The organism is Streptomyces sp. NBC_00028 (assembly GCF_045041065.1).
Classification (GTDB): Bacteria; Actinomycetota; Actinomycetes; order Streptomycetales; family Streptomycetaceae; genus Streptomyces.
This window is the reverse complement of the sequence record NZ_CP108294.1, coordinates 56,163-171,505: the sequence shown is the minus strand read 5'-3', so window position 1 is coordinate 171,505 and position 115,343 is coordinate 56,163. Positions and strand designations below refer to the sequence as shown.

Below are 115,343 nucleotides of genomic sequence, written 5' to 3'. Positions count from 1 at the left end.
CGCCTTCCGCGCCGACCTGCGCCGCCTGAACCGCTTCGCGGTGTACGACCGCCAGTGGCTGCGTGCCGTACGCAGGCGCCGTAAGTCACCGGAGGCCCGCCCGGCCGGCAAGTTCAACGCCGGCCAGAAGCTCTACGCGGGCTGGATTGCCGGAGCGGTGCTGGTGATGATGTTCACCGGCCTGCTGATGTGGTTCATGGGCCTGCTCCCCTTCATCTCCCGCACCAGCGCGATCTTCGTCCACGACATCCTGGCCTGGGCCATCACCTTCGTCCTGATCGGACACATGCGCAGGGCCTCCGAGGACCCCGAGGCACGGCTGGGCATGCGTACCGGATACGTAAGTCGGTCGTGGGCGGAGCGGTACCACTCACGGTGGTTGCGGGAAGAGCGAAAGACCGTCGAATGACTGTGGCCCTGCTGTGCGACGCACGGCCAGAGTGCACATGTGTCGCCGATCCGGCGCACACCTACTTCTTGGATGGATGACCCATGAGACGACTGCTGACTGTTCTCGCGGCCGGTGTGCCGCTCGCCGCGGCGGTGTACCTGCCGACCGCTTCGGCGGAGCCGCAGACCACCTCCACGCTCCTCAACTGCGCGGCACCCTCGGTGAAGGCCCCCACCGGCACCAAGGTGGAGTCCGTGACCGCGGTCAGCCGGCCTGGCGGCACCATCCAGGGCACCGGCGTCCTCCAGGGCACGGTCACCGACGTCCCGGCTTACTGCGAGGTCACCGTCACCCTCACCCACCCGGGCGCCGACGACCACGCCAAGGTGCGGACATGGCTGCCCGCCAGCGGCTGGAACGGCCGCTTCCAGGGGCTCGGCGGCGCCGCCTACCTGGCCGGTGACAACAACCCAGGCCTGGCCACCGCCGTGAAGAACGGCTACGCCGCCGTCACCACCGACGCCGGCGTCGGCGACGCCCTCGACACCAGCTGGGCGCTGAACAGCCAGGGCCAGGTCAACACCGCGCTGCTGAAGAACTTCGCCTCCCGCTCCCAGCACGAGGCATCGGTCGTCGGCAAGGAGGTCGTCGACGGGATCTACGGCAAGCGTCCCGCGTACTCCTACTTCAACGGCTGTTCCACCGGCGGCCGTCAGGGCTACATGGAGGCCCAGCGCTACCCCGACGACTACGACGGCATCCTCGCCAACGCGCCCGCCGTGAACTGGGACGAGTTCGAGGTCGCCACGCTGTGGCCGCAGGTGGTCATGAACAACGAGAAGACCCACCCGTCGTCATGTGAGTTCAACGCCTTCACCGCCGCCGCCGTCAAGGCCTGCGACACGCTCGACGGCGCCAAGGACGGCCTGGTCAACGACCCGTCCCGGTGCGACTTCGACCCGCGCCGACTGATCGGCACCAAGGTCGTGTGCGAGGGCAAGGAGCTGACCATCACGGCGGCCGACGCGGCCGTCGTACACAAGATCTGGGACGGTCCGCGCACCGCCTCGGGCAAGAAGCTCTGGTACGGCGTCCCGATCGGCGCCGACATCAACGCGCTGGCCGGAGCGGACCCGTTCCCGGTGCCCGCCGCCTGGACCAAGCTGTGGGTCGCCAAGGACCCCTCCCTCGACCTCTCGACGATCACCTACAGCCGGTTCACGGAGCTGTTCAAGCAGTCCCAGGCCGAGTACGACAAGGTCATCGGCACCGACGACCCGGACCTGTCGGCCTTCCGCAAGTCCGGCGGCAAGCTGCTGACCTGGCAGGGCGACGCCGACCAGTACATCCCCGCGCAGGGCACCGTGCAGTACCGCGAGCGGGTTGAGCGGGAGCTCGGCAGCGCCAAGAAGGTCGACGACTTCTACCGTCTCTTCCTCGCCCCGGGCACGGTCCACTGCGGCCTCAACAAGGGTGACGGCACCACCGACGATCTCGGTGCGCTGACCGCCTGGGTCGAGCACGGCAAGGCGCCCAAGACGCTGCCCGCGACCCTGATCAACGCCGACGGCCAGAGCGTCGACCGCGACCTCTGCAACTACCCGCGAGTGTCCCAGTACCGGGGCTACGGCGACACGGCCGACGCCGCCAGCTTCAAGTGCGTCCTCCCCTCCCGGCGCTGACCGGCCCGACCCCGAACCCCTGACCTGAGAGAGGCCGAACCACCATGAGCACCCAGACATCGACGCCGACGGTCACAGGCGAACGCGACTCCCTGCTGCGGCTGTACCTCGGCCGCGGTGTCCTGGCCGTGGCCTGGGCGCTGGCCTTCGCCAAGGCTCACGAGGACCTCGACGCCGTGGCGATCACCCTGCTCGTCGTCTACCCGCTGATCGACGCGGTGTCCTCGCTGATCGACTACCGGGCCACCCCGAACGGCTCCGAGCGCCGGGTCACCGCGTTCAACGGCGTGCTCAGCACCCTGGCCGCCCTCGCGATCGGCATCGCCGGCGCCGGTGACGAGGCGTCCGTGCTCCATGTGTTCGGCGCCTGGGCCATCGTCTCCGGTGCCGCCCAGGTGATCGTCGGAATACGTCGGCGCGGCCCCGAACTGGGCAAGCAGTGGCCGACGCTGATCTCGGGCGGACTGTCGTTCCTCGTCGGCATCACCTACAACATCCAGGCCGCGGGCGACAACCCGTCGCTCGACGTCCTGTCGGTGTACGCGACGGGTGGCGGGGTGTGGTTCATCCTCCAGGCCCTGCTGCTGGGCTGGAAGTCCCGCCAGCTGCGCACCCGGACCGTGTGACCCGCTCACACCCCACCATTCGACCCGCGGCCCCTCCGGACCGCGGGTCGAAGCGTTGCCCGACCACACCCGACCGGACAGGTATTTTCACGCCATGAGCACGACTGCGGACATCACACCCATCACCAACCTGATCGCCTCATACGCGGAGCTGGTCGACACCGGAGACTTCGCCGGCGTCGGTGAACTCTTCGCCGACGCCGTGTTCATCGGCAGCGGCGCACCCGTCCCTGGCCGGGACGGTGGGGTGGCGAAGATGCTCAGGGACAGCGTGATCCTCTACGAGGACGGCACGCCCCGCACCCAGCACGTCACGAGCAACATCGCCGTCGACCTCGACGAGGAGGCGGGCACGGCCGCCGCGCGCTCGTACGTCACGGTGTTCCAGGCCCTGCCCGACTTCCCGCTCCAGCCGGTGGCCGCGGGCCGCTACAGCGACCGCTTCGAGCGGGCGGACGGGCGCTGGCGGTTCACCGAGCGCCGGGTCCTGATCCATCTGGTGGGTGACGTCAGCCGCCATCTGCGTGCTCAGCCGACGCGGTAGCGCACCGGCAGGGCCAGCACCCCGCGGATGATGCCGGAACCGATCCACTCCAACTTGTCCGCCGGTACCGCGAGTTGGAGCTCGGGGAGGCGAGCGAGCAGGACACGCAGGGCGATGGTCGCCTCCAGGCGGGCCAGCGGGGCGCCGAGGCAGTAGTGGATGCCGTGGCCGAAGGCCAGGTGCCGGGCAGCCGGGCGGGTCACGTCGAGTACGGCGGGGTCGGCGTCCTCGGCCTGCGGGGCGTCGCGTCCGGCGGCGCCGAGGGCGACGACGACCATGCTGCCCCGGGGGATCGGCACCCCGGCGAGTTCGAGGTCGTCGGCCGCGTAGCGGCTGGTGGAGCGCTCGACGGAGGGGTCGTAGCGCAGGAACTCCTCCACCGCGCTGGGCATCAGCTCGGGGTGTTCGCGCAACGTCCGCATCTGGTCGGGGTGTTGGAGCAGGGCCAGGACGGCGTTGCCGAGCAGGTTCACGGTGCTCTCGTGGCCGGCGACGACCAGCATCAGTGCCGTGCCGACCAGTTCCTCCTCGGAGAGCCGGCCGTCCTCCTCGTCGCGTACGGCGACCAGGGCGGACAGCAGATCGTCCTCGGGGCTGCGGCGTTTGTCCGCGAGGAGGCCGGCCAGCAGGCCGTGCAGGCCGGTCAGTGCCGTGCGGTGTTCGGGGGAGGCCACCCGGAGGGCCAGGCTCGACCAGCGGCGGAACTCCGGGCGGTGCTCGTCGGGGATGCCGAGGAGGTCGGCGATGACCGTGGCGGGGAGGGGGGAGTTGAAAGCCTCCACGAGGTCCATCTCACCCGTAGGCGGCAGTGCGTCGACCAGGTCGTGGGCGATCTGCTCGATGCGCGGGGCCAGTTCGGCCGTACGGCGTGGGGTGAAGGCCGCCGAGGCCAGGCGGCGCAGCCGGGTGTGCTCGGGCGGGTCGGCCTCCATCATCTGGGCGCCGAGCCCTACGGAGGGTTTGTTGAGTACGTAACCTGCGGCGGCCAGGGCCTTGGCGGCGGGGGTGGCGTCCTTGAGGAGGGCGGGGTGGGTGAGTGCCTCGCGGGCCAGGTCGTGGCCGACGACCACCCAGCCCTTGAGGCCGAGGTGGAACTCGGCCGGGTGGAGGGGGCCGAGCTCGCGCAGGCGGGCGTAGCGCGCGGGGGCGTCCGCCTTGAAGGCGGGGTCGATGACGACCCTCGCGGCCTGGTGGGGGCACTGCTCGTCAAGGCTCATGCGGTGTCTCTCCCGTTGCGGCGGTCGGTCGTCACCAGGAGAACGATCGGGGTTCCGGGCGGGTTCGACCAGTGCGCCCGCGCGCGGACATGCCGAAGGGGCACGCGCCGCCGCGCGTGCCCCTTCCCTTGGGGAGCGTTCAGTTGTCGCCGTTGAAGAGGGACAGCACGCGCAGCACCTCCAGGTAGATCCACACCAGGGTGGTGGTGAGGCCGAAGGCTGCCAGCCATGCCTCCTCGCGCGGGGCGCCGTACGTGACGGCGTCCTCGACCTGCTTGAAGTCCAGGGCCAGGAAGGCCGCGCCGAGCACGATGCCGACGAGGCCGAAGGCGATGCCGAGGCCGCCGCTGTGGAAGCCGAGGCCGTCACCGGCGCCGAAGGCGGAGAAGAGCAGGTCGGCGAAGAGGAGCAGGACGAAGCCGGTCGCGGCGGCGCCGACGAAGCCGGCGAACCGCTGGGTCACCCGTATCCAGCGCATCCGGTAGGCGATGAGTACACCCGCGGACACCGCGAAGGTGCCGAGGACTGCTTGTACGACGACGCCGGGTGCGATGTAGGTGGACACCGTGTTGGACAGCACGCCCAGGAAGACGCCCTCGAAGGCGGCGTATCCGAGGATCAGCGCCGGGGCCGGGGTGCGCTTGAAGGACTGGATCATCGCCAGGACGAAGGCGACGAGGGCGGCACCGACGGCCAGGCCGTAGGAGCGGCCGACGTTCGCCTCGTCGACGGGGAGCAGGAGCCAGGACAGGACGGCTGTCAGGACCACGGTGCCGAGCGTCGTCGCGGTGCGGACGACGACGTCGTCCATGGTGACGGCGGTCGAGTCGGCCCGGGGCGAGCCGTCGGTGACCGGGGCGTAGGGGTTGGTCAGGTGGTCGTGGTCGTCCGCCGGGTGGCCGCCGACCGTGGCGCCCACCGGACGGCCCGCGGGCGCGGCTGTCCGGCCGGCCGCGCGGTCGCCGCCCCAGCGGGACAGGAACGGGTTGCTGGTCCTCACTTCGGTCCTCCTCTTGTGCCGCACACGTGCGGCCTTCGGCGCAGGGGTGTCGGCGGGACGGAAACCCTGTGCGTCACCACTCTGACAGGTGACGCGAAGGGAGGCAAGTCATCCCTCCGGGGCTCCGACGGCGGTCATTCGGGAGACGCTCCCGGGCCTTCGAGCAGCTCCCGCAGGAAGCCGTCCCAGTCCAGACCGTCCATCTCGGCCTCGGCCGGGATGATCCGGTAGGTCGCGTCGAGCCACGCCGCCAACGGTGGGATGGGCACCTCGAACAGGGCGTTCACCTCCTCCGACTCGAACAGCAGCCAGGACGAGGGCCGTTCCCCGGGCGCCATCGGCCACATCCGCACGTCGCCGGAACCGCTCATCGCCGTCAGACCGCGATGGAGCAGCTCACGGCCGAGGCGCCAGACGAGCGCCGGTCCGCGCTCCGACATGAACTCGACCGTGATCACCGCAGGCAGGTCCGGGTCGAAACGCAGGACAGCGACGACCGGCTGCCGGGTGAACTCGTCGAGCATCTGGTCGAGATCCAGGTGCAGCGCGGGCACGAGCTCGGGCGCCGAACGCGCCCGCAGGGGTGACTGATCACGGTGCATGACAGGAGTTCCCCTCCGAGGGACGAAGTGTGTGTTCACCACTCTTCGCCCGGCACGGCGGCGGCACATCGGTCAGTTGACGACATGTCCTGCGGACGGCGCGAGTCTTGACCTAAGTCACCTAGGGTCTGTCCGGCGGATCAAGTCGCAGGAAAGCCGCGGCTCGTCATGTGGCCCCGCGTCTGCGGCATGATGCGCCGGACTGGCCCTAGACCTCCGCCCGCGGTCGCGGGGGCGATACGACCACGGGCGGAGGGGTGTGCGGGGTGTGGTGCCGTCAGGTCACCGGCGCGAGGGCGGGGCCCGTGCCGCCCAGCTGCTCGGTGGACACGACCGGCGGCACCGGCCAGGTCACGCCCTTCGGCGGCCAGGACTGGCCGGTCGCCTTGAGGAACTCGGCCGGCGGCTCGTACAGCGGAGGCTGGTTGCCGTCGGGGATCATCGAGGCCCACTCGACGCCCTCGGTACGGTCCGCGAACTCCTGCTTCATCGCGTCCAGCAGGTCGGGCTGCTCGATCAGGTCTATCGCGCCCGCCGCCAGATAGCGGGCGGCCGACAGCAGCGCCTGGTGGCCGATGTTGGTGGCCGCCGTCGCGGTGGCGCCCCAGTTGTGGTTCGGGATGCCGGGTGGGTACGCGGCGGACAGCAGGACGGCGGTCGGCGCCTGCCAGCTGATGTCGGCGGTGTCGGTGGCCAGACCACCGGTGTAGGCCGCGGCCGGGGGAGCGAGCGGGGTCAGCTCGGTCGGCATGCCCGCTTCGGGCTTGCCCAGCGACTTCTGCACCGCCTTGGCGAGGGCGTGGTCGGCGTCGGTGAACTTCGGAGCGCCGATCTGCCTCATGTTGTCGTTGAGTAGCTCTGCACCGGCCTTGTTGGCGAGCAGATTCCAGGTCGCGGAGTGGAACTTGTGCACCAGGCGGGTCTGGCTGGCCTGCGCGGCGGCCTTGCCGCACTCCACGATCTTGTCGAACAGCACCTTGGCGCGCGCCGGGCTGCCCTCGCGGACGAAGAACCAGATGGAGCACATGTCCGGGGTCACGTTCGGGGCGCCGCCCCCGTTGATGATCGCGTAGTGGAAGCGGCCGGACGGGGCGACGTTCTTCTCCCGCAGGTACTCCGACATCGTCGCCATCAGCAGGGCGCCGTCCAGTCCGCTCTTGTTGCCGAGCGGGGTGCCGCCGTGGCCGGAGGCGCCGAGGAAGGTGAACGTGGCCGATATCAGCGCGCTGGTGGTGTTCCAGAACGGCACCGTGATGTTGAAGGGGTGCCAGTCCAGGAAGGCGTCGAGGCCGTCGTAGACGCCCGCCTTGACTGCGTACGCCTTGCCGACGAGCTGCTCCTCGCCCGCGCTGCCGAACAGTTTGACGGTGGCCTTCAGTCCGTTGGTGCGGATCGCCCGGGCGACCGCGATGGCGGCGGCGGTGCCGCCCGCGCCGAGGGCGTTGTGGGCGTCTCCGTGGCCCGCGCCGTACGTGGGGCCGTAGGCGTCGTAGTGGTAGACCAGCGGGTCGTGGGTGCCGACGCCCTTCTTCTGCGACAGGCCGGGCAGGGCGTCGTACTCGGCGTTGAAGCCGATGACAGGACCCTCGGTGCCGTACGTGGCGACGAACGCGGTCGGGAAACCGCCCGCGCCCCAGGTGACCGTGAAGCCGTTGTCCTGGAGTAACTTCGCGTGCGCGAGGGAGGACTTCCACTCGCGCAGGGACAGTTCCGCGTGCTGCCAGACCTCGTCGCTGAGCTTGGTGATCGCGCCCTCCTCGGCCGCGATCCAGTCCAGGGCGGTCTGCTTGGCCGCGGTGTTCCGCGCCAGCCCCTTGGGGGCCCGGTAGGTGGCGGGGGAGACCCCGGTCTTCTCGTCGTACCCGAGGGTCGCCGCGAGTACCGGATCGGCCTGGAGGATGGCTGCCGTGCTCGCGGTGGCGCCCAGGCCGAACATCTTCAGCAGGCGTCTGCGGCCGGGATGGAAGTCGTTCACGTCGGTCTCGCCCTCGGTGAGTGTGGGTGTGGGTGGGTGATCATGAGATGTCGCCGAAGAGCATATGTGTCTGCCGTCGGTTCGTCCTGGCCGACGGGTGAGTGTGAACCATTCGCGGCCCGATTCCGTTGTTCCGTTCAGATGCCCTTCTCACGGCTGAGGTGTGAGGGGCACAGCGGCCGTCCCGGACCCCCCGCCGGGCCGGCCGCGCCTGCGTCCGCCTCGGCGCGTGCAGGTGACATGTTTCCGCTTAGACTCGTTGACGACAGCGGCGGAAGATCGGCCGCGGTCACACCTGTGCGGCCGGGGGCGGCCATGCGGCGGGGTGAGCCCACGCCTGGTAGATGTGTCGTAGCCCTTCGGACATCCGGTCGCTCTCCGGTCGGCGACATATCGAGGGGTTCTCGTGCACATCCATCAGGCGGGTCCGATGGAAGTCTGGACAACGGCGGCTCAGGCCGACCGGACGCTCGCTCTCTCCTGGGACTCGGGTGTCAGTGCCGTGGTCCTCGCGCTGGCCGAACTCCTGCTGCTGGTATGGCTGTTGGGGCGCTGGCTGGTGCGCAGGCAGGGCGGCCGACGCCGGGCCTGGCGCCGACTGGCCCGGCAGGTCCGCCTGACCCGCCAGGCCTTCTCCGAGCCGGTACGCGAGTTCCTGCGCTTCCGCGCCGCCGTACGACGCCTCACCCGGCTGCTGTCGTCCGACGGACCCGTGACGGTCGCCCGGCACGCCCTCGACGGCGTCGACGCCGCCGTCCGCCCCACCGCGCCCCAGGCCTTCGCCTTCGCGGTCGCGGTCCGGCCCGCTACCCGGCGCAGCGACGGCGAGGTGGCCGTGTCCGTGGCGGGCCGGGGCCTGCCACAGCCCCGGGATCCGTGGGAGAGCGACGACGATCCGCTGCTCTGGTACGCCTCCGCGGTCGACGCCGAGCGCCTTCCACTGCCGGCAGCGGAGGAGTCAGGGGAGACACCGGACGCAGAGGCCGGCGACGGGCCGCCGTCCGGCACCGACCGGGTGCTCGTGCCGCTCGGACTGAGCGGCGACGGCGTGGTCTTCCTCGACCTCATGCGCGGGCCCCGCATCCTCAACGCCTACGGCGAACGCCGGGCGATCCGCGCTTTCGTCCAGGCCGTCGCGGCCTATCTTGACCTGCCGGGCGGCCCGGCCGACGTGATTGTGGCGCGCGGAGTGCATCCCCGCTTCGACGGTCCCGACCTGGACGAGTTGCTGGACTCGCTCGTGTACCTGATGTCCGACCGCACTCGGCCGGTGGTCGTGGTGTGTGCGGCGCCGGACGACGAACAGGCGGCACGGCTGGCCGAGTTGGCCGGTGCCGGGCCGCTGTGCGCGGTGGTGGTCGGGCCGGTCTCCGTCCATCGCTGGGAGATCCGGGTCAATTCGCGCGGTCGTACCGAGACACCTGGTCTCGGCATCGAGACCGACGCCGCGCCCCTCGGTCCGGCGGTCGCCCGTGCTGCCCGGAGGGGAGGGACGCGTAGGGCCCGTACCGGGGGGCCGGGCGGTGGCGCCGGCCGACCGCCGGGTGGTGCGGTCCCGTCGGCGAGTGGCGCTGTGCGGTCAAGGTCCGCCGGTCCGCGGGTTCCTGCCGGGTCCGGGCCTTCCGCCGGTCCGCGGCACCCTGCCGAGTCACCACCTCTGGCCGGCCCAGGTGCTCCTGTCGGCGGCCCGGATTCGCGCCGTCCCGTGCTGGAGCCCGTCGGGCGTGGTGCCCGGCCAGGGCTGTCTCTGCCCGCAGAGCCCACCGCCACCTCCTCCGCCCGCACCACACCCGTCACCGCCTCCTCCACCACCGCCGCCTCCGCCATCCCCCTCCGCACCACCGCGTCCACCTCCGCGGAACCCGTGGCTCCCGCCATCCGCGACCTGTTCGCCGAGCCGGAGATCAGCGGGGTCTCAGCGGCCGGAGCCGGAGCCGGAGCCGGCACCGGCACCGGTGACCCCGAGCCCTTCGAGAACCCCCGAGCCGAAAGGCGCAACGAGTCGTGAAGTTCCTCGTCACCACCGTCGACGACCAGACGCGGGAGCAACGCGACTTCCTTGTCAACGCGGCCGCCGCCACCCCCGTCCGCAGGCTCGCCGCGCAGCTCTCCGCAGCGCAGCGAGTCGCCGCGCCCGAGGAGGCGGAGCCGGACACGGCTGCCTCCGAGCAGGACATCCCGCTCTACCTCGGCGACCGGCTGCTCGACCCCGATCTGGTTCTGGCCTCCTCCGGCATCCGGGACGGCAGCACCCTCGGCCTGGGTCGGCCGGTCGCCGACGCCGCCTCGGCCTACGGCCCCGCCCGCGACGCGATGCCCACGCCCAGGGCGCCCGGGTCCGCCCCCGTGGTCGAGATCCAGGTCATCGGCGGCCCGGACGCGGGGCAGGTGTACCAACTCGGCATCGGTACCCATCTGATCGGGCCCCGCGCCGGCAGCTCCGTGCCGCTGACCGGCAGGGGAGTGCCCGAGGAGGGGCTGCGGCTGGCAGTACGTCCGGACGGAACGGTCCTCGCCGTGCTGCCCGAGGACGACGGCCAGGTCCGGCTGTCGCTCCCCGAGGCGCCGCCGCCGCGACCGCGTGCGGACGTGGTGGCACTGCCGCCCGAACCCGACCCCGGCCCCGAGGAGCACGAGGACGACGGGCTGCCGCGCGGGTGGACGCCCTGGGAACTGGACGGCGAACTCGTCCTCGGAGAGCACCTGTTGCGCGCCGCCCGGCCCACCCTGGCCGACGCCGCCCTGGTGGCCTCACCGAACGCAAGCCTCGACTTCAACCGGCCGCCGCGCCTGCTGCCCCCGCTCCAGCCGGAGACCTTCCGGCTGCCCGGCCCGCCCGAGCCTCCCAAGCGCCGGGGCCTGCCCTTCCTGGTGATCATCGCGCCCATGTTCATGGGCGTGGCCATGGTGTGGTTCTTCCACTCCGTCCTCTACCTGATGTTCATGGTGCTCAGCCCGGTCCTGGGCGTCGGCAACTGGATCAGCGGGCGGCGCAGCGGCCGTAAGGAGTATCTGGAGGGCGTCGCCAACTACCGCCTGCGCCGCACCTCGTTGGAGGCGGACGTACGGGACAGGGTGGACCACGAACGGCGGGTGCGCGTCGCCTCCGCGCCGGACCCGGCGGTCGTCGGACTGATGGCCGTAGGACCCGGCGCCCGGCTGTGGGAGCGTCGGCCGTCCGACCCCGACAACCTCGTGCTGCGGATCGGCACCACCCAGCAGCAGTCGCTGCTCCAGATCGACGACGGCTCCCGCGAGGAGAACCACCGCACCGCGCACTGGCAGATCCCCGACATGCCCATCGGAGTGGACCTCGCGGGCAGCCAGGTCGTCGGTGTCGCCGGGCCCGAACAACCCGCCCGCGCACTGGCCCGCTGGGCGGTGGCGCAGGCGGCCGTCCTGCACAGCCCGCGCGACCTGAAGATCTGTGTGCTCACCGACACCAAGGCCGCCGACGCCTGGGAGTGGGCCCGCTGGCTGCCGCACGCCCGCTCCGGACTGTCCGCCTCCCAGGACAACGCCCCCGTCATCCTGCTCGGCAACGACCCCGAGACCGTCGCCAACCGGGTCACCGAACTGATCAACGTCATCCGCAACCGCAACCAGGCGCAGCAGGCCACGATGCGCGGCGCGCTGCTCAGCGAGCCCGACGTGTTCGTCGTCCTGGACGGGGCGCGGGAACTGCGGGACGTCCCCGGAATGGTGCAGGTCCTCAAGGAGGGGCCGCTGCGCGGCATCCACCTGCTGTGCCTGGACCGGGAGGAGCGCATGCTGCCGGAGGAGGCCAGCGCCGTGGTGTCCATCGCCGCGGACACTCTCACGTTGCGCCGCACCGGCCTGCCCGACATCACCGGCATCCGCCCGGACTACGTCACCGCCGAGTGGGCCGAACGCCTGGCCCGCGGCATCGCCCCGGTGCACGACGTCACCCCGGACGCGGGCGGCGGACTGCCCGCCAGCGTCTCGCTGCTCGACCTGCTGGATCTGGAGCCCCCGACCGCCCAGGAGGTCACCGAGCGCTGGAACCGCCGAGCGGCCTCCACCACCGCGCTCGTCGGCCAGGGCTTCGACCGGCCGGTCGCCTTCGACCTGGTCAAGGACGGCCCGCACGCGCTGATCGCCGGGACCACCGGCTCCGGCAAGTCCGAGTTCCTGCAGACCTTCGTCGCCTCACTGGCCACCGTCAACCGCCCCGACGAACTCACCTTCGTGCTGGTCGACTACAAGGGCGGCAGTGCCTTCAAGGACTGTGTGCGGCTACCGCACACCCTGGGCATGGTCACCGACCTCGACAGCCACCTCGTGCAGCGCGCGCTCGCCTCGCTGACGGCCGAACTGATGCGCCGCGAGCACATGCTGGCCGCCGTCGGCGCGAAGGACCACCCCGAGTACCGGGCCCTGCGCCGACGCGACCCGAGCCTGCCGCCGATGCCCCGACTGCTGCTCGTCATCGACGAGTTCGCCACCCTCGCCCGGGAGATCCCCGACTTCATCCCCGGCCTCGTCGGCATCGCCCAGCGCGGCCGCTCCCTCGGCCTGCACATGGTGCTGGCCACCCAGCGGCCCGCCGGTGTCGTCACCAGCGACATCCGCGCCAACACCAACCTGCGGATCTCGCTGCGCGTCACCGACGCCGTCGAGAGCAGCGACGTCCTGGATGTCCCGGACGCGGCGAGCATCTCGGCGGCCACACCGGGGCGTGCCCTGGTGCGCACCGGGCACCGGTCGGCGATGAGCTTCCAGACCGCCTACGTGGGGGCCGCGCGGCCGCAGGACGGTCGCACTGAGGAGCAGGCGGCCGAACTCCCCGACGACGACACCGGGTTGTGGATGACCCCGCTCTCCTGGCAGGGCCTCGGCCGTCCCGTGGACGCGCCCGAGGACGCCGAGGACGAGTTCGCCCTTCTCGACGACGAGGAGGGGCCGACCGACCTGATGGCGCTGGTCGACGCGCTGGTGGAGGCGGCACAGGCGGCCGGCCACCAGCCGCAGCCCAGCCCCTGGCTGCCGCCGCTCGCCGACACCCTGACCCTGTCGGACCTGCCCGAACCGGCGGCTCCCGGCGCCGACGGACGACTCGTCCCGGCCGCCTGGGCCCGCGAGGACCTGCCCCGGCTCCAGGCGCAGCCACCCGTCTTCCTCGACCCGAACACCTTCTCCCACCTGTACGTCCTGGGCATGCCCCGTTCGGGCCGCTCGCAGACGCTGCGCACCATCGCCAGCGCCCTGGCCCGGGCCAACTCCTGCGCGGACCTGCACTTCTACGCCATCGACGCGGGTGGCGGCGCCCTGTCGGCGCTTGAGGCCCTGCCGCACACCGGTGCCGTGGTGCCGCGCACGGACCTGGAACGGATGGGCCGCCTCCTCAACCGGCTCACGGCCGAACTCGCCCGCCGCCAGGAGCTGATGACCGCCCACTCGGCCGGCAACGTCACCGAGCTCCGGGCGGCCCTGCCGCCCCATCAGCGCCCGCCGCACCTGATGCTGCTCATCGACGGCTGGGACACACTCAGCGCGCTCGTCGGCGAGATCGAGGACGGCCGCATGATCAACCAGGTCGGAACGCTGCTGCGGGAGGGCGCCGCGGCCGGCGTGCACGTCGTCGCCACCTCCGAACGGGCGCTGATGGCCGGACGGATCGCCGCGCTGAACGACAACAAGCTGCTGCTGCGCCTGAACGACGTCGGCGACTACACCATGAACGGCATCCCCCGCGAACAGATCCCCTCCGTGATCCCGGCCGGCCGCGCCTTCCGCACCGACACCGGCGGCGAGCTCCAGGTCGCCTTGCTGCCGGGCGGCCACAGCGGCCCCGAACAGGCCGAGGCCCTACGGCGGATCGGCACCGAGGCGGCCGCCCGGGACCTGGGCGTACCCGCCTCGGCACGCCCCTTCCGTATCGAGTCGCTCCCGGCGACGATCACGTTCCAGCAGGCGTACGAGCGGGTCGGCGCCGTCCCTCGCGGGCCGCTGATGGCGATGCAGGGGCTCGGCGGCGACGACGTGGCGCCCGTGTGGGTGGACTTCTCGGGTACGGCCTCGACGTACACGATCGTCGGCCCGCCCGGGTCCGGCCGCAGCACCGCGCTGCTGTCCCTCGCGGCGTCCCTGCTGCGCTCCGGCACCGGCGTGGTGGCCATCACTCCGCGCGAGTCGCCGCTGCGTGGGCTGGAGCGCCATGCCAAGGCGGTGGTGCTGCCGTCGGCGACGCCGAGCGAGGAGGATCTGCGGGCGGCGCTGGCGGCGGCCGGTGACGCCGTGGTCGTCATGGTGGACGACGCCGACCTGATGTCCATGTCGCCGGTGGACACCATGCTGCGGGACATCTCCTCCTCGGGCCGGGACCGCTCCGTCGGCCTGGCCGTCGCCGGTCCCGCCGAGGCGCTGGTGTCCCCCCTCAGCCCGTGGCTCGGCCAGGTGCGGCGCTCACGCAAGGGCCTGCTGCTGTCCCCGCAGACCATCAGTGAGGGCGACATCCTCGGGCTGCGGCTGCCGCACAACGTGATCCGGGTGAACCGTGTTCCGGGGCGGGCGTTCACCGTCGACGAGGCGGGGGCCCTGATGACGGTCCTGGTCCCGGAGACGGGGGCGGCGGACGCGGGCTGAGCGAGAACGCCGGAAGGGGGGCGCCGCGCTGAGCGGCGCCCCCCTTCCGGCTGCATGGTCAGGTGACCGTGCGGGTCACTTCTGGTTGCCGCCGATCTGCGCGGCCATCGTCCGGTCCATGTCGTCGATCTGGGTCTTGATCGACTCGAACTGCTTCGCGAAGTCCTCGATCTTGTTGACGATCTGCGTCAGCTGGGTGGTGAAGTTGAAGTAGGCATCACGCATGGCCGGGCTGGTGTGCTGAAGGAAGAGACCGTCGTTGAGCAGGTTGTCCACCGAGCCCTGCAACTGGGCCAGCTGCGGGTTGATGTTGTGCACCGCGTTCTGCAGCTGGGTGGAGACGGTGACGATCTGGCTGTACTCGAGCTGGACGTTGTTGCTGGGCATGTGGGTTCCTCAGGCTCGGTCGGAATCGAGGGGGTGGGTCAAACGGAGCTGCCGACACCGGTGTTGGAGTGCTGACTGCCGTTGGGGTCGCTCTTGTCGTTCTTGCCGTCACCGTCGGTGTCGGTGGCGTCCGGGTCGGTGTTCGTCCACTGGGGGTTGTCGGTGTTGACACCCGACCCGGTGTAGCTGGACGTGCTGGTGGTCTTGCCGTCCTTGTCCGTCTCGGTGACGTTCTTGGTACCGGAGCCGTTCTCGTTGCCGTGCACCTCGACGACCGTCTTCGATCCGTCGGTGTGGGTGACCGTGGTCGTGTAGCTGCCGTGGGCTCCGGTGTCGGTGTGCTCGTGGTACGTCAGACCGCCGGGCCCGTCGTCGATCGTCGTGTCACTCGAGGTCACATGGCCCTCGGAGTCGTAGGTGACATGCGTCGTGTGGTTGTAGTTGTTGGTGCCGTCGCCGAAGTCGTCGTTGTGCGCGTCGGTGTCGGTCGGTTCGGGGCCGGGAGGGGCGGGGGCGTCCTTGGCGTTGGGGTCGGCCAGTCGCACCTGCTTGAGGTACTCGTGGCCGTTCTTGTCCCAGGCGTGGACGAGGATCGTCTCCCCCGTCAGCTTCTTCCACTCCTCATAGGCCTTCTTGTTCATGTCCCAGAGGCTGTGCTTCCAGCCCAGCGCCTGTGCGTTGGCGTCGCCGGCGAGCTTCGCGTCCGTCTCGAACATCTTCTGGGCGGCGAACTTGTAGGTCTGGCTGAGCGCTTCGAGTAGTTCCTTGGCGTTGTCGAACGGGCCGGTCCACTGGAGCAGGAACATGTTGACCGCTCCGAAGGCGCCACCGAGATCGTCCTTGTGGAAGAAGTCACTCCGGCCCAGCAGCCGGGAGTCGGCGAGCTGTTCCTTGAGCCGCTCCGTGTCCTTGGCCAGCGTGTTCAGCAACTCGTAGTCGATCACCAGGTCGTAGCCAGGCATACCCACTCCCTCCACTCATACGTGTCCGCGGCGCCCTTCGGCGAGAACACATCAGTGTTCACATTACGATGGACGCATACATGTGAACCAACCGCCCCGGCGCACTGTGTGTCATGGGGTTGTTCGACCGCGTGGAGGGGACACATGGCACGGCCGCAGGACTGGAGTGCACTGGGGATGCACAGCGACCCCACACCCGGCGACGTGGACACCCTCTCGTCCCTCTACCAGGGGCTGCGGGACACCGAGACCCTGGGCAACGAGATCACCAGCGGTCTCAACCGGGTACTCGACCAGTCGGGCAACGGGTTCGTCGGGCGGACGGCCGAAGCGGTGCGCGCGAAGATCGACGGGCACCTCAAGCAGTTCATCGACGCCATCGGCCAGTCCTTCTCCGTCGCCGCGGACGCGACCATGGCCTTCAAGACCGCGCTCCAGGACGTTCAGATGAAGGCGGACGACGCGCTGAAGAACGCGCAGGGGCTGTCGAAGGACGATCCGCAACTGAACGGCCTCAAGGCCCAGGCACACACCGCGCAGGACGAGTACAACGCCGCGGTCACAACGTACGAGCACCGGATGAAGGACGCCCAGCACCTCATCCGCCAGCCCATCGACGCCTGGCATCTGTTCCTGAAGTCCCTGGGCATCCTGGAGATCATCCTGGCCATCGTGGGGGCCTTCTTCGGCGGCTGGATCGGGATGCTCGCCTTCGGCCTGGGCATGGTCGTGTTCATCAGCACGCTCGTCGACTTCGCCGAGGGCAAGGCGGGGCTGCTGGACGTGGCGCTCGCCTTCATCGGCATCCTCTTCCCCTCCACCAAGGGCATCAACGTCGGCGGGCTGACCAAGAGCGTGTTCAACGCGCTGAAGAACCTGCCCAAGTCCATCGGCTCGGGACTCACCGGCCTCGGCGGCGCCCTGTCCCACATCCTCACCGGCGGCCTGAGCTTCCGGGGCATCTACAGCGGCGTGACGGCGCTGCCCGGGCTGGTCCTGCGGGGCCTGAACGGCGTGGCCAACCTGGCCATCAAGGGCCTCAAGATCACCATCGCCGGACTGAAGATGCTCGCCCAGACCTTCCGCGCCGACTTCCAGATGGCCACCGCCGGCATCCACACCACGCTCGGCAAGGTCGGCGTCTACGCCATCAGCTTCGGCAGCCGCTTCGTGCTCAGCGCCACGCTGCCGGTGGACTTCTTCGAACTCGGCATCCACGCCGGTTCCGCGTTCAAGATGGGCTTCGGCACCCGGCTGCTCACGCCGACCGCCCACCTGTCCCAGTCGGCGCTCGGCGGCGGCCTGCACATCGGCGCGCTCACCGCCAACCACGGCGGCCTCGCCGGGTTCACGGGCGGCATGCCGCACTTCGAGACCTTCCAGCCCGGCACCCTCCAGGGCTTCAACCCCGGTGCGCTGCAAGGGCTCAACACCGGCCTCGGCGGCGCCCAACTGGGCGGCCTGCACGGCGTCACCGTCGGCGCGGACGTCGGCGGAGCGAACCTCGGCTCCCTGCACGCGATGGACCTGGGCGCCCATCCCGGCGCCGGCGACAACCTGCTCATGGCGAACGCCGGTGGCCTGGACAGTGTGGAACACCTCACCGCCTTCGACCACTTCACCGGCTTCCAGCGCACCTCCGCCGGTCTGCTGGAACCGCTGCCCACCCACATGGGCGGCGTCGACCTGTCCGGGGCGCACGGCCTCTCCGGCCTGGGCTCCGGCACGCACGCCCTGCGCAGCGACCTGGGGATCTCCGGTACCGGCACCGGTCTGAACACGGCGCTCGGCGACGCCCTGAACTCGGTGCGCGTCGCGACCGGCCACGTCGAGGACTTCCACGCTCTCGGCATCCCCGAGCTGCGCAGCATCGTGGACGGCGACATCTCCAACATTCGGATGACGCAGGACGGCATCAGCCTCCAGGTCGGTGCGCACAGCGGCACGCCGACCACGCTGCACATGGACTACCGGGGCACGGGGGGCCTGACCAACGCCGACGGCAAGCAGGTCGTGGTCGCGCCTGAGGTGCATGAGGTGCTCAGCGCGGCCGGGGTGGATGTGAAGGCGGGGGCTGCGGTTGATGTGAAGGCAGGGGCTGTCGACATCAAGGCAGGTGCTGTTGACGTGAAGACCGGTGCGGTCGACGTCAAGGCGGGTGTGATTGACGTCAAGGCGGGGGCGATCGACGTAAAGGCCGCTGTCGCAGCCGACGTCAAGGCCGGTGCGGTTGACGTGAAGGCCGGTGCGGTTGACGTCAAGGCGGGTGCGGTTGACGTCAAGGCCGGTGCCGCAGTCGACGTCAAGGCCGGTGGAGTTGACGTCAAGGTGGGGGCGGTTGATGTAAAGGCCGGTGCCGCAGCCGAGGTCAAGGCCGGTGGAGTTGACGTCAAGGTGGGGGCGGTTGATGTAAAGGCCGGTGCCGCAGTCGACGTCAAGGCCGGTGGAGTTGACGTCAAGGCGGGCGCGGTCGACGTCAAGGCCGGTGCCGCGGTCGACGTGAAATCCGGTGCCGCAGCCGACACAAAGGCCGGCTCCGCTCCCGGCGCCCCCTCCGCCTCCGGCATCAAGATCAGCCGCACCGACACGGCCGCCGGGCATTCCGGCGGCGGTGGCTCCAAGGCCTCCGTACACGAGCTGGACCACCTCTCCGGCGGAGTGAAGCCGCCCAACTCCTCCGCCCGTCCGAGCGGGCTGACCGAAGAGCCGCCCAACCCCTCCCTCACCGCCCAGACCGACCACCTCGGCGTCTCCGCCCGCGAGAACCTCGATCTCCTCGGCCAGCGCAAAGGCACCGGCGACACAGCGGGCACGTCCGCCCCGACCGCCGTCCAGAGCGGTCACCACATCGCCCCGCGCCCCGATCAGGTCGGCCCGGACGCCGTCGTCGTCGGCGAGCACATCGCCCTGCGGCCGTCCTCCGCCCCCACCCCCCAGTCGCGTCCGCACAGCGACGGCGGCCGTCCCGGGCCGTTGAGCAGGTTCGAGGCGGTGACCGGCGGGGCCGCGGGCAAGACCGGCGCGGACCGGCTGGCGGCGTGGAACGAGTACGAGCAGGCGCAGGTCGACCTCGCCGACGCCGCCCGCCAACTCGACCTCTCGGGCGGGAAACTCGGCCGGCCCTCCGAGACCGTCGACGAGGCCGGCGCCAAGCAGAGCCTCCAGCACGCCGAGATCTCCCTGGACATCGCCAAGGGCAAGATGGGCCGGCTCGGCATGGACGCCGAGACGATCGGGAGCCATCTCGACGCGCTGGGCATACCTGGTCCGGGCCGGTCGCCGCACGGTCATGGTCCGGGGGTGGCTCCGAACGCTCCCAAGCGGCGCGGCCAGCAGAACGCGGCGGCTTCGTCCTCGGCGGGCCCGGTTCCGCCCGCCACCAAGGGTGAGCTGACGAAGCTCACGGACCCGGTGCGCTTCTCGCCGCAGTTCCGTGAGCACGCGGCGAGTTACAAGCTGACCCCGGTGACGCAGTACGACGGCATGGCCAAGGGGGCGTTGAAGCCGGGCGAGGAGATCCGGTTCATCGCGACGGTCCCTTCGACCTCGGACGTCGAGTTCAAGGTCAAGGACCCCGCCACCGGGGCCGTGGTCACGAAGAACAAGCTTTTCGAGCTGGCGAAAACCTACGAGAAGGCGTTCGGTGCCGATTCCGGTCGAGGGGAGCGGCTGGGGCTCGTCATCGGTGTGAACGGCCGCCCCGGGGACGAGGCCGCGATCGAGAAGGCGATCAAGGGTTTCGCGGATAAATGGGACAAGGAAGGCACCTATTCGGTGTCCGTGACGGGCTTCACCTGGAAACAGGGTGATCCCAAGCTGGTCGCGGCCGGCACGCAGAAGGAGATTCCGTACGGGGCGATCCGTGAGGCGATCGTCCGCGACGACCTGACCCAGCAGATGCTGACCAAGGTCGGGTCGGACGGGCCGGTGTATCTCCACATCGGTGATGCCGACGTCAAGGACATGACGGTCGGCGGCAAGCCGCTGCTGGACACCGCGACCAAGGTCATCAACGACATGAAGGTGACCACGGTCCACGAACAGACACTGTTCCCCGAGGTCGTCAGCGGCGGCTACAAGCTCACCGACACGGCCGCGGCGACGAAGGCGGCCGATCTGGATCTGGCCGTGCGGGACGCGATGAACGCCGTCGACCCTCGTGCCGTGTACTTCCCGGAGCCGAACACCTTCCTGCGGGTCGACACCGCGAACCACGAAGGGCTTGAGGCGCAGATTCATTTCGGGATCAAGCAGGACGACAAGTGGCGGTTCGAGGCCCAGGAAGGAAAGCACCTCCTCAAGAACGTCATCGCGGCCCGCGAGAACATGTGGGAGGGCGACCTGACCAAGATGGTCCAGTTCAGGTCCGACCTCGCTCTCGTCACGGACGGCGGCCGGATCGCGAAGGACCTTCCGGACGATCTGAAGTCCCTCATGGGCGGCCTCACCCAGAGCCACGCCGACAAGAAGGTGTGGACCGACCAGGTCACCGACTATCTGCAGACGCATCACGCCGGTCTGCTCGGCGCGGACCCCAACGCCGCGCGGACGCTCGCCGACCTCGCCTTCCACGACATCAGGACCGACGGCTCCGAACTCGTCAAGTTGGAGGGCCCGGCGCTGGCCAAGGCCCATGAGAAGGACATGAGGTCCTTCGCCCAGGCGTCGAAGTCCCTGCACATGCAGGCGTCCGCCAAAGACCTCGTCAAGATGGCCGTCAACACCCGCAACGTCCTGGTCACCGAGATCAACAAGCTCAACAAGGTGGCCGTGCACGGTGTCGCGCCGAGCGCCCCCGGTGCCGTGGCGAAGGCGGTGACGGACGGGCACTTCGGCGACGCCCTGGCACAGGCGGGCGGTGATCTGGCCTCGCACGGGTCGTGGAAGGCGGCACGGGACGCCGCCGTACCGAAGACCGTGCGCAACCGGGACTGGACGGACCCGATATCCCATCCCGGGCGCGCGAAGCCCTTCTCGGGTCCGATCCTCGACAACGCGCAGTTCACGCGCTATGTGGTCAAGGCCGGGTTCGACATCCGCACGTTCGCGGTCGACGGGCACGCCGTGTCGGACCTGACGATCCGGGTGAAGCTGGCCGACGACGGTGTGCCGAAGGCCGATGCGGACGCGCTGTGGCAGCGCGCCTCGTCAGGTGTGGACAAGCTGTTCAACCAGCCGGGACACGTGCTTCCGGACGGGAGCGTGCTGCACGTGACGCTGGAGCGCGCGGAGGGCCCGCTGGGCGGGCATCTGACGGTGACGGCCGGCGAGGCGGGCTCCGGGGCGAACCAGTACCACTGGCCGCTGGACGCGTCCGAGACGGACCTCGCGCACGAACTCGGCCACCAGCTCGGCCTGCGGGACGAGTACCGGGCCGCCGACGCGGCCCATCGCCCCGACAACAAGGCCGGCCTGATGGGGGACTACACCGAGGGCCTCAACGGCAGCGCCGTGCGCTCGTGGCATCTCCAGATGCTCCAGCAGACCCTGGACGCCTACGCCGACACCGGTCACGCCCTGGCCGCACATGTTCCGTCGCACTCCGTGGACCTGACGCCGGCCCCGGGGCCCAAGGCCAAGGCGAAGAAGCAGGCTGCGGCACCTCCGCCGCCGGACCCGTGGACCAGCCACGCCGACCCCGGCCGCTTCGGCAGCAACTCCGACTTCAAGCAGGCCTACGAGTACTACGAACTCCAGCCGGTGGCACAGTACGACGGCGCCGCGAAGGGGGCGCTGAAGCCGGGCGACGACCTCCGGTTCGTCGCCACCGTGCCCGTGAAGGTGGAGGACAAGCCCGACCTGCTGCTGGACGTGGCGAAGAAGTACGGCGAGTCGTTCGGGGCGGGACAGGGCTGGAACGAGCGTCTGGGCCTTGTCATCGGCCTGAACGGGCGCGCGGGGAAGCACGATCTCATCCTCGAGAAGATCCAGGAGTTCGCCAAGAAGTGGGAGACGGAAGGCACCTTCTCCGTCTCGGTGACGGGCTTCACCTGGCGCCAGCCCGACCCCAAGAAGATCACCGTGGGGCAGGGCGAGCAGAAGGAGGTGCCGTACGGGGCGATCCGGGAGGCGATCATCCGTGACGACCTCACCCGGGACATGATCAGCAAGCTCAGGCCGGCCGGGGAGTCCGAGGGGCAGCTGTACCTGCACATCGGCGACTCCGACGTACAGGACTTCGTCGTCGACAACCGGCCGCTGTTCGACCGGGCCGTCACGGCCATCGAAGGGGCGAAGTTCACGTACAAGAGCGACGGTTCGGTGCACTACCCGGAGGCGATCAGCGGCGGCTACAAGCTGCCCGCCGGGACGACCGAGAAGTCGCTGGCCGGGATGAAGGCCGCGGATCTCGATCTGGCGGTGCGCGGGGCCATGGGCACGGTCGACTCCCGGGCCATCTACTTCCCCGAACCGAACACGTTCGTACGGGTCGACACGGCCGCCTACGACACCCTCGACGACGGAATCCACTTCGGCGCGGTCGACAAGAGCAAGGTGGGCGGCAAGAACCACAACGCCTTCTCGTTCGAGGCGCAGGAGGGCCAGCATCTGCTGGACAACCTCATCAAGTCCCGGCAGATCACCAACCCGGCGTGGCTCGAACACCCCGCCCACATGGTGAAGTTCGACCCCGAGCTGGCCCTGGTCACCGACGGCGGGCGGATCGCCGACAAGATGTCCGCCGACCCGCAGAAGCTGATGTCCGGGCTCACCCAGAGCCATGCGCATCCGGGGACCTGGAAGAAGCAGCTGGAGCACTTTCTGACGCTCCACTACCCGGGTGTGGCGGACCAGAAGGGGATGCTGGACATCCTCCACAAGCTGGCCTTCCACGAGATCGTCTCGGACGGCACCAAGCTGACCAGGCTGGATGGTGCCGCCCTGATCAAGGAGGTGCTCTCCCCGGCCGAGTTCAAGCTGCTGAAGGGTCATCCGGACCTGGGAAAGTTCGCGGTCCGCACCCGTACCGCCCTGGTCGAACACCTCAACAGACTGAACCAGTACGACGAGCACGCGGCCGTCCCGAACGCCCCCACCTCGAAGAAGGTGAAGGCGTCGGCGGCCGACAAGGCGGAGAAGGCGGCGAAGTTCGAGGCGAAGAAGCCCGACGAACGGCTTCAGAAACTGCTGTTCCAGAACGGGTACGCCACCGGCGACCAGTTCGGCGTCGCAGCCGCCCTGCACAGCGACCCCAAGCTGCAAGTGCTGCTGGTCCGCAACCCGTTGGACCACCGGGACCGCAGCGAGGACATCCGCGGCTTCTACGTGGCCAGCGGCATCGACGCACACCGGGTCCAGGTGCGGGAGGTGGCCGAGGGCCAGAACGCCAACAAGCTGCGTCTGAACCACTGGCGGGAGATCAACGAGTCCGTGCTCAGCAGCGGCGGTACGGCACCCGCCAGCAGGCAGATGGACGAGTACGTCGTCTCGGTCAGCGCCGCCACCACCTGGGTCGGCGAACGCTTCGGCCCCGGCCTGCGCGAAGACCTGCGGGCCGCCTGGCAGCTCGACGACGCCCACTTCACACCCCAGTTGCAGGAGGCGGTCGGCGACTGGCTGAAGAGCAGGGGCGTCCCCGACGTCGCCGGGCGGGACGTCGTCGTGCTGTGGACCCGGTTCAGCGGCAAGCGCGGCGAGATCCACGTCGAGCACGACACCAGCCACACCGGCGTACGGCAGATCCTTCAGGCCCTGCACCACCGCACCGCCGACCGCGCGCAGAGTCCGCTCGTCATCATCGCCGGAGACGCCTCCGCCCACTCGGGGCGGCCGAGCAAGTTCCCCGGTATCGCGAGCGACTTCCGGGCCATGGGGCTGGACGTGCACAACCTCACCGCGTTCTGGAAGAACCCCGAGGGCCTGCACACGTGGGGCGGCAACACCCGCATCGGCCAGATGCGGCTCTTCGAGTATCTGAACCGGGCCGGCGACGGCCGGCTCAAGCACCTCGGCTTCCGCAACGGCAACCTCGAAGCGATGGCACTCTCCGGCCATCAGGTCCGCTATCTGGAGGAGCCGGGCAGCGCCGGCGGCGAGCGGATGGCCAAGTGGCACGAGATCCCCGGCACCGGCCGGACCCTGGGCAACGGCATGCCCCCCGGCTACGAACGCCTCGTCATCGAGCACCCGCCCACCCGCTCCGGCCAGATCACCGTCGAGGTGCGCGAGCTGAAGCACGCCAAGAAGGCCGAGTACGACGGCAAGGGGAAGCTTCCCCCGCACATCCAGGCGGAGCTCAACGACCTCACCCACGCCTACGAGCACCCCGGCTGGGTTCCCGGCGGCGGCGACCGCCCCTACGTCAGGAACCTCAAGCCCGTCGCCGCCCACCACACCAAGGGCTTCGCCGATCACGACGTACACACGATCGTCGACTACCTCACGGCCCCGCGCCCCGGCGAGGCCGTGGACATCAGCCCGCACGCCCCGTCGGCCGGTCGCCCGGACGTGTCGACGACGACGCACCACGCGGCCTCGCCGGAACCGGCCCGGGCGACCGAGGCGGCCGGAAGCAAGGCTCCGGAAGCTCCTCCGGCGCCGCAGGCTCCCCCGCGCATGACCGGCACCGGCCAGATCGGCGGCGCCGACCGGGTGCTGCCGTCCCCGGAGGCCACCGCCGCCGTCACCCGGGACCTCGTCGCACACTTCGACGACGCCCTCACCCCGGCCCAGCGCGACGCGCTCCGCGCCGACCTCCAGGCGCAGCTCGGCCGGGAGGTCTGGCCGTCGCTGTCGGCGATGACCCGCGGTGAGACCCGCACCCTCACCGTGGACGTGGCCGGCTTCAGCGGCGACATCACGGTGCGGGCCGAGGTGACCAAGGCGGAGCCGGACGGTGCCTTCAAGAGCCTGGAGTTCGAGGACGGCAGCGAGTCCCTCGTCCGCGACGGGTTCCAGCGCGAGACACGGTCGGTCGTCACCGCCGGTGTGCTCGTCAAGGGCAAGGCCGCCGCACAGACCGATCTGACGGGACACCTGTCCTCGAACTGGTCCCGCACCGAGTCGCACCGCATGACCTCCAGCGGACGTCTGTTCAGCCGTACCAAGACCCCGGAACCGGCGCTGAAGCTCGACGTCGAGGTCCGCCTGGAGTTCGACGTCACCGCCGTGAGCGGCCCCTCCGGCAAGCACCTCGCCCGCCCGGAAGTGTCGGCCGGCCGGGTCGAGGTGTCGGCGAAGGTGCCCGTGGCCGTCGCCGAGGGGGACGTCCGTCCGACGGCCGACATGCAGCACTACCTGCCGCCGGCCCGGGTCGAGCAGACCCTCGCGCTGGGTGGCATGGACACCGTCCGCGACCTGTTCCTCGTCGACGCCGACGGCGTACGTGTCTCCGGCAGCCTGCACACGGCCCTCCTCGGCAGCGGTGCCGACCCGCACTCGCTGGAGGCGTACGGCAAGCGGGCCTTCGGCGACCGCTGGCCCGCGGTGCGGGAGCTGGTCCTCGACCGCGTCGGCTCCCTGGACTCCCTGCAGTACCGGCTCAAGGGAATGACCGCGGGCGAGGCGCTGGAGATCGACCTCGGTCCGGACGCGGGCAGCCTGCTGGTCACCGCCGAGGTGACGACGCTCAAGCACCTGCGCAACACCGACAAGACCGAGTTCAACACCGGCTCGGACGTCACCCGGGTCTACACCCACACACGCGGCTCCGAGCACGGTGTCCGGGCCACGATGCAGGTACAGAGCGCCGACCTGCACGCCGGCCCGACCACGGTCACCGGCGTCGGGCACGGCGAGTTCGACCGCGACGGCGCGCTGACCGCGCAGCAGTCGGTCCGGGCCGGTACCGCGGTCAAGATGAAGGTGCCCGGCGCCGTCTTCGACGGCGTGGCCACGCTCTCCTTCGTCCACCGCGCCGACCCCCTCGGTGCCGGCTCCACCCCGGGCGTCGGCCGCGCTCCGCATTCGTCCGGCGGACAGGCCCGGCTCGGCTTCCAGGTCCTCATGGACGCCGCCGACGCCCGCCCCGTCCCCGAACCCGGCGCCTTCTCCGCCGCCACCCGGCCCCAGGGCCCGCGCCGGATGGCGGCCCCCGCCCTGCAAGAGGGCGACCACGCCTGGCGGCCCGCACCCGGCGTCTGGGACGGACTGCCCTCCCACGCGGTCGTCCTCGACGTACTCTCCGGCGAGGAACGCGCCCTGGACGCCGCGCAGTCGCCCCGGCTCGCCGACCTCGTGGACGGTGCCGGCCGCGAGCACTTCGGCGCCGACTGGGCCGACGTACGCCCGGCCGCGCACGACATGGCCACCCGGGAGCAGCTCGCGGCGACCCTGCCCCAGCTCACCCGGGGCACCGTCGCGCGCAGCACCCCGCTGCCCACGCCCCTGCGCTCCAACGCACAGCTGAGTCTGAGCGGGCGGCTGGAATCGCTGGAGTACGTGCGGACCCTGGACGCCGCCGAGATCAACCTGCTCAGCGATGTCGCCGACGAGACGGGCGGCCGACTGGGCTCGGCCCTCGGCCACGGCCAGTTGGCGCAGGGCGGTGTACAGCCGGAACTCGGCAGCGACTTCACCCTCGGCGTGCACGCCCCCGGCGGCGGCATCGCGCACCGGGCCCGGACCGCCGACGGGGTGTCCGGCGGACACAGCAGCGTGGCCGCCGCCAAGTACCCCGAACCGATGACGGTGTACATCGCCACCGTCGGCGTCGACGCGCACATCGGACGCGTCGGGGAGAGCGCGACCCACGGCGGCCGGACCGACGTGCGGTTCGTCGTCGCCCTCCCGAAGAGCCACACACAGCGGTACGAGATCACGGCGGAGGGCGTGGGCAGCCAGGTCTTCCGCCGCCCGGACACCGTCACGCCCACGCCCCCTGCGCGCGCGGGGACCGGGCTGAGTGTGCGGCCCCCGCTCCGGGTGTCCGACTCGGGGCGGATCGGCAACGGCGATGTCGTCCTCGAACTCCCCGGTGACCAGGTGGTCAAGGAGCTCCGGCGGCAGCTCGCCGACCCGTTCGGGGAACGCTGGGACCAGGTCGAGGGCGAGGTGGCGCACTTCTTCGACTCGATCGCCCTCCAGCCCAGGACCGCCGGTCTCACCGCGGGCGACACCTGGGGCGGCAGCTTCCGCGCCGGGCCGGTGACCGCCGACATCCGGATCACCGCGGCCGACGCCCGGATGACCGAGTACCTGCGGGTCGAGAAGGACTTCGAGTTCGAGCAGGGCACGGAGTCCGCGGCTGCCGCGTCCGTCCAGAAGGACTCGCACGTACGTCGCACCCTGTGGGAGCGCGCCGGGTTCAAGGCCCCGCACGTCATCTTCACGCTCGGCCATGTACGGCACAAGGAGTCCGTCGCCGGTCACGGCACCGACGTCCGCGGCGGCGTCGTCGCCAAGAACAAGACCGTCGAACCGGCGGCCGTGTTCAAGGGCGAGGTGACCTACACGGTCGAGGCGAAGATCTCCCACGCGCTGCCGGGCCGGGGCGACGAGCGGACGTTCACGGTGACCAGCGACGGCGAGTTCGCCTTCCCGGTCCGTGACCTGCCCGCCGACCCCGCGACCGGTGCGGCCCACCGGCCCGAGCAGTACCGCCGGGTTCCCGACCGCATCGCCGACTCGCTGCGGCTCGGCGCCGAGGACGTCGTCCTCGACACGCGTCCAATGCGCGGGGACGCGGCCGGAACCCGGCTCGTGGAGGACGTCCTGCGGCAACTCGACCCCAATGGACCGAAGTTGTTCGGCTCGGCCGCCGACTGGAAGACGGCACGCGCCAAGCTCGCGGAGCGGCTGCCCGCCTCCGAGTTCCAGCGCCAGCTGAAGTCGATGATGGCCGGACAGCCGTGGGTCGTCCGGGTGAACGGCCGTGAGGTGGCCATCCGCGCCAGCGTGCAGGAGATGACCCACACCGCCGACACCAAGGCCACCGAGTTCCACTCGGCCACCGTCGGTGGCACGGGCGGCGGGCGTACGGAGAGCGGACTGGACGGGCCGCAGATCACCTCCCACGGCACCAACGTGACCGTCGTCGGCACCTCCGACCCGATCGGCGGCTCACCGGCCGAGGTCTTCGGCGGCGGCACCCTCGCCCACACCACCCAGTCCGAACACCTCGCCGACTCCTCCTCCGCCATCCGCACCGCCGCCGGAACCAAGACCAAGGTGCCCGGCAGCGTCTACGACGGTGTGGCGCGGCTGCACTTCGAGGTCCGCGACCGGTGGCGGCCCTTCGGGCGTGGGGTCGACACCCGCGTGCCGAAGGACGCGGTCGACGAACAGGTCCGTTTCAGGGGACTGCGCGAGGAAGTGGCGGGCCTCCAGCGGCAGTTGGACGATGCCTCGGCGACCGGTCGCCCGCAGCGCGAGATCGACGCGCTGGAGCAGCGGCTCGACGGGGCCAAGGCGTCGCTCGACAAGGCGCTCACGGATCACACCACACGTATCCGGGCAGCGGTCGACAACCGGCGCACCGGCCAGGCGGCGCTCGGCTTCGCCCCGATGACCAGGCGGACCTTCGGGGTGCGGGTGCGTGGTGTCGGCGAGGCCGAGATCGGCTTCCAGGCGCTGCTGCCGAGCGCCGACACCGTCAGGGTCGCGGCGCCCGACCGGGCCCGCTTCACGGCTCCCGAACCCGGCGTCGGACGGCCTCTGCCTCCCAAGCGGCCGGACGCGGTCCCCGCACAGGTCGAGGTGCCCCGGCCGCCGGAGTCGTTGCTGACGCACGGCATGTCCGACGGCCAGCTCGTCCGGGACCTGCCCGACGTCCAGTCCCTGCGGGGGCTGCTCGACAGCGAGGGCGCCAGGGTGTTCGGCAGCGCCTGGTCGGACGTCACCCGGACCGGGCAGCGGCGTAGCGAGCTGGTGATGGGCGGCTTCACCAAGGACCGGCTGATGGCCGCCCTCCCTGAGCTGACCCGGGGCGGCGAGCTGCGCGGCGAGTCGTTCCGGGTGCACGGCCGTGAGGCGTGGGTGTCGGTCAGGGCGGACCTGCTCGGCCTGACGCACTCGCGCCCCGAGCCCAGGGCCGAAGTCGCCCTCGCCACCGAGAAGACCTACGTGTTCGGCCGACGCGACCTGCACTCACGGCAGTTCTTCCTGCTGGGCCAGGCCGGCGCGGTCGCCGGCACGCTGGAGAGCAAGTTGGGAGCCGCGGTGACCTTCGGCGGCGGCTTCCGACGCCGCACCCGCGGCGACCAGTTCACCGGCGGGCGCACCTTCACCAACGCCAAGATCCCGACACCGCTCCACCACTACGACGGGCACGTCGAGTTCACCTTCACCTTCCACCACGGCAGCACCCACACCGAGGCCTCGGGCGTCGTCCCGGTCGGCGTCTCGGTGCCGTCGGCACAGATCACCGAACGCATCGTGGTCGACCAGGGCCATGTCTTCACCCGGCCGACGGAACTGACCGCCGCCCGCCCTCTCGACAAGGGCAAACAGCCGGCCGAGTTCGCCGTGGACGAGCACGAGGCCATCGACGCGGGCGCCGCGCTCAGCGACGCCCGGCGGCTGCGGGCCGACGCCGAGCGGGTGCTGAGCGAGCTGAAGGAGCGGCAGGACACCGGCGTGGGCGGCGTCGCCGACAGCGACGGCACCCGGCGGGCGCTGGCCCAGGCGCAGCTGGAGCGGGCCGAGGCCGCCGAGACCCTGGCGGAGTCCCATTGGTCCGAGGTGACGGGCGGCAGGCCGCTGCCGTACGCGGTCAGCCGTGTGGGGACCGCGCCCGGGCTCGGCGGCGGGGCGCCGCACTGGTCGCGGTCGCCGAGAGGCGGTGCGCCGTCCGGCTCGAAGGCCCCCGGGGGTTCCGTGGCCCCCGGGGGTTCCGTGGCCCCCGAGGGTTCCGTCGTCTCCGTCGAGCACATCCCGTCCGCCAGCCACGTCGTCTTCGACACCGATGACGGAGCGGCCTACGCCCTGGTCCCCTCCGGACCCGACCTGACGGTGGCGCACTGGGTGAGCGACCCGGCCTCCGCCCACGGCCGGCCCGCCGACCCGGCCATCGGCCAGGAGGCGTACGCGGGAGACATCGTCGTACAGCGGCAGTTGCTGGACCAGGCGCTGACGGCCGCCGACGGGACAACCCAGCTGAGGAAGGTCCTGGAGCGGCAGGCGACGTCCTTCGAGGAGGACGTCCGGCTGTTCCGCGTCCTGGAGGAGCGGACGTCGCTGCGGGAGCTGGCGCCCGCTCAGCTCGTCGCGGTCGTGCTCGCCGAACGGCGGGCCCTGCGCACCCTCTCCGCCGACTGGGACCGGCTGACCGACAACCTGCTGAGCGCCCACGGCAGTTGGCGCTGGGCCCGGTCCTATCCGTTCGACGAGGAGAACCTCGGCCCGGTCGTCCAGCGGGTGCACCGGCATCTGCTGGCCGACCTCTCGCTGACGGTCAACATCGACCTCGGCGCCCGGGTGGGCGACGGAACGCTGTTGGACGCGATGACCGGCGACGAGCGCCTGCTGCGCAACGTGTGGGAGGTCGTGCCCGGCTACTCGCGGTACTTCGAACGGCGCGGCGCCGCCGAGGAGGCGATGGGCTACCCCGCCAGCGTCAAGCGGACCACCCACGCGGCCGGCATCTATCCGCCCAGACCCGGCCTGGACGCCTGGGACGAGTCCTTCGCCCCGACCCCGGCGGACCGCGCCGACCTGCCGAACTACGCCGCCCTCACCTCGCAGCACCGGCCGCGCGGCCTGGGCCTGTACGGCAACGCCGTCTTCCACCTCAAGCGCGAACTGCTGGAGCGGGCCACGTTCACCCCCGGAGACAGCTTCAGCCCGGGGCGGCAGGGCGCCCGCAGCATCACCGGCTCCGGCAATCTGCTGCCGCTGCTGAACCACGGGCCCGACCGGCTGGTCCGGCTCGCCTTCGCCGAGGCGACCGGCTTCCGCTACGACGAGGAGTTCCGGCTGCTGCGGGACACCGGGGAACTGGAACGCCACCTCGTCGGGTTCTTCGAGGCCCAGGTGCACGGCGGGGTGCGCTGGGAAGACGTGGAGCGGGTCGTGCTCGTGCGGGAGGGCGGCACCCCGGCGCACCAACAGCAGGCACGGCTGGAGCAGTTCGCCCAGGAGGCGGGGCACGGGTTCACCGTCGAGATACTCGAACCCGGAGCGGTCAGGCCGACGGCCCTCGCACCGGACACACTCGCTGGGAATGGCACACTTATGTCAGCACACACCAATGCGCCGAGCGATATGTTCGCAGCACACACCTCGGTGGCCGAGCCGACACCTACCCGGGATAAGGTCGCCACCGGAACACATGTCACTGTCGAGGAGGAGGCCGTGCCGGTCAGGGCACTCGAGACGGCCGGGCCGGCACACCCGGACCCGGCGGAGGCGTTCGAGGCGGTCCGGCAGCAGTTCCCCGACGCCCTGGTGCACACCGGGCGCTGGACGATGTGGGGCCACGACGGAGACACACCGCACACCTCGGCGTACGCGATCGAGAACAGCGCGCTCGGGCTAAGGGGAGTCTTCGTGCCGTCGACCGCGGACGGAGGCGTCGGAACCTGGCACTGGCAACTGCCCGGGCGCCAGGGGCCGGTGGCCGTCACACCTCTGAAGCTGCCGACGTCGACGCCGCATGCCGCCCCCACGCCCGCGCCGATCACCGCCGACGCGGCGAACCCCCTCATGTCGCAACTGACGGCCGCGCCCTGGACCGCCGGCCTGCACTGGCGCGCGGACGACGAAGAGCTGTACGTGTTCGCAGCCGCGGGGGCGGAGCACCCGGCCGCCGTCTTCGCCGACGGGCTGCGCCTGCCGGGCGGACACCTGGTCCACGTCGCTGCCCACGCCGGCGCCGACGACACCCCGGACAGTGCCTGGCTCACCGCCACCCGCACCATCGACTGGCTGCGCGCACAGGCCACGGCCGACCCGTCCCGCGCGGAGGCACTGCTGGCCCACTACGGCTGGCGGTACGACGTCGCCGCGCCCGGCGGGGTCGACGTCACCGCGACGCTCGACCTGGCCGCACCCCACCCGGAGCGCGCAGAGGTGCTCTTCCCCGGTGGCATCGACAGCCGCCACATTCGCGGCGCGCAGCGGCTGGAGGGCGGCCGACCGGTCGGGCGCTATCTCACCAACCCCGGGTTCGTGGAGCCCGGAACACACCCCACACCCACAGAGGGAACCGAGACGTGAGTCCCGCCATCCATCACGTACGGCCGAACGCGCGCCGCGGCGCGTTCCGTACGATCGCCGACGCGGTGCGTGCCGCGGACACCGACGACGAGATCCGGATTGCCGCGGGCGAGTATCCCGAACGTCTGCTGATCGACCGCGCGGTGACACTCGTCGCGGAGGACGGGCCCGGCACGGTACGGCTCACCTCGATTGCCCCGGGGCTGCCCGTACTGGAGGTGTCGGCCTCGGCGACGCTCAGTGGCCTCACCGTGCTGGGCGCGGACCCGTCCCGTCCGCTGGTGCTGGTGACGGCGGGTACGGCCGAGCTGCGGGAGTGCGACCTCGCCGGCGGCCGGGTGGAGGCCGTACGCGCGGCCTCACTGCGGATCACCCGCAGTGTGATCCGGGAGGCGGAACTGGCCGGCGTGCACGCCGACACCAGCGGCGAACTGTGGCTGACCGGCACCCTCGTCACGAACGTCGACGGCACCGGCGTCGTCGTGTCCGGCACCGCGACCGCCCACCTCACGGACTCGACCGTACGCTCGGTCAGCGGCTCCGGCACCCGGGTGCGCGGCGAGGCCACGGCGGTCATCCGCCGTTGCGTCGTCGAAAGCGCCGGACGCAACGGGCTGCTCGTCGAGGAGCAGGCGTCCGTGGTGCTGGACGAGTGCCGGGTCAAGGACGCCGCCGCCGAGGCCGTACGCGTGCTGGGATCCGCCCCGCGCGCGGAGGACGACGGGGGCGGCGGCGTACGGATCACCGGCGGGGAGGTCACCGGGGCCGGTGCCGCCGGGATTCTCGCCGCCGGCACCGGGGACGTGCTGGTGTCGGCGTGTTCCGTCCGGGACAGCGGTGCGGCCGGGGTGTCGGCCGACGGCAGCGCGCGGCTGGAGCTGGTCGACTGCCGTATCAACGGCTCGGGCGCCTGCGGGGTGATGGTGCGCGGCGCCGCCCGGGCGGTCGTCACCGACACCACCGTGCGCGGCGCGGAGGGCAACGGCATCCTGGTAGGCGAGCGGGCCGAGGTCCGCGTCACCGGCGGCACGGTGCGCGAGACCGCCTTCAGCGCGGTGCATGTCGGCGGTGAGGCAACGGCCGAACTCGTCGCCCTGCGCGTGGCCGACACCCCGGAGCACGGCATCGCCGCCGCCGAACGCGGCCGGCTGACGCTGGAGGACTGCCAGGCCGCCGACTGCGGACTGTCCGGGCTGCATCTCGACGGATACGCGGTGGCCACCGTCGACAACATGACCGTACGACGTGGCCGCAACGGCGTGACCGCCCAGTCGCGCGGCGAGGTCCGCGTCCGGGACGTGCGGATCACCGATGTCGAGCGCGCCGGACTGACCTGCGGCCCCGACAGCGCTCCGGAGTTCACCGACTGCCGGGTCAGCGGCGCGGGCACGGCCGGTGTCGTCGTCGCCGAGAAGGCGGCACCCACACTCCGCGACTGCGCGGTCTCCGGCACCGAGGGCTCCGGGCTGGTGGTCGCCCGGGACGCCGACCCCACGGTGCTGCGCCTGACCGTCAAGGACACCGGGAAGAACGGCCTGTTCGTCGGCGAGGGCGCGAAGGGCCGGTACGAGGAGTGCGTGCTGTCGGCCACCGCGTACCCGGCCGTCCATGTCGCCGCCGGGGCGCGGCCGGTGCTGCGCGACCTGCTGGTGACGGACACCGCCGAGGACCTCAGCGTGGACGAGGGCGCCGAGCCCGAGGTGACGGGCTGTGCCGCACGGGACGTGAAGAAGCCGGTGTGGCCGGCTCCCGGCACGTCCGCCACGGGATCCGGCGAAGCCGCCGGTACGGCACGGGTCGCGGTGGCGGGCCCGCAGGGGACGGTGAGCGGTACGGCCGAAGCGGGCGACGCCGAGCAGGACGTACCGGAGGAGAACCTCGACGACCTGCTCACCGAACTGGGCGTGCTCGTCGGCCTGGAGCGGGTCAAGAACGACGTCTCGTCGCTGGTGAAACTCATGCAGATGGTCCGGCGCCGGGAGGAGGCGGGGCTCGCGGCACCCCCGCTCAGCCGTCACCTGGTCTTCGCCGGCAACCCCGGCACCGGCAAGACGACGGTGGCCCGGCTCTACGGCCGCATCCTCGCCGCGGTCGGCCTGCTCGCCCGCGGCCATCTCGTCGAGGCCGACCGCTCCTCGCTGGTCGGCGAATACGTCGGCCACACCGGGCCCAAGACCCAGCGGGTCTTCGAAGAGGCCATGGGGGGCGTCCTGTTCATCGACGAGGCGTACTCCCTGACCCCGGCCGCCGGTTCCAACGACTTCGGCCACGAGGCCATCGCGACCCTGGTGAAGCTCATGGAGGACCACCGGGACTCGGTCGTGGTCATCGTGGCCGGATACCCGGACGAGATGGAGCACTTCATCGACTCCAACCCCGGCCTCGCGTCCCGTTTCAGCCGCACCCTGCTCTTCGAGGACTACGACACACCCGAGCTGGTGAACATCGTCGAGCACCATGCCGAACGCCACCAGTACCGGCTGACGGCCTCCGCCCGCGAGGCGCTCATCGCCTACTTCGAGGAGACACCGCGCGGCGAACGGTTCGGCAACGGCCGTACCGCCCGCCAGACCTTCCAGGCCATGACCGAGCGCCAGGCGTACCGGGTGGCGGAGATGGCGGCTCCCGACGAGAGCGACCTGATCACACTGCGCCCGCAGGACCTGCCCGAGTGGCCCTGACCCCGACCGCCCACGACGCCCACGACCCCTGCATCCGGAGAGAGTTACATGACGACATCCTCCTCATCCGACGGGCCCCAGCCGCCGGGGCCGCCGTCGCCCTCGGCCGGCGAGGAGCCCCTGCCGCCGACCGGTGAGACCAGGTCCGACGAGGAGACACCGCTGGTGCGTCTCTCCGCCGGGACCTCGACGCCCGGCGGCCGGTCCTTCGCCGCCGACTTCGCCCGCCGCCACTACTTCTCCGGCGCCCGGCTGCTCAAGCCCGGCCGCCGGGTGGCGATCGCGCTGGCCGGGGTGACCGGTCTGGCGGTCGTGGGCACCGGCGTGGTCGCCGGGATCGCGCGGCTCGGCGGCGACGACACCGCGCAGGCCGCCGCCACGGTCCAGGCCACCGACAAGACGCCTGGCCCGTCGAAGGACCACCCTTCCGCGGACTCCGCTCACCCCTCCAAGCACCCGTCGAGCAAGCCCAAGGGGCACTCCTCCAAGAAGGACGGCTCGGCGGCGCAGGACTCCGGTTCCGGGCTGCCGGCGGAGGCCGCCCCGCCGGCCTCCGGGAGCGGCGGCGGTGGGGGTGGCGGCACCGCACAGGGCAGCGGCACCGGGAGCGGTACGACGAATTCCGGCACCCAGTCGACGTCGAAGCCGCCGAAGACGTCCAGCGGCTCCAGCACCTCGACCGGCTTCACCGGCAAGCTCCTGTTCAACTTCGCCTCCAGCCTCTGCCTGGCCACCCAGGGCGGGTCACGCGCGGCCGGCACCCAGACGGTCCTCGCCGACTGCGACAGCAAGGACCCGTCACAGGGCTGGACGTTCCCCTCCGACGGCACCATCCGCGACTTCGGCGGCACGATGTGCCTCGACGTCTCCGGCCTCGGCAACGGCGCCCTGGTACGGCTCGCGAACTGCTCCTCCTCGCGCGCCACGAACCAAAGGCTCGCCCTCAAGGGCTCCTACGACATCGTCGTCAACGCCAATCCTGATCTGTGCGTGGACGCCAAGGACAAGAGCACCGCGGCCGGAACCGTCCTTCAGTTGTGGAGCTGCGCGGGCACCCCCAACCAGAAGTGGCGCACGGCCTGACACCTCGCAGGGCCATGGCGTCCTGGGCCGAAACCTAGGACGCCATGGAGAACCGGTGCCGGGCGGAGAAGTCGAGCAGGCGTTCCTGGTCCCGGGGCCCGAGGTCGCCGTACGCGTGGACCACGACCCGTTCCAGTAGGTCGGGCTCCAGCCGGCCGAGCAGGGTGTCCAGCGCGGGCCACAGACCGTCGGCGAGCGCCCGGCCGGGCACGCCGAGGTCGACCGCGACGGCCTCCGCGGCGGGCGGACGGAGCAGGGCGAGGAGGGGCGGCTCGACGTCGCGCGGGCCGAGCCACAGACCGGCGGGGGTCACGACGGCCTTGCAGTCCGGGGACTGCGTGCAATCCGCGGGCGCCTGCCACTCGGTCACCCGCGGAGCCCTGACTCCCTCTGCTTTCCCGGGAGAACAGACCACGGTGCGGGCGAAGGGACGCCACGACGGCCGGCCGCGGGAGTCGGTCATCCACAGTTCCACCGCAGCGTCGCCCGCCGAGGCGCCGTCCGGGGCGGTGCCGTCCGGGGTCACCGGGGCGCCCACGGCCACATGGACGTCGCTGTCCAGCAGGTCCGCCAGTCTCTCCCCGAGCCGCAGCAGCGGCCGCCCGTCCAGCGACAGCAACCGGAGTGCCGCGCGCACGGGTTCGGGCAGCGCGGCCATCACCACGGCGAGGACGGCGGCGGGTACCTGAGCGGAGGCGAGGATCAGCTGCGGCCGGTCGCGCTCCGGTGGGATCGTGTGGGGCCGGGTGTGGGCGGTGACGGGCGCCGGGCCCGCGGGCCGGACGGCGAGGCCGGCCGGAACGGGCTCGACCACATGACCGGCCACCGTCTGCCGGCCCAGTCGTCGCACAGCCATCTCCCAGTCCGGGAGCGGCAGATGGCTGTTCACTCGCCGGGCCGCCGCGCCGGGGGAGAAGTGCCACCAGCCGCCGGAGGCGCCCGGCAGGTCGGGGGAGAACAGGGTGCCGTCGCAGGTGACGAGCGCGGTGCCGGCCGCCGCCAGCACGTCCAGCCCCCACCGTTCGCAGATCAGCGCCGCCGCCGAGGGGTGTCCCCCGCTCTCAAGGGCGCCCGCGGACATCACCAGCGTCAGCAGCCGCACCTGCGCGTCCCGGATCGAGTCCAGACTCGGCGCCAACCACGCGCACAAGGCCTCGGCACCGTCCTCGTGCAGCGGCGCGCCGACCACCACGACGGCCTCGCCCTGGCGGGCGGGGGAGAGCCGTCCGGCGAGCTCGGTGAGCCAGTGCGGCGGCCGTTTCCCGTGGTGGACGAGGTGAATGTGGTCGCCGGCCCGCGAGACCGTCGGAGTCGACGTGATGTCAGGGGCGTGTTCGGTCACCGTATTGCTCCCGCGGGGACGACGGCCGTATGCGAGCGGGCCGGACTTGGCTGCCGGCCGCACATGTGACATGACGCATGTGAGTCTACGCGCAATGCACACGTGTCCAAATTGTCGCCCTCATCGGGAATCGAGTCCGGAACGCAGGTGTTTGCGACGTGTGAGTGAATCTCCAGCAGCCCAGAGAGGCCCACCTATGAACGCCGTGACCGGAACCTTCGTGGACGTCCCCACCGCCGACGGCATCGCCGACGCGTATGTCACACACCCCGACGACGGGCGGGCCCACCCGGGTGTGCTCATGTACCAGGACGCGTTCGGGGTGCGTCCGCATCTGACGGCCATGGCCGACCGGCTGGCGGCCGCCGGCTACACCGTGCTCGTCCCGAACGTCTTCTACCGGCACGGGCGTATCCCGGTCGTGGAGCTGCCCGAGTTCATCGACATGGAGGCCCGGCCGGACATCGTGGGCCAGGTCGTGCCGCTGATGGAGGCGCTCACCCCGGAGCTGACGGAACGTGACGCCGAGGCTTACCTGGGGTGGTTCGCGCAGTCGCCGCTGGTCACGGACGGCTCGGTGGGCATCACCGGATACTGCATGGGGGCGCGGCTCGCGCTCTACACCGCGGGCACCCACCCGGACCGGGTGGCCGCGGCGGCCGGATTCCACGGCGGCTGGCTGGCGAGCGAGGCACCCGACAGCCCGCATCTGCTGGCCGACCGGATCACCGCCGAGCTGTACTTCGCGCATGCCGACGAGGACCCCTCAATGCCCGAGGACCAGGTCCGCAGGCTGGAGAAGGCGCTCGCCGACGCGGGCGTCAGGCACCGGTGCGAGGTCTACGCGGGCGCCCATCACGGCTACACCCAGTCCGACACCGCCGCCTACAACCCCGAGGCGGCGGAGCGGCACTGGGTGGAGCTGCTGGCCTTGTTCGGCCGCGTCCTCTGAACACGTCCGGTGGGCGCCGGTCGGACAGGACCGGCGTCGGCCGGGGCGGAGCAGCAGGTGTCTTCAATCGGCGCGCGTCGCACGTGAGGGGGCAAGGTTTTTTCCCAGGCAGAAACCTGTCTCTACCGGCCCCGGGCTGCGTGACGGAGTCTGGAGACACGTTCAGAACGAACGGATTCCCCGCCTCTCAGATGGAGTGCTTCTCATGTCCAGGACTCGTGTCAGTTTCGACAGCGCCGGTATCGAGATCGCCGCGCATCTCTACCTCCCCGACAGCGAGGCCGGGGCGTCGGTTCCGCGCCCCGCGCTGGTGGTGGGTCACCCCGGGACCGGTGTGAAGGAGCAGACGTCCGGCACCTACGCGCAGCTGATGGCCGAGCGCGGCTTCGTCACCCTCGCCTTCGACGCCGCCCACCAGGGGGAGTCGGGGGGTCTGCCGCGCGGGCTTGAGGACCCCGCCCAGCGCATCGAGGACTTCAAGGCCGCCGTGGCCTACCTGACCAGCCGCGAGGAGGTCGACGCCGACCGCATCGGTCTGCTGGGCGTCTGCGCCTCCGGTGGCTATTCGCTGGCCGCCACCGGTGGGGATCACCGGGTGAAGGCGGTGGCGACGGTGTCCACCGCCGAGCCGGCCCGCCAGTTCCGCTTCGGCGCGGACGGTTCCCAGGACCCGGCCGTCTTCCAGGCCCTGCTGGACGCCGCCGCGCAGGCCCGGACCCGCGCCGCCCGCGGCGAGGACCCCGGGGTGCTGACCATGTTCCCCGCCACCGCCGAGGAGGCCGGCGCGCTGGGCGGTGCGCACGGCATCGAGGGCTGGGAGTACTACTGCGGCGCCCGCGGCTATCACGAGCGCTCCGCGAAGTTCCTCACCTGGGACAGCGTCGACAAGATGGCCTCCAGCGACGTCTTCCGCGCCGTGCCGCTCATCGGCCCCCGCCCCCTCCTGCAGATCATCGGCGAGCGCGCGGTGACCGCCTGGATGGCGATCGAGGCCCACCAGGTTGCCACCGGCCCCAAGGAACTCCACCGCATCCCCGGCGCCAGCCACGTCGACCTCTACGACAAGCGCGAGTACATCGACCCCGCCATCGACAAGCTCACCGACTACTTCACCACCCACCTGACCAAGTGACCGACAGCCCGTCACTTCGCCTGGAGAGGCCCCGAGAAGGACTTGCGCAGGGACCCGGGGGCGGCGAGCGGCAGCAGGGCGGCGAGCATCTTGCCCTTGACCGTGCTGGGCTGCCGCGTCAGTTCGACGTCGACCCGGGTGCCCTCGCCCTCCGGGGTCATCCGGAAGACCCAGCCGCCGCCGGCGCCGAAGAGCTTGGAGTCGAGCGTGGTGATGGTGACGGTGTCACCGGCCGGCTCCCACTCGTAGCGGGCCCGCTCCCAGGCCGCGGCGGTCCCTTCGGTGACCTCGGCCCAGGTGTCGCCGAGGTCGTGGACCTCGAAGTGCGCGGCGTCGATCGTGGGCCAGGTCTCGGCCCGGGCGGGGCTGAAGTCGGTCAGTACCTGGAGCACGTCCTTCGGGGCGAGCCGGGAGACGAGGTGGAAGCGTACGACGGTCATGGCGTGTCCTCACTGAGAAGCGGGCCGGGAAGGGCGTCGACCGAGAAGTAACCGTTCTGGCCGGTGACGAGAGGTTCCCAAAGACGTGCGTCACCTGTCAAGATGGTTACTCTCGAATCCGAAACGTAGCCAGTCCCCGCCAGGAGGGTCACGTGAGACATGTGTTTCCCTGCGGGACGCCCGCGCTCGACTTCGTGGGCACCCTGCAGGAGCGACGGACGACGGCCCCCATCGAGCGGATCGGCTCGCCCGCACTCCTCGACGCCTGGTTCGTCGAGGCCGGACTGCTGGACCGGCGGCCCGGATCGGACCGGTCCGACCTGCGCGCGGCACTGCAACTGCGGGAAGCGATCTACGCGTTGCTCAGGGCCCGGCTCACCGGCCGCCCACGGCCCGTCTGGGCGGTGATCGCGGTGAACCGGCAGGCGGCGGGGGTGCCGGTGGTGATGCGCCTGGACGCCGCGGGGACGAGCCGTTCCGGGAAGGCCGCCCAAGCCCTCACCGAACTCGCGCGCGAGGCTGTCGAGATCCTCGCCGGAACGGACGCCGCACTGCTGCGCGAGTGCGCGCGCCTCGACTGCACCCACGTCTACCTCGACCGCTCCCGGGGCCGCCGCCGGGAGTGGTGCGCGATGCGTTCCTGCGGAAACCGCGTCAAGGCGGCAGCCCTGCGGGCACGCCGACGGGTCTGACCCACGTACGACGGGGACGGCCCCGTCGTACGGAACCGTCCCCGAAAGCCTCAAGCAGCGACCTCAACCCCGGTTCTCGGCCTGGAACATCCAGCTCTGCTTCTCCAGGTCGGCGGTCAGGCCGATCAGCAGATCCTGCGTCACGGCGTCCGCCGGACCGGTCGCCTCGATGCGCTCCCGCACCCGCCCGATCACGGCGGAGAACGCCTCGACCAGGGCCTCCACCGCGTCCACGTCCTTCGTCCAGCCCGCCGCGAACCCGGGCAGTCCGCTGGTGGCGGCGATGGTGCCGGCCCGCCCGTCCGGGCTGACGCCGAGCGCGGCGGCCCGCTCGGCCACCGTGTCGGCGTACTCGCGCGCGGTGGTGACCACCTCGTCGAGCTGGAGATGGATGGAGCGGAAGCGCGGCCCGTACAGGTTCCAGTGCGCCTGCTTGGCCACCAGCGACAGGTCGAGCAGGTCCACCAGGGTGGCCTGGAGGGCGTGGCCCGCGATCTCGCGTTCCTTGTCCGGCAGGGGGCTGTTGATGACCGTCATGGGTGTGCGGTTCCTTTCCTGAGGGTCGCTCATGTCCTCAGTCTGGAAGCCGCCGTCAGGCCTGGGATCAGTCGTTTGACTGTCGGGGCCGCGGCACGAGAACCCCCGTGGTGGGCAGCGACTCCGCATCGGCTTCGAGCTTCGCCAACTCGCCCTCGGTCAGCTCGTGTTCGTCCAGCCAGGCGAGGCCGACGACGGCACGGACCGCGCCGTCCGTGCCGCGCACGGGCAGCGCGACGGCGGCCTTGCCGTCCACGGCCCTGGCTCCCGGCTTGACCGCCCCGCTGTCGTCCTCCTTGAGATTGCAGGTCTGAACCGGCCGGTCCCGCTCCCAGGCGAGGCCCGCCATGCCCTTGCCGAGCAGGATCCGCGCGGTGATCTCCTGGACCTTCAGCGGGATGTTGTGCGCGGCCGCGATGTGCAGCAGGTTGTCCCGCACGACGTGGACCGTCCCGGCGACGGCCCCGTGGCGGTCGAGCAGCTCGCGCAGCCAGACGTTCGTCGACTCATCGAGCATGGTGGTCCCCGCCTTCCGGCAGGCCGAGGGTGCGGGCGATCTCCGGGACCTGCCCGGACCACGGAGTGGGCCTCATGGTGGCGCTGTCGAGGCGGACGACCGTACGGCTGCCGTGGGCGTAGGTCACCTTCCCGTCGGCCGAACACACCCGGTAACCCGCGGTGGCCGAGGTGGTGCCCAGGCGCCGCATCCACAGGTGTACGGCGTACGCGCCGATCTCCGCGACGGGGCGGTCGTAGGTGATGTCGAAGGTCTTGGCGACGTTGAAGCCGTCCCCTTCGAGACCGCTCGTGCCGCCGACACCCTTGCCCCGCCAGAACCACCCCCACGCCCGCTCGACCAGCACCTGGTAGTGCCCGTTGTGCAGCAGGCCCATCGAGTCCAGGTCGTCGAAGTGGACGACCACGGGCAGCAGAACGCCGACATCGGCGCCTGGTATGTCGGCGGCGGTGGGGGAGGTGACGGTCATCGTTGCTCCTAGGATCGTGTCATCCGCCCGCAGGCTGATACATGTGCACACGTATCAGCGAGGATAGCTTCAGGCGTCGCCGCGGACGAACTCGACGGCGCGCTCCGCGATGGCGTACACGGTCGCGTTGGTGTTGTTGGACGGGATCGACGGGATGACGGAGCCGTCCGCCACACGCAGCCCCTCCAGCCCGCGGACCCGCAGCGCGGAGTCCACCACGGAGACCTCGTCCTCACCGAGCGCGCAGGTGCCGACGGGGTGGCAGTAGGACGCCACGGAGGTACGGGCGTACCAGGCGAGTGCCTCGGCGTCGGTGACCTCCGGGCCCGGGGCGACCTCCTCGGCACCCCAGGGGACCAGCGCGGCGGACCGGGCGATCGCGCGCGCCGTCTCGATCCCGGCCAGAGCGACGCGGACGTCCCGTTCGTCGGTGTAGTAGCCCGGGTCGAGCACCGGCCGCGCGTACGGGTCGGCGGAGGTGATCCGCACAGTGCCCCGACTGTAGGGCCGCAGCGGCGAGACCCCGATGCTGAAGCCGTTCTCCACGGGGGCCACCGGGTTCGGGAACGGGACGTCGACGAAGATGAGTTGCAGGTCGGGACCGGCGAGTTCGGGTGTGCTGCGCAGCAGACCGATGATCTCGCCGTGATTGCCGCGCGGCTCGGGCACCGTACGGCGGACGCTGTGCACGAGGCTGACGCGCGGGTGGTCGTGCAGATTGCGGCCCACGCCGGGCAGCTCGTGGAAGAGCTCCACACCGGCCTTGCGCAGCTCCCACTCGGGGCCGATGCCCGTGCGCAGCAGCAGCTGGGCGGAGCCGATGGTGCCGGCGGTCAGGACGACCTCGCGTGCGGCTCGCACGGTGAGGACACGGCCGCCGACCCCGAACTCGACGCCCGTGCAGCGCTGTCCGTCGAAGAGCAGCCGGTGGGCCGTCGCCCCGGTGACGACGTCGAGGTTGCGGCGTCCGAGGGCGGGGGTGAGGTAGGCGTCGGCGGCGCTCTGGCGGCGACCGACGACGATGTTCAGGTCGACCGGTGCGAAGCCTTCCTCCAGGCCGCCGCTGATGTCGTGGGCCCGGCGCTGTCCCGTCTCGATCGCGCCGTCGAGGCAGGCGAGCAGTACCTCGTTGGGCTCGGCCGTCGGGGCGACGGTCAGCGGGCCGTTGGTGCCACGCCCCGGGGCGCCGCTGACGGCGGTCTCGGTGCGCTGGAAGTAGGGCAGGAGGTCGTCGAAGGTCCAGCCCTTGGCGCCGTGGTCGCCCCAGTCTGCGTAGCTGGTGTGGTGGCCGCGGGCGAAGACCATGGCGTTGATCGACGACGAACCCCCGAGTCCCTTGCCGCGCGGGAGAAGGACGCGGGGGCCGGGTTCGTGGAGGACGGAGCCGGAGTGCTGGGGGACAGTGGTGTCGCCCCAGTTGGCCGGCGTCCCGCCCAGGGCGGGCCAGGCCGGCGGGTAGGCCATGAACTCCGGCATGTCTGCCGTGGCGGCGCCGGCCTCCAGAAGCAGGACGCGGACATCGGCGTCCTCGGTGAGCCGGGCGGCGAGGACACAGCCGGCCGATCCTCCGCCGACGACGATCACGTCGTACACCTGTTTCGCGACGCGCTCCGGGTCGGCGGCGGACGGGGAACTTGCTGAGTGCTGACGGTCCATGACTACGAGGCTCCCTCGATGTGCATACGTGTGAGTGGGCGAACAGTGGCCCGTTATCAAACGTATCACCTAATGAATCACTGATACGTAAGCGCTGATATCGTCGATCCATGGAGACGGAGACGCGGGCGGAAACGGAAGACCAAGCCCTGACAGCGCGACGGAGGATCGTCCTGGCCGCGGCCAGGCTGTTGGAGGAGGACGGTCCTGAGGCGGTCTCGACCCGGGCCGTCGCCACCGCCGCCGGCGTGCCGGCACCCTCGATCTTCCGGCTCTTCGGGGACAAGGAAGGGCTGCTGGAGGAGGTGGCGGACCACGGCTTCAAGCGCTACCTGGAGGTGAAGGCCGAACTGCTCTCCGGCGACGACCCGGTCCAGGTGCTGCGGGACGCGTGGGATCTGCACATCCGCTTCGGGCTCGAACACCCCGGCTACTACGGGCTCGTCTACGGCCAGGTCCGCCCCGGTCATCTGCCGCAGGCCGGACAGCGGGCCGTCGCCGGCCTGCGCGGCATGATCACGCGGGTCGCCGCGGCCGGGCGGTTGCGGATGAGCATCGAGCGCGCCACCGAGGTGATGCACTCCGCGGGCGTGGGCACGATCATCACGCTGCTGAGCCTGCCCGACGACCACCGGGACCTGCGGAGCTCCGAAACCGCCCGGGAGATGGTGATCGACACGCTCACCCTTCCGGCGCCGAAGGACCCCGGCGGCGCCGCCCTCGCGAGCCGCGCCATGTCCCTGCGCACCGCGCTCGACCAGGACACGGCCGTACCCCTCAGCCCCGGCGAGCGGACCCTGCTGGGCGAGTGGCTCGACCGGCTGGCGGACGGCGACCGAGGGGTTCGGGGGCGGGCGTCAGCCTGAGTCCCGCTGTCGCAGCGCGTCCCGCAGGGCCACCCGGGAGGCGATGCCGAGCTTGGGATAGATCTGGTACAGGTGGGCGCCGACCGTGCGGTGGGAGATGAACAGGCGCTCGGCGATCTGCTTGTTGGTCAGTCCGGTCGCGGCGAGCTCCGCGATCTCGCGTTCCTGCGCGGTGAGCACGCCCCCGCTCCGGTCGTCCGGATGCGGTACGACCCGGCCGGCCGCCCGCAGCTCCTTGCGCGCCCGCTCGGCCCAGGCCGCCGAGTCCAGCTGCTGGAACGTCTTCAGCGCGGCCGTCAGCGGAGCCTTGGACTCGGACAACGCCCTTGACCTGCGCAGCCACTCGCCCTGTGCCAACCGCACCCGCGCCAGGGAGAACGGCCACCGTTCCGCGTCCGGTGTGGCCAGCGCGCGGGCGAACAGGCGGGCCGCCTCGACGTCGTCGTCCGCGACGAGCGCCTCGGCGCAGTCGGCCATCATGCCCAGACGCGGGGAGAGCCCCGCGACGTTCGTCTCCCGCAGCGCCCGCACGTGCGCGACGGCCGCCGCACGCCGGTCGGTGCGCACGGCGGCCTCGACCACCTCGAAGAACACCCACGACGCGTGAGCGACGTACGGCGGGAAGCTGCCCGCGGGGCTGATGGCGGTGAGCCGGCCGAACGCCGCGTCGAAGTCGCCGTCCGCGATGTCCGCGAGGGCATGTACGTGCAGGGCGCAGTGCACGGCCTCCCGGATACCGCGCGGCGCCGCCCAGTTGGTCATCGCGTCGGCGAGCGCGTGCGCGGTCTCGGTGTCACCCCGGGACGCGTTCACCAGCCCTTTGGTGTACTGGGAGAACCAGGTGCAGACGGCGTACCCGGACCGCTCGCACAGCGTCAGCCCCTCCTCCGACAGCTCCAGGACCTCGGTCCACCTGCCCCGGTGGTAGTCGTCCAGGCACAGATGCAGCAGGGCGCCGATGTGCCGGCGCACCGGACCGCCCTCGCGGCCCTGCCGCACCAGCCGCCACGCCGCCTCCCGCACGGCGGCCAGCCGGTCCGGGTACAGGGCGGCGGTTCCCACCCGTACGACGCGCGCGGGATCGGTCTCCTGCAACGCGCCCTCGATGATCTCGTCCAGCTCCCGCAGCGTCGCCGCGTCGGCGCGCGCGGGGTCGCCCCAGGCGCGGGCGGCGACCAGCAGCAGCGGCGGGGGAGCGGGGCGCAGCCGCTCGACCGCCCGGTAGTAGGGCTCCCAAAGCCCCTCGTCGGCCCCGTAGTTGCACAGCAGCAGCAGGAAGTGCAGGGCGTCGATGAGTGCGGGGTCCTCGGCGTCGTAGCCGTGGTCGCCCTCCTCGATGGCGCCGACCAGGAGACGGTGGGCGGTGGCGAGGTCGCCGTCGCTGTTCAGCACGAGCTGCACGGCGGCGTTCGCGGAGTGCAGGGACATGCCCTGCCCCGGATCCGCCCGTGAGGCGTCCGCGAGCAGCGCGGAGGCGCTGCGCAGGGCGCCGATCGCCTCGGCGCCCACATAGGCGGCCTCCGACAGCCGGCGCGCCCGGTCGGCGTTTCGCGGGCTGAGGTCGGCGGCCCGGGTCAGCGCGGCGATCGCGGCGACGGCGTCCCCGCGGTCCAGGATGCGCCGCGCGGTGCGCTCCAGGAGGAGGGCCACCTGCTCGTCGGGCTGGAGGGTGGCTTCACCGAGGTGCCAGGCACGTTGCTCCGGCCTGTCGGCCGACACCTGGGCCAGGACGCGGTGAGCCGCTCGGCGGGCGCTGCTGGGGGCGGCCTCGACCACGGCGGACATGATCAGCGGATGCCGGAACACCAGTCGGCGCGGGGGCTCCGAGACCCCGACGAGCCTGTCCTCCTCCGCCGCGTCGAGGGCGCGCAGGTCCGCCTCGCCGGTCAGTTCCCGTGCGGCCGCCGACAGCACACCGAGGTCACCCGTGCCGTCGAGGGTGGCGAGCAGCAACAGGTCGCGGGTCGCGGCCGGCAGGGCCTGGACCCGGGAGACGAACAACGACTGGAGGCGTTCGCTCAGCGGCAGCAGGGCCGGCAGGATCTCCCGGGCCCGGCGCTGGTCGGCGCGCAGCGCGCCGGGCAGTTCGAGCAGGGCCAGCGGATTGCCCTGCGCGGCCTCCAGCAGCCGTCGCCGCACCGGGAGCGCCAGCTCGGGGAAGCGCTGGTCGACGAGGCGGGCGGCGGAGTCCTCGTCCAGGGCGCGCAGTTCGTACGAGGAGAGGCCGCCGGCGTCGAAGAAGCTGCCGACGCCGGTGCGGGAGGCGGCGAGGAAGCCGATGCGCTCGCCGGAGAGCCTGCGGGCGACGAAGCCGAAGACGGCGGCGCTGGCCCGGTCCACCCAGGGCAGATCGTCCACGATCAGCAGGACGGGGCCCGCCTCGGCCGCCGACCGCACCAGCGCCAGCGCCGCGTTGCACACCACCAGCCGCTTGGGAGGCGGCCCCGCGCCGAACCCCAGGGCGACGCTGATGGCCTCCCGGCCGGCGGGGTCGAGCCGGTCCAGGGCGTCGTACAGCGGCAGCAGGATCTGGTTCAGCGCCGAGTAGCTGACGTCCGCCTCGAACTCGGCGCCCGCCGCCCGCAGCACACGTGTGCCGCTCTCGGTGGCCGCCCGGGCCACGGCGTCCAGCAGCGCGGACTTGCCGACACCGGGATCACCGGACAGCAGCAGCGCACCGGCGGCGGGTTGCTCGAACACACCGAGGATGTGACGCAGGTCGCGTTCCCGTCCCAGCAGCCGGTCGATGGCACTGACCTGCGCCGCGTCAGTGAACACGGGCCACACATCCCTTCATCGGTGCCCAGCCATTGTAGGAGTGCGCCGGTCGACATCGTGTGCCGTGCCCGCGCGGGGAGCACCAGCATGCGAACGATGCATGTGTGAACCTTCCGCCCGACTGGCCTCGTGTCCTGCACGACGGCCGTTGCACCCGGCAGGGCGTCCGGAGCGAGGGATCAGGGATGGACACGCAGCAACAGACCCGATCGGACGGAGAACCGTATGAGCCGCACGGTCCGGGCGATCCGCACGAGCTGGTGGTCATGGGCCCGGAGTTCAAGGCGGATGCCCCCCGGCGCTTCGCGCGACTGCGGGCCGAGGGACCGATCCACCGGGCGCAGTTCTTCCCCGGCCTGACCGGTTGGATCGTCGTCGACTACGACCTCGCCCGTGAGGCGCTGACCCATCCGGCGTTGCTGAAGGACCCGGAGCCGGCCGTGGCGATGCTGGAGGCGGTGGGGTTCCTCGGGCACAAGCGCGGTACCGGGTTCGGCGGGCAGATGCTGGAGGCGGACCCGCCCGAGCACACCCGGCTGCGCCGACTGGTGTCCGGCGTCTTCTCGCCCAAGCGGTCCGCGGCGATGGAACCGCGCATCACCCAGATCGCGAACGAGCTCATCGACGCCATGCCGCCCTCCGGTGAGCTGGACCTCGTACCGTCCTTCACGGCGCCGCTGCCGGTCACGGTGATCGCCGAACTGCTCGGCATCCCGGAGGCCGACCGGCAGGACTTCCGCCGGTGGACGGCGCTCGCCTTCCAGGTGGGCCACCCCGAGTACGCCACCGCGGTGGCGAGCCTGCACGGCTTCCTGCGCCAACTCGTCGAGGACAAGCGCCGCGCCCCCGGCGACGATCTGCTGTCGGCGCTCGTCGCCGTCCGCGACCAGGACGACGGTCGCCTCTCCGAGGAGGAACTGGCCGGTACGGCGGCCCTGCTCGTCATCGCCGGCCACGAGACCACCGTCAACCTGCTGGGCAACTCCGTGCTGGCCCTGCTCCGACACCCCGACCAGCTGCGGCTGCTCCGTGACGACCCGGGTCTGCTGCCCGACGCGATCGAGGAGTTCCTGCGCTACGACACCTCCGTCGAGCGCACCACGAACCGGTACGCGGCGCAGGACCTGGAGCTCGGCGGGGTGCACATTCCCCGCGGCGGCATCGTCGCGGTGGCGCTCGCGTCCGCGAACCGTGCCGCCCCGCTACCCGGCGGCGGTGACGCCGACGCGCTCGACATCACCCGTCCCGTCGCCCGCCATCTCGCCTTCGGCCACGGCATCCACCACTGCCTGGGCGCCCCGCTGGCCCGCCTGGAGGCCCGCGTCGCCCTGCACACGCTGCTCACCCGCGTGCCGCACCTGGAACTGGCGGTGCCCGCCCAGTCGCTGGACTGGTTCCCGGCCGGCATGGTGCGGGGCGTGCTGTCGCTGCCGGTGCGCTACCGCCTGGGGTGAGTCAGAATCCGCGGAAGACGCCGTCCTTCCCGGCGGCGTCCACGAACTCCTCCCAGGCCATGGTGGCCATAGAGAGGTTGTTCTCGACGGCCGCCAGGTGCGCTGCCGTGACCCGGAGTTCCTCGTGGCCCTGTGCGGGTTCCTCGTCGTCCGCGCCCGCCGACAGGCCGGCCAGCAGCGGCATCTCCGCCTCCGTCACGGGCCTGGTGTCCGCAACGAACAGCAGCTCCTGGTCGACGGCGGCGGCGAGCGAGACGAGCTGCTCGGCGGTCAGGTCGCGGTAAGCGTGGTCGTCGACGACGTGGACGTAGGCGACGAAGCCGTCCTCGGTCGGGGTGTTCACCGCCGTAAGAAGTGCCTGCCAGGCCGTCTCGTCGGAGAAGCCGTCGGAGGTTCACGTCCTCATTTCGTCACCGGCTTGACAGGTGACGCACTGCGGGCGCAAGCTGACAGTGGTCCCGGCCGACGGGCCCGTTCACGATCGACGAAGTGGAGGCTGGCCATGAGCCAGGAAGCCACCATGGACACCGCCGCGGCGGTCCGGCACGCACGCTTCGGCAAGCTGCCCGAGCGCATCCGGTACGAGGACATGACGGAAGAGGTGCAGTCCGCGCCGCATGGCGGGGCCAACCCCTCGCCCGGCGAGACCGCCGCGTACCGCACCTTCTCCTGCCTCGCCCTCGACCTGGGGCTCTAGACCCCGTAGCCGTCAAGGAGCCCGCCCCCTGTGTGAAAGGGTGCGGGCTTCCGGTGTGAATCCGGCAATTCCGGCAGTCGGACGACCCAGCAACCCTCGCCACCCACACCCCGCCCACGCAGTCATTCGACGGATGTGTGCGCAATGCACGTTCCCGAACACTGATCGGGAACACACTCACACCCGACGAAAGGCACCCCGCATGCCCACCTTCGCCGACCATGTCATCGCCTCGCTCAAGGCCTCCGGCGTGCGGCGCCTGTACGGACTGCCCGGCGACTCGCTCAACGGCCTGACGGACGCCATACGCCGGGACGACGACGTCGACTGGGTCCATGTGCGGCACGAGGAGAGCGCCGCGCTCGCGGCGACGGCCGAGGCCGGGCTGACCGGAGAGCTCGGCGTCTGCGTCGGCAGCTGCGGCCCGGGCAACCTGCACCTCATCAACGGCCTCTTCGACGCCCAGCGCAGCCGGGTGCCGGTCCTCGCCATCGCCGCCCAGATCCCCGGCAGCGAGATCGGCTCCGGCTACTTCCAGGAGACCCGCCCGCAGGAGCTGTTCGCCGACTGCAGCGTCTATGCCGAGGTCGTCACCAGCCCCGAGAACGGGCCGCGCATCCTGGAGACGGCGATGCGTGCGGCCGTGGAACGCCGGGGAGTTGCGGTCGTGGTCGTGCCCGGCGAGAACTTCCTCGCCAAGACCGGCCGGGACCTCGCCCCCACCGTCGTACGCCCGGCCCGGACCGTCGTCCGCCCCGACGACGAGACACTCGCCGAGGCCGCCGAACTCCTCAACGCCGCCCAGCGGGTCACCATCCTCGCGGGCGCCGGAGCGGCCGGCGCGCACGACGACCTGGTCCGGCTCGCGCAGACCCTCAAGGCCCCGGTCGTGCACGCCCTGCGCGGCAAGGAGTACGTCGAGTACGACAACCCGTACGACGTCGGCATGACCGGCCTGCTCGGCTTCGCCTCCGGCTACAAGGCGATCGAGGAGGCCGACACCCTGCTCATGCTGGGGACCGACTTCCCCTACCGGCAGTTCTATCCGCAGGGCGCCAAGGTGATCCAGCTCGACCTGCGCGGCGAGCAGATCGGCCGCCGCACCCACGTCGACCTGCCCCTGGTCGGCAGCGTCCGGGACACCCTGCCCGCTCTGCTGCCCCTGCTGTCCGTCAAGACCGCGGGGCCCGCCCGCGACCACCTCGACCAGGCCCGCGCCCACTACGCCCGCACCCGCAGGTCCCTGGACGCGCTCGCCGTCAACGACCGCGAACGCACCCCGATCCACCCGCAGTTCGTGGCCCGGACCATCGACCGGCTCGCGGACGAGGACGTGGTGTTCACCGTCGACGTCGGCTCCCCGGTGGTGTGGGCGGCCCGCTATCTGACCTTCAACGGCCGGCGACGGCTGATCGGCTCCTTCAACCACGGCACGATGGCCAACGCCCTGCCGCACGCGGTCGGCGCGCAGGCGGCGTACCCGGGCCGTCAGGTCGTCTCGCTGTCCGGCGACGGCGGGCTCACCATGCTGCTCGGCGAGCTGTTCACGCTGCGGCAGAACCGGCTGCCGGCGAAGATCGTCGTCTTCAACAACGGGTCGCTCAATTTCGTCGAGCTGGAGATGAAGGCCGCCGGCATCGTCAACTACGCGACCGAACTGGACAATCCGCAGCTCGCCGAGGTCGCCGCCGCGATCGGACTGTGGGCCCGCCGGGTCGAGCGGCCCGGCGACCTGGAGGGCGCGCTGAAGGAGGCCTTCGCCCACGAGGGCCCGGCGCTGGTCGAGGTCATGACGGCACGCCAGGAGCTGTCCGTGCCGCCCGCGGTCTCGGTGGAGCAGGCCAAGGGCTTCACCCTCTACGCGATCCGCACCGTCCTCTCCGGCCGCGGCGAGGAACTGCTCGACCTGGTGACCACCAACGTGGCCCGCCGCATCCTGCGCTGACGAACCCCGGTCCAAGGACCGGGCAACCCCGACGAAACGGTTGCCTCAAGCAATGAAACAGCAGAAGCAACGGGAGACACATGTGGGTGAGAGAGCCCAGTACGAGGAGCTGACACGCCAGCTGAGCGCCGTGGGTGCCGTACGACGTCAGTTGGACCGAAACCTGCCCGGCGGCTGCTCCAGCGGAACCGCTGTGGTGCTGGCCCTGCTCGACCGCGACGGCGACCTGCGCATCGGCAGGCTCGCCGAACTGCTCGGCGTCGACATGTCGGTCACCAGCCGCCACGTGGCTGACCTGGCCGAGCGGGGCTGGATCGACCGCAGCCCCGACCCCGCCGACCGGCGCTCGCGCATCCTGCGCCTGACCCCCGAGGGCCGCGACCGGCTGGCCGAACTGTCCGACCGCGCCGCCGAGTTGCTCGCCCTGCGGCTGAGCGACTGGAGCGACGAGGACATACGCAGGCTGACGTCACTGCTGTCCCGGCTCCGGGCGAGCTTCGACGACACCCCCACCCGTATAGACACCCCCACCCGTATCCCCGCAGTCACCTGTTAAGGACGAGAAACCCCATGACAACCACCCCCAGAGCCGGCGCACCGGCCGACCGGAAACAGGTGGCGGACGACGCCGTACCGATGACCCATCCGCAGATCATGCGGGCCCTGTCGGGGCTGCTGCTCGGCCTGTTCGCCGCCATCCTGTCCTCGACCGTCGTCACCAACGCGCTGCCCAAAATCATCGGCGACCTCGGCGGCGGCCAGAGCGCCTACACCTGGGTCGTCACCTCGTCCCTGCTGGCGGTCACCGCCTCCACACCCCTGTGGGGCAAACTCGCGGACCAGTTCAGCAAGAAGATCCTGGTCCAGTCGGCGCTCGTCATCTACGCCGTAGGGTCGCTCGTCGCCGGTCTCGCGCCGAACCCCGCCGCACTGATCACCGCACGGGTCATCCAGGGCCTGGGCGGCGGCGGACTGTCCGCGCTCTCCCAGGTCGTGCTGGCGGCGATGATCGCCCCGCGGCAGCGCGGCCGCTACTCCGGCTATCTCGGCGCGACCTTCGCCGTCGCCACCGTCGGCGGCCCGCTCCTCGGCGGCGTCATCACCGACACCAGCTGGCTCGGTTGGCGGTGGTGCCTGTTCGTCGGCATCCCCTTCGCGATCGTCGCCCTGGTCGTGCTCCAGCGGACACTGAACCTTCCGGTGACCAAGCGCCGGGCCAAGGTCGACTGGACCGGCGCGTTCTTCGTCACGGCGGCCGTCTGCACCCTGCTGATCTGGGTCACCTTCGCCGACGACAAGTACGCCTGGCTGTCCTGGCAGACCTGCACGCTGGTCGGCGCCTCGCTCGTGCTCGGCCTTGTCTTCCTCTACGTCGAGACGAAGGCGAGCGAGCCGATCATCCCGCTGCGCCTGTTCCGCAACCGCACCATCACCCTCGCCTCGCTCGCCTCGCTGTTCTCCGGCGTCGCCCTCTTCGCGGGCACCGTGTTCTTCAGCCAGTACTTCCAACTCGCCCGCGGCGACTCCCCGACCAGGTCCGGCCTCATGACGATCCCGTTCATCGCCGGCCTGTTCATCGCCTCCACGGTCTCCGGCCGGATCATCACCCGCACCGGAAAGTGGAAGGGCTGGCTGCTCGCGGGCGGCGTACTGCTGACGGCCGGCCTCACGCTGCTGGGCATGCTCCGCCACGACACCTCGTACCTGTTCATCGCGCTGTGCATGGCACTGATGGGCCTCGGCGTCGGCATGACCCTCCAGAACCTCGTGCTGTGCACCCAGAACCAGGTGTCCCCGCACGACCTGGGCGCCGCCTCCTCCACGGTGACCTTCTTCCGCTCCCTCGGCGGCGCGGTCGGCGTCTCGGTGCTCGGCTCGGTCCTCACCACCCGCATCGCCCACTACGCCCGCGAGACCATCACCCAACTCGCCCCGCAGGACCGGGCGACCGCCGCGCAGACCTCCGGCGGCGGCCAACTGCCCGACCTCGCCCTCCTCCCCACCCCGGTCCGCACCTGGCTGGAGGGCGCCTACGGCCACGCCATCGGCGACATCTTCATGTACGTCGCCCCGATCGCCCTGATCTCCTTCCTGGTGACCCTCTTCATCAAGGAGGTCCCGCTGCGCGCCTCCAGCGCCCTGACCCAGGCGGCAGCACAGGCCAGGACCGCATCGGACGCACCGACTCCGCCGCTGCCCGACACGCCGGCTCCGGCAGCGTCCGACGCCCAGACACCCGCTGGACGTCAGGTCCCCGAACCGGGGGCCTAGCGCCCGACACCGGCTCGCTCGCCACACATCACCGGCGCTCTCCGCAGCGGGCGCGCCGGTGCCCGGCCGGGCAGGACGGACGCCGGTCCTCATCAGGCGTCCTGTCGGCCCGCGTCGTGACGTCTCCCGCCCTCGCGGGCCCGGCGCCGCACGGATCGACGGTCGGCGGTACGGCGCTGAGGACGCTGCGACCGCCGGAGCGCTGGACGACCCAGGCGCCGCACAGGGCCCCACCGTCGGCCTGGTGGCCGCGCAGTACGAGAAACCGCAGGTCGTCGCGGCGCTCCAGCTCCAGACGGACACCGTCGGCGGGGACGGCGAAGAGCTCGGCGAAGTACCCCTGCGCCTAGGGCCTGTCCGGCGGATCATGCCGCAGACGCGCCGCGGCTTTCCTCCGACTTGATCCGCCGGACAGGCCCTAGCCGGAGCCGGCCGTGCCGGGGGCGAACAGCCGCTGGAAGGACGCCGCGTCCTGATGCTTCACGGCCCTCAGGGCGGCGGCGCGCAGCGCGTCGGCGTCGAACGCTCCTGGGGCGGCGGGACCGTGCTGGCTCACCAGCGAGCCGCAGATCACCGCGAGCCACACCCCGATCCCGTCGGCCACCGCGCCCGACGTCTGCCGCCGCCCCGGGTGGGGTTTCCCCCACGGTCGCCGCGAGCGTGGCACCGACCTTGCCTGTGCATTACACAAAGCGTAGGGCTCCCCCTATGGTCCGGTGGTGAGGGGGTTCGGCATGCTGAAGGCATGTCCATCAACATCGTCGTCGTCGACGACGACCCTGGGTTCCGCCGCATCGCCACGACGCTGCTGACGGCACGTGGCCTGCATGTCGTGGCGGAGTCCCAGGACGGCGCCTCGGCGCTGGCCGCGGTGCGGACGCACCGTCCCGACGGACTGCTGCTCGATCTGCACCTGCCCGACACCGACGGACTGACCGTGGCACGCCGGCTGGCACAGGAGACACCGCAGAGCGACCGGCCGCGGATCGTGCTGACCTCCACCGACCAGTCGTTCTGGTCACCCGAGGAACTCCAGCGCGCGGGCATCGAGTCCTTCGTCGCCAAGGACAGACTCTTCGACGCCGACCTTCGCGGCCTGTTCACACCCGTCGTGCCCCCGACGGTGTGAGGGCGCTGGAGCAGCGACTCCAGCAGCCGAGTCAAATGACGTATGCGTGGCCGAGAATCGCCTGCCAGAGTCGTCCCAGCGGTGAGTGCGGCGGGCGAGCCGCCGGACCGGGGGGAAGGACATGCGCGATGACGTCGATCGCCGGCGATTGGGGAAGCGTCTTTGACGTCGTACGACAGCCTGTCTGGGCCGTGGACGCCACGCACACCGTGCGGTACGCGAACCCGGCGGCGGCCGAAGCGCTGGGACACGGCGACCCGTCTGAACTGCTGGGTTACGACGGCCGCCCCGGGCCCGCCCCGGACCACGCCAGCCGTGGCGAGGGCGCACTCACCCGGGCCGACGGCACCCTCCTGCCGGTGGAATGGACCCGGCTGCCCCTGCCCCCGGCGTCCGGCGACGCGACCCTGACCCTGTACCTCTTCCAGCCACTCGACGAACGGACTCCCGGCGACCGCGCGCCCCAGCCCCCTGGCGCACCGCTCCGGCTCCTCGCCCACCGGCAGGCCGCACGAGAGCGCCAGTACGCCGGGACCCTCCAGTACGACGTCCAGGAACGCCTGGTCAGAGCCCTGCTCGGGCTGAACATGGCCCGGCAGGAACTGGGCGCGACGTCGTCCCCGGGGGCGGAGCTGCTGCACGGTGCGGTACGCGACACCGAGGAGGCCCTGGCGGGCGTCCGGGAGGTCACCGACGCCCTGTGTCCCGGTGCCCTGCGCGCAGGCGGGCTTCCCGCGGCCCTCGCCGCTCTCGCCCGCCGCCACCCCGGACAAGTGACCGTCACCGGCACCCTGACCGGACGACTGCCCCAGCTGATCGAGACACACGGATACCTCCTCGTCGCCGAAGCAGTCGCACGCGCCCTGGACCACGCCGACGCCCACCACGTCCAAGTCACCGCGAACCACGGCCCCGAACTGGTGATCACCGTGGCGGACGACGGGACGCAACCCGCGACAGCCACCGACCTCGCGACACTGGCCGCCCTCACCGAACGCGCCACAAGCCTCGACGGCACCCTGACCACGCGACACACACCCGACACCGGAACCACACTCACCGCGAACATCCCCCTCGGGCCGACCCAAGGGCCCTGACAAGGCCAGGTCAGTCCCGGATCGGGATCTGGATCAGGACCGTGGTGCCGCCCCCGGCCGGCGAGTCGATGGCCAGCTTTCCGTCGAACGCCGCCACCCGGTCGGTCAGCCCGGTGATCCCACTGCCCGCGCTGGCCTTGCCCACGCCGCCCACACCGTCGTCGGCGACCTTGATCCGCAGGACGTCCCCGAACTCGACGGACACGTCGATGCGGGACGCCTCGGCATGCTTGACGGCGTTGGTCACCGCTTCGGCCACCACGAAGTACGCGTTGGACTCGACGGTGGAGGAGATCCGCCGCTCGTCCCTGCTCTCCACGACCGTCGGTACCGGGCACCGGGACGCCAGGTCCTGCACGGCCGCCACCAGCCCCTTCACCGTCAGCACCAGCGGGTAGATCCCGGAAGCGAGTTCACGCAACTCGTTGATCGCCGTCTGCGCGTTGTCGATGGACTGGTCCAGCAGGTCCGCCGTTGCCGCCTCCGTCTCGGGGAGCATCTCGCGTGCGAGCCGCAGCCCGATCATCAGGCTGACCAGGCGCTGCTGCGCCCCGTCGTGCAGGTCCCGGGCGGTACGCCGGTGCACGGCCTCGGTGTTTTCCATGATCCGGCGCCGGGTGTCCTGGAGGGAGGCGGCCATGCTGTTGAAGGAGGTGCCCAGTGCCCCGATCTCCGCCACCCTGCTCGGCGGAATCCGCATGCTCAGATCACCGCCCGCGAGTTCCTCCGCCGCGGTTGCGGCGCCGCGCACCGGCCGTACCACCGCACGGTGCTGGAGGATCGTGAAGACGGCCACCAGCGCGGTCGACGCGGCAAGCCCGATCGCCGCCGCCAGCACCGCCTGCCGGCTGTTCGTCCCCGCGGCGTCCGTGCGCTGCGCGAGCTGCGCGCGTTCGTCCGCCATGTACCGGTCGAACTGGGCCCGCAAGGTGTCGACGCGCTTCTTGCCCTCGGCGGTCGTCTTCAGCGAGGAGGCTGCCGGATCGTCGCGCCGGACCATCTCGACCAGCGGTACCGAGTAGTCGTTCAGGAACGACTGGACGCCCCGGGTGATCTGCTCGGCGGTGCGCCGCTGGGCCGCGGAGGTGGCGCTCCCGGTGAAACGCCGGGCTTCCGCGGGCAGCGCGGCACGTGCCTCACGCCACGGCTGGAGAAACGTTTCCTGCTTCGTGATCACGAAGCCCCGCTGCCCGGTCTCGAGATCGAGGAGCAGCTGCTCCATCGCGCCGACCTCGACCAGGGCGGTACGGGAGGCACGGCGGGCCGAGATGGAACTGTTCGCGTCGGAGATCGCCCACAGCAGCACCGCGAACGCCACCCCGATCAGCAGGGCGAGCAGACCGCTCGCCGCGACCGTGAGGCTCGTCAGCCCCAGTCGCCGGCCTCTGTACTCCTGCTGCGCACTCATGCTCCGCCCACCGCTGAGAAACCTGGACACCTGAAGTGTGCAATGTATCTCCCGGCCGAGGGTATGTGTATCGATCGCACACGTACCTCATCATGAGTGAGTGGTAGGGCGGGGCAGATGGCCCAGGCCGCTCAGGCCGCGAACCCGATGTTGGTGACGTACTCGTACTGCCCCCACTGCGAGCCCAGATCCACGATCTGGTCGACCCAGGCGTCGTCGAGGGCCTGGAGGTTGTCGGTGGCCCAGGCTTCGACGATGCGGTCCCAGTGGCGGATGTTGAGCGTGCGGAACTCCACCATGCGCTGGCGGGGGCGGGGGACCTGCGACTGGTTGAGGGGGTGGATCTCGACGCGGGTGCCACGGCCCTCGCGGTTGAGGCGGGCCAGGAGGTAGCGGGCGATGTTGTGGCGGCGGACGGTGCGGTAGGCCTGCTCGATGCGGTCGAGGTTCTTCTTGGAGGGGCTGCGCCTGCCGTCCAGCCACGCCTTCAGGGTGCGGTCGGTGACCGTCAGTCCCGCGGCACGCGCGGCGGCCCGGGCGTGGTCGGTGCGGGTGAGGTAGTGCAGGCGGGCCAGCAGACCGCGGCGGGCGGTGACGGGGGTGGCGATGTACCCGGCGAGGGCATCCAGGCGGCGGGCTACGGCCTCGTGGCCCTTGATGCCGCGGGCGCCGTACACGCCGAACTGATGAGTGCGCTCCGGCATTTCGGCTCCTTCCCACACCCCGGTGTCTCTTGCAGGAGATCAGTATGGGCCAGGAGGGAGTGAAGTTCGCCGTACGGGGTGGCGGTGTTGCCGTGTGGCCCGGGCCCGGTCTGGCGGAGCTCGGGTTCTGCTGGGTCGCTGTCGGTCGCTGTCAAAGAGGCCCAGGTCAGGGCGTTTTCGGTGGGTCACAGCGACTGAAGCGATTGAAAGTCGGAGATAGGGCGGGGAGGGGAAGCCCGCACCGGTGCTTTTCGGACGGCGCGGCTCCGGTCTCCTTCAGGTCAGATCCAGAGTCGCTTGAGTCGCTTCGGTAGCTGGGCCCGCAGATGGCGGCTGCTTCGGTCGCTGACCCTCGATCGGCCCGAAAAGCGACCAGCGACTGAAGACCAGCTACCCAAGGCGCTTCGGTAGCTCTTCAGTCGCTGTGAAGAAATGCCAGGTCAGATGGGTTCTGTTCAGGAAAACAGCGACTGAAGCGACTCAGCGACCAGGTATATGAAGACATTGGCGCGTGCGTGCGTGTGCGCGTGTGCGCGTCATATATTCAGTCGCTGAGTCGCTTCAGTCGCTGTTTTGGTCTCTCCACTACCTCTGACCTGCGGTTTTCTGAAAGCGACTGAGTAGCTACCGAAGACGTTCAGTCGCTGCGCTTCAGTCGCTCAGTCGCTGAGGCCCCCGGAGCGAATCGAATCTTTGTTTTCCACAGGGGACTCTCGGTTCCCACTTGCTTCGCTAGGCTGTTCCGGTCGCTCAGTCGCTTCGGTCGCTGGTGGGGGGTGCGCATGGCCTCTGAGCTGCACAACTCACGTAGCTACTCATCTCTGTCCGCCCCAGTCGCGGGCCCATTGGTGACAGCTCGGTGGTGTGCCAGCCGGGGATGGCCCGTTCATCCCCTCGCCCCGGGGCGCAAGACCCCCGCGGGCAACTGCGAGGACTGCCGGCGGCCCGGCCATCACCACAAGGGCTGCGGCTGCCCTGCCGCGGGCCGCTGGTGCCACGGATTCCACGCCGCCACGCTGGACTTCGCCCGTATCGAGCAGTGGTGGGGCGCCAACCCGGGCTTCGGCGTGGGCATCTCCTGCGGGCCCGCGGGCCTGCTGGTCGTCGACATCGACGCGCACGAACGCCAACTCCCGGACCGGGACCGCCTGCTGCCGGGCATCGCGATCTCCGACAGCATCGACCTGACCGGGCTGGCCAACGGCTTCCACACCCTCGGCGTGCTCGCCGCCCTGCGCGGCGTCACCAGCCCCGCCGACGACGAGACCACCCTGCGCGTCAGGACCCCCTCCGGCGGCCTGCACGTCTGGTACCGGGCGCACAGCGGGCACCGCTGGCAGTGCTCCACCGGCTCCGGCGCCCGCGCGCTGGCCTGGCAGGTCGACGTACGAGCGCACGGCGGCTACATCATCGCCCCCGGCACCGTGACGGACGCCGGGCTGTACGAGCCTGTGGGCCCCGCCCGGGAGCCCGCACCGCTGCCCGACTGGCTGGCCCGCGAGCTGGAGCGCACCGGGCACCTGCCGCCCGCGTACGTCCCCGCGCCCCGGCCGGTGCCGCCACGGGCCCGGCAGGCCGTCCTCGCCGCCGGAGGCGCCCAGGGGGCCGCCGGCCGCGTCCTGGCCGCGCTGCTCGCGGAGGTGGCCGCCTGTGCCGCCGTGACCGAAGGAGCCGCGTTCTCGGAGAAGTTGAACCGGGCCGCCTTCACCGCGGGCGGTCTGGTGGCCGGAGGACAGCTCGCCGCGGACGAGGCCGAGCACGCCCTCAGGGAGGCCGCCGAGCACGCCAGGCCGGGCCAGGAACGCCGCTACACGGCCATCATCCGCAGCGGCCTCAGCGCCGGCCGCACCCGCCCGCTGCTGCCGGGAGGTCGCGCATGACGTCCCGCCAGGAAGACGCCCTCTTCGACGCCCAGGCCGTCGCCGCGCAGATCCTCGCCCAGCGCCCGCCCGCGCCCGTCCCCTGCCCCGACGAGGCCGACCCCGTGCAGGCGGAGGCCACCGCCGACGGGCTGCTGCCCGACACCCTCAGCGACCGGGGCAACGCCAAACTGTTCGTCCGGCTCTACTCCAACGACTACCGGCACGTCCCCGGGCTCGGCTGGTTCCGCTGGGACAGCACCCGCTGGCAGATGGACGAGGACGACACCGTGATGTGGGCCGCCGGCGACCTCGCCGAGTCCCTCGCGAGCAACGACCCGCGCGGCGTGTACACCTCCCTGGCCCTCCAGCAGCACCGGCGCCGCGCCCTGAGCACCAGCGGCATGAACGCGATGCTCGCGCAGGCCAAGTCCGCGCCCGGCATGGTCCTCAACGCGGCCCGCCTCGACGCCGACCCGTACGCGCTGTGCACCCCGGCCGGAGTCGTCGACCTGCGCACCGGGCTGATCCGAACCCCCGACCCCGACAAGGACTTCCACTCCCGCTCCACCACCGCGGCGCCCCAGGCCATGCCCACCCCGCGCTGGGACCGTTTCCTCACCGACACCTTCGGCGAGGGCCCCGACGGCGCGGAGATGATCGACTTCCTGCATCTGCTGCTGGGCTACTCCATCACCGGCGACGTCGGCGGACAGGTCATGCCGTTCCTGTTCGGCTCCGGCAAGAACGGCAAGTCCGTGCTCCTCGACGTGCTGATCAAGCTCGTCGGGGACTACGCCGATGCTGCACCGCCCGGCTTCCTGATGGCCCGCCCCTACGAGGGACACCCCACCGACCTGGCCGAACTGCACGGCCGGCGCGTCATCGTGTGCAGCGAGGTCAAACCGGGCGACCGCTTCGACGAGGCGCGGGTCAAACTCCTGACCGGCGGCGACCGGATCAAGGCCCGCCGGATGCGCCAGGACTTCTTCAGCTTCCAGCCCACCCACAAACTCTGGCTGCTGGGCAACCACCGGCCCGAAGTGGGCACCGGCGGCTTCGCGTTCTGGCGCCGTATGCGGCTGATCCCGTTCGAACGGGTCGTCCCGGACGACCGGAAGGTCGACAACCTCGCGGACATCCTGGTCACCGAAGAGGGCCCCGGCATCCTCAACTGGCTGATCCTGGGCGCCCGTCGCTACCTGGGCGGCCAGAAGGACCTCAACGGCCCCGAGCGGGTACGGATCGCCACGACGGCGTACGCGGAGACCGAGGACCACACGGGACGCTTCCTGTCGGAATCCTGCCGACTCGCCCCGGAGTTGAGGGCCGAACAGGCACAGCTCTACGCGGTATATAAGAGCTGGTGTCACAATGAGGGCGCTCCGGCGCTCTCGTCCCGGGCCTTCGCGGCGCGGGTCCGTGAGGTGGTGGGACTGGAATCGCCCAAGGAGATGATTCTGTCCAACCAGCGTAAGTACTACCCGGGCATCGGACTTGTCGCCGACGAGGAGACAGCATGAGCGCCCTCATCACCGAGGACGAGCTCGTCCACGAGGACGACCTGGTCTGGCTCGAGGACATCAGCACGCTCGACTACGTGCGCCAGAGCCTGGACCGGCTGCCGACGCGCCGCGGCAAGCCCCCCTACCACCGCGACGGCCGCATGGTCGGGTACGCGGTGCTCGGCACCCGCGCCAAACCCTCCCGTTCCTCGGGCACGTTCCGCCGCCGGGTCTTCTGGCTGCTGCCGCACGACCGGGACACCGCCCCCGAGGGCCTGTACACGACGGGCGCGCCCGCTGAGGCCATAGACCCGCGCACCCTGGCGCCGGGCAGCAAGGGCCGCAAGACCGAGCGCTCCGAGGGCGGCCCGCTGTCGTCGGACGTGGCACAGCTCCAGCCCTGACGGCGAGCCCGCGAGGCGGTGACTATCCCTCGTCCTGCCCCGGCTCAGCGGTGTCGCCGGAGGCCGTCTCCGGTGCGGTGTGCAGGACTTCACGGGCCTGCTCGGCCGCGCGCACGATGCTCTCGCTGATGAAGTCCAGGAAGCGGGCGACGTTCTCGAGGCGGTTCGCGGCCGGGGTGTCGGGGCCGAGGATGGCGACGCCCTGGCGGGCGGTCGCGACCAGCTGGTCGTTGGCCCGTGCGCTGGCGATGGTCGCCTGGTAGAAGAGCTCGCCGTCGACGATGTAGCGGTCGCGTCGGCGTTCGTCGCGTTCCCGGCGGACCAGGCTCTGGCTCTCCAGGAACGTGATCGCCTTGGAGATGGACGCCGGGCTGACCTGGAGGCGCTGGGCGAGCTGGGACGCGCTGAGGCTCCCCGCGTCGGTGGTGAACAGACACGTCAGCACCCGGGCCGTCATCTTGGGCAGACCCGAAGCCATGAGCACGGTGGTGAACGTCTCCTCGTACTCGGCCACGGCCTCCGCGTCGCGTCCGTCGCGCTGGGGGGCGGCTCCCGCGCCGCGTGCGGCAGTGGTCGTACGACGTCGATGGGCGCGGCGTTCGGTGGCGCGGTGGGCCAGGTCGGCGCGGTAGGAGGTGGGGCCGCCGTTACGCATGACCTCACGGGTGACCGTCGAGGTCGGGCGATCGAGACGGCGGGCGATCTCGGCGTAGGGGAGGCTGTCGGCCAGCCCCAGCGCGATCTGCTGGCGTTCCTGCTGGGTGAGTCTGCCTCCCGGCATGGCGATCTCCTCGCTGGTCCCTCGTGACGATGTCCGCGTGCACGCCGACTATAGCGTTCACTTCTCATCCATTGCAATGATCGAGCTTGCAGATGTTGCGTTACTTCCAAGTCGGTTGCAACAGTTTCTCGCCTTCTGCCTGCAATTATGCGGGACTTACGCAACAAGTATGTTGCCGAGACATGGAAAGCAACGTAGCGTTTCTGTCATCAGAAACGAGCAGCGAACACAGGAGAACACCATGCAGACCTTCGACACCCCGGCTCCGATCTCCGCCGTCCTCGACATCCCCGCCGGACGCGTCCGCTTCGTCGCCGCCGACCGCGTCGACACCGCCGTCGAGGTCCTGCCCGCCGACTCCACCAAGAACAGTGACGTGCAGACCGCCGAACGGACCTCGGTCGAGTACGCCGATGGCGTCCTGCGGATCCGCACCGCCGAGCCCAAGAGCCAGCTGAGGGGCTCGGGATCCGTGCAGATCACGGTCCAACTGCCCACCGGCTCCCGTGTCGAGGCCAGGACCGCGAGCGCCGAACTGGAGAGCGCCGGCCGCCTCGGCGACCTGCTCTTCGAGGGTGCCTACCGCCGGATCAGCATCGACGAGGCCGCGAGCGTCCGGCTCACCGCGACCGACGGTGACGTCGAGGTCCGCCGACTGGGCGGCCCCGCGGAGATCAGCACAGCGAGGGGCGACATCCGCATCGCGGAGGCCGTCCGCGGCGAGGTGGTGCTCCGCACCCAGTCCGGCGACATCTCGGTCTCCGCCGCCACCGGAGTCTCCGCCACCCTCGACGCGGACAGCGGCTACGGCCGGATCAACAACACCCTCAAGAACGACGGCACCCCCGAACTCACCATCCGGGCCACCACCTCCCAGGGCGACATCACCGCCCGCAGCCTCTGAGCAACGGGGCCGGATCCGGCCCGGACGCCATCTTGAGGGGCCCGCGCACGCGGCGCGGGCCCCTCAAGGCAGTCCGCCGGTCTCTCAAGGCAGTTCGCGGGTCTCTCAAGGCGGTGGAGAATCACGCCGCCGCCATCCCCGTCACGGCAACGCGGCATGGCCGCCCCTCCGCAGAGAAGGCGGCCACACCACACACGCACGGGTTCATCCGCGTCCTACGTCAGCAACGCGAGCTTCCTGTCGGCCGCCCCGGGCGATTGCCGCTGCCTGGGCAGGCAGGCGGAGAGGTCCAGGGGCGGGGTCGGCGTCTCTGCCTCGGGGGGCAGGAACTCGTCCAGCGTCAGCGAACCACCGTTGGCCAGCGGGATGCGTGACAGGAACTCCTCCGGCAGGTCGAACGCCTCCACGAGTACCGGCAGTTGGGGCGCGAGGCGCTCCATGAGCAGGTCGACGGCGAGCGGCAGTTCATGCACGTGGGCGGGAGCCAGGTAGCCCTCGGCCAGCAGGTCGCCGGTGTGGGGGGTGAGCTCCTGGAGGAGGAAGAGCCGGCACAGGTCCTCCAGCAGCGCACGTGCCTCCGGCTCCTCGGTGCGCTCGATCGCGGCGAGGAACGCGTCCGCGGCCTGTAGCCGGGCGTGGGCGCGGACCATCTCGATGCCCGCGCTGGAGGCCACGTTCCAGCGGGCCAGCGGATTGCCCGAGGGGCCTCCGCGCAGCGCCGCCCGGGCCCGGACCTGCCACAGGTGTTCCACCCTGGCCAACAGCCCGCGTAGGAAAGTCAGTTCGGTAAGCGGTTGCAGCTCCAGGGGCACGGTCGGTGAGGACACCTGGTCGGCCTGGTGCCCGAAGACCATCTCCGCGGCGGCCTTGGCCCAGACGACCAGGTTGTCGCCCTCCGCGGTGATGGCGCCCTCGAGGTTCTGGGTGATGTCGGCGAGGGCGTTGAGCGGGAAGAGCCCGGGCGCGCCGCAGCGTTCGCGGCACTCGATGGCGACCTCGCGGCTCTGCCAGGTGATCCACCCCTTGGCGATGGCGACGAGCCGTTCCACCTCCTCGCGTTCGGCCTCGGTGTGGTCGACGCAGCGGGCGAGGACCGCCCGGTGCAGGAAGGTCATGGCGTACGTGGAGGCGACCCCGTTCAGCAGCCGGCTGTGGTGGCTGCGGTGGGCGGCCAGCGGAACCCGCGTACCGACCTTCGGACCGCTGATGGTGCGCAGGTGCGCGCGCCGCACGGCGATGGTCAGGGCGGCCCGGGAGACCCCGACTCCGGCGCCGCTCATGCAGAGCTTGCCCCAGGTGACCCGCTTGATCGAGTGGAGGAAACGCTTGCGCGGATTGCCCAGGCTGCTGCTGAGACCGTCTTCCGCGGTGAGGCGTCCGTGGTCTCCTTCCAGCAGGGCCTCGCGGGGCAGCCGTACCTGATCGAAGCTGGTGAGGCAGTGGTCGACGGGGCTGCCGAGCCGCTCGGGCAGCGGACGTATGGAGATGCCCGGCCGCGGGCCGTTCTCGTCGGTCAGCGGGGTCAGGAAGAGAAAGACGCCTTGGTCCTGGCCGTCGACCAGGAGCCGTGCCGCCACGACTCCGCTCTTGGGGCCGCCGATCAGACTGGTGTTGGGCATGAACTTCCGGGCGCCCGGTGTGGGGGTGTGCAGGACGAACTCATTGGTGGTGCGGTCCAGTTCGCATGTGGTCTGCAGGGCCGCCGCATCGTTGCCGTGGTCCAGCTCGGTGCACAGGAACGTTCCTGTGCGCTGCATCGAGGTGAACTCGGTCAACTGGCGGCTCTCGCTGTCGTCATGGTCCAGCAGGCTGCCCAGGAACAGGTTGTAGTGGATGCCGGCCAGCGTGCCGAGCGCTCCGTCCACCACCCCCGTCCACTCGTGAAGGCTTGCCAGCAGTTGCGGATCGCGGGCCAGAGACGCCGCGTTGTCGATCGTCTCGTTGACGAGCCGCAGCCGCTCGTAGGACAGCGCCATGCGTTCTTCCGAGGTGAGCCCCGGCCGGTATCGGAACTTCTCGTTCCCGATGAGATCCCGCCAGGTTCCGTGCAGTCGGCCACGTTCGTGTGCGTCGAACAGTTGGTGCGTCAACTCGCTGATGACCGCCCGGTTCTGGACGGTTTCCGCGGCTCCGGTGGAGCTGGAAGCCTGGCTCTGCATGGTCAGCAGGGTCATAACCCTCTCCGCATGTGGGGTTTGTGATGTGGGGGGAGAGGAGCGCCGGACTAGCAAAATACAAACCCACCGGTTTCTTTCTCAAGGCTCTTTAGCAACGCTTGACCTACGGGATCCGGACGGCTGCGTTCCAGGTGGGACATGGCAAAGTAGGTCTCCGGCTCCGTCGCTGCTCAAGGCGGAAGCGACCAGAACTACGGCTTCAGGGGCCTTGAAAAACCGGATGGCAGGTTTTATTGTCCCCTCGGGGGATGCACCAGAGCGCCTGACAGGGCAAGAGGCTGAAGCTGACCGTCCCGTATCCAGAGGTGGTGCCACTAGAATCGAACCTGTCGGTCTCTTTTCCGGGCCGGCGGAACCGAGCGATACCGCAGAGCGGTGTGGAGGTGTGTTGTGGCGCGGCAGGATCGAGCCATCCGGACACGGCAGGCCATCCTGGTTGCCGCCGCCAAGGTGTTCGACGACGTCGGATACGACGCGGCAACCATCTCCGCGATCCTCAGAGAGGCCGGAGTGACGAAGGGTGCGCTCTACTTCCACTTCACATCGAAGGAGGAGCTCGCCCAGGCCGTACTGGCGGAGCAGGTCAGAGCGCTCCCGCCGGTCCAGGTGCCGCCGCTGAAGCTGCAACAGGCGGTGGACGAGGCGCTGTTGCTGACCATGCTGCTGCAGAAGGAGACGGGTGATCCCATCATCCGTGGCAGCGTGAGTCTCACCATCGATCCGGCGGTGGGCGCGGCAGGGCTGGACCAGAAGATTCCCATGCGCCTGTGGATCGACTACAGCAAGTCACTGTTCGCCGAGGCGAAGGCGGCCGGGGAACTGCTCCCGCACGTCGACCTGGAGTCCATCGCACGGCTGTCTGTCGGAGCTTTCACCGGTGTTCAGATGCTGTCGAACATCATGGAGAACCGCTCGGACATGATGGCGCGCGTGTGCGACCTGTACACCTACCTGCTCACGGCCGCCGCGGTACCCGGAGTCCTCGTGCAGCTCGACTTCTCGCCCGAGCGAGGGGCGAAGGTGTACGAGGCAGTGATGAAGGAACGTCAAGCCGCAACCGAGGAAACCGCCATGACTGCTTGACGACAACCTCGCAGCGATCCATCGCGGGGGATGCGAGGGGGTTGTACGGAGCAACCCCCTCGGCACGTATCAGAAGCGACTGATTCGGATGGAGCGCACCAATGGAAACTGCTGTCTGCCCCTATCGGCTGGACGTCTCGGCGCGTGACCTCGCGGGGGAAGCCGCGATGCTCCGGGCCCGGGGGGCCGCCGTAGAGGTGGAGCTGCCCGGCGGCGTGCGTGCCTGGGCTGTGGTCCGTGAACAGCAGGTCAAGCGACTGCTGGTCGATCCCCGGGTGTCCAAGGACGCCCGGATGCATTGGCCGGCGTTCATCGACGGACGGATCACCGAGGACTGGCCCCTGTATCCCTGGGTGGCCAATGAGAACATGCTCTTCACTTACGGAGAGAAGCGCGCCCGGCTGCGGCGCCTGGTCGCCGCCGCGTTCACCGCCCGGCGTTCCGAACTGCTGCGGCCCCGGGTCGCGGAGATCACCGAGGAACTGCTGGACGATCTGGCGGCCCGCCCCGCGGGCGAAGTCGTCGATCTGCGGGCCTCGTTCGCCAAGCTGCTGCCCATGCGGGTGATCTGCGAACTGTTCGGCATCGAGCGGGACGACCGCGACCAGATCTGCACCGCCATGGACACCGTGTTCAGTACCTCCGTCTCCGCGCAGGAGATGGCCGCCGCCCAGATGAAGGTCTTCGAGCTGCTGGCCGAGCTCGTGGTGAGCAAGCGGGCCCGGCCCGGCGACGACCTGACCTCCGCGCTGATAGCGGCGCGGGACGAGGGCGACCGCCTCACCGAGGAAGAACTCCTCGGCAGTCTCAACCTCCTGATAGCGGGTGGGCAGGAAACGACCTGCACGATGATCACCAACGCGGTCGGAGCGCTGCTGGCCCACCCCGAACAGCTCGCGCACGTGCGGGAGGGACGGGCGGACTGGGACGACGTGATGGCCGAGACGATGCGCACGCACAACCCGGGCGCCTACTCGCCCATGCGCTTCGCGGTGGAGGACATCGACCTGGACGGCGTCCTGATCAAGAAGGGTGACCCGATCCTCGTCTCGTTCGCCGCGGCCGGTCTGGATCCCGACCGTTACGGACAGGAGGCGGCTGAATTTGACGTACTGCGCACAGACCGCCGCGACGGTTTTGGATTCGGCCATGGGCCGCACCGCTGCCTGGGCGCACCGCTGGCCGTGGTGGAGGTCGGGGTAGCCCTGCCGGCGCTCTTCGCACGCTTCCCACAGCTGGAGCTGGCGGTCGAGCCCGGGGAACTGGCCCCCATCGACTCCTTCATCATCAACGGCTACCGGGAACTGCCCGTGCGGCTGGGGTGAACCAGCCTCACCTGCCGGAACAGAGGACTCCGTAGCCCGCCCGGGTTGCGGAGTCCTCGCGCTTTCGGCCATCTGCCCTCAGCTGCCCCGGAGTTGTCCAGGAGCCGTCCAGGAGCCGTCCCGGAGCCGTCCCGGAGAGGACTTCAAGCGGGACGAGACCGGTTCTTGAGCTGTTCCACCGACCGTGTCCACATGCCTGAGAAGGGAAGTGGGGGCCATGGGCAACGGCAAACCGATGCTGCGCGTCGTACGCGGACAGGCCGACGCGGAGGAACTCGCGGCGCTCGCGGTCGTCCTTCTCGCGTTGCAGGGCGCCGGTGAGGACCAGCCCGAGCAGCCCCCTCGCGAGGGCCCCGGCGGCTGGCGTTCACCGGGGGCCTACCGGGCGCCCGACAGCTGGCGCTGACAGGCGTTCAGAAAAGTTGCACCCCGAACTGGAAACCGCATGGGCGGTTTGTTAATCTGATCTACATGGACCTGGGGCGGGACTTTTCAGCGGCTTCGCCCCAGAAGGGACCTGGTATGGCGATGACAACCGCCCCGGCACCGATCGACCTGGAGCCGACCGGCATGTACGGGCGAGTGGCCGAACTGGACGACATCCGTGCGCAGGCACTGGCCGGACCGAGTGAGAAGGCGACCGAGGCGCAGCACGCCAAGGGCAAGCTGACCGCACGGGAGCGCATCGAACTGCTCCTCGACCCGGGCTCGTTCCAGGAGGTCGAGCAGTTGCGTCGGCACCGGGCAACCGGTTTCGGCATGGACGTGAAGAAGCCGTACACCGACGGTGTGATCACCGGCTGGGGCACGGTGGAGGGCCGCACGGTCTTCGTCTACGCCCATGACTTCCGGATCTTCGGCGGTGCGCTGGGCGAGGCCCACGCCACCAAGATCCACAAGATCATGGACATGGCCATCGCCACAGGGGCTCCGCTGGTGTCCCTGAACGACGGCGCGGGCGCCCGTATCCAGGAGGGCGTCTCCGCGCTCGCCGGGTACGGCGGCATCTTCCAGCGCAACACCAAGGCGTCCGGGGTGATCCCGCAGATCTCCGTAATGCTGGGCCCGTGCGCGGGTGGCGCGGCCTACAGCCCGGCGCTGACGGACTTCGTGTTCATGGTCCGTGACACCTCGCAGATGTTCATCACCGGCCCGGACGTGGTCAAGGCGGTGACGGGCGAGGAGATCACGCAGAACGGCCTGGGCGGCGCGGACGTGCACGCCGAGACGTCCGGTGTCTGCCACTTCGCGTACGACGACGAGGAGACCTGCATCGCGGAGGTGCGCTACCTCCTGTCGCTGTTGCCGCAGAACAACCAGGAGGCTCCGCCGAGGGTGTTGGCCGACGACCCCGTCGACCGGCGTTCCGAGGTGCTCCTGGACCTGGTGCCGGCCGACGGCAACCGGCCGTACGACATGGCCAAGGTCATCGAGGAGATCGTCGACGACGGCGACTACCTCGAAGTCCACGAGCGCTGGGCCCGCAACATCATCTGCGCACTCGCCCGCCTCGACGGCCAGGTCGTCGGTATCGTCGCCAACCAGCCCCAGACCCTGGCAGGCGTGCTCGACATCGAGGCCTCGGAGAAGGCCGCGCGCTTCGTCCAGATGTGCGATGCCTTCAACATCCCGCTCCTCACGCTGCTGGACGTCCCCGGCTTCCTGCCGGGTGTCGACCAGGAGCACGGCGGCATCATCCGGCACGGCGCGAAGCTCCTCTACGCCTACTGCAACGCGACCGTGCCGCGGATCTCGCTGATCCTGCGCAAGGCGTACGGCGGTGCGTACATCGTCATGGACAGCCAGTCCATCGGCGCCGACCTGACCTATGCGTGGCCGACGAACGAGATCGCCGTGATGGGCGCCGAGGGCGCGGCCAACGTGATCTTCCGCCGTCAGATCGCCGAGGCCGAGGACCCCGAGGCCATGCGGCAGAAGATGGTCAAGGAGTACAAGTCCGAGCTGATGCACCCGTACTACGCGGCCGAACGCGGCCTGGTGGACGACGTCATCGACCCGGCGCAGACCCGCGAGGTCCTCGTCCGGTCGCTGGCCATGCTCCGCAGCAAGCACGCCGACCTGCCGTCCCGCAAGCACGGCAATCCCCCGCAGTAGCACCACATTCCGAGGGACTTGGGACGTCGGCGCGGTGCCGGCCCTCGACGTCCCGGTTCTCAGGAGACACCACATGGTCAAACAGGAGCGAGCGGCCCGTACCCGGCATGCGCTGATCCAGGCCGCCGCCGCGGTCTTCGCCGAGGAAGGCTTCGTCACTGCGTCGCTGAGCACCATCAGCAGGCGGGCCGGTGTCAGCAACGGGGCGCTGCACTTCCACTTCGCCAACAAGAGCATGCTCGCCGAGGCGGTCGAGGCGGGGGCCGCCAAGGCCGTGCGCGACATCACCGAGGCGGCCTCGGCGCGGCAGGGCGACTCGCTCCAGACGGTGGTGGACGCCACGCACGAACTGATGGGGGCGCTCGCCCGCGACATCGTGGTCCGCGGGGGGTTCGAGCTCGCGGGCGACTGCGGGTACCGGGGGGAGTGCTCCCTGCGGGCGCAGTGGCAGGAGTGGATCGAGGACACCCTCCGCGGGGCCGCGCGCAACGGGGCGCTGGCGGAAGGGGTGTCCTGGGCGGACAGCGCCCGGGTCATCGTCGCCGCGACCGCGGGCTTCGAGGTGCTCGGCGGCGATGACGCCTCCTGGCTGTCCCGGCAGAACGTCACCCGCTTCTGGGACGTGATCCTGCCCCGGCTCGCCGACCGGCGGAACCTGGCGGGACTGGCGAGCGCGGGCACCTGGCCGCAGCCCGGCATCCCCGCGCAGGACCGTTCCTCCCTGCGGGCGAGCACCGAGCAATAGCAAACCTTCCGGTCTGTTTAGTGATCAACTTTGCCGACCATACCCCCTGCTTTACATCAAGGACCCCTGGAGATCCCCTCCAGGGGTCCTTGATGTTCGCTAGAGGTTTCGCATCGTCGCAGGTCAAGGCTAGCGCGCCGTTAGATCCTCGCTTGGAAAATACAGGGCATGCGGTTTGATATTGACAGACCGCTCGCGCTGTTTTTACTCTGGTCCATGGCGCCGGACTGACATCTGACGACGGTTACGGAAACGACCGGAGCACTCGGCACTAGACAGGGGAGTTCGCGTGGACATCGAGGTACTCGGCGCATTGGCCGTAAAGGAGAACGGGGTCTCCATCACGCCGACGGCCCCCAAGCCGCGGCAGGTGCTGGCTCTGCTGGCACTCCACGCCGACCAGGCGGTGCCGGTCTCCACACTGATCGAGGAGCTGTGGGGCGCCACGCCGCCGCGCAGCGCCCGCACCACGTTGCAGACGTACGTCCTCCAGCTGCGCGAACTCATCGCCGTGGCCCTGGAGAAGGACGCGCAGGACGGCACGGAGGACGGCGGCAGGCAGCGCACCGCCAAGGACGTGCTGATGACGATGCCCAGCGGATACATGCTGGCCGCCGGCGGCGGACAGAGCGACGTCCGCACCTTCGAGCGCCTCGCGGGCACCGGCTACCGGGCCATGGACGCGGGCGACTTCCCCGACGCGGCCCGGCATCTGCGCGAGGCGCTTGCGCTGTGGTCCGGCACCGCCTTCGCGGACGTCCAGGCCGGGTCCCAGCTGGAGATGGAGATCAGGCGCCTCGAGGAGAGCCGGCTGTGCGCGCTCGACCAGCGCATCGAGGCCGACCTGCGCCTGGGCCGCCACCGCGAGCTGCTGTCCGAACTCACCGTGCTGGTGAACCGTTACCGCACCCACGAGAGCCTGCACGCCCAGTTCATGCTCGCCCTCTACCGCTCCGGGCGCCGCGGCGAGGCCCTGGAGGTCTACCAGCGGCTGCGTGCCACGCTCGTCCGGGACCTCGGCCTGGAGCCCTCAGCGGGGCTGCGACGCCTTCAGCGGTCCATCCTCACGGCCAACCCCGAGACCGCGCCGGCGGCCCCCAGCACGGTCAAGGAGCGCCTGGTACCCACGAGTTGAGCGCGCGCCTCAGACGGGCCGGCACTGCGGGGACACGGGTCCCCCGGGCCGGCCTGCTGCGTGTCCGGAGGTGTGCGGGGACAAGCGGGGACGTGCGTGGAGAGGTGAGATGCCCCATCTCGACAAACGGCATCAAGTATTCCGCAATTTGCTTTCTTCGCAACGGAATTAAAAAGAGCGAAGTTAAAGCTGCGGTTGCCTTTGAGGCGATCAATTTGCAGACAGAATAGGTAAGTTGAAGCGTCCTCAAGCCCTGGTCGAGGAAAGGCGGGTCTGGCGCGATTCCCGCTAGTGTGCTTATGGCGACGGAATTCAGCCACGAGAGGAACTCGACGAGCTACGGAGGAAAGCAGTGAAGATTCAGGTTCTGGGTCCGTTGAGTGCCGAGGTCAACGGGGGATCGATCGTCCCAACGGCCGGTAAGCCGCGGCAGATCCTTTCCCTGCTCGCCCTCTACCCCGGGCGGGTGATGCCCGTTCCCATGCTCATGGAGGAAATCTGGGGGACCGAGCCGCCGCAGAGCGCACTCACCACGTTGCAGACCTACATCCTCCAACTGCGTCGGCGTCTGGGCACCGCGATGGGCCCCGGCGCACCCGACGCGGCGAAGGAAGTGCTCGCCACCCGGCACGGCGGCTATCTGCTCCAGATACCGCCCGAGAGCGTGGACGTGCACGAGTACGAACGCATGGTCACCGAAGGGCGGGCGGCCTTCGAGGCGGGCGACGACGAGATGTCGGCCGACCGGTTCCGCAAGGCGCTGGAGCTGTGGCGTGGCCCGGCCCTGGTCGACGTACGCGTCGGACCGATCCTCGGGATCGAGGTCATGCGCCTTGAGGAGAGCAGGCTCGGCACCGTGGAGCGCCGTATCGACGCCGATCTGCGGCTCGGCCGGCACTCCGAACTCATCGCCGAGCTCGCCGAACTGACGGCCCGCTACCCGCAGCACGAAGGGCTGCACTCGCAGGCCATGGTGGCGCTGTACCGGTCGGGACGACAGGCTTCGGCCCTCGCCGTCTACCGCAAGCTGCGCATCCGGCTGATCGAGGAACTGGGCGTCGAGCCGTCCCCCCAGGTGCAGCGGCTGCACCAGGCCATGCTGGCCGTCGACCCCCAACTGGACGTCGTAGCCAGTGAACGGCGCTCCTCGACGTTCGATCTCTTCGCCGCCTGAGGCCGGCCGGAGCGGGGGCCCCGTCGTACTCAATGCCTGACCACCGTCGGACGACGGACCGGTTGCGGAGCCGGCCCGTCGCCCGCGAAGGCGAAGGCGGAGGCAGAAACAGATGCGGACGCGAGGCGGCTGCGGCTGCGGACACAGGTTCGCCGAGGAGGCCGGGTGACCTGGCCCCGGCCTCCTCGGCGCGGCGATCGACCACGGTGACCGGCCGAGGTGATCGACCGTGACGACTATCAGCGGCGATCGTCTGCGGCGACTGACCATCGCGGCTGGTCGCGACGGCCGACTGCGGCGGCTGTCGCGACCGGGGCATCCGGTTCCGCGGCCAGGCCGGGAGGCCACCGGCCGGCCCTGCGGACGCGGAGGCGGCTGCGGGCACTGGATCGCCGAGGAGGCCGGGTGACCTGGCCTCGGCCTCCTCGGCGCGGCGACCGGCCATGGTGGCCGACTGCGGCTGGCGGCCCGCAGCAACTTGCGGCTGGGTATCCGGTACTGGGGCCGGGACATGAAGTCGCGGAGTCGGCCCGGCCCGGCGGACGCGAGGCGGCTGCGGATGCGGGCACAGGTTCGCCGAGGAGGCCGGGTGACCTGGCCCCGGCCTCCTCGGCGCGGCGATCGATCGACCCCGGCGATCGACCAGGGTGACTGTTCCCGGCGGTCAGCCATGGTGAACGGCTGATCGCGGTGGGCGACCACAGTGACCGACCGCGGCGGCCAACCCGGTGGCCGACCACGGCGACTGACCATCGCGGCCGCCGACCCCGGCGACTGACCATCGCCACTGTTCACAGCAGCCGGCCACGACGACAGGCCGCAGCCATCCACCACCGTGACCGTTCGCGGTCCAGGTATCCGACAGCCCCTGCCGGGACACGACGTAGGGCGTCGGTTCAAGAGGGCGCGCGGGGCGGGCGGTCGTCGGTCGCGGGCCTCCGATCAGGTTCAAGCAGCACTTGAGGGGGTCCGGCAATCCTCGAATCCCACCCCGTGCGACGCAGGTCGGGGTAGAGGAGGATGTCATGTCGGACGAACGGCCGGTGCGCCTGCACTGTTTCGCGCACTCCGGAGGAGGCGTCTCCGTCTTCGACCACTGGGCGGAGAACATCGGTCCCGGAGTGGAGGTGGTCCCGGTCCCCGCGCCGGGCGGCCCACGCCACCGATCCGACAGTCGTACAACCGCCTATGAGGCCCTGCTCGCCGACGTACTGCCCCGGTTCACCGACCCGGACCCCGGCCCGTACGTCCTCTACGGACACGGCCTCGGCGCGATGGTCGCTTTCAGCGTCACCCGCGTCCTGCACGAGGCAGGCCTGCCCGGCCCGGCGCTTCTCGCCCTCGCCGCCTGCCCGCCGCCCCGCATGGCCCCCGCGCTGCCGGACGCCCGCACCGCGACGGACGCCGAACTGCTCGACGCCCTCAGCGCCAACGGTGCCGTGCCGCCCACCAGCGACGAGGGCATCTGGCTGCACGCGATGCTGCCCGTGCTCCGTGCCGACCTGGAGCTCGCCCAGTCCCTCGAGGACGCGGCCGCGACCCCCTCTTCTGCCGGGCCGCTCACCACCCCGATGCTGATCGTCGCCTCACAGGGCAACCCGCTGGCACCGCCCACGATCGCGGACGGCTGGCGGCAGTGGACCGACGGGCCCTCCTGGCTCCGCACCGTCCCCCAGCACCACTTCTTCGCACGCGGCCGTGAACTGCCCCGCCTGCTGGGCCGCGCCTGCCGGGTCACCGGCCGCCTCGCCCGGGAGAGCGTGCCGGTCGGCTGAGCAGCGAGTGCACGCGGACAACCGGCGCGGGCATACGACGCCCGCCCACCCCGTGAATTCCAGAAATACACGTCGGTGAGAGCCGACCACCACCCGGTCGCGCCCGGATCGACCCGGACTCTGTTCGTCTCCGAGCGGTCTTCCGAAGACCGTTTAGAGGATCATTCCGAGGACATTCCGAAGGGCATTCTGAAGATATTCCGAATGGTCTTCGGGGCGGTCCTCGGACGGCCGCCACAAACCCCGTTCATGTTCCCGTCGGCGCTATAAGAGGAGGGGAGCTCAAATGATTGCTGAGCATGCGGACAAGAGGGCGCGCACTGTGCGCGCATCCGCACCTGCCGGCGTGGCCTACGCGCTGATGGCCGACGCGCCGAGCTGGCCGCTCTATTTCTCCTCGATCATCCATGTGGAACAACTGGAATTCGACGGCGTAAGAGAGCGTATGCGGACCTGGACCCTCCTCGACGGTCAGGTCAAGGCGTGGACCTCGCAGCGGCATCTGGACCCCGTGGCACGCCGCATGGAGTTCTGGCAGGAGGTCGCGGCACCCCCCTTCCGTAAGGCGGGCGGCATCCTGAGCGCCCGCCCGGACGGCCCGCACGACAGCGAGCTCGAACTGCGCTACGACTACAGCGTCGGCGCCGACTCACCCGACGACCTGGAATGGGCGCAGCGGGCCACCGACGCCCACTCCCGCGCCCAACTCGCCGACCTCAAGGCGTTCGCCGAGCGCTGGACGCGTCTGGACGAACTCGTCCTGTCCTTCGAGGACACGGTCCACATCAAGGGCCCCGCCGAACTCGTCTACGACTTCCTCTACCGCGCCGGCGACTGGCCCGACCTGGCACCCCACGTCCAGCAGGTCGACCTCACCGAGACCGTCCCCGGCGTGCAGCACATGACCATGCGGACGTGTACCGAGTACGGCACCCACACCACCTCCTCGGTACGGATCTGCTTCCCGCACGCCGAACGCATCGTCTACAAGCAGACGGTTCCGCTGCCCCTCCTGGAGGCCCACACCGGCGAGTGGTCCGTCGTCCCGGACGAGCGGGGCGTCACGGTCACCGCCCAGCACAACGTCGTCCTGAGCGAGGAACAGATCGCCGACGTACTGGGCCAGCAGGCGACCCTCGCCGACGCCCGCCGGCATGTGCGCGAGGCGCTCGGCCGCAACAGCCGCGTCCTGCTCGCCCACGCCAAGACGCACGCGGAGAGCGCCGTCCGCATGCTGTGACCGGCGTGCGAGCGCGAAACGGGGGGCCGGGCTCACGGATGACCTCTGCCGGACTCGGGCAGCGCTCCACACCCGCTTGGGAAATCGGACGCCGGGCCCCTGCTGCCCTTAGCGTGCTGAGCACGACCGTTGTCGATTCCGGCGGACCAGGGAGGGGTCATGGAAGCGAGGCAGTACGGCAGGGTCCCGGGCCCCGTCCGTCCCGGCCGGTGCCGCCGACGTCGTACGCACTCCTTACGGCCGGCCCCCACCGGGGCCGCAGGCGGCTCGTCCTAGGCACGGCGCCGGCTCCCGCAAGAGCTGAGTGAGCGCCACCAGCAGCTCATCCACCAGCTACCGAGAGGAGAGAGGGGACCGCGCCGGTCACGGCGGAGCGCATGTCCCTGGACGCGTATGACTGTTCCTCGCTCCTCGCACGCGGTGATGTCCGTGGTCGTGGACCCCGGACCCGTCCCGCACGACACCCCGTGGGACCTCGAGTTGCGCGGGCCGCTCGACGCTGCCGCGCTTGCGGGCGTCCTGGGCGAACTCGCCGACGGCGACCCCGACCGGGCCGACCGGCAGCACCGGCTGCTGCGGCACGGCCCCGACCACCACACGCTCCGGTTCACCCCGGCCGAGGACGCGACCGCCGCCTTCGTGGTGGGCCGCCTCGCCGACCTGCTCACCGAGCGGTCCGCCGCCGACCATCCCCTCACACCCGCCCAGTGCGCGGCCCTCGCATCCGGCGGCGGTCCCCGCTACGAGGCGGTGTACCTCGAACCCGGCGGCCCGCTGGACGCGGCCACGGTACGCGAGGCGCTGCACGCCGTTCTGGCGGCCCATCCGCAGCTGGGCTTCCGTCTCGACAGCAGGGGTGGGCGGCTGAGCGGACAGGGCGCGGTCACGGTCGTGGACCGGGAGGGCACTCCGCCTTCGGCCGAGCAAGGACTCCTGGTCGAGGGCGAGTTCACCGACGAGGCCGGGTTCAGCGCCGCCGTCGACTCCGTCGGCCGCGGCCTCGACGCTTACGCCGGCGTCCAGTTGCGGGCGCTGCTCGCCCGGGACCGCCGCCCGGCGGGGGAGCGTGCCGACCGGCTGGTCCTTGTCGCCCATGAAATCGCGGTGGACGCCGCCTCCTGGCGGATCGTCGCCGACGACCTCCTCACCGTCCTCGAAACGGTGACGGCGGACGTTCCGGTACGGCGGCCGGGACGCGCGCCGGGCGGGCTGACCGACTGGGTCACCGAACTGCGCGAACTGGCCCGCGACCCCGCCGAGATGCGCCACTGGTCGACCGTCGCCGAGCGCAGGACCGGGGGCGGCGACTCCCGCACCTCCGCCCATGTGGCCCGCGCGAACGACACCGTCGAGGCGGCGGACACGGCCTTGGCGGAGACGCGGGACGCCGGGCCGGCGGGGGCGGTGCCCGAGGTGGGACCGGCCGGGGTGGTGCCCGATGCCGGGCCGGCGGGAGTCGTGCCCAACGCAGGACCGGTCGACGTACGGCGTACCGGCTTCGCCCTGCCCGAGGCGGCCACCGAGCGGATCACCCACAGCCTGGCGCAGCGGCTCGCACTGACCGTCGGACAGGTGCTGACCGGTGTGTTCGCGCTGGCCCTGGCCCGCTGGCAGCACACCGACGACGTCACCTTCGACGTCCGCAGCGACCCGCGCACCGGCCATTCAGGTCTACGTCGCCATGTCGGCCGCCTCACCGACGTGCACCCCGTCCATCTCACCCTGGACCGCGGCCTCACCACCCTGGGCCAACTGGCCGCCGTGGCGGGCCCCTTGGCGGCCGCCGCCGGACACGCACCGGGCGGCGCCGGGTTCGGGGCCTGTCGGGAGTGGAGCCCCGACCCACTGCTGCGGACCACCCTGCGCGAACTGCCGCCCGCACAGGCCTGCTTGACCCTGCACGGCCCGGACGAACTGCTGCCCCACGCCGTCCGCCCGGTGCCCGGGGGCCCGATCGACCGCGACCGCGACAACGGCAGCAGCGCCGCGCGCAGCGCCTCGCACCGACTGCACGCATGCGCCCACATCGCCGACGGCAAGCTGCACTTCGGTCTCGACTGGATCCCGGACCCGGCCGACGGCCTCACCGACACCACCGTGGCCGCCCTCGGCGAACTGCTGCGCGAAGTGCTGGCGGAGCTGGCCGAGGCTCCCGACGCCCCGATTCCGTCCGTCTTCCGCGCCACCCCCCAACAGGCGGCGCTGTACCTGGGCGGCGACGGACAGCCCGGCACCGGCCGCCATGTCGAGCAGGTCGTATGGGTCTGGCACGGCCCGCTGGACCTGGAGCGCTTCACCGCCGCCTGGCAGGCCGTCTTCGACTGCGAAACCGTGCTGCGCACCGCGTTCACCGGTGGCCCCGAGCCCCAGCTCATGGTCCACAGCAGGGTCGCCCCCGAGATCACCCGCCGCGTCCACCGCGGCGACGACTGGTCCCCGCTCCTGGAGCGCGACCGGTTGCGCGGCTTCGACCTGCGCTGCCCCGGAGCCCTGCGCCTCACCCTGCTGGAGACGGACGGGAGCCACCGCACCGGCGCCCCCTCCACCCCCACCCGGATCGTGCTCACCTACCACCGGGCGCTGCTCGACAACTGGAGCGCCCACATCCTGCTGCGCGAGTTCTATCGCGCCTACCTCGCCGGCGGCAGCCTGCCCGGCGGCGAACGCCGCCCCGACCTGCGGGACTACGCCGCCTGGATCGCCGCCCAGGACCCGGAGACCACCCAGGACTTCTGGGCGCGCTCCACCCCGCCCGACGACGCCGCCTCCAGGCCGGGCCGCTCCGTCCGAGGCACCGCGGCACTGCCCGGCGTGGGCCGGGCCCGGCTCCGGCTGACCCCTGCAGAAACCATCCGTCTGGCGCTGTGGGCGGGCCGCTGGGGCATCGCCGAGAGCACGGTCCTCCAGGCCGTCTGGGCGATGCTCATCTACCGCGCCTCCGACGCGACCGGCGGCCCCGCCCCCGTCTGCTTCGCCGTGACCGCCCCCGGACGCGGCATACCCCTCGACGGCGCCGCCCGCATGCTGGGACCGCTGCGCAACGCCCTGCCGATGTCCGTCGACGTGGACCCGGCCGGCACCATCCCCAACCTGCTGCGCCAACTGCGCGACCGCGCCCTGGACATGGCCGCCTACGAATGGGTTCCCGTCGGCTGGTTCCGCACCCACGACCAGGACGGGCCCGGCGCCGGACACGCAGACACCGTCATCGTCTTCGAGGACCTCCCGCACCCGGTGAAGGGCCTGGAGGCCGAACTCGCCGCCCACGGCATCAAGGCCGAGTTCCCCGGCACCGTACCCGCCCGCTCCGTCCTGCCCATCGGGCTGCTCGCCCACCACGACAGCGCGGGCCGCCTCGTCCTCACCCGCGTCCACGACCGCGACGTACTCGACGAGGAGGCGGCAGCCGAACTGCTGGTGCAGAGCGCCACGCTGCTGCGCGAACTCCCGTCCAGGACAGGGGAGTCCACCACCGTCGCGGAGATCCTGAGCCTCCTGGAGGGCAGGACCGTACCCCGCATGACCGAGCCCCCCGGCCCCGGCCGGAGCACCCCACTGGTCACCCTGCGCGCGGCACGGCGCGAGGCGTCGGGCACGATCTGCCTGATCCCACCGCCAGGCACCCCGGCGACCTGCTACGACCTGCTGTCCCGCGCCTACACCGGCTCCGACGAACTGCTGGTGCTCACCACCGACGCCGACAGCGCCCACGCCGCCCTCGCCGCCCACGGAACCGGCCGCCACCTCCTGCTGGGCGGCTTCTCCGGCGCCGGCGGCCTCGCCTGCGACCTCGCCCGACGCATCGCGTCCGACGGCGGCCCCCGAGCAAGGGTCGTGGTCGCCGGAGTCTCCGCCGACGACCAGGAACGCGCCCGCGAACTCGCCCGCGCCCTCAAGAACGCGGGGATGAGGAACGCCGGCACACCGGACAGTCCCCAGTAGTGCTTGGTCAGCTCCATGCGGGCCGCCCCTCGACCCCGGTTCCGCCGCACTTCAAGCGCTCCTCGTTCGACGTCGTCCATCGTGGCCGTGACACGGGTCACTTCGCCCGGTCTGTGACGCCGTCCGTGCTTGGGCCGCAATCAACTGGAGTGTCATGTCCCGTCGTCTGTTCACCTCGGAGTCCGTGACCGAGGGACATCCCGACAAGATCGCCGACCGGATCAGCGACACGATCCTGGACGCCCTGCTCACCCAGGACCCCGCCTCCCGCGTCGCGGTGGAAACCCTGATCACCACCGGTCAGGTGCATATCGCGGGTGAGGTCACCACCACCGCGTACGCCCCGATCGCCCAGCTGGTGCGCGAGGCGATCCTCGACATCGGCTACGACTCCTCCGCCAAAGGCTTCGACGGCGCCTCGTGTGGGGTGTCCGTGTCGATCGGGGCGCAGTCCCCGGACATCGCCCAGGGTGTCGACACCGCCTACGAGTCACGGGTGGAGGGCGAGGAGGATCTCCTGGACCGTCAGGGGGCCGGCGACCAGGGGCTGATGTTCGGCTACGCCTCCGACGAGACGCCGAGCCTGATGCCGCTGCCCATCGAACTCGCCCACCGCCTGTCCTACCGGCTGACCCAGGTGCGCAAGGACGGCACGGTCCCCTACCTGCGCCCGGACGGGAAGACGCAGGTCACCATCGAGTACGACGGTGACAAGCCGGTCCGCCTGGACACGGTCGTCGTCTCCTCCCAGCACGCCGCCGACATCGACCTCGACGCCCTCCTCACCCCCGACATCCGCACCCATGTCGTCGAGCCGGTCCTGGCCCAGCTCGCCGCCGATGGGATCAAGCTGGAGACGGAGGGCTACCGGCTGCTGGTCAACCCGACGGGCCGGTTCGAGATCGGCGGGCCCATGGGGGACGCGGGCCTGACCGGCCGGAAGATCATCATCGACACCTACGGCGGCATGGCCCGCCACGGCGGGGGCGCGTTCTCCGGCAAGGACCCCTCCAAGGTCGACCGCTCCGCCGCCTACGCCATGCGCTGGGTCGCCAAGAACGTCGTCGCCGCAGGACTCGCGAAGCGGTGCGAGGTGCAGGTCGCCTACGCGATCGGCAAGGCCGAACCGGTCGGACTGTTCGTGGAGACCTTCGGGACGAACACCGTCGCCGTCGAGGCCATCGAGCAGGCCATCACCGACGTGTTCGACCTGCGTCCCGCCGCCATCATCCGCGACCTCGACCTCCTGCGCCCCGTATACATCCAGACCGCCGCCTACGGCCACTTCGGCCGCGAACTCCCCGACTTCACCTGGGAACACACCAACCGCGCCCAGCAGCTCAAGGCAGCCGCGGGCGGCTGAGTCCGACCTCCCGACGGCCGGGCCCGGCGCTGTCGGCCGACACACGCACCACCGGTGATCAGCGACCGAAGCGACCCAAGGAGTGCCCGTGCGCATCGCGGTGACAGGATCGATAGCCACCGACCACCTGATGGTCTTCCCCGGACGGATCGCGGACCAGCTGCTGCCCGAGCAGCTCGCCCACGTCTCGCTCTCCTTCCTCGTCGACCGACTTGAGGTACGCCGCGGCGGTGTCGCCGCGAACATCGCCTTCGGGCTCGGCGGCCTCGGCCTCGCACCCCTGCTGATCGGAGCGGTGGGCACGGACTTCGCTGAGTACGAGCTGTGGCTGAAGGAGCACGGCGTCGACACCGGGGGAGTGCACGTCTCCGCGGAACGGCAGACCGCCCGCTTCATGTGCATCACCGACGAGGACACCAACCAGATCGCCGCCTTCTACGCGGGCGCGATGGCCGAGGCGTCCGACATCGACCTGCGCCCGCTCGTCACCGGACCCGACCGCCCCGGCCTCGTCCTCATCTCGCCCGACGACCCGGCGGCGATGCTGCGCCACACCGCGGAATGCCGCGACCTCGGCATCCCCTTCGCGGCCGACCCCTCACAGCAACTGGCCCGCCTCGACGGCCCCCAGGTCCGCGACCTCGTGGACGGCGCCACCTGGCTCTTCACCAACGAGTACGAGGCCGCGCTCCTCAAGGAGCGCACCGGCTGGAGCCGCGCCGACGTCCTCGCGACCGTCGGCACCTGGGTCACCACCCTGGGCGAGAAGGGCGTACGCCTCGAACGCCTTGGTCAGGCACCCCTCGTCGTCCCCGCCGTTCCCGACGCCCCGACCGCCGACCCGACCGGCGTCGGCGACGCCTTCCGCGTCGGCTTCCTGGCCGCCGTAGGCCAGGGCGCCCCGCTGGAGTCCGCGGCCCGACTGGGTTGTGCGCTGGCCTCCGTCGTCCTCGGCGCGGTCGGTTCGCAGTCGTACGAGATCGACCGGGCGCAGCTGACCGGCATCGTCGAGCACACCTACGGCCCCGACGCGGCCCAGCCGCTCGCGTCCGTCCTGGCGGAGCTGTCATGACCGCCCCCGACGAAAACCGCGTCGCCGCCACCGACGAAACCCGCCTCGGCGTCACCCACGAATCCCGCATCGCCGCCCTCCGCGAGGCGCTCGCCACCCGTGTGGTGGTCGCCGACGGAGCCATGGGCACCATGCTCCAGGCGCAGGACCCGACCCTTGAGGACTTCGAGAACCTCGAAGGCTGTAACGAGATCCTCAACGTCACCCGCCCGGACATCGTCCGCTCGGTGCACGCGGAGTACTTCGACGCCGGCGTCGACTGCGTGGAGACCAACACCTTCGGCGCGAACCACGCGGCCCTCGGCGAGTACGACATCCCCGAGCGCGTCCATGAACTGTCCGAGGCCGGCGCCCGCGTGGCCCGCGAGACCGCCGACGCGTACACGGCAGGCGACGGTCGTCAGCGCTGGGTCCTGGGCTCCATGGGCCCCGGCACCAAGCTCCCCACCCTCGGCCACGCCCCTTACCCCCTCCTGCGCGACGCCTACCAGCGGAACGCCGAGGGCCTCATCGCCGGCGGCGCCGACGCGCTGCTCGTGGAGACCACCCAGGACCTGCTCCAGACCAAGGCCGCCGTCCTCGGCGCCCGCCGCGGCCTCGAAGCCCTCGGCCTGGACGTGCCACTGATCGTGTCGGTGACGGTGGAGTCGACCGGCACCATGCTCCTCGGCTCCGAGATCGGCGCCGCGCTGACCGCGCTGGAGCCCCTCGGCATCGACATGATCGGCCTCAACTGCGCGACCGGCCCCGCCGAGATGAGCGAGCACCTGCGCTACCTCGCCCGCCACTCCCGCATCCCGCTCTCCTGCATGCCCAACGCCGGCCTGCCGGTCCTGACCAAGGACGGCGCCCACTACCCGCTGGCCCCTTCGGAGTTGGCGGACGCCCAGGAGAACTTCGTACGCGACTACGGCCTGTCCCTGATCGGCGGCTGCTGCGGTACGACGCCCGAGCATCTGCGTCAGATCGTCGAGCGGGTACGGGGCATGGCGCCGGGGGAGCGGGAACCGCGTCCGGAGCCGGGCGCGGCCTCGCTGTACCAGACGGTGCCGTTCCGTCAGGACACGGCGTACATGGCGATCGGTGAGCGGACGAATGCCAACGGGTCGAAGAAGTTCCGTGAGGCGATGCTGGAGGGTCGCTGGGACGACTGTGTGGAGATGGCCCGGGACCAGATCCGCGAGGGCGCGCACATGCTGGACCTGTGCGTGGACTACGTCGGCCGTGACGGCGTCGCCGACATGGAGGAGCTGGCCGGACGCTTCGCCACCGCCTCCACCCTTCCGATCGTCCTGGACTCCACCGAGGTCGACGTCATCCAGGCCGGGCTGGAGAAGCTGGGCGGGCGTGCGGTCATCAACTCCGTCAATTACGAGGACGGTGACGGCCCCGAGTCCCGGTTCGCGAAGGTCACCAAGCTCGCCCAGGAGCACGGGGCGGCGCTGATCGCGCTGACCATCGACGAGGAGGGCCAGGCCCGTACCCCCGAGACGAAGGTCGCCATCGCCGAGCGGCTGATCGACGATCTGACCGGGAACTGGGGCATCCATGAGTCGGACATCCTCATCGACACCCTGACCTTCACGATCTGCACGGGTCAGGAGGAGTCGCGCAAGGACGGTATCGCCACGATCGAGGCGATCCGCGAGCTCAAGCGGCGTCACCCGGACGTCCAGACGACGCTGGGCCTGTCGAACATCTCCTTCGGCCTGAATCCGGCCGCCCGCATCCTGCTCAACTCCGTCTTCCTGGACGAATGCGTCAAGGCCGGTCTGGACTCGGCGATCGTGCACGCCTCGAAGATCCTGCCGATCGCCCGGTTCAGCGAGGAGGAGGTGCAGACGGCCCTCGATTTGATCTACGACCGTCGTGCCGAGGGCTATGACCCGCTCCAGAAGCTGATGGCGCTGTTCGAGGGTGCCACCGCGAAGTCGTTGAAGGCGGGCAAGGCCGAGGAGCTGGCCGCGCTGCCGCTGGAGGAGCGGCTGAAGCGGCGGATCATCGACGGCGAGAAGAACGGCCTCGAACAGGACCTTGCCGACGCTCTCCAGACCCGTCCGGCGCTGGACATCGTCAACGAGATCCTGCTGGACGGCATGAAGGTCGTCGGTGAGCTGTTCGGGTCGGGGCAGATGCAGTTGCCGTTCGTGTTGCAGTCGGCCGAGGTGATGAAGACGGCGGTCGCCTATCTGGAACCGCACATGGAGAAGTCGGACGCGGAGGGCAAGGGCACGATCGTGCTGGCCACCGTGCGCGGGGATGTTCATGACATCGGTAAGAACCTGGTCGACATCATCCTGTCGAACAACGGCTACAACGTGGTCAATCTGGGCATCAAGCAGCCGGTCTCGGCGATTCTGGAGGCGGCTGAGGAGCACCGGGCCGATGTGATCGGTATGTCGGGGCTGCTGGTGAAGTCCACGGTGATCATGAAGGAGAACCTGGAGGAGCTCAACTCCCGGGGCATGGCCGCCGATTACCCGGTCATCCTGGGTGGTGCGGCGCTGACCCGGGCGTATGTCGAGCAGGATCTGCACGAGATCTACGAGGGCGAAGTCCGTTACGCCCGCGACGCGTTCGAGGGCCTGCGGTTGATGGACGCGCTGATCGGTGTGAAGCGGGGCGTGCCGGGCGCGGTCCTGCCCGAGCTCAAGCAGCGCCGGGTCAAGCCCGTCGCGAGTGCGGTCGTCGTCGCGGAGAGTCCGGAGAGTCCTGAAGAAGGGGGGCGCTCCGATGTGGCCGTCGACAATCCCGTCCCCGCGCCGCCCTTCTGGGGCACCCGGGTCGTCAAGGGCATCCAGCTCAAGGAGTACGCCTCCTGGCTGGACGAGGCCGCCCTGTTCAAGGGGCAGTGGGGGCTGAAGCAGGCGCGCAAGGGTGACGGGCCGACCTACGAGGAGCTCGTGGAGACCGAGGGCCGGCCGCGGCTGCGCGGGCTGCTCGACCGGCTTCAGACGGAGAACCTTCTTGAGGCAGCCGTCGTGCACGGCTACTTCCGCTGCGTGTCCAAGGGCGAGGACCTGATCCTGCTGGACGAGAACGGGTCCGAGCTGACCCGGTTCGCGTTCCCGCGGCAGCGCCGTGGACGTCGGCTGTGTCTGGCCGACTTCTTCCGTTCGGAGGAGTCGGGGGAGACGGACGTCGTCGGGCTTCAGGTCGTCACCGTCGGTTCGCGGATCGGGGAGGAGACGGCCCGGCTCTTCGAGGCGAACGCCTACCGCGACTACCTCGAACTGCACGGCCTGTCCGTCCAGTTGGCCGAGGCCCTCGCCGAGTACTGGCACGCACGCGTACGCGGCGAACTCGGTATCGCCGGGGGCGACCCGGGCTCGCTGGACGGCATGTTCCGCACCGAGTACCAGGGCTGCCGCTACTCCTTCGGCTACCCGGCCTGCCCCGACCTGGAGGACCGCGCGAAGATCGCCGACCTGCTCCGGCCGGAGCGCATCGGCGTCCACCTGTCCGAGGAGTTCCAGCTGCACCCCGAGCAGTCCACGGACGCCATCGTCCTGCACCACCCCGAAGCCAGCTACTTCAACGCCGGAGGCCGGGAGTGACGACGACCCTGCGCGACCTGCTCGACCGGGGAACCCCGTCGTTCTCCTTCGAGTTCTTTCCGCCGAAGACACCCAAGGGCGAGCGGACGCTCTGGGAGGCGATCCGCCGGATCGAACCCCTGGCCCCGACCTTCGTCTCGGTCACCTACGGGGCCGGCGGCTCCTCCCGGGACCGTACCGTCGAGGTGACCAAGCGGATCGCGACCGAGACGACCCTGCGCCCCGTCGCCCATCTGACCGCGGTCGGGCACTCGGTGTCGGAGCTGCGGCACATCATCGGCCAGTACGCCGACGCCGGCGTCCGCGACGTCCTCGCCCTGCGCGGTGACCCGCCCGGCGACCCCAACGCCCCCTGGATCGCCCACCCCGAAGGCTTCACGCACGCCCATGAACTGGTGCGCCTGGTCAAGGAGTCGGGGGAGTTCAGCGTCGGGGTGGCGGCCTTTCCCGAGCGGCATCCGCGCTCGGCCGACTGGGAGTCCGACATCCGGCACTTCGTCGCCAAGTGCAAGGCGGGCGCCGACTACGCGGTGACCCAGATGTTCTTCCACGTCGAGGACTATCTGCGGCTGCGCGACCGGGTCGCCGCGGCCGGCTGCGACACCCCGGTCATTCCGGAGATCATGCCGGCCACCGACGTACGCCAGATCGCCCGCTTCGCCGAACTCAGCGGCGCCGCCTTCCCCGAGGACCTCGCCCACCGCCTGGACGCCGTCCGCGACAACCCGGCGGACGGTCACCGCATCGGCGTCGAGTACGCCACCGCGATGGCCGAGCGGCTCCTCGCCGAGGGCGCCCCCGGCCTGCACTACATCACCCTCAACAAGTCCACGGCGGCCCTGGACATCCACCGCAACGTGCTGGCGGCGACCCGCGTCACCGCGTGAGGCCCACGGCACGACCGACCGAGCCGAACAGAGCCCAGCAGGAGGAGCAGGTGTACGACACCCCGGAAGAAGACGGCAGACAGTCCCAGGACATCCACGTCCTCGCCCCGCCGCTCCGGCTCGCGGGCATCGACGAGGACGACTCCTGGGAGCCCCACGTCGTACGCGGCATCGACTGACGCCACCCTGCTCCACCGGTCCACGAGTGGGCGTTGGCAGTTTCCGACGAGCGGCTATGCGGAGGGGGTGCGGACATGAACGGTCTGCTGCGCGGCGGTGCGCGATGGTTGAGGGACCGCTGCCTGTGGCCGCTCTGGCGGTCCCTGGCGGCCTTCGGAGCCATGCATCTCGGCACCGGAACGCCCCAGGGCCAGGGCCTCGGCCACGGCCAGGACATGGCTGATCCCGCCGCCGGCTCCCGCGGGTTCCTCGCGGGTCAGCTCTGGCGACGGTTTTTGGTGCTGCCGCCGGGGGTCGGTGGGCCACCGCCCGCCCACCCCGAGCGACTGCGTGCTGATCTGCCGCTGTCGGCGCAGGAACGGCTGCTCGCCCGGGACCTGTGGCCCGGTTACGAACAGCGCGTCCGCGACACCAACTGACTCACCGTTCCTGACTCACCATTCCTGGTTCATTGCTCCTGGCTCACCATTCGATGAGGGCGAGCCCTGCGGCCATGCCGCCGCCGAAGCCGGCGAGGAGGATCAGGTCACCCCGGTGCAGGGCGCCTGCTCGGTGCGCCGCGTCAAGGGTGATGGGGATGGAGGCGGCGCCGGTGTTGGCGTAGGTCTCCAGGGTCTTGTGCATGGTGGCGTTCGGCAGGGCCAGCTCGGTGAAGAGGTCGTCGAGCATGACGCCGTTGGCCTGGTGCGGGATGAAGTGACGGATGTCGTCGGGGACGACACCGGCCTCGTGCAGGAACTGCTTGACCAGCTGCGGGACATGGTCGGCGACGAAGCGGCGTACGCCCCGGCCGTCCATGGTGAAGTACTGCTGGCCCTCCTCAAGGGCCTCGGCCGTCAGGGGGGCGCGGCTGCCGCCGCCGGGGACCTTGATCAGGTCGGAGAGCTCACCGAAGGTGTGCAGGTCCAGGTGCCGGATCCGCGGCCCGCTCTCGCCCTGCCCCAGGACGATGGCGCCGGCTCCGTCGCCGAACAGCACGACGGTACGGCGGTCGGCGGGGTTGAGGATGCGGGAGTAGATGTCGGCGCCTATGACCAGGGCGTGGCCGCCCTTACGGGCCAGCAGGTTCTCCGCCGCCGACAGGGCGAACACCTCACCGGAGCAGACGGCGTTGACGTCGAAGGCGGCAGCGCCCGTCGCGCCGAGGTTGCGCTGGACATAGGAGGCGGTGGGGGGTTGGGGCCGGTCGGGGGTCGACGTGGCGACCACGATCACGGACAACTGCGCGGCCGTGATGCCCGCCGACTCCAGCGCGGCACGCGCCGCGGCGGTCGCCAGGTCCGACGTGGCCTCGCCGTCGGCGGCCCAACGCCGTTCGCGGAAGGCCGTCTTGGTGACGATCCAGTCGCTGTCGACTCCGGCCGGTGCGCCGACTTCGTCGTTGGAGACGATCCGGTCCGGTACGTAGGCACCCGTACCGATGATCCTGACATCCTGCATGCGAGTGCCGCCCCTCAAGTGATGTTCGAATAACTGTGCGAATGTGGGACCGGATCGTGCGGGCGCCCCCGGGGGCTGCCCGCACGAAAACGACTCCGGTCGGGCAACGCCCCAGGGGCGCGGGGAACTGCGCGACCAGCCCCCACGGCGCCGCAGTCGAACGCTCAGCGCGCTTGGTAGATCCGCTTGTGACCGCTGATCCCGGCCAGCCGGAACGGCCCCGTCGTCTGCTCCTCCGTGGCGTAGTCGCCCCCGTCCGTGGGGAACGACCGCTCGTGCAGGTCGCGGTAGCCGGCGTAGTCGACCGGCTTGCGCCGGTTGATGGCCTCGTGGTTCGCCTCGGTGCGCAGCTGGTCCCGGTAGCCGGCGACGACCGTACCGGCGAAGAACTCGGCCACGCTGCCGGAGCCGTAGCTGAGGAAGCCGATGGACTTGCCGGTCAGGTCGTCGGACTGGTCCAGCAGCGCCGACAGACCCAGGTACACGGAGGCCGTGTAGCTGTTGCCGACCACCGTGTTGTAGGCCGTGGTCAGGCCGATGGCCTGCGCGATGGCGTCCTTGTCGGTGTCCTGGCCGCAGTAATTCAGAAGGTGGCGGTGGGCCTTGAAGGCCATCTTCGTGAACGGCTGGTGGTAGCAGAACGCGGCGAACTCCTCCAGGCCGCGTCCGCCCTGCTCGCTGTAGTCCTTCCAGGTGCCCTCGACGGCCTGGAGGTAGGCGTTGATGGACTCGTGGCCGTCGACCAGCGCGGTGTTGAGGTAGTTGGGCCGCCAGAAGTCCATGACGTCGGCGGTGAACAGGCCCGACGGGTCCTCGATGCGCACCAGGGCCGGGTCGAGGCTGACCAGCATGGCCACGGCCGCCGCGCCCTGCGTCGCCTCGCCGGGGCTGTCCAGCTCGTACTTGGAGACGTCACTGGCGATCACCAGGACCTGCTGGGCGGGGTCGCGCTGCACCAGGCCGATGGCGAACTGGAGGGCGGCCGTGGCGCCGTAGCAGGCCTGCTTCAGCTCGACGACACGGGTCGCCGAGGGAAGTCCGAGCAGCGAGTGGACGTACACGCCCGCCGACTTCGCCTGGTCGATCGAGGACTCGGTGGCGAAGACGACCGTACGGATACGCTCGCTGCCGTGCCGGGCGATGATCGGCGCGGCGGCCGTCGCGGCGAGGGTCACGATGTCCTCGTCGGCGGCGGGGATGCTCATCGAGTGCTGGCCGATGCCGACGTGGTACTTGCCGATCTCGGTGCCGTTGTAGTCGGCCAGCGCGGTGTGCGGCAGCACGAACTCGCCCGTGGCGAACGACAGATCGTGGATTCCTATGGAGAGGGACATGACCTAGACACCAACCTTTGCGGTCTTGTTGTCGCGTTCCAGCTGGACGTGCGCCCGCATGAGCTCACCGGGGTTGGTCTGCGCCGCGAGCAGCGAGAGTTCGCCGCACAGCACCGTGGCCGCCGCGAGGACAGCGAGGCGGCGGGCGTTCTCGCCGGGCGCGGCCTCGGCCCGGCAGCCGAGCCGGGTCAGGTTCGTCTCCACGAAGCCGAGACCCTTGCCGTTGCCGACCGTGCCGACGATCAGGTTCGGCAGGGTGCAGGCGAAGTAGAGGTCGCCGTCGCGGTCCTCGGCCATCACGACGCCCTGCGAGCCCTCGATGATGTTGGCCGCGTCCTGGCCGGTGGCCAGGTAGAACGCGAGCAGCATGTTCGCGTAGTGCGCGTTGGCCGAGCGGATGCCGCCGGCGAGGAGGGTGCCGAGCAGGTTCTTGCGGATGTTCAGCTCGACGATCTTCCCGGCGGTGGTGTGCAGCACGTCGCTCACCACGTCACGCGGGATGAGGATCTCGGTGACGACGTTCTTGCCGCGGCCGAGGATGCCGTTGATGGCGGTGGCCTTCTTGTCCGTGCAGTAGTTGCCGGAGATCGAGCCGTAGGAGATGCCCGGGATCGTCTTGAGAAGGTGCGCGAGCAGGGCGTCGGAGGCGAGGGTCGCCATGTTGTGGCCCGAGGCGTCGCCGGTGGTGAACTCGAAGCGGATGAACAGCAGGTTGGCGTTGATCTCGTGCCGGATGCCGATGAGCTGGGCGAACCTGCTGCACCCGCGCACCACCTCGCGCAGCTCGTCGATACGGGCCTCGATGGTGCGGGCGGCCGTCAGGGCGGTCTGGGCGTCGACGGCCTCGACGAGGACCGAGCGGGTCATCCGCTCGTCGACGAGGGTGGCGACGATGCCCTTCTCGGCCAGCCGGGAGACCTTCGCGCCGCGGCCGACGGACGGCCACAGCGGCGACTCGTAGGTGGCCAGCGGAACCTGGGTCTCGGTGGTGGCGACGTTCCCCGAGATGCGCAGGGGGCCGACCCAGCGCATGGGGACGCCGGCGATCGCGTGTGCTTCGGTCATCGTGAGCTTCCTGTCATCTCGGTGAGGGCGTCGATGGAGCTGGAGCGCTGGGCGAACCGCCGGGTGTCGATGCCCCGGTCGACACAGAAGTCGCGGAGCTCGCCGTGGATCAGCAGGTCGCAGTGGGCGAGTTCGGCGGGCGTGCGCGCGCCGAGCATGGTCTGGAGGGCGGCCAGCTGGTCGAGCCAGGTGGAGATCTGCGCGACGAGCGCGGAGACACCACCGTCGACCAGGGTCCGCAGGAACCCGCCGGAGGAGCCGACGGCACGGGCGCCGAGGGCGAGGGCGCGGGTCACGTCCAGCGGGTTGCGGACCCCGCCGGAGGCCAGCACGGGGATGCCGACGTCCTGCGCGTCGAGGAGGCAGGCGACCGTGGACTGGCCCCAGTTGTGCAGGAACGCGTAGTCGGCGAGCTCACGCCGGCCGTTCTCGATCCGGGCGAAGTCCGTGCCGCCGCGGCCACTGACGTCCGCGACCTGCACACCCAGGTTGGGCAGCGCGAGGATCGTCTGCCGGCTCAGACCGTTGCCGACCTCCTTGACGATCACGGGGACGTCGACGCCGGCCGCGATCCGCTCGATCTGTGCCGCCCACGAACCGAAGGAGCGGTCGCCCTCCGGCATGGGCGTCTCCTGCGCCGTGTTGAGGTGGATCTGCAGCGCGTTCGCCTCGATGAGGTCGATGGCGCGGCGCGCGTTGTCGACCGACGCCGTCGCGTTGACGTTCGCCAGCACGAACCCGTCGGGGTTCTCACTGCGCAGCACCCGGAAGGTCTCCGCGCAGGACGGGTCCTTGAAGTAGGCGTGCATGGAACCCGACGCGATCGCCACCCCGGTCTCCCGGGCGGCGGTGGCCAGGTCCCGGTTGATGGCACCGGTCTTGGCGCTGCCGCCGGTCATCGCGTTGATGTAGAGCGGCGCCTGCCAGGTGATGCCGGCGAAGCTCGTGGCCAGGGACACGTCCGGGCGGTCGATGCCGGCCAGGGCGTGGTGCACGAACGACACCTCGTCGAACTGGTTGCGTCCGCTGTGCGCGTGCTGCTGCTCCATGGCGAGCCGGACGTGGTCGTCCTTGCGCTGAGCGCTACTCATGCTTCGTTCCCTTCCAGGGCGGGACGCAGGGGCAGGGGCAGCACCCCGGCCGCGGCCCACCGTTGACGTACCTGCGAGATGTCGTGCGCGGCGCGCTCGTCGAGCAGGGCGATACCGCAGTCGCCGCCGCCCGCCCCGGAGGGCTTGGCCGCGCCGCCGACCGCTTCGGCCGCGTCGCACAGCGCGGTCAGTTCGGGCGTGAAGATGCCGAGGCCGACCTCGTCGTCCAGCCGGGCCAGCTCCTGCCGGGCCCGCCGGATCTCGTGCAGCAGCGCGGGGCCGTCGCCGTCCTCCAGCGCGGTGACCGCGGCCTGGACGAAGTCGGCGGTGGTCGCGATGAACTTCTGGTGCGAGGCGCTGCCCCGCCAGGTCCGGCGCCGGTGCAGGTCGGAGACGAGGGCCTCGGTCGAGGCGGGGCTCTTGGTCCAGCCGACCTGGAAGGACAGCCCGGCCGGTGCCGGCAGCCGCCGTACCGAGAAACCGGGCCAGGGCGCCCGCAGCGCCTCCGCCACGCCCCGGGCGCGGGCCAGGTCGAGGACCTGCGCCCGGTCGGGGGCGCGGTAGGCGATCCAGCCGCCCCAGGTGCTGGCGGCGAGATCACCGCCCGAACCCTTCGGCTCGATACGGGCGGTGGCGAGCAGCGCCAGCCGGAACCGCTCCTCGGTCGTGAGCCGCAGACCGCAGTACGACGTCACCGCGTCGACGGTCGCCACCGTCACCGCGCCGCTGGAACCCAGGCCGTACTTGCGGCCGTGCTCGTGCAGGGTGCTGCTGATCGACACCTTCAACGGCGGTACGGGCAGCCCGCGTTCGTCGAGCAGCTCGGCCACGGTCTCGACCGCGGACACCACATGCGGCATCCGCCCGTCGCCCCCGGCCAGCCGGCCGCCGCGCCGGCGCAGCCGCACCGGCCGCGCGCCGAGGTCGGAGTCGACGACGACATCGGCGTCGGCCTCGGCGTCAGAGGCCTCGGGCTCGGACGCGGTGACGGTGATGTACCGGTCGACGGCCACCAGGATCGCCTGGTTGCCGGGCTCGACCACCGCGTACTCACCCGCGACGAACAACTTGCCCGGCGCGCGCCGCGCCACGGCCCGCTGACCGGCCATCACACGCCCTCGTCCAGCAGCCGGGCACCCGGCCCGGGCACGGCGACGTGCACCGAACCGCCCGCGGCGGCCTCGCGTACGACCGCCGCCACCCGGTCCGTGTCCGCGCGCCGGCACAGCACCTTGACGTTCGGTCCGGCGTCCATCGTCACGTACGCCGGAACCCCGTCGCGGCGCAGTCGCAGCACGCTGTCGATGACGGTGAGCGAGGCCGGCGACATGTAACGCACCGCGGGGCGCGCCGCCAGCATCGTGGCGTGCATACCGAGCGCGTTGCGTTCGGCGATCTCACCGACCGCCTCCAGGTCACCGCGCCCCAGCGCCGCCCGCATGTCCACGAGGTCGGCCTTGCTGGACTCCGCCCACGGCTCGAACAACGGGGAGGTGTCCATGGTGCGGCGCATCGCCGTACGGCTGGACACCTCCTTGGGGCCCGCGTTGACGACCGCGACGACCAGCGCCGGGTCGAGCCGGGCGGCGTCCACCGGTTCGGCGTACGAGCTCGCGTCCGCCTCCTGCGGGGTGCCGGTGGGCGTGCCCGCGTGCCAGACGGCGAAGCCGCCGAAGATCGACCGCGAGGCCGAGCCGGAACCGCGCCGGGCCAGCCGTGACAGGCCCCGCGCGTCCAGATCGAGCCCGTAGGCGGCGGACGCGGCGACGGCCAGCGCGGCGAACCCGCTGGCCGAGGACGCGAGTCCGGCCCCGGTGGGCACGGTGTTCTCGGTGTCGACGACGGCCCGCAGCGCGCTGCCCGCCCGCTCCCGGACCAGGTCCAGGAACGCGACGATGCGGCGCTCGGCCTCACCGGTCGCGGGCCGCCCGTTGAAGACGACCGTGTCCTGCCCTGCCTCGGGGGCGAGGCGGACGCGGGTGGTCGTGGGGAACACGGACAGGGTCATCGACAGGCTGTCCGTGCGGGGCAGGAACAGCTTCTCGTCGCTCTTGCCCCAGTACTTGATGAGCGCGATGTTCGGGTGCGCGACGGCGGTCGCGACCGGCTGTTTGGCACGTACGGTCTGCTGATCCGTTCGTACGGTCGGCTGGTCAGTGTGCATGGTCGGCGACCCTCCTCAGCGGCACGACCCACGTCTGGACGGCGCCGGCCTCGTGCAGTTGCCGGGCGACCTCGCGGGCCTGCTCCGGCTGGGTCAGGGCGAGGACACAGCCGCCCAGGCCACCGCCGGTGATCTTGGCGCCGAGGCTGCCCGCCTTCAGCGCGCCCTCGACCATGGCGTCGATCCGGTCGGTGCTCAGCCCGGCGGCCCGCATCAGCTCGTGGTACGCCGTCAGCAGTGCCCCGAGCCGCTCCGACCTGCCGTCGGCGAGGGCCACTTCGGCCGCGTCGACGAGCCGGGTCGCCCGGCGCAGGAACCGCTCCTGGGCCCCGGCCTCGCGCTGGAACCCGGACCGCAGCAGCGCTACGGCTTCCTTGGTGCTGCCGGCCGTACCGCTGTCCGCGAGGATGAACAGGCCCTCGCAGCCCACGGTCAGATCCCGGGCCTGGCCCGCCTGGAAGCGCAGCGGGGCCGCCGCGCCGACGGCCATGGCGTCCACGCCGCTGGCCCGGCCGTGCGCCACGTTCTCGGCCGTCTGCACCAGCTCGAACGCCGTACTGCGGTCCAGCTCACGGTCGAAGAGATCGGCCAGGGCCATGACGATCGCCCGCGAGTGGGCGGCGCTGGAACCGAGCCCGCGACCGAGCGGGATGGCACCGTCGAGGATCACGTCCAGGTGCCGGGTGCCGGTGATGCCCATGCGCTCCTTGAAGGCATGGGTCAGCTGACGCAGACCGTCGGAGGCCCACGTCACCACCGCGCGGGACGCGGAACCGGTCATGGTGAAGGACAACTCGCCCTGCGCATCGCCGGTCGGCGTCGACCATCCGGCGCTCGCCGTGGCCGTGAGCTGCGGAATCGGCAGCGCCAGCGCCGGCGCCCCGTACACGACCGCGTGCTCTCCCAGCAGGATGGCCTTGGCATGGGCGCGGCCGATGCCCACGGAGCGAGCCCGGCGGCTTCCCGGCACTCCTTCCAATGAGGTCGGTAGTGTCAACCCACTCAGCTCCCCTTGTCGTTTCTGCGCTGCGGCGTTCACGGGCAGGTGCGCGGACGGCGCTGCAGGGCGATCTCCGTCAGCTCGTCGATGTCGAATTCCGAGCGGCAGTTCGGCGCGCCGTAGCGGGTGATCTTCCCGCGGCTCACCCATTTACGAATGGTCGCCTCGGACACCCCCACGGCGAGCGCCGCCACATTCGTGGGGACAAGCCGGTGACGTGGCGGTTTCATCATGCGGTGACACCCTTTCGCTGCTGCTCCATGAGCCGCCTCAGGTTCAGCCATTCGTGCATTTCCCAGGAATGTCCGGCCGAGCATTCGATGCTGCCGTTACCAGTGACCCCGCCATTCAGCGCGGGCCTCATCGTTCCTTCGCAGTCGTCCATGGCGCACTGGCGGACGAGGGCGTTCACACTGCTGGGATCGGGGTCGATCGTGCCGCGCAACTCAACGACGAGGCCCTCGATCTCGTCCACGAAATCGGCGGCCGGCGGCTGCGCCGCGAGCCACTCCAGATGCCGTGCCAGAAACCTCGACAGCTGCGGAACGGAATGCGCCGGAGCCGGGACTCCCCGCTGCTCCACGACGATCTCCGACCAGGAAACGAGAGTCTCGAGGATGTTGTGCCGGGCATCCAGCACCGAGATGTTCAGGTAGTCCCGCCGCGCACTGCCCGACACCTTCGTCGGGTTGGTGCGCCGGGGCGTCGGCGACACATGGTGCAGGCTCTCCTGGTGCAGCCCGGGCAGCGCGCGCAGATCGCGCTCCACCTGACCCAGGCAGTCGGCGCACAGCAGTGACCCGGTGCCGGCGCGCCGCTCGACGTCGTGGCTCCTGGGGCACGGGTCGGTGTTCATCGAATCTCCCTCACGAGGCGGCTCGCCGTCCGCGACCTCCGTGAAATTCCATGCGTTTTCCATGTCCCGTACCCCCGTCGATTTCCCAACTCCCGCGTGCGCGTGGGGCGCTCGCGGACCATTGCTTCTTCAGGGGAACTCCAGATTCCCATCCATATCCCCGGAGAGTCGGTGCGATTCCGTCCGAAGCGGAATCGGTGACGCTTTTCGATGAACGTACCGAGGGCTGACCGAGGCCTGCTGGAGTCCCGATACAGCCTTCTTCGCGGCTCGGCAGGGAGCCAGGACAGACCTGATCAGGAGACCGGCTTCCGTTTTCTCAAGCGGGGTTCAACCGGGATCTAAGCATTGGTTGAGCGACTGCCCCGACCGTTGCGGAGAAAGGAGGCGCTGTGGACGGTACGCATGCAGGCGAACGCGCAGTAAGCGTCGGACTCACCGCAAGGCCGCGCACGTCGGTGGCCGGTCCGAGGGTTCCGGGGGACCCGGTCCCGGCCGGCCGCCTGGACCAGCGCGACCCTGTCCTGCCCGTCGAGCGTGGAGGTACCGGTCACTTGAAGGTCTGTCTCGTCGGCGCCGGGCCGCGTGGCCTTTCCGTACTGGAACGGCTCTGTGCCCAGGAACGGAAATCGCCGCGCTGGGATGCCGTCACCGTCCACGTCGTCGACCCGGACCCCCCGGGCGCGGGACGGGTGTGGCGTCCTACGCAGTCCCGGCATCTGCTGATGAACACCGTCGCCTCACAGGTCACGGTCTACACCGACGCCAGCGTCCGCATCGACGGCCCGCTGGACGAGGGGCCGAGCCTGTACGAATGGGCCAAGGCCCTGGCCTCCAGCACCCTGGAGCCCGGCGCGGAGTGCGGCTACGACGAGGCCGCCCTCGCCGAGGCCGGCCGCCTCGGTCCCGACAGCTACCCCACCCGGGCCCTCTACGGCTCCTATCTCACCTGGGCGTTCCAGCAGGTCGTCGCCGACGCCGCCGCCCATGTGACGGTGCTGACGCACCCGGTGCGCGCGGTCGCTCTTGAGGACGAGACCGTGCGGACGGGCCCGCAGACCGTCGTCCTGGAGGACGGCACCCGGCTCACCGGCCTGTCCGCCGTCGTCCTCGCCCAGGGCCATGTCCCGGTCCGGCTCTCCGACACGGAAGCCGGGCTGACGGCCTACGCCGAGCGCAACGGCCTGATCTACCTCGCCCCGTCCAACCCGGCCGACGTCGACCTCTCCGGCATCGGCCCCGGCGAACCCGTACTGCTGCGCGGACTCGGGCTCAACTTCTTCGACTATCTCGCCCTGTTCACCTACGGCAGGGGCGGCGTCTTCACCCGCGTCGACGGCCGCCTGGTCTACCGGCCCTCCGGCCGCGAACCCCGGCTGTATGCCGGCTCCCGGCGCGGCGTGCCCTACCAGGCGCGCGGCGAGAACGAGAAGGGTGCCCACGGCCGCCACCACCCCCGGCTGCTGACCACCGGCTACATCGCCGAACTGCGCGCCCGCGCCCCGCACAGCGGCGCGATCGACTTCGCCGCCGACCTGTGGCCGCTGGTGTCCAAGGAGGTGTGCGGCGTCTACTACGCGGCACTGCTCACCGCACGCGGTGAGGCCACGGCCGCCGTCGACACCTTCGTCGAGGCCTATCTGCACGCCGAACCCGGCCCCGAGGAGGACCACCTCCTGGACGCCACCGGGGTCCCCGCCGCCGAACGCTGGGACTGGGAGCTCATAGCCCGTCCCTACGGCGACCGTGTCTTCGCCGACCGGGCCGCCTTCCGGGCCTGGTTGCGCGGGCACCTCGACGACGACGTGCGCCTGGCCCGTCAGGGCAACGTCAGCGGGCCCGTCAAGGCCGCCCTCGACGTCCTGCGGGACCTGCGCAACGAGCTGCGGCTCGCCGTCGACCACGCGGGCCTGACCGCCGAGTCCCACCGGGACCACCTCGACGGCTGGTACACCCCGCTCAACGCCTATCTCTCCATCGGCCCGCCCGCCTCCCGCATCGAGGAGATGGCCGCGCTCATGGACGCCGGCATCCTCGACGTGACCGGCCCCGGCTTGCGCGTCACCGCCGACGGCGACGACCCGCTGGGCCCCTGCTTCACCGCCACGTCGACCGCGATACCGGACGTGTCGATCCGGGCCACCGTCCTCATCGAGGCCCGGCTGCCCGAGATCGACCTGCGGCGCACCGCGGACCCGCTGATGAGCGGGCTGCTGGACACCGGCCAGTGTCAGCCGTTCACCATCCCCGGCCCGGGTGGAACCTACGAGACCGGCGGCCTGGCGGTGGGCGAGCGGCCCTACCACCTCCTCGACGCCCAAGGCGCCCCGCATCCACGGCGGTTCGCGTACGGCGTGCCCACCGAGTCGGTGCACTGGGTGACCGCCGCGGGCATCCGGCCGGGCGTCGGCTCGGTCACCCTGGAGGACTCGGACGCCATCGCGGCGGCGGTCCTGGCCCAGCCCGAACTGCCCGCGCACACAGCGGAGTCAGCCACGGTGACCCGGGCCGCCGCACCTCACACGAAGGCGATCGCATGACGCCCCCCTACGAGACCTCACGCGCGCACACCCTCTCCGCCCACCTGGACGCGGGGCTCCTCTCCCCGGTCCGGGCGGGCACCGAGGCCGAGGCGGCCGTCGGGGACGGCGCCTGGCTCCAGGCGATGCTCGACGCGGAGGCGGGCCTGGCCCGCGCCCAGGCCCGCTGCGGCACCGTCCCCGCCCAGGCCGCCGCGGCCATCACCGCCGCGGCCCGCGCCGACCTGCTCGACGTACGCGAACTCGCCCTGGCCGCGCGGGAGACCGCGAACCCGGTCGTGGGCCTGGTCAAGGCGCTCACCGCGGTCGTCGCCGAACACTCCCCGCAGGCCGCCGAGTACGTCCACCGCGGCTCCACCAGCCAGGACGTCTTCGACACCGGCGCGATGCTGGTGGCCCAACGGGCGCTGCGGCTGATCGTCCGCGATCTGCGGTCGGTCGCCGACGCCCTGGGCCGCCTCGCCGCCGCCCACCGGGACACGGTCACCGCGGGCCGCACCCTCGCCCTGCACGCCGTACCCACCACCTTCGGGCTCAAGGCGGCCGGCTGGCGGCAACTGGTCCTCGACTCCGTCGAGCGCCTGGAACGCATCGAACTGCCGGTCGCGCTGGGCGGCGCGGCCGGCACCCTCGCCGGCTACCTCCAGTACGCCGGTGAGGGCGCCGACCCCGCGAGGGTGCTCGACGAACTCGGCGCCGCCTTCGCCGACGAGACCGGTCTGGCCGTACCCGCCCTGCCCTGGCACGCCCTGCGCACCCCCGTCGCCGACCTCGGCGCGGCGCTCGCCCACACCACCGGCGCCCTCGGCAAGATCGCCGCCGATGTGCTGGTCCTGACCCGCACCGAGGTCGGCGAGGTCGCCGAACCCGCGGTCACCGGACGCGGCGTCTCCTCGGCGATGCCGCATAAACGCAACCCCGTACTCGCCACCCTGATCCGCTCGGCCGCGCTCCAGGTCCCCGCGCTGGCCACCGTCTTGCTGCAAGCCCTGCCCACCGAGGACGAACGGTCGGCCGGGATGTGGCACGCGGAATGGCAGCCCCTGCGCGAGGCCCTGCGGCTGACCGGAGGCGCCGCGCACACGGCCGTCGAACTCGCCCGCGGGCTCCTGGTGCGCCCGGAGCGGATGCGGGCCAACCTCGCCGCGACCGGCGGACAGCTCGTCTCCGAACGCGTCTCCGCCGTCCTCGCGCCGCGCCTGGGCAAGACGGCGGCGAAGGAACTGCTCACCCAGGCCTCGATGCTGGCCTCCCGCACCGGGCTCCCCCTGGCCGACGTCCTGGCCGACCTGCCCCAGCTCGCCGGCCTCCTCACCCGGGAGGAGGCGACCGCTCTCCTCGACCCGGCCGGCTACACCGGCCTCGCCGGCCCGCTCGTGGACCGGGCCCTGACGACCCCGGCCCACGCCCCGACCCCGTCGCCCTGACGGCGGGAACGAGATGGTGCGTACGGCGCGGGCGACGCCGTACGCACCATCGGTGCACCGCGATATCGGCGCCCCGCCCAGGGCCTGTCCGGCGGATCATGCCGCAGACGCGGGGGCTGGCACGCCGGCCTGCGGCGTTGTCGTCGGTTGCCGACGCTCCGCGTCGCCGCCCTCCTCCGCCTTGCATTCCGACGCGCCAGCCCCCGCTCACCCGCGTAGATGAGGCACCGCGGCTTTCCTGCGACCCGATCCGCCGGACAGGCCCTAGAGCCCCCCTCGAATGCCACTTGAGCCGCCGTCGAACCTGGTCGCGTCGGCTCCCGCGCGGCGCATGATGCAAACACAACGCACAGGGGAGGCGGCCGAGTTGAGTCTGGACGCACGTGTTGTCGACAGGGGCGGCGGCCACGGCCACGCCGTGGTGATCGGCTCCGGCCTCGCCGGGCTCACCGCGGCGCGGGCACTGGCGAACCTCATGGACCGGGTCACCGTCATCGAACGCGACTGGCTGCCCCGCGGCCCTGGCCGCCGCCGGGGTGTGCCCCAGGCACGCCACACCCACACCCTGACCACCACCGCCCACGAAGGCCTGGAGCGGCTGTTCCCCGGTGTCCGCCACGACCTCGTGCGGGCCGGCGCGGTCCGCGTCCGTGTCCCCGCCGACCTGCTGACGCTCGGCCCGGCCGGCTGGCTGCCCCGCTTCGACACGGGCCTGTCCCGGTTCAGCGCCGGCCGCGACCTGATCGACGCGGTGGTACGGGACCGGGTGCGCGCCGACCCCAAGGTGACCTTCCTGACCGACCAGGAGGCCGTCGCCCTTGAGGCCGGCCCCCAGGACACCGTCGCCGGCGTATGGGTCCGCGCCCGCGACCGCCGCTCACCGGACGGCCTCGCACCCCGGAGGCTGCTGTCCGCCGAGTTCGTGGTGGACGCCTCCGGCCGCGGCTCCCGCGTCCCCGAGTGGCTCACCGAGCTCGGCTACGCGCCACCGCGCGAGACCGTGTCCACGGCCGCGACGACCCACGCCACCACCCTCTACGCCCCACCCGTCGGCCATGTCGCCGACTTCGAGGGCATGCTGCTCATGCCCGCACCCGGCGACCCCCGCCGGGCCGTGCTCAGCCCTGTCGAGGGCGGCCGCTGGTCGGTCACGATCAGCACCGGCGACGACAGCCCCCCACCCACCGACCACACCGAACTCCTCGACACGGCCGGCTCGTTGCGCGACCCGCTGCTGCGCGACCTCATCGCGAACGCCACCCCGCTCGGCCCCGTCTACACCTGCCGTACCCGAAGCAGCCGACGGCACTACGAGCAACTGCGCCGCTTCCCCGACCAGTTACTCGTCGTCGGGGACGCCCTCGCCACCCTCGACCCGGCCCACGGCCACGGCATGACCCTCGCCGTGGAGGGCGCCCTCGCCCTGGAGCAGGTGCTCACCGCGCACGGCACCGCCGTCGGGATCAGCCACCGGCTGCGCCGGGCGCTGGCCCACCGCCTCGCCCCCGCCTGGCGGTCGGCCACCCACCCGCTCGATCCGCCGGAGGGCCTGCTCGCCCGGCTCGGCAGCCGGTACGGCTCCCGGCTCGCCGTCGCCGCCACCACCGACCGGCAGGCCGCGACCGAACTGCTCACCGCGCACGAGACCCTCGCTCCACCCGCCGCCCGCGCCCTGTGGGCCACCCTGCGCCCCCGAAGCGAGGCCGCCGCACCGCCACCGCCCACGGCCACCCACGGCCCCGACGCCCGCCGACGCCGTCCCGCCGCACCGACGGCACCCGTCATCGGCGTCGCCACCGGCTCCGTACGGCCCCGGCCCACCGGCTCCTCGGCCCACTGGCCCGCCGTGGCCCCGGCAGGAGAACGGCGACGACCGTGAACTGGGCCTGTCTTCACGCCACTTGGCGCGATCAATGCCGTCGCGGACGGCATCGCACACTCATACGCTCGGCCTCATGACTGAGGTGACTGAGGCGGAGCAACCAGCCGACCACGCAGAGCACTTGCGGCCACAGATCCGTCAACTCTCTCAAGGATCCCTTGAGTTGCCACTTGAGTATCACTTGAGCGCGGTTGTTCGCCCTTGCCGCGCGTCGATAGCGTTTCACCAGCTCCAGGGCACGGGCCCGCTTGCGCCGCGGCAGGCCACCACCATGACCGGCCGGACGCCGGCCGAACCGGGTGTGCCTGTGACGGCCGAGCGGCGACGGGAGGGCGCGCGGGTATGAGCACGACCGAGAGGGCGCCACACAGTGTGCGCACCACACCAGCCAAGGGCGAACGGATAGCGGACTGGGCAGACGGACGGCTCGGGATCTACAGCCTCCGGTTCCTGCTGCGCAAGGTGTTTCCCGACCACTGGTCGTTCATGTTCGGCGAGATCGCGCTCTACAGCTTCATCGTGCTGATCCTCACCGGCGCCTGGCTCACCATGTTCTTCGACCCGAGCATGAGCGAGACCGTCTACCACGGGTCGTACGTCCCGCTCCAGGGCATCCCGATGTCCCAGGCGTACGCCTCCACCCTCGACATCAGCTACGAGATCCGCGGCGGCCTGTTCATCCGGCAGCTGCACCACTGGTCGGCCCTGATCATGATCGCCGCACTGTGCGCACACACACTGCGGCACTTCCTGACCGGCTCGTTCCGCAAGCCGCGCGAGCTGAACTGGCTGATCGGCTTCATCATCCTGGTCCTGGTCACCCTGGAAGGCTTCGTCGGCTACTCACTCCCCGACGACCTGCTCTCCGGCACCGGCCTGCGCATCGCCGAAGGCGTCACGCTCGCCATCCCGGTGGTCGGCACCTATCTGACGCTGTTCCTGTTCGGCGGCGAATACCCGGGAACCGACATCATCCCGCGGTTCTACAGCATCCACATCCTGCTGATCCCGGGCATCGTGCTGGCGCTCACCGCGGCCCACCTGATCCTGGTCTTCTACCACAAGCACACCCAGTTCCGAGGCCCCGGCCGCACCGAGAACAACGTCGTCGGCCAGCCCCTGATGCCGCACTACACGGCCAAGGCGGGCGGGTTCTTCTTCCTCGTCTCCGGTGTGCTCGCGCTGCTGGCGGGCATCGCCCAGATCAACCCGATCTGGACCTACGGCCCCTACCGCGCCGACCAGATCTCCCAGGGCTCCCAGCCTGACTGGTACATGGGCTTCCTCGAAGGCGCCCTACGGGCCATGCCCGCCTGGGAGTTCGTGCTGCCCGGCGGCTACACCGTCAACATGGGCGTCCTGCTGCCGGCGGTCATCCTGCCCGCCCTCATGATCAAGATCTTCGCCGCGTGGCCGTTCCTGGAAGCCTGGATCACCGGCGACAAACGGGAACACCACCTGCTCGACCGGCCCCGCGAACAGCCCACCCGCACCGCGTTCGGCCTCGCCTTCGTCAGCTTCTACCTGGTGCTGTTCTTCGGCGGCGCCAACGACGTCCTGGCCGAGCACTTCCATCTGTCCCTGAACCAGATCACCTGGGCGGTACGGATCGGCCTCTTCGCCGTCCCGGCACTGACCTACATCATCACCAAGCGCATCTGCCTCGGCCTCCAGCGCCGCGACCGCGACAAGCTGCTCCACGGCCGCGAGACCGGACGCATCAAGCGGCTGCCGCACGGCGAGTTCGTCGAGGTCCACGAGCGCCTCGACCGCGAGACCGAGTACACCCTGCTGTCCAGGGAGATGCCCGAGATCCTGCCGGCCCCCGAGGCCACCGACGCCGACGGCGTGCCCAACCCCCACGTCCGCGAGGAGAAGCGGCGCCATCTGCTCAGCCGCTGGCTGTTCGGCGGCCAGATCGCCAAGCCCACCCGCGAGGAGATGCGGCACGCCCTGGAACACCTCGACCCCGACCACACCCCCTCACCCAACGGTCACGCCGCCCTCGAGGAGCGCGACCAGGACCGGCACCAGAACCAACAGGTCCACTGACCCGGCGCACGAGCGGAAACACCGGGTCGGTACAAGATGGCGGCGCGGGTGATCAGGGGACGGATCACCCGCGCCGCCGCTGTTTTCCCGCCCTTGTCCTCCGGCCACCGTGCCGGAGCATCCACGGAGGCCCGATGAGCCGAATCCCACGGCACCGGGACGAGCCCCGGGCCGAGTCCATCACCCGGGCCCGCCCCGGCCTGTCCCAGGACCTGCGCGGCCGTCAGCGCCGCTACGTCACCGCCATGCTGGTGCGCACCGCCTGCGTCGTCGTGATGGCGCTCACCTGGAACCGCTGGCCGGCCGTCGCGGTCTGCGCCCTGGCGGGCGGGGTCCTCATCCCGTACGTCGCCGTCGTCGCCGCGCAGGCGGGCTGGCGCCAGCAGCGCGGCGTACGACCCGAACTGGCCCGCCCCGTCACCGAACCCGCGCCCCGGGTCGTCCTCGAACCCACCCTGGTGCTGCCACCGGAACAGAACACGGCGGCCTGAGCCCCGACACACGAACAACGCCGGGCCGGACACCTTGAGGAAGGTGTCCGGCCCGGCGTGTGTCCGAGCTCTTGGGTTGTCAGCGCGCCCGGTCGGCCTCGCGGAGGATCGCGCAGGCCTCGGCCACCGGATCGGCGTGCCCACCGGGGTGCACGACCAGATGGAGACGCTGCGCCCGCCCGTCCTGGACGTCGAGCACCAGGGCATGCAGCACGGTGCCCTCCCGGTCGCGGAAGACCCAGCCGGCCCGGTCGCCCACCAGGGACTCGTCCAGGGTGATGCCGACCCGCGCGAGCGGCGGCACGATCGCCGAGAGCATCCGTGCGACGTTCTCGGCGCCCGCCACACACGTGGGCCACGGCAACGGTTCACGCCCGCCGTCACTGACCGTCGCGACCGCGTCGAGCAGCTGACGGCAGGCCTCCTCGGAACACCCGAGGGCCGCCGCGATCCGCTCGTCACCGCACCCGAACGCCTCCCGCAGCACGAACACCGCGCGCTCCAGCGGGGACAGCCGCTCCAGCACCATCAGCGCCGACAGCGACAGCGAGTCCGCCAGCTCCGCCGGCCGGTCCGGGTCGGCCAACCCGCTGTCGGCGAGCAGCGGCCCGACGACCTCACCGCGCGCCACCCGGGCCGACTGCAAGGCCCTGACCGCGATCCGGGTGACCTCGGCCGCCAGATGCCCCTCGACGGAGGCGGGCTGTTCCGGCGCGGCCATCCAGCGCAGCCAGGCCGCCTGCACCGCGTACTGAGCGGCGCGTGTCTCACCCAGGATGCGGTAGGCGATCGCGTACAGCAGAGGCCGCAGCTTCGTGAACTCGTCGGCTCTGCGCACAGCGGCTCCTCGGCAATGGCCCCGGGGGGGCGTGCCCGCCGTCAGGGGGGGCGACGGACGGGCACGCCTCGGGGGAGGGGGGATCCCAGCCCACTGTAAGAGCGGCCGACCGCCGATTTCTCTACCGGCAGCGGAAGTTCGAGTTCAAATGCAGTGAGGATCCACTGTCGGAGGGTGTTCGGCATTCAAGTCAATGGGACTCGACCGCATTTCAAGGGAATCCACCAATACTCGGGAGTCAAACTCCAATGACTCTCAGGGAAGTTGACGCAATGACGAGCACTCGAACCAGCCCCGTTCAGGCCGTCGAGGACGCGCTCCGCCGGTTCTTCGCCGACCGCAGGGACGAGGCCGCGGCGATCGGCCCGGCCTGCGTCGACGCGGTCACCGAGCTGGAGACGTATGTACTGCGCGGCGGCAAGCGCGTCCGCCCGACCTTCGCCTGGCTCGGCTGGCTCGGCGCCGGAGGCGACGAGAACGCCGACGGCACGGCTGGCGGTGCCACGGCCGAGTCGGTGGCCCGTATCGGCGCCGCACTGGAGTTGTTCCACGCCGCCGCCCTGATCCACGACGACGTCGTCGACGCCGCCCCCACCCGCCGCGGCGCCCCCGCCGCCCACGTCATGTTCGCGAGCCTGCACCGGGACGCCTGCTGGAACGGCGACGCGGAACTCTTCGGCACCGGCGCCGCGATCCTGACCGGCGACCTCGCCCAGGGCTGGGCCGAGGACCTCGTCCACACCTCCGGGCTGCCCGCGCCGGCGCTGGCCCGGGTGGTCCCGGTCTGGTCGGCCCTGCGCACCGAGGTGCTCTGCGGCCAGCTGCTCGACGTCACGGCCGAGGCGGCGGGCGAGGAGGACATCGACACACCCCAGCGCGTCAACCAGTACAAGACGGCCTCGTACACGGTGGAACGCCCGCTGCACATCGGCGCCGCCATCGCCGGCGCGGACGCCGAACTCATCGCCGCCTACCGCGCGTTCGGAAGCGACATCGGCATCGCCTTCCAGCTCCGCGACGACCTGCTCGGCGTGTTCGGCACCCCCGAGGAGACCGGAAAGCCGTCCGGCGGCGACCTCATCCAGGGCAAGCGCACCGTCCTGTTCGCGGCGGCGCTGAAGTACGCCGACCAGCGCGACCCGGACGCCGCGAAGTTCCTCCGCACGAAGATCGGCACCCCGATCACCGACGAGGAGCTGACCGCGATGCGCGCCGTCATCACCGACGTCGGCGCGGTGGACCACATCGAGCGTGACATCACCCGGCGCACCGAGCGCGCCCTCGCCGCCCTGCGGTCGAGCAGCGCCACCGATCACGCGAAGGACGAACTGACGGCGATGGCGATCAGCGCCACCCAGCGGACGTCATAATCTCTGCAATCCTTGGGAATTGCTCAACTCCCGCTCTATAAAAGCCCCTTGGGTGACTCAGGTCACCTCAAGGGGCTCTTGGTTTTCGCATTAGATGCGTGTCACAATTTCTGCACGTCCTCCCTGCCCAAATTCGCATCCGCGGCAGTGAGTTGACATCCGATCCGCCGGTTCGTAGCGGCACAAGGTGCCCTCCCGGCTCAGCTCCCCTTTCGACACCGTATTTCGATCTGTGGAGAACGCATGCCCATGAGCAGGTTGCGCTGGCTCACCGCGGGGGAGTCCCACGGTCCCGCGCTCGTCGCGACACTGGAGGGCCTTCCCGCCGGCGTGCCGATCACCACGGACATGGTGGCGGACCACCTGGCCAGACGCCGCCTCGGCTACGGCCGCGGCGCCCGCATGAAGTTCGAGCAGGACCAGGTCACCTTCCTCGGTGGCGTCCGGCACGGCCTCACGCTCGGCTCGCCCGTCGCCGTCATGGTGGGCAACACCGAGTGGCCGAAGTGGGAGCAGGTCATGTCGGCCGACCCCGTCGACCCGGAGATCCTGGCCGGACTCGCTCGAAACGCGCCCCTGACCCGCCCGCGTCCCGGTCATGCGGACCTCGCGGGAATGCAGAAGTACGGCTTTGACGAGGCTCGGCCGATCCTGGAGCGTGCCTCGGCCCGTGAGACGGCGGCCCGGGTGGCGCTGGGCGCGGTGGCCCGGTCGTACCTCAAGGAGACGGCCGGGATCGAGATCGTCAGCCATGTCATCGAGCTGTGCTCGGTGAAGGCGCCGCAGGGTGTGTACCCGACCCCGGCCGATGTCGAGAAGCTGGACGCCGATCCGCTGCGCTGCCTGGACGCGGACACGTCGAAGGCGATGGTGGCCGAGGTCGACCAGGCCCACAAGGACGGCGACACCCTGGGTGGTGTGGTCGAGGTCCTGGCCTACGGCGTGCCCGTCGGCCTCGGCTCGCATGTCCACTGGGACCGCAAGCTCGACGCCCGCCTGGCGGGTGCGCTGATGGGCATCCAGGCCATCAAGGGCGTCGAGATCGGTGACGGCTTCGAGCTGGCGCGCGTTCCCGGCTCCCAGGCGCACGACGAGATCGTCAACACCCCCGAGGGCATCCGCCGCGTCTCCGGCCGTTCCGGTGGGACCGAGGGCGGTCTGACCACCGGCGAGCTGCTGCGCGTGCGCGCCGCGATGAAGCCCATCGCCACCGTCCCGCGCGCTTTGCAGACCGTCGATGTGACCACCGGCGAGGCGGCGCCCGCCAACCATCAGCGTTCCGATGTCTCCGCGGTCCCGGCCGCCGGGATCGTCGCCGAGGCGATGGTCGCGCTGGTCCTCGCGGACGCGGTCGCCGAGAAGTTCGGCGGCGACAACGTGGTCGAGACCCGCCGCAACGTCCAGTCGTACCTCGACCACCTGCACATCAGCTGAACGTTCCCCGCGGGCAGCACCCTTCCCGCAGCTCCCGCAACCACCTTTTCCGAGCACACGAGCACACAAACAGGGGTTGACCGTGTCCGAATCCGTAGACGTAGACACCAAGGCGACGTCCGCCGCATTCACCGACGCGTCCGAGGTGCGGAGCCACAACCGCGCCATCGTCGAGCAGTACATGAAGACCCTCGGGCAGGACCGGCTGCGCCGCCACGAGCTGTTCACCGAGGACGGTGTCGGCGGGCTGTGGACCACCGACACCGGCTCGCCCGTCGCCACCCACGGCCGCGACCGGCTCGGAGAGCACGCCGTGTGGTCGCTGAAGTGCTTCCCGGACTGGGAGTGGTTCAACGTCCGCATCTTCGAGACGGACGACCCCAACCACTTCTGGGTCGAGTGCGACGGCCGCGGCAAGATCCGCTTCGGGGACTACCCCGAGGGCCTCTACGAGAACCACTTCCTGCATTCCTTCGAGTTCGAGGACGGGAAGATCAAGCGCCAGCGCGAGTTCATGAACCCGTTCCAGCAGCTGCGCGCCCTGGGCATCCCGGTCCCCGAGATCAAGCGCACCGGAATCCCCACCTGATGACGCCCCCTGGCACGAACGACCACCCCGCTGGATCGGAGATCGGCATGAACGAAGTCGTGAAGGACGTCACCCGGGACATCCGTGTCCGTGAGGCGTTGCAGCAGCCCGAGTGGAGCGACCTGCTCCAGCTGAGCCGGGTCGGCGAGGCGCTCGCCTCCCGCCCCACCCTCGTACAGCCCGACGACGTGGCCACCATGCGCACCCTGCTCGGCAAGGTCGCCGCCGGTGAGGCCCTGGTCGTGCAGTCCGGTGACTGCGCCGAGGACCCGCAGGACTGCACCCCCGAGCACGTCGCCCGCAAGGTCGCCGTCCTGGACCTGCTCGCCGGGGCGCTCGGCCTGATCACCGGCAAGCCCGTCCTGCGTGCCGGGCGTATCGCGGGGCAGTTCGCCAAGCCCCGCTCCAAGCCCACCGAGATCATCGACGGCGTCGAACTCCCCTCGTTCCGTGGGCACATGGTCAACGCGCCCGAGGCGGACGCCGAGAGCCGGCGCGCCGACCCGCTGCGCATCCTCACCGGCTACATGGCCGCCAGCGACGTCATCGACCACCTCGGCTGGCGCGAGCGCGGCGCGGGCCGCGACGTCGTCAACCCCCGCGTGTGGACCAGCCACGAGGCGCTGCTCCTCGACTACGAGGTGCCCATGCTCCGCGTGGACGAGCAGGGCCGGCTGTTCCTCGGCTCGACCCACTGGCCGTGGATCGGCGAGCGCACCCGTCAGGTCGACGGCGCCCATGTCGCCATGCTCGCCCAGGTCAGCAACCCGGTCGCCTGCAAGGTCGGGCCCTCCATGGAGCCCGAGGAGCTGCTGGCGCTGTGCGAGCGGCTCGACCCGTGGCGCGACCCGGGCAAGCTCACCCTCATCGCGCGGATGGGCGCCGGCAACGTCGCCGACCGCCTGCCGCGCCTGGTCGAGGCCGTGCGCGAGGCCGGCCACCCGGCGATCTGGCTGACCGACCCGGTGCACGGCAACACCGTCAACGCGCCCAGCGGTCACAAGACCCGCCTGGTGGAGACCCTCGCCCTGGAGGTCTCCCGCTTCGTCACCGCCGTACGCGACGCGGGCGGTGTCGCCGGCGGACTGCACCTGGAGACCACGCCCGACGACGTCACCGAGTGCGCCTACACCAAGGACGACCTGCACACCGTAGGCGAGCGCTACACCTCCTTCTGCGACCCCCGCCTCACCGCGCGGCAGGCCATGTCCGTCGTCGAGTCCTGGACCGCCTGAGACCCCACGCACCCAGCAGGAACAGGAGCCGAAGCCATGACCGGCATACCTCCCATCTCCGCGTACCCGCTGCCCGCCCAGGGCGACCTGCCGTCGGCCGCCGTCGACTGGAAGGCCGACCCCGCCCGGGCTGTCCTCCTCGTCCACGACATGCAGCGGTACTTCCTCAAACCGTTCCCCGACAGCCTCCGCGACGACCTGATACGCGGCGCGGCGCAGCTGCGCGAGCGCTGCGCCGCGCTCGGCGTCCCCGTCGCCTACACCGCCCAGCCCGGCGGCATGACCGACGAACAGCGCGGTCTGCTCAAGGACTTCTGGGGCCCCGGCATGCGCACCACCCCCGAGGACCGCCAGGTCGTCGACGCCCTCGCCCCGGCCGACGACGACTGGCTGCTCACCAAGTGGCGCTACAGCGCCTTCTTCAAGACCGACCTGCTTCAGCGGATGCGGGCCACCGGCCGCGACCAGCTCATCCTGTGCGGGGTGTACGCCCACGTGGGCGTCCTCGCCACCGCCGTCGAGGCCTACACCAACGACATCCAGCCGTTCTTCGTCGCGGACGCCACAGCGGACTTCTCCCAGGAGTACCACCGCTCGGCCCTCACCTACGCCGCCGAGCGCTGCGCCCGCGTCCTCACCGCGAAAGAGGTGTTCGCATGACGTACGGCGATCTGCTCGACCAGGCGCTGAACGGGCCCGCCCAGCAGCCGTACGCGCTGCTGCACCGCCCCGGCGCCACCGGCCCCGACACCGTCGAGGTCCTGACGGGCGACGTCTCCCTGCCCGCCACCCTCGCCGACATCGACCTGCCGGAGAGCACACGGGACGGCGCCCACCACGAGGTCCTCGTCGTGCTGCCCTACCGGCAGCTCACCGAACGCGGCTTCGCCTGCTCCGACGACGGCACCCCGCTCGTCGCCATGACCGTCACCGGCCAGCAGCGGCTGCCCCTCGACGAGACCCTGGCCCGCATCCCCGACGTGCCGACCTCTCTGTCCGGCGGCGACTTCGACGTCGACGACGCCGCCTACGAGGACGTCGTACGCCGCATCGTCAAGGAGATGATCGGCACCGGCGAGGGCGCCAACTTCGTCATCAAGCGCACCTTCGTCGCCGACATCACCGACTACGGCCCGCGCAGCGCCCCCGCCCTGTTCCGCCGGCTCCTCACCCGCGAGTCGGGCGCCCACTGGACGTTCCTCATCCACACCGGCACCCGCATCCTCGTCGGCGCCTCCCCGGAACGGCACGTCAGCCTCCAGGGCGGCACCGCCGTCATGAACCCCATCAGCGGCACCTACCGCTACCCCTCGTCCGGGCCCACCCTCTCCGGCGTCCTTCAGTTCCTCGGCGACCGCAAAGAGACCGACGAGCTGTACATGGTCCTCGACGAGGAACTCAAGATGATGGCCCGGATCTGCCCCGGCGGCGGCCGGGTCGTGGGCCCGTACCTGAAGGAAATGGCGAGGGTCGCGCACACCGAGTACTTCATCGAGGGCCGCACCGACCGCGACGTCCGCGACATCCTGCACGAGACGATGTTCGCGCCCACCGTCACCGGCAGCCCGCTGGAGAGCGCCTGCCGCACCATCACCCAGTACGAGCCCGGCGGCCGCGCCTACTACAGCGGCGCCGCGGCACTGATCGGGCGGGACGCGGACGGCGAGCGGGTCATGGACTCCGCGATCCTCATCCGCACCGCCGACATCAGCGCCGAGGGCCGTATCGGCATCGGCGTCGGCGCCACCATCGTGCGCCACTCCGACCCCGCCTCCGAGGCCGCCGAGACCCGCGCCAAGGCCGCCGCCCTGGTGTCCGCGTTCGGCGGCGCGGCGGAGACCGAACGCTTCGCCGACCACCCCGTCGTCCGCGAGGCCCTCGGACAGCGCAACACCTCCATCGCCGACTTCTGGCTCACCGACGCCGAAGCCCGCGAGGCGGCCCGCCCCGAACTCGCCGGCCGCAGCGTCCTCGTCATCGACGCCGAGGACACCTTCACCTCCATGCTCGACCAGCAACTGCGGTCGCTGGGCCTGCGGGTGACCGTCAGCCGCTTCGACGAGCCCTACTCCTTCGACGGCCACGACCTGGTCGTCATGGGCCCGGGCCCCGGCGACCCGCAGGAACTCGCCCACCCCAAGATGGCCCACCTGCACCAGGCCGTCGACACCCTGCTGCGCGAGGGGCGCCCCTTCCTCGCCGTCTGCCTCAGCCACCAGGTCCTCGGCCTGCGTCTCGGCCTGCCGCTGCGCCGCAGGGACACACCCAACCAGGGCGTGCAGAAGCAGATCGACCTGTTCGGCGGCCCCGAACGCGTCGGCTTCTACAACACGTTCGCCCTGCTCGCCGACCACGACGAGTTCCACGCGGACGGCATCGGCCCCGTCCAGGTGAGCCGCGACCCGGCCACCGGCGAGGTGCACGCCCTGAGCGGCCCCGGCTTCGCCTCCATGCAATTCCACCCGGAATCCGTGCTCACCCGAGAGGGACCGCGCATCGTGGGGACGCGCCTGGCCGCTCTGCTCACCCCGGCGAAGGCCGCCCACGGGGCCTGAAAACCCCCAGGCGACCGCACCAGAACGGCCGGGCCGGCGCCCTCCCCCGAGCGCCGGCCCGGCACCGCCGACACCCCATCGGCACCCGCCGACGCCGTTCGGCACCCGCCGACACTCATCGGCACCCGCCGAGACCAGAACCACTGGGAGACCCGATGCATACGTACGTCGTCGTCGACGCGTTCGCGCGCGAACCCCTCACCGGCAATCCGGTGGCGGTGTTCTTCGGGGCCGACGACCTGACCGCCGAGCAGATGCAGCGCATCGCCCGGGAGATGAACCTGTCGGAGACCACCTTCGTGCTCCGCCCCCGCCAGGACGACACCGACGCCCATGTGCGGATCTTCACCCCGGTCAACGAACTGCCCTTCGCGGGCCACCCGTTGCTCGGCACCGCCATCGCCCTCGGCGCCCGCACCGACGCCGACCGGCTGCGCATCGAGACCGCCATGGGCGTCGTACCGTTCGAGCTCGAACGCGCCGACGGCAAGGTCGTCGCCACGAGCATGCGGCAGCCGGTACCCGTCTGGGAGCCGTTCGACCGCACCGACGAGCTCCTGGAGGCCCTCGGCGTCCACGACTCCGTCCTCCCCGTGGACATCTACCGCAACGGCCCCCGCCACGTCCTCGTCGGCTTCGAGAGCGTCGAAGCCCTCTCCAAGGTCGATCCCGACCACCGCGCCCTCGCCCGCTTCCCCGACATGGCGACCAACTGCTATGCCGGAGAAGGCAGTTCGTGGCGCAACCGCATGTTCTCGCCCGCCTACGGCGTCGTCGAGGACGCGGCCACCGGCTCCGCCGCGGGCCCCATCGCCATCCATCTCGCCCGGCACGGCCTCATCGAGTACGGGCAACGCATTCAGATCACCCAGGGCGTCGAGATCGGCCGCCCCTCACCCATGGGCGCGCTCGCCCACGGCCAGGGCGACCACGTCACCTCCGTCGAGGTCTCGGGCCCCGGAGTGGTCACCATCGAAGGGGTGCTCCATGTCTGACCTGTCCCAGCTCCACGCCACCAACGGCATGGCGGTGACCACCCGCGGCGGCTCCAGCCGCTCCGAGACCCTCACCGGCAACCTCCACGTGCCCTTCCCCGAGTTCATCGCACCCCCCGCCGAACCCATGGGGCTGCTCTCGGCCTGGCTGGAGTCCGCCGTCACCCACAACGTCCGCGAGCCCCGCGCCATGGCCCTCGCCACCGCCGACGCCCGCGGCCGCGCCTCCTCACGCATCGTCGCCCTCACCAAGGTGACGGACACCGGCATCGTGTTCATCACCCACTCCGACAGCCGCAAGGGCCGCGACCTCGCCGAGAACCCCTGGGCGTCCGGCGTCCTGTACTGGCGCGAGACCACCCAGCAGATCACCCTCGCCGGCCCGGTCACCCAGCTCTCCGAGGCCGAGTCCGAGTCCCTCTGGTACGCGCGGGCCGTCTTCACCCACGCCATGACGACCGTCTCCCGGCAGAGCAAGCCCCTCGACGACCTGGAGCACTTCGCCCGGCTGCGCTCCGAGGCCCTCGACCTGGGCGAGCCGCAGCGCCCGCTGCCCCGGCCCGCCACCTTCGTCGGCTACCGCCTCGACCCCGCCAGCATCGAGTTCTGGGGCAACGGCGTCGACCGCCTCCACGAACGCCTCCACTACGAGCGCACGGACGCCGGCTGGCAGTTCAGCCGACTCCAGCCCTAAGGCCTGCCCGGCGGCTCATGCCGCAGACGCGGGGTCTGGCACGCCGATCTGCCGCGTTGTCGTCGGTTGCCGATGCTCCGCATCGCCGCCCTCCTCCGCCTTGCAGCCCGACGCGCTAGACCCCGCTCACCGGCCTCAACGAGGCGCCGTCACTTTCCTGCGACCTGTTCCGCCGGACAGGCCCTAGCCCCGGGAGCCATCATCACCACGTCCACGTCACCGGTGTTCACCGACCACCACGACCTGCGCGCCCGCAACCGCGAGGCCGTCGAGCAGTACATGCGCACCGGCCCCGAGGCCCGGCTCATCCGGTACACCCTCTACACCGACGACGGCACCGCGTCGCTGTTCTACACCGACATCGGCCGCCCCATCGTCGTCACCGGCCGCGAGAAGCTGAAGCGGCACGGCGAACTGTCGCTGAAGGTGCTGCCCGACTGGCAGTGGTACGACGTCCAGATCTACGAGACCCAGGACCCGTCCGTCATCTGGGTCGAGTGCGACGGCGAGGGCACCATCCGCTTCCCCGGCTATCCCGAGGGCCACTACCGCAACCACTTCATCCACGGCTTCACCCTGCACGACGGGAAGATCGCCGCCAGCCGCGAGTACACCAACCCGATCGAGCACATGAAGTCGCTGAGCATCGAGACCCCGCACATCCGCCGGGACTGGATCCCCACGTCCTGACCCGCGTCCTGCTGTCATGGGCCGCCCACCTGTTGTCAGGTGGGCGGCCCTTTTTTGCGTTTCCCTCCGTCAGCCCAGGTAGCGCTGGATCGTCGGCTTGAGGAGCGCGACCAACTCGTCCACCGGGGTGGAGGCGATCGGCTCCAACTTCACGATGTAGCGCATCAGGACGACGCCCCACACCTGAGACGTCGCGGCGTTGACGTTGACCGCCGGCACGCCGATGGTCTCCGCGGCCTGGTAGATGTCCATGTCGGCGATGCCGATGGACTTGCCGGCCTGCGCGAACAGCTGGTTGGTGAGGAAGCCGCGCATCTGGTCGGCGCCCTCGTCACTGTTGACCGCGGCGGTCAGGAGCCCGAGCAGCCTGGGCCGCACCTGCGGGTCCTCCCACAGCACGAAGGCCGCACGGAGAAGCTTCTCGGCGAGCTCGTCACGCGC

At 71.0% G+C, this 115,343-nt stretch carries 83 protein-coding genes and 1 pseudogene (2 of these 84 cut by a window edge); 54 read left to right on the top strand and 30 right to left on the bottom strand.

Features of this window, described 5'->3' with window-relative positions:
• The 4 genes from OG885_RS44860 to OG885_RS44845 form a co-directional block, all read left to right on the top strand.
• Positions 1-409: the 3' portion of a cytochrome b/b6 domain-containing protein gene (locus tag OG885_RS44860; protein WP_331729118.1), read on the top strand. It extends 254 nt beyond the left edge of the window; 409 of the gene's 663 nt are visible here — the last part of the coding sequence; its start codon lies off the left edge, out of view; its stop codon occupies positions 407-409.
• An 83-nt stretch (positions 410-492) separates the two neighbouring features.
• The gene (locus OG885_RS44855; protein ID WP_331729115.1) at positions 493-2,073 is read left to right on the top strand and encodes a tannase/feruloyl esterase family alpha/beta hydrolase; all 1,581 of its coding nucleotides are present in this window, start codon (positions 493-495) and stop codon (positions 2,071-2,073) included.
• 44 nt (positions 2,074-2,117) lie between these two features.
• On the top strand, positions 2,118-2,699 hold the full coding sequence (locus OG885_RS44850) for a DUF308 domain-containing protein (protein WP_331729113.1): 582 nt from the start codon (positions 2,118-2,120) through the stop codon (positions 2,697-2,699).
• Between the two features lie 94 nt (positions 2,700-2,793).
• Positions 2,794-3,243 carry a nuclear transport factor 2 family protein gene (locus OG885_RS44845; RefSeq protein WP_331729110.1) on the top strand — a complete coding sequence of 150 codons (450 nt, stop codon included), beginning with the start codon at positions 2,794-2,796 and terminating at the stop codon, positions 3,241-3,243.
• On the opposite strand, the gene OG885_RS44840 is transcribed toward OG885_RS44845, so the two are convergent.
• The 4 genes from OG885_RS44840 to OG885_RS44825 all read right to left on the bottom strand — a co-directional run bounded on the left by OG885_RS44840 (position 3,228) and on the right by OG885_RS44825 (position 8,037).
• Complete coding sequence (locus tag OG885_RS44840; RefSeq protein WP_331729107.1) at positions 3,228-4,460, bottom strand: cytochrome P450; 1,233 nt, start codon at positions 4,458-4,460, stop codon at positions 3,228-3,230. The two genes, OG885_RS44845 and OG885_RS44840, sit on opposite strands and share 16 nt — an antisense overlap.
• Before the next feature lie 139 nt (positions 4,461-4,599).
• A complete protein-coding gene (locus OG885_RS44835) occupies positions 4,600-5,460 on the bottom strand; it encodes a Bax inhibitor-1/YccA family protein (protein ID WP_331729104.1) in 861 nt (286 codons plus the stop codon).
• A 134-nt stretch (positions 5,461-5,594) separates the two neighbouring features.
• Positions 5,595-6,062 carry an SsgA family sporulation/cell division regulator gene (locus OG885_RS44830; protein WP_331729101.1) on the bottom strand — a complete coding sequence of 156 codons (468 nt, stop codon included), beginning with the start codon at positions 6,060-6,062 and terminating at the stop codon, positions 5,595-5,597.
• A gap of 277 nt (positions 6,063-6,339) precedes the next feature.
• Positions 6,340-8,037, bottom strand: a complete 1,698-nt coding sequence (locus tag OG885_RS44825; RefSeq protein ID WP_331729098.1) for an amidohydrolase — start codon at positions 8,035-8,037, stop codon at positions 6,340-6,342.
• Positions 8,038-8,467: 430 nt separating this feature from the next.
• On the opposite strand from OG885_RS44825, the gene OG885_RS44820 reads away from it, so the two are divergent.
• On the top strand, positions 8,468-10,045 hold the full coding sequence (locus OG885_RS44820) for a hypothetical protein (RefSeq protein ID WP_331729096.1): 1,578 nt from the start codon (positions 8,468-8,470) through the stop codon (positions 10,043-10,045).
• A complete protein-coding gene (locus tag OG885_RS44815) occupies positions 10,042-14,643 on the top strand; it encodes an FtsK/SpoIIIE domain-containing protein (protein WP_331729093.1) in 4,602 nt (1,533 codons plus the stop codon). The genes OG885_RS44820 and OG885_RS44815 overlap by 4 nt, the downstream gene beginning before the upstream one ends.
• Before the next feature lie 75 nt (positions 14,644-14,718).
• Here the strand turns inward: OG885_RS44815 and OG885_RS44810 are convergent, their stop codons facing one another.
• The gene (locus OG885_RS44810; protein WP_331729091.1) at positions 14,719-15,030 is read right to left on the bottom strand and encodes a hypothetical protein; all 312 of its coding nucleotides are present in this window, start codon (positions 15,028-15,030) and stop codon (positions 14,719-14,721) included.
• 38 nt (positions 15,031-15,068) lie between these two features.
• Positions 15,069-15,992: a hypothetical protein gene (locus OG885_RS44805; protein ID WP_331729088.1), complete on the bottom strand. Its 924-nt coding sequence runs from the start codon at positions 15,990-15,992 to the stop codon at positions 15,069-15,071.
• A 144-nt stretch (positions 15,993-16,136) separates the two neighbouring features.
• Between OG885_RS44805 and OG885_RS44800 the strand changes: the two genes are divergently transcribed.
• From OG885_RS44800 to OG885_RS44790, 3 genes are read left to right on the top strand one after another with little or no spacing between them, the layout of a single operon-like run.
• Positions 16,137-32,087, top strand: a complete 15,951-nt coding sequence (locus tag OG885_RS44800; RefSeq protein ID WP_331729085.1) for a hypothetical protein — start codon at positions 16,137-16,139, stop codon at positions 32,085-32,087.
• Complete coding sequence (locus OG885_RS44795; protein WP_331729082.1) at positions 32,084-34,768, top strand: right-handed parallel beta-helix repeat-containing protein; 2,685 nt, start codon at positions 32,084-32,086, stop codon at positions 34,766-34,768. Before OG885_RS44800 ends, OG885_RS44795 begins: the two co-directional genes overlap by 4 nt.
• A gap of 48 nt (positions 34,769-34,816) precedes the next feature.
• Entirely contained in the window at positions 34,817-35,851 is a 1,035-nt protein-coding gene (locus OG885_RS44790; RefSeq protein WP_331729080.1) for an RICIN domain-containing protein, read from the top strand.
• Positions 35,852-35,885: 34 nt separating this feature from the next.
• Here OG885_RS44790 and OG885_RS44785 read toward each other — a convergent pair whose 3' ends face one another.
• The gene (locus OG885_RS44785) at positions 35,886-37,193 is read right to left on the bottom strand and encodes a hypothetical protein (RefSeq protein WP_331729078.1); all 1,308 of its coding nucleotides are present in this window, start codon (positions 37,191-37,193) and stop codon (positions 35,886-35,888) included.
• A gap of 196 nt (positions 37,194-37,389) precedes the next feature.
• On the opposite strand from OG885_RS44785, the gene OG885_RS44780 reads away from it, so the two are divergent.
• Both OG885_RS44780 and OG885_RS44775 read left to right on the top strand, forming a co-directional pair.
• On the top strand, positions 37,390-38,145 hold the full coding sequence (locus OG885_RS44780; RefSeq protein WP_331729076.1) for a dienelactone hydrolase family protein: 756 nt from the start codon (positions 37,390-37,392) through the stop codon (positions 38,143-38,145).
• A gap of 205 nt (positions 38,146-38,350) precedes the next feature.
• Positions 38,351-39,277, top strand: coding sequence for an alpha/beta hydrolase (locus OG885_RS44775; RefSeq protein WP_331729074.1), 927 nt, complete (start codon positions 38,351-38,353; stop codon positions 39,275-39,277).
• A gap of 11 nt (positions 39,278-39,288) precedes the next feature.
• Here the strand turns inward: OG885_RS44775 and OG885_RS44770 are convergent, their stop codons facing one another.
• Positions 39,289-39,717, bottom strand: coding sequence for a hypothetical protein (locus OG885_RS44770; protein ID WP_331729072.1), 429 nt, complete (start codon positions 39,715-39,717; stop codon positions 39,289-39,291).
• A 152-nt stretch (positions 39,718-39,869) separates the two neighbouring features.
• On the opposite strand from OG885_RS44770, the gene OG885_RS44765 reads away from it, so the two are divergent.
• Positions 39,870-40,409 carry an ABATE domain-containing protein gene (locus OG885_RS44765; protein ID WP_331729070.1) on the top strand — a complete coding sequence of 180 codons (540 nt, stop codon included), beginning with the start codon at positions 39,870-39,872 and terminating at the stop codon, positions 40,407-40,409.
• Positions 40,410-40,472: 63 nt separating this feature from the next.
• Here OG885_RS44765 and OG885_RS44760 read toward each other — a convergent pair whose 3' ends face one another.
• The 4 genes from OG885_RS44760 to OG885_RS44745 form a co-directional block, all read right to left on the bottom strand.
• On the bottom strand, positions 40,473-40,946 hold the full coding sequence (locus tag OG885_RS44760; protein WP_331729068.1) for a DNA starvation/stationary phase protection protein: 474 nt from the start codon (positions 40,944-40,946) through the stop codon (positions 40,473-40,475).
• Positions 40,947-41,013: 67 nt separating this feature from the next.
• Positions 41,014-41,463: a GAF domain-containing protein gene (locus OG885_RS44755; RefSeq protein ID WP_331729066.1), complete on the bottom strand. Its 450-nt coding sequence runs from the start codon at positions 41,461-41,463 to the stop codon at positions 41,014-41,016.
• Positions 41,453-41,932, bottom strand: a complete 480-nt coding sequence (locus OG885_RS44750; protein ID WP_331729064.1) for a hotdog domain-containing protein — start codon at positions 41,930-41,932, stop codon at positions 41,453-41,455. Before OG885_RS44750 ends, OG885_RS44755 begins: the two co-directional genes overlap by 11 nt.
• A gap of 69 nt (positions 41,933-42,001) precedes the next feature.
• The gene (locus OG885_RS44745; protein WP_331729062.1) at positions 42,002-43,588 is read right to left on the bottom strand and encodes a GMC family oxidoreductase N-terminal domain-containing protein; all 1,587 of its coding nucleotides are present in this window, start codon (positions 43,586-43,588) and stop codon (positions 42,002-42,004) included.
• Positions 43,589-43,698: 110 nt separating this feature from the next.
• On the opposite strand from OG885_RS44745, the gene OG885_RS44740 reads away from it, so the two are divergent.
• Entirely contained in the window at positions 43,699-44,454 is a 756-nt protein-coding gene (locus OG885_RS44740; RefSeq protein WP_331729060.1) for a TetR/AcrR family transcriptional regulator, read from the top strand.
• Here the strand turns inward: OG885_RS44740 and OG885_RS44735 are convergent.
• A complete protein-coding gene (locus tag OG885_RS44735; protein ID WP_331729058.1) occupies positions 44,446-47,232 on the bottom strand; it encodes an AAA family ATPase in 2,787 nt (928 codons plus the stop codon). The two genes, OG885_RS44740 and OG885_RS44735, sit on opposite strands and share 9 nt — an antisense overlap.
• 185 nt (positions 47,233-47,417) lie before the next feature.
• On the opposite strand from OG885_RS44735, the gene OG885_RS44730 reads away from it, so the two are divergent.
• Positions 47,418-48,686 carry a cytochrome P450 gene (locus OG885_RS44730; protein WP_331729056.1) on the top strand — a complete coding sequence of 423 codons (1,269 nt, stop codon included), beginning with the start codon at positions 47,418-47,420 and terminating at the stop codon, positions 48,684-48,686.
• A gap of 1 nt (position 48,687) precedes the next feature.
• On the opposite strand, the pseudogene OG885_RS44725 reads toward OG885_RS44730, so the two are convergent.
• Positions 48,688-49,056: pseudogene (locus tag OG885_RS44725) on the bottom strand (DUF6924 domain-containing protein); the annotation flags it as partial.
• 132 nt (positions 49,057-49,188) lie between these two features.
• On the opposite strand from OG885_RS44725, the gene OG885_RS44720 reads away from it, so the two are divergent.
• From OG885_RS44720 to OG885_RS44705, 4 genes are all read left to right on the top strand, one after another.
• Positions 49,189-49,383, top strand: a complete 195-nt coding sequence (locus OG885_RS44720; RefSeq protein WP_331729052.1) for a hypothetical protein — start codon at positions 49,189-49,191, stop codon at positions 49,381-49,383.
• A gap of 202 nt (positions 49,384-49,585) precedes the next feature.
• Positions 49,586-51,328 carry a ubiquinone-dependent pyruvate dehydrogenase gene (gene poxB, locus OG885_RS44715; protein ID WP_331729050.1) on the top strand — a complete coding sequence of 581 codons (1,743 nt, stop codon included), beginning with the start codon at positions 49,586-49,588 and terminating at the stop codon, positions 51,326-51,328.
• A gap of 82 nt (positions 51,329-51,410) precedes the next feature.
• Positions 51,411-51,884: a MarR family transcriptional regulator gene (locus OG885_RS44710; protein ID WP_331729524.1), complete on the top strand. Its 474-nt coding sequence runs from the start codon at positions 51,411-51,413 to the stop codon at positions 51,882-51,884.
• Between the two features lie 80 nt (positions 51,885-51,964).
• Positions 51,965-53,599 (top strand): MDR family MFS transporter, encoded by a 1,635-nt coding sequence (locus tag OG885_RS44705; protein ID WP_331729522.1) that lies wholly within the window; start codon positions 51,965-51,967, stop codon positions 53,597-53,599.
• A 418-nt stretch (positions 53,600-54,017) separates the two neighbouring features.
• Here OG885_RS44705 and OG885_RS44700 read toward each other — a convergent pair whose 3' ends face one another.
• The gene (locus tag OG885_RS44700; RefSeq protein ID WP_331729049.1) at positions 54,018-54,203 is read right to left on the bottom strand and encodes a hypothetical protein; all 186 of its coding nucleotides are present in this window, start codon (positions 54,201-54,203) and stop codon (positions 54,018-54,020) included.
• Positions 54,204-54,344: 141 nt separating this feature from the next.
• Between OG885_RS44700 and OG885_RS44695 the strand changes: the two genes are divergently transcribed.
• Together OG885_RS44695 and OG885_RS44690 are read left to right on the top strand one after the other, a co-directional pair.
• A complete protein-coding gene (locus OG885_RS44695) occupies positions 54,345-54,728 on the top strand; it encodes a response regulator (protein ID WP_331729048.1) in 384 nt (127 codons plus the stop codon).
• Positions 54,729-54,856: 128 nt separating this feature from the next.
• Entirely contained in the window at positions 54,857-55,825 is a 969-nt protein-coding gene (locus OG885_RS44690) for a PAS domain-containing protein (protein WP_331729046.1), read from the top strand.
• A 10-nt stretch (positions 55,826-55,835) separates the two neighbouring features.
• Here OG885_RS44690 and OG885_RS44685 read toward each other — a convergent pair whose 3' ends face one another.
• Both OG885_RS44685 and OG885_RS44680 read right to left on the bottom strand, forming a co-directional pair.
• Positions 55,836-57,233: a CHASE3 domain-containing protein gene (locus OG885_RS44685; RefSeq protein WP_331729044.1), complete on the bottom strand. Its 1,398-nt coding sequence runs from the start codon at positions 57,231-57,233 to the stop codon at positions 55,836-55,838.
• Positions 57,234-57,364: 131 nt separating this feature from the next.
• On the bottom strand, positions 57,365-57,937 hold the full coding sequence (locus tag OG885_RS44680; protein WP_331729042.1) for a transcriptional regulator: 573 nt from the start codon (positions 57,935-57,937) through the stop codon (positions 57,365-57,367).
• An 848-nt stretch (positions 57,938-58,785) separates the two neighbouring features.
• Here OG885_RS44680 and OG885_RS44675 point away from each other — a divergent pair.
• From OG885_RS44675 to OG885_RS44665, 3 genes are read left to right on the top strand one after another with little or no spacing between them, the layout of a single operon-like run.
• Positions 58,786-59,817: a bifunctional DNA primase/polymerase gene (locus OG885_RS44675; RefSeq protein ID WP_405743292.1), complete on the top strand. Its 1,032-nt coding sequence runs from the start codon at positions 58,786-58,788 to the stop codon at positions 59,815-59,817.
• Entirely contained in the window at positions 59,814-61,319 is a 1,506-nt protein-coding gene (locus tag OG885_RS44670) for a phage/plasmid primase, P4 family (protein WP_331729038.1), read from the top strand. Before OG885_RS44675 ends, OG885_RS44670 begins: the two co-directional genes overlap by 4 nt.
• Entirely contained in the window at positions 61,316-61,705 is a 390-nt protein-coding gene (locus OG885_RS44665; protein ID WP_331729035.1) for a DUF6009 family protein, read from the top strand. The genes OG885_RS44670 and OG885_RS44665 overlap by 4 nt, the downstream gene beginning before the upstream one ends.
• Before the next feature lie 22 nt (positions 61,706-61,727).
• Here the strand turns inward: OG885_RS44665 and OG885_RS44660 are convergent, their stop codons facing one another.
• Complete coding sequence (locus tag OG885_RS44660; protein ID WP_331729032.1) at positions 61,728-62,486, bottom strand: helix-turn-helix domain-containing protein; 759 nt, start codon at positions 62,484-62,486, stop codon at positions 61,728-61,730.
• A gap of 241 nt (positions 62,487-62,727) precedes the next feature.
• On the opposite strand from OG885_RS44660, the gene OG885_RS44655 reads away from it, so the two are divergent.
• On the top strand, positions 62,728-63,390 hold the full coding sequence (locus OG885_RS44655) for a DUF4097 family beta strand repeat-containing protein (RefSeq protein ID WP_331729520.1): 663 nt from the start codon (positions 62,728-62,730) through the stop codon (positions 63,388-63,390).
• A 215-nt stretch (positions 63,391-63,605) separates the two neighbouring features.
• Here OG885_RS44655 and OG885_RS44650 read toward each other — a convergent pair whose 3' ends face one another.
• Positions 63,606-65,564 carry an acyl-CoA dehydrogenase gene (locus OG885_RS44650; RefSeq protein WP_331729028.1) on the bottom strand — a complete coding sequence of 653 codons (1,959 nt, stop codon included), beginning with the start codon at positions 65,562-65,564 and terminating at the stop codon, positions 63,606-63,608.
• Between the two features lie 393 nt (positions 65,565-65,957).
• On the opposite strand from OG885_RS44650, the gene OG885_RS44645 reads away from it, so the two are divergent.
• The 16 genes from OG885_RS44645 (at position 65,958) to OG885_RS44570 (ending at position 87,579) form a co-directional block, all read left to right on the top strand.
• Positions 65,958-66,650, top strand: a complete 693-nt coding sequence (locus OG885_RS44645) for a ScbR family autoregulator-binding transcription factor (RefSeq protein WP_331729025.1) — start codon at positions 65,958-65,960, stop codon at positions 66,648-66,650.
• A gap of 101 nt (positions 66,651-66,751) precedes the next feature.
• On the top strand, positions 66,752-67,975 hold the full coding sequence (locus tag OG885_RS44640; RefSeq protein WP_331729021.1) for a cytochrome P450: 1,224 nt from the start codon (positions 66,752-66,754) through the stop codon (positions 67,973-67,975).
• A gap of 217 nt (positions 67,976-68,192) precedes the next feature.
• Positions 68,193-68,381: an acyl-CoA carboxylase epsilon subunit gene (locus OG885_RS44635; RefSeq protein ID WP_331729019.1), complete on the top strand. Its 189-nt coding sequence runs from the start codon at positions 68,193-68,195 to the stop codon at positions 68,379-68,381.
• 122 nt (positions 68,382-68,503) lie between these two features.
• Positions 68,504-70,090: an acyl-CoA carboxylase subunit beta gene (locus OG885_RS44630; protein WP_331729517.1), complete on the top strand. Its 1,587-nt coding sequence runs from the start codon at positions 68,504-68,506 to the stop codon at positions 70,088-70,090.
• Positions 70,091-70,163: 73 nt separating this feature from the next.
• A complete protein-coding gene (locus OG885_RS44625; RefSeq protein WP_331729016.1) occupies positions 70,164-70,835 on the top strand; it encodes a ScbR family autoregulator-binding transcription factor in 672 nt (223 codons plus the stop codon).
• Between the two features lie 289 nt (positions 70,836-71,124).
• A complete protein-coding gene (locus OG885_RS44620) occupies positions 71,125-71,970 on the top strand; it encodes an AfsR/SARP family transcriptional regulator (protein ID WP_331729013.1) in 846 nt (281 codons plus the stop codon).
• Positions 71,971-72,322: 352 nt separating this feature from the next.
• Complete coding sequence (locus tag OG885_RS44615; RefSeq protein WP_331729010.1) at positions 72,323-73,144, top strand: AfsR/SARP family transcriptional regulator; 822 nt, start codon at positions 72,323-72,325, stop codon at positions 73,142-73,144.
• A 1,025-nt stretch (positions 73,145-74,169) separates the two neighbouring features.
• Complete coding sequence (locus OG885_RS44610; protein WP_331729007.1) at positions 74,170-74,919, top strand: thioesterase domain-containing protein; 750 nt, start codon at positions 74,170-74,172, stop codon at positions 74,917-74,919.
• 286 nt (positions 74,920-75,205) lie between these two features.
• Positions 75,206-76,159, top strand: a complete 954-nt coding sequence (locus OG885_RS44605; protein WP_331729004.1) for an aromatase/cyclase — start codon at positions 75,206-75,208, stop codon at positions 76,157-76,159.
• A 393-nt stretch (positions 76,160-76,552) separates the two neighbouring features.
• On the top strand, positions 76,553-80,101 hold the full coding sequence (locus OG885_RS44600; protein WP_405743286.1) for a condensation domain-containing protein: 3,549 nt from the start codon (positions 76,553-76,555) through the stop codon (positions 80,099-80,101).
• A gap of 154 nt (positions 80,102-80,255) precedes the next feature.
• Complete coding sequence (gene metK, locus OG885_RS44595; RefSeq protein ID WP_331728998.1) at positions 80,256-81,464, top strand: methionine adenosyltransferase; 1,209 nt, start codon at positions 80,256-80,258, stop codon at positions 81,462-81,464.
• 88 nt (positions 81,465-81,552) lie between these two features.
• On the top strand, positions 81,553-82,536 hold the full coding sequence (locus OG885_RS44590) for a carbohydrate kinase family protein (RefSeq protein ID WP_331728995.1): 984 nt from the start codon (positions 81,553-81,555) through the stop codon (positions 82,534-82,536).
• Entirely contained in the window at positions 82,533-86,093 is a 3,561-nt protein-coding gene (gene metH / locus OG885_RS44585; RefSeq protein ID WP_331728992.1) for a methionine synthase, read from the top strand. The genes OG885_RS44590 and metH overlap by 4 nt, the downstream gene beginning before the upstream one ends.
• Positions 86,090-86,980 carry a methylenetetrahydrofolate reductase [NAD(P)H] gene (gene metF, locus OG885_RS44580; protein ID WP_329344774.1) on the top strand — a complete coding sequence of 297 codons (891 nt, stop codon included), beginning with the start codon at positions 86,090-86,092 and terminating at the stop codon, positions 86,978-86,980. Before metH ends, metF begins: the two co-directional genes overlap by 4 nt.
• Before the next feature lie 50 nt (positions 86,981-87,030).
• On the top strand, positions 87,031-87,159 hold the full coding sequence (locus OG885_RS44575; protein WP_405743282.1) for a hypothetical protein: 129 nt from the start codon (positions 87,031-87,033) through the stop codon (positions 87,157-87,159).
• 75 nt (positions 87,160-87,234) lie between these two features.
• Positions 87,235-87,579: a DUF6059 family protein gene (locus OG885_RS44570; protein ID WP_331728985.1), complete on the top strand. Its 345-nt coding sequence runs from the start codon at positions 87,235-87,237 to the stop codon at positions 87,577-87,579.
• Between the two features lie 43 nt (positions 87,580-87,622).
• Here the strand turns inward: OG885_RS44570 and OG885_RS44565 are convergent, their stop codons facing one another.
• From OG885_RS44565 to OG885_RS44525, 9 genes are all read right to left on the bottom strand, one after another.
• On the bottom strand, positions 87,623-88,600 hold the full coding sequence (locus OG885_RS44565) for a ketoacyl-ACP synthase III (RefSeq protein WP_331728982.1): 978 nt from the start codon (positions 88,598-88,600) through the stop codon (positions 87,623-87,625).
• A 164-nt stretch (positions 88,601-88,764) separates the two neighbouring features.
• Positions 88,765-89,934: a hydroxymethylglutaryl-CoA synthase gene (locus OG885_RS44560; RefSeq protein ID WP_331728979.1), complete on the bottom strand. Its 1,170-nt coding sequence runs from the start codon at positions 89,932-89,934 to the stop codon at positions 88,765-88,767.
• 3 nt (positions 89,935-89,937) lie between these two features.
• Positions 89,938-90,999 (bottom strand): hydroxymethylglutaryl-CoA reductase, encoded by a 1,062-nt coding sequence (locus OG885_RS44555; RefSeq protein WP_331728975.1) that lies wholly within the window; start codon positions 90,997-90,999, stop codon positions 89,938-89,940.
• Positions 90,996-92,090 carry a type 2 isopentenyl-diphosphate Delta-isomerase gene (gene fni, locus OG885_RS44550; RefSeq protein WP_331728973.1) on the bottom strand — a complete coding sequence of 365 codons (1,095 nt, stop codon included), beginning with the start codon at positions 92,088-92,090 and terminating at the stop codon, positions 90,996-90,998. The genes OG885_RS44555 and fni overlap by 4 nt, the downstream gene beginning before the upstream one ends.
• Positions 92,087-93,199, bottom strand: a complete 1,113-nt coding sequence (locus OG885_RS44545; RefSeq protein WP_331728971.1) for a phosphomevalonate kinase — start codon at positions 93,197-93,199, stop codon at positions 92,087-92,089. Before OG885_RS44545 ends, fni begins: the two co-directional genes overlap by 4 nt.
• A complete protein-coding gene (gene mvaD, locus OG885_RS44540) occupies positions 93,199-94,254 on the bottom strand; it encodes a diphosphomevalonate decarboxylase (protein ID WP_331728968.1) in 1,056 nt (351 codons plus the stop codon). The genes OG885_RS44545 and mvaD overlap by 1 nt, the downstream gene beginning before the upstream one ends.
• Entirely contained in the window at positions 94,244-95,197 is a 954-nt protein-coding gene (gene mvk, locus OG885_RS44535) for a mevalonate kinase (RefSeq protein WP_405743278.1), read from the bottom strand. The genes mvaD and mvk overlap by 11 nt, the downstream gene beginning before the upstream one ends.
• A 92-nt stretch (positions 95,198-95,289) precedes the next feature.
• Positions 95,290-95,487: a hypothetical protein gene (locus tag OG885_RS44530; protein ID WP_109499984.1), complete on the bottom strand. Its 198-nt coding sequence runs from the start codon at positions 95,485-95,487 to the stop codon at positions 95,290-95,292.
• On the bottom strand, positions 95,484-96,110 hold the full coding sequence (locus OG885_RS44525; RefSeq protein WP_331728955.1) for a hypothetical protein: 627 nt from the start codon (positions 96,108-96,110) through the stop codon (positions 95,484-95,486). The genes OG885_RS44530 and OG885_RS44525 overlap by 4 nt, the downstream gene beginning before the upstream one ends.
• 554 nt (positions 96,111-96,664) lie before the next feature.
• On the opposite strand from OG885_RS44525, the gene OG885_RS44520 reads away from it, so the two are divergent.
• The 5 genes from OG885_RS44520 to OG885_RS44500 all read left to right on the top strand — a co-directional run bounded on the left by OG885_RS44520 (position 96,665) and on the right by OG885_RS44500 (position 104,502).
• On the top strand, positions 96,665-98,650 hold the full coding sequence (locus OG885_RS44520) for an FAD/NAD(P)-binding protein (protein ID WP_331728952.1): 1,986 nt from the start codon (positions 96,665-96,667) through the stop codon (positions 98,648-98,650).
• A complete protein-coding gene (gene pcaB, locus OG885_RS44515; protein ID WP_331728949.1) occupies positions 98,647-100,077 on the top strand; it encodes a 3-carboxy-cis,cis-muconate cycloisomerase in 1,431 nt (476 codons plus the stop codon). The genes OG885_RS44520 and pcaB overlap by 4 nt, the downstream gene beginning before the upstream one ends.
• 367 nt (positions 100,078-100,444) lie before the next feature.
• Positions 100,445-101,956: an FAD-dependent oxidoreductase gene (locus tag OG885_RS44510; protein WP_405743275.1), complete on the top strand. Its 1,512-nt coding sequence runs from the start codon at positions 100,445-100,447 to the stop codon at positions 101,954-101,956.
• A 345-nt stretch (positions 101,957-102,301) separates the two neighbouring features.
• A complete protein-coding gene (locus OG885_RS44505; RefSeq protein ID WP_331728943.1) occupies positions 102,302-104,011 on the top strand; it encodes a cytochrome bc complex cytochrome b subunit in 1,710 nt (569 codons plus the stop codon).
• 134 nt (positions 104,012-104,145) lie between these two features.
• Entirely contained in the window at positions 104,146-104,502 is a 357-nt protein-coding gene (locus tag OG885_RS44500) for a DUF3099 domain-containing protein (protein WP_331728939.1), read from the top strand.
• 79 nt (positions 104,503-104,581) lie between these two features.
• On the opposite strand, the gene OG885_RS44495 is transcribed toward OG885_RS44500, so the two are convergent.
• Complete coding sequence (locus tag OG885_RS44495) at positions 104,582-105,340, bottom strand: sigma factor-like helix-turn-helix DNA-binding protein (RefSeq protein WP_331728936.1); 759 nt, start codon at positions 105,338-105,340, stop codon at positions 104,582-104,584.
• A 272-nt stretch (positions 105,341-105,612) separates the two neighbouring features.
• On the opposite strand from OG885_RS44495, the gene OG885_RS44490 reads away from it, so the two are divergent.
• The 9 genes from OG885_RS44490 to OG885_RS44450 all read left to right on the top strand — a co-directional run bounded on the left by OG885_RS44490 (position 105,613) and on the right by OG885_RS44450 (position 114,902).
• A complete protein-coding gene (locus OG885_RS44490; protein WP_331728933.1) occupies positions 105,613-106,710 on the top strand; it encodes a polyprenyl synthetase family protein in 1,098 nt (365 codons plus the stop codon).
• 249 nt (positions 106,711-106,959) lie between these two features.
• Entirely contained in the window at positions 106,960-108,144 is a 1,185-nt protein-coding gene (aroC, locus tag OG885_RS44485; RefSeq protein WP_331728929.1) for a chorismate synthase, read from the top strand.
• A gap of 82 nt (positions 108,145-108,226) precedes the next feature.
• On the top strand, positions 108,227-108,733 hold the full coding sequence (locus OG885_RS44480) for a PhzA/PhzB family protein (protein ID WP_331728927.1): 507 nt from the start codon (positions 108,227-108,229) through the stop codon (positions 108,731-108,733).
• A 47-nt stretch (positions 108,734-108,780) separates the two neighbouring features.
• On the top strand, positions 108,781-109,968 hold the full coding sequence (locus tag OG885_RS44475) for a 3-deoxy-7-phosphoheptulonate synthase (RefSeq protein ID WP_405743272.1): 1,188 nt from the start codon (positions 108,781-108,783) through the stop codon (positions 109,966-109,968).
• 36 nt (positions 109,969-110,004) lie between these two features.
• Positions 110,005-110,628, top strand: coding sequence for an isochorismatase family protein (locus tag OG885_RS44470; RefSeq protein ID WP_331728925.1), 624 nt, complete (start codon positions 110,005-110,007; stop codon positions 110,626-110,628).
• Positions 110,625-112,523: an anthranilate synthase family protein gene (locus OG885_RS44465; RefSeq protein WP_331728922.1), complete on the top strand. Its 1,899-nt coding sequence runs from the start codon at positions 110,625-110,627 to the stop codon at positions 112,521-112,523. Before OG885_RS44470 ends, OG885_RS44465 begins: the two co-directional genes overlap by 4 nt.
• 155 nt (positions 112,524-112,678) lie before the next feature.
• On the top strand, positions 112,679-113,518 hold the full coding sequence (locus OG885_RS44460; RefSeq protein WP_331728919.1) for a PhzF family phenazine biosynthesis isomerase: 840 nt from the start codon (positions 112,679-112,681) through the stop codon (positions 113,516-113,518).
• 28 nt (positions 113,519-113,546) lie between these two features.
• On the top strand, positions 113,547-114,212 hold the full coding sequence (phzG, locus tag OG885_RS44455; protein WP_331729513.1) for a phenazine biosynthesis FMN-dependent oxidase PhzG: 666 nt from the start codon (positions 113,547-113,549) through the stop codon (positions 114,210-114,212).
• Between the two features lie 222 nt (positions 114,213-114,434).
• Positions 114,435-114,902 carry a PhzA/PhzB family protein gene (locus tag OG885_RS44450; protein ID WP_331728917.1) on the top strand — a complete coding sequence of 156 codons (468 nt, stop codon included), beginning with the start codon at positions 114,435-114,437 and terminating at the stop codon, positions 114,900-114,902.
• 69 nt (positions 114,903-114,971) lie between these two features.
• Here OG885_RS44450 and OG885_RS44445 read toward each other — a convergent pair whose 3' ends face one another.
• Positions 114,972-115,343, bottom strand: partial view of a hypothetical protein gene (locus OG885_RS44445; protein WP_331728915.1) — the 3' portion only. 90 nt of this gene lie beyond the right edge of the window; only the last 372 of its 462 coding nucleotides appear in the window; its start codon lies off the right edge, out of view — the gene reads right to left on this strand; its stop codon occupies positions 114,972-114,974.

What these genes read in the sequence shown, in the direction of transcription:
- OG885_RS44855 (WP_331729115.1), top strand. Translation starts at nt 493, where the DNA reads ATGAGACGACTGCTGACTGTTCTCGCGGCCGGTGTGCCGCTCGCCGCG.
- OG885_RS44850 (WP_331729113.1), top strand. Translation starts at nt 2,118, where the DNA reads ATGAGCACCCAGACATCGACGCCGACGGTCACAGGCGAACGCGACTCC.
- OG885_RS44845 (WP_331729110.1), top strand. Translation starts at nt 2,794, where the DNA reads ATGAGCACGACTGCGGACATCACACCCATCACCAACCTGATCGCCTCA.
- OG885_RS44840 (WP_331729107.1), bottom strand. Translation starts at nt 4,460, where the DNA reads ATGAGCCTTGACGAGCAGTGCCCCCACCAGGCCGCGAGGGTCGTCATC.
- OG885_RS44830 (WP_331729101.1), bottom strand. Translation starts at nt 6,062, where the DNA reads ATGCACCGTGATCAGTCACCCCTGCGGGCGCGTTCGGCGCCCGAGCTC.
- OG885_RS44820 (WP_331729096.1), top strand. Translation starts at nt 8,468, where the DNA reads ATGGAAGTCTGGACAACGGCGGCTCAGGCCGACCGGACGCTCGCTCTC.
- OG885_RS44810 (WP_331729091.1), bottom strand. Translation starts at nt 15,030, where the DNA reads ATGCCCAGCAACAACGTCCAGCTCGAGTACAGCCAGATCGTCACCGTC.
- OG885_RS44805 (WP_331729088.1), bottom strand. Translation starts at nt 15,992, where the DNA reads ATGCCTGGCTACGACCTGGTGATCGACTACGAGTTGCTGAACACGCTG.
- OG885_RS44800 (WP_331729085.1), top strand. Translation starts at nt 16,137, where the DNA reads ATGGCACGGCCGCAGGACTGGAGTGCACTGGGGATGCACAGCGACCCC.
- OG885_RS44790 (WP_331729080.1), top strand. Translation starts at nt 34,817, where the DNA reads ATGACGACATCCTCCTCATCCGACGGGCCCCAGCCGCCGGGGCCGCCG.
- OG885_RS44780 (WP_331729076.1), top strand. Translation starts at nt 37,390, where the DNA reads ATGAACGCCGTGACCGGAACCTTCGTGGACGTCCCCACCGCCGACGGC.
- OG885_RS44775 (WP_331729074.1), top strand. Translation starts at nt 38,351, where the DNA reads ATGTCCAGGACTCGTGTCAGTTTCGACAGCGCCGGTATCGAGATCGCC.
- OG885_RS44770 (WP_331729072.1), bottom strand. Translation starts at nt 39,717, where the DNA reads ATGACCGTCGTACGCTTCCACCTCGTCTCCCGGCTCGCCCCGAAGGAC.
- OG885_RS44760 (WP_331729068.1), bottom strand. Translation starts at nt 40,946, where the DNA reads ATGACGGTCATCAACAGCCCCCTGCCGGACAAGGAACGCGAGATCGCG.
- OG885_RS44755 (WP_331729066.1), bottom strand. Translation starts at nt 41,463, where the DNA reads ATGCTCGATGAGTCGACGAACGTCTGGCTGCGCGAGCTGCTCGACCGC.
- OG885_RS44750 (WP_331729064.1), bottom strand. Translation starts at nt 41,932, where the DNA reads ATGACCGTCACCTCCCCCACCGCCGCCGACATACCAGGCGCCGATGTC.
- OG885_RS44745 (WP_331729062.1), bottom strand. Translation starts at nt 43,588, where the DNA reads ATGGACCGTCAGCACTCAGCAAGTTCCCCGTCCGCCGCCGACCCGGAG.
- OG885_RS44740 (WP_331729060.1), top strand. Translation starts at nt 43,699, where the DNA reads ATGGAGACGGAGACGCGGGCGGAAACGGAAGACCAAGCCCTGACAGCG.
- OG885_RS44730 (WP_331729056.1), top strand. Translation starts at nt 47,418, where the DNA reads ATGGACACGCAGCAACAGACCCGATCGGACGGAGAACCGTATGAGCCG.
- OG885_RS44720 (WP_331729052.1), top strand. Translation starts at nt 49,189, where the DNA reads ATGAGCCAGGAAGCCACCATGGACACCGCCGCGGCGGTCCGGCACGCA.
- poxB (WP_331729050.1), top strand. Translation starts at nt 49,586, where the DNA reads ATGCCCACCTTCGCCGACCATGTCATCGCCTCGCTCAAGGCCTCCGGC.
- OG885_RS44705 (WP_331729522.1), top strand. Translation starts at nt 51,965, where the DNA reads ATGACCCATCCGCAGATCATGCGGGCCCTGTCGGGGCTGCTGCTCGGC.
- OG885_RS44695 (WP_331729048.1), top strand. Translation starts at nt 54,345, where the DNA reads ATGTCCATCAACATCGTCGTCGTCGACGACGACCCTGGGTTCCGCCGC.
- OG885_RS44690 (WP_331729046.1), top strand. Translation starts at nt 54,857, where the DNA reads ATGACGTCGATCGCCGGCGATTGGGGAAGCGTCTTTGACGTCGTACGA.
- OG885_RS44685 (WP_331729044.1), bottom strand. Translation starts at nt 57,233, where the DNA reads ATGAGTGCGCAGCAGGAGTACAGAGGCCGGCGACTGGGGCTGACGAGC.
- OG885_RS44680 (WP_331729042.1), bottom strand. Translation starts at nt 57,937, where the DNA reads ATGCCGGAGCGCACTCATCAGTTCGGCGTGTACGGCGCCCGCGGCATC.
- OG885_RS44670 (WP_331729038.1), top strand. Translation starts at nt 59,814, where the DNA reads ATGACGTCCCGCCAGGAAGACGCCCTCTTCGACGCCCAGGCCGTCGCC.
- OG885_RS44665 (WP_331729035.1), top strand. Translation starts at nt 61,316, where the DNA reads ATGAGCGCCCTCATCACCGAGGACGAGCTCGTCCACGAGGACGACCTG.
- OG885_RS44660 (WP_331729032.1), bottom strand. Translation starts at nt 62,486, where the DNA reads ATGCCGGGAGGCAGACTCACCCAGCAGGAACGCCAGCAGATCGCGCTG.
- OG885_RS44655 (WP_331729520.1), top strand. Translation starts at nt 62,728, where the DNA reads ATGCAGACCTTCGACACCCCGGCTCCGATCTCCGCCGTCCTCGACATC.
- OG885_RS44650 (WP_331729028.1), bottom strand. Translation starts at nt 65,564, where the DNA reads ATGACCCTGCTGACCATGCAGAGCCAGGCTTCCAGCTCCACCGGAGCC.
- OG885_RS44640 (WP_331729021.1), top strand. Translation starts at nt 66,752, where the DNA reads ATGGAAACTGCTGTCTGCCCCTATCGGCTGGACGTCTCGGCGCGTGAC.
- OG885_RS44635 (WP_331729019.1), top strand. Translation starts at nt 68,193, where the DNA reads ATGGGCAACGGCAAACCGATGCTGCGCGTCGTACGCGGACAGGCCGAC.
- OG885_RS44630 (WP_331729517.1), top strand. Translation starts at nt 68,504, where the DNA reads ATGACAACCGCCCCGGCACCGATCGACCTGGAGCCGACCGGCATGTAC.
- OG885_RS44625 (WP_331729016.1), top strand. Translation starts at nt 70,164, where the DNA reads ATGGTCAAACAGGAGCGAGCGGCCCGTACCCGGCATGCGCTGATCCAG.
- OG885_RS44610 (WP_331729007.1), top strand. Translation starts at nt 74,170, where the DNA reads ATGTCGGACGAACGGCCGGTGCGCCTGCACTGTTTCGCGCACTCCGGA.
- OG885_RS44605 (WP_331729004.1), top strand. Translation starts at nt 75,206, where the DNA reads ATGATTGCTGAGCATGCGGACAAGAGGGCGCGCACTGTGCGCGCATCC.
- OG885_RS44600 (WP_405743286.1), top strand. Translation starts at nt 76,553, where the DNA reads ATGACTGTTCCTCGCTCCTCGCACGCGGTGATGTCCGTGGTCGTGGAC.
- metK (WP_331728998.1), top strand. Translation starts at nt 80,256, where the DNA reads ATGTCCCGTCGTCTGTTCACCTCGGAGTCCGTGACCGAGGGACATCCC.
- metH (WP_331728992.1), top strand. Translation starts at nt 82,533, where the DNA reads ATGACCGCCCCCGACGAAAACCGCGTCGCCGCCACCGACGAAACCCGC.
- OG885_RS44570 (WP_331728985.1), top strand. Translation starts at nt 87,235, where the DNA reads ATGAACGGTCTGCTGCGCGGCGGTGCGCGATGGTTGAGGGACCGCTGC.
- OG885_RS44565 (WP_331728982.1), bottom strand. Translation starts at nt 88,600, where the DNA reads ATGCAGGATGTCAGGATCATCGGTACGGGTGCCTACGTACCGGACCGG.
- OG885_RS44560 (WP_331728979.1), bottom strand. Translation starts at nt 89,934, where the DNA reads ATGTCCCTCTCCATAGGAATCCACGATCTGTCGTTCGCCACGGGCGAG.
- OG885_RS44555 (WP_331728975.1), bottom strand. Translation starts at nt 90,999, where the DNA reads ATGACCGAAGCACACGCGATCGCCGGCGTCCCCATGCGCTGGGTCGGC.
- fni (WP_331728973.1), bottom strand. Translation starts at nt 92,090, where the DNA reads ATGAGTAGCGCTCAGCGCAAGGACGACCACGTCCGGCTCGCCATGGAG.
- OG885_RS44545 (WP_331728971.1), bottom strand. Translation starts at nt 93,199, where the DNA reads ATGGCCGGTCAGCGGGCCGTGGCGCGGCGCGCGCCGGGCAAGTTGTTC.
- mvaD (WP_331728968.1), bottom strand. Translation starts at nt 94,254, where the DNA reads ATGCACACTGACCAGCCGACCGTACGAACGGATCAGCAGACCGTACGT.
- OG885_RS44530 (WP_109499984.1), bottom strand. Translation starts at nt 95,487, where the DNA reads ATGATGAAACCGCCACGTCACCGGCTTGTCCCCACGAATGTGGCGGCG.
- OG885_RS44525 (WP_331728955.1), bottom strand. Translation starts at nt 96,110, where the DNA reads ATGAACACCGACCCGTGCCCCAGGAGCCACGACGTCGAGCGGCGCGCC.
- pcaB (WP_331728949.1), top strand. Translation starts at nt 98,647, where the DNA reads ATGACGCCCCCCTACGAGACCTCACGCGCGCACACCCTCTCCGCCCAC.
- OG885_RS44505 (WP_331728943.1), top strand. Translation starts at nt 102,302, where the DNA reads ATGAGCACGACCGAGAGGGCGCCACACAGTGTGCGCACCACACCAGCC.
- OG885_RS44500 (WP_331728939.1), top strand. Translation starts at nt 104,146, where the DNA reads ATGAGCCGAATCCCACGGCACCGGGACGAGCCCCGGGCCGAGTCCATC.
- OG885_RS44490 (WP_331728933.1), top strand. Translation starts at nt 105,613, where the DNA reads ATGACGAGCACTCGAACCAGCCCCGTTCAGGCCGTCGAGGACGCGCTC.
- aroC (WP_331728929.1), top strand. Translation starts at nt 106,960, where the DNA reads ATGAGCAGGTTGCGCTGGCTCACCGCGGGGGAGTCCCACGGTCCCGCG.
- OG885_RS44475 (WP_405743272.1), top strand. Translation starts at nt 108,781, where the DNA reads ATGAACGAAGTCGTGAAGGACGTCACCCGGGACATCCGTGTCCGTGAG.
- OG885_RS44470 (WP_331728925.1), top strand. Translation starts at nt 110,005, where the DNA reads ATGACCGGCATACCTCCCATCTCCGCGTACCCGCTGCCCGCCCAGGGC.
- OG885_RS44465 (WP_331728922.1), top strand. Translation starts at nt 110,625, where the DNA reads ATGACGTACGGCGATCTGCTCGACCAGGCGCTGAACGGGCCCGCCCAG.
- OG885_RS44460 (WP_331728919.1), top strand. Translation starts at nt 112,679, where the DNA reads ATGCATACGTACGTCGTCGTCGACGCGTTCGCGCGCGAACCCCTCACC.
- phzG (WP_331729513.1), top strand. Translation starts at nt 113,547, where the DNA reads ATGGCGGTGACCACCCGCGGCGGCTCCAGCCGCTCCGAGACCCTCACC.